Raw genomic sequence first — 115,343 nt, forward strand, 5'->3', positions numbered from 1 at the left:
ATTTTCCCGTAAACCGGTTGGCTGGGCGATGTCATTTTTCCCTGATTCAGCACTGACAGGTAAAGCCCTGTCGATGGCCTGGGAAGCACGAGGGAAACCGGCTAATTTACTGTATCACTCGGATCAAGGCAGTCACTATACCAGCAGGAATTTCAGACAGTTACTGTGGAGATATCAGATAAAGCAAAGCCTGAGTCGCCGGGGAAATTGCTGGGATAACAGCCCAATGGAACGGTTCTTCAGAAGCCTGAAAACAGAGTGGGTACCTGATAATGGGTACGTAAATTTTAGCGAAGCCAGCATGGCGATAACAAATTACATCACGGGATATTACAGCCAGCTCAGACCTCATCAATATAATGGAGGTTTGACGCCAAATGAATCAGAGCGATTGTTCTGGAAAAACTCTAAAGCCGTGGCCAGTTTTTATTGACCACTACAAAGAACTCTCTCTGCGAAACTGTCACTTTCAATATAGAAGTAACATACTGGGACGTGAAGTACTTTAGCTATATTACATGCAACCTTGAAACTAGGACTTGACCGCGCTGATTCATAATGCGAAATGCGTGATCTTGCTGTTGCCTCTTCAATACCTGCCAGCACACCAAGCTTCTCTTGGGATATTTCACGTCTTAAACGTGACTCTTTCAGTCTTTTCGAGATCATAATGATTTAAGCTTGCGTCGGATGGTAGTTGACGCATTGTTTAGCATCCATTAGGCTTTGTTGAATAAATCGGATTTAGATAAAAGCTCCCCTCGTCGCTAACTTTCTCAGGCAATCCGTACGCTTTCTGGCATGCCTGCACGGATCATGGCCATAGCCTCCCCAACCTGAGCATCATAACCCCGTAACGTAAGATGCCCACCAAACAGCTGTTTGACACGATACATTGCAGTTTCAGCCACCGAACGTCGGTTGTAAGCCGTGTGCCATTTCCAGTACGCATTGCTTCCCGTGAGCCGTTGCCGGGCAACCGCCTGATTTCTGTCGGCATATTCAGCCGGCCAGTAACCCGCCCGGGTTCGCGGCGGGATAAGTGCTTTGATTTTCTTACGCCGCAGTTCGTCGTGGCACCGTCTGGTGTCATAAGCCCCGTCGGCTGAAGCGACCCTGATTTTCCGGTGTGTCTGGTGGATAAGTCCCGGGAACGCCTCTGCATCAGTCACGTTGTTCAGGGACAGGTCACTCATGCGTACCGGCGTCCACGGCCAGGTGCAGCTTCCGCCAGACGCGGCGCTTTTCCTGACCGTGTTTTTTCACCTTCCACTCACCCTCACCGAAAACTTTTAAGCCGGTGGAGTCGATAACCAGATGGGCAATTTCACCGCGTGTGGGGCTTTTGAAAGGGATGCTGACGGACTTAGCCCGCCTGCTGACGCAGGAATAATCCGGGCAACGGAGCGGGAGCTTCATCAGGATAAAAATGGAATCGATGAATCCCTGCACAGCGCGCAGCGTGAGGCGAAAGACGCGTTTGAGCATCAGAACGGTGGAAATGGCCAGCTCGGAATAACGTTGTGGACGACCACGTGAAGAGGTTTTGGGTTCGTCATACCAGGCCTGAATGGCCGACTCATCAAGCCAGAATGTCAGTGAGCCCCGATTGACGAGGGCTTTATTGTAGACGTTCCAGTTGGTGATTTTGAACTTTTGTTTTGCCACGGGATACCGCTACAGGATCGAGAATGTGGTGATCTGATCCTGATTACGGCCAAAAGTTCGATTTATTCAACAAAGCCCATAACAGCACAAAATATCACTTTAAATGCTTTGGCTCGGTGTCTATCTTCTTTGAAATTACACTAGGAATACCATTATTCAATAACAATGACTAGCCCCCAAGATCCTGCTCCATTCAGAAACGAAACTTCTGCATGATAAACATGATCTTACCCATGTAATGTGGATACCGCTCTAACCGATATTCTAGTTTTCAAATTGTTCTGACCTTCAGCCTGGAATTTTCGATATCCAAACTGACCCCATATAGCGTTCATGTCGAAACCGGATGTGAGAACAACCCTGCGAAACCTTGCAGCCGCATTACAATGAAAACCACCCATATAACTCCCCGACAGAATACCGGCGGCAGCGGGCATCGTTAACTTAAGATACAAAAGCTGTCCGGAGATGGCGGGTCAAGATCAGTTTCAGAATTGGCAGGGCTATTTCCTGATTTATCTTAAAGCGGTTCTAAGATACACATTGAGTCTTTAATGCCCTCCCATTTTTAGGCTTTTTAGAGTACCTTGTATTCGTTGGGCTATGATGCATCTCCACGCTAATTCAAGCACCGTGATAAATGGACTGCTGACTGGCGTGCCGATGGGAGTCTATTTTTACCCTTATGTTTTGGATATTCTAACACTGAGCCAAGCCTCTGTGTGCCAGTCTTACTTTTCATTCAGTGAATAACTGCCCGAAATGAAACCTCACTTAGGACTATGCGTACATTAGAAGGTGAAGGACCCTTAGTAGGGCGTGGAGTAGGGCGTGGAATATATCAAGAACTGAGTATAGATCTGGATTTTGGTTATGTAAAGTATAGGAATGGCGAAACTGTGACGCTCGTCTATGAGGACGCTATGTTCGTGTGTTTGGGAGAAATGTTCGACGAGTTAATTTTAACCGGCAATTATTGCGTGGTAACTAACAAGGATTTATAAAACCTTGTAAATCAGGTTCCATATTCAACATCATCAGGAATGTTGAATTACTGTATACAATATCATTAAATTAATGAGGTGCGAGTGAGTAATAAAAGCTATGATGGTTTGAAGAAACATAAGTTTATGCGCGGGTTAAGATGTTATGCTTCAGCAATTATACATTCCAAGCATACAATTAAGCCAGGCGAACGCGAACAAAGTTATCTAAGGGTTGAAAATATACTAAGTAAACTTTCCGTATTTAATAATAATGTTTGCTTATTAAGTTTTCGCAAGGCAGGGCATAGTGCATTAATAATGTTACACCGCGATAATTCATATTCGTATTTTTCTGCTTATGGTGGTGGTCAGCCTCTCTTTCATGAGCATGTCAAAACGTTTGATCTTGTAGAAGTTATAATTTCTGAGATTATGCATTGGGGTGACGAGCTTCATCAAGATAGTGTAGTTTACATCAAAGGACTAGATATACGTAATATGATGGATACTATCGAAGATAAAATTGAAAATTATAAATTTAACGTGCTCAGTAATAATTGTTCACGGTTTGCGGCTGATGTTCTACTTGCTGGTTGTGATGAAAGGCCAGAAAAATTTCTACATAACAGGCGGTGGCAAATGCCTGCCAACACTTTGGAGCTAGCCAGAGAAATAGCACGATTTCAGCAAAAACAGTGTAGCTACATTGGATAATTGTTGTGCTAAACTGATAGCCCGATGATTTCGGGCTTACTCGGAATAACAACAACTTAAATGCAATGGTCTTTTATCCTGAGATAAATCTAATGAAAACCTAGATTTTAGATACTCATAAAACTGAACAGGGCAGCCTGGCGGCTGCAAATCGAAGTGTGGCAGAATTTGACCACCCAAAGTCTCATTGCAGCAGAGCATTTCCATGCCACATACCCCTGAGCATTAGATTGCTCACACTAAAATGTTAAAACAGGCCCTCAAAGCCATAGCCCGCCAGAATAACTTTTTATATTCATCTGTTTTCGCTGACTTCGTCGCCGGCAATAACCCGTCCTGCACTCAGTGTTTCTGGGAGCACTTCAGCACTTCTATCGTCTTTTCCCCGGTACTCCGTGGCACTACGTGTCGTTTTGCCACTCCTGTCGCCATTTCGATTTGTATACCGCCGAAGCGGAAATGCTGTCAGATGACCCTCATCGCTACTGACGGCTTTCAGCCCCGCCAGCTCAAAAAACTGTTAGCGGCCAACCAGTGCTGGACGTCTTTCCTCGACGCCGGTGGTTTGCGCGATATCGAAGTGGAAGCTGTCACCAAAATGCTCGCCTGCGGCACCCGCATCAGCGGCGTGAAGGAATATGGCTGCGATAATCCCAGTTGCCACCAAGTAAAATACATCACCAACGCCTGCCACAGCCGGGCTTACCCGTCCTGTAGTAAAAAAGGCCACCGACCTGTGGATTGCCGCCCAGCTTAACCGCCTGCCGGGCTGCGACTGGATACACCTGTTCTTCACCCTCCCCGATTCTCTCTGGCCCCTGTTTGAGGTCAACAGCTGGCTGCTAACGACCTCTGTCGCCTCGCCGTCCGCCGCCGGCAAACGGGCGCTGGATATCGGCATTTTCTGCGCTATCCACACTTACAGTCGGCGACTTAACTGGCATCCACATGTTCATTTCTCCGTCACCTCCGGCGGTATCAATAAGCACGGAGAGTGGAAAAAAATCAGCTTCCGTAAGGATGCCATGCGTGACCGCTGGATGTGGAATATCCGCCAGTTGCTACTGAGCGTCTGGTCTGATGGCATAGCGATGCCGTCTTCGCTGTCACATATCACCACCGAATCACAGTGGCGCAGCCTGATACTGACCGTGGGCGGCGATTACTGGCATGTGTATATGTCAAAAAAGACGGCGGACGGTAAAAACACCGTACAATACCTGGACCGTTACCTGAAAAAGCCACCGATAGCAGGCTCCCGACTGGCGCACTACGCCGGCGGTGCCACGCTGAGCTTCGGCTACCACGACCACAATACGGGCGAGCAGGCCACGGAGACTCTGACGCAGCGGGAAATCGTATCGCTCCTGGAACAGCATATCCCGGAAAAGTTCTTACGGTATGGTGCGGTATTACAAAGATCAGAACATTACTGGTCCAGTGTGCCAGAGTATTCATTCAAAAACTGGAACACCAAAAAGGTAAACTGGCTGACTGGGTCAGGGAACTGTTGTATAGAAAAAGCAACTTTGTTGTGACCTGTGCACTGGCAAACAAGCTGGCCAGGATAGCCTGAGCGCCTACGACGCGGCAACAGACGTTTACGTCGTAAGTCTATACAGTAATAAATAGTTTAAACAGACACTTATCTGGTTTTGCGAATACTGATCATTGATGATACAAACGGCCGACCGGCCTGTTGAGGAACCTGTATATCGGAATGGCTCATCTGAAGCCGTATAATTTTTCTGAGGTTCATCAGGCGCGAGACTCATCGTGGCGCGATTTAGACGCCGGATAGATTTAAGCAAGCCAATGATATCGTCGAAAATCAGTGTTGCAAAATGGGAGTGACCATAGATTCGATATCGGGGTTTGAGGTCCAATGGTGCGAAAACCTACGCTAAGTGTCTATATATTCGTTAACCTGTTGATTTAACGGCCTTAGCTCACCTTTCATCACCTTTTCAGACAAGGTGAATGTGTAATGGCCTAACATATTGATATGGCCATGCATCAATGGTGATAATCTGGATATATCTTCTTAATTAATTTCAGTAGGATGACTATCAGTATTAATATGTCCAAGGGCTTCCTGCATATATAGCGTATTCCATAAAACAGTAGCATTTGTTACCAGTCCCAACGATCCAAGTTGATCCTCTTGCCCTTCGCGATAGCGCTTTCTGATTTCGCCACGTTGACCGTGACAAATGGCGCGAGCCACACTATGTCTTCCTTCACCCCTGTTTAGTTGCGTTAGTATTCGGCGACGGTAATCTTCATCATCAATATAATTCAACAGATACAGCGTTTTATTTATTCGCCCCGCTTCAATGATGGCCTGTGCCAGACTGGACGGACGCGTGCTCTTCAATAAACTGCGGATTAACTCTGATGCTTGTACAGTACCCAACTTAAGAGAGCCTGCAATCCGCATCATATCGTCCCAGTTAGCCTCAATCAGTGCCAGATTAATGCAACCACGGGCCAGTTCATCGAGAGGGCCGTAATCCGCATTTTTATCTACTCGCCAGAAAACGGCATCTCCGGCGTCCGCCAGACGGGGAGAAAACTGGTATCCCAACAGCCAGAACAGGCCGAATATCAAATCGCTGGCACCTGCTGTATCAGTCATAATTTCCTGTGGATTCAACCCCGTTTGCTGTTCAAGTAAACCCTCCAGAACAAAGATTGAGTCCCTCAAGGTGCCCGGTACAACAATGCCGTGAAAACCAGAAAATTGATCGGAAATAAAGTTGTACCAGGTAATTCCCCGATTGGAGCCAAAGTATATTCGATTTGGTCCGGCGTTAATCGTTTTTACTGGCGTAACAAAACGCATACCGTCAGCAGAAGCAACTTCTCCTCCACCCCATCGCTGTGCCAGGCTCAAGGTAGCCTGATAATCTACCAGGCGGGCATTAGCTTTGATAAGCGTTTCGGCCCGAAAATAATTTTGTTTAACCCAGCTCAGGCGATGCCGGGTTAATGATGGAATATTGTGCTTAATCAATGGCTCAAAGCCAATATTGCAGGCTTCTGACAGTAATACGGCACAAATGCTGATATGCAGATCTTTCGCTCGCGCATTGGACTCGCTGACATGAGTAAATTCTTCGGCAAATCCTGTATGAGCATTGATTTCCAGCAATAGCTCCGTCAGATCCACCAAGGGTAAAAGGCGTCTGACTTGCCTGTTGAGAGCTATCAGGCTGGGTGGTTCATCCAGTTTTTCAAGATTGCTGATAGTCAGCGTAGGATGTTTCCCTGCGTGGTCAATATGAACTGACGGATTATCATTAAAACCATCAGCTACCGTTTTCCAGGCAAAATCCAACTGCTGAGCCAGCTTTTCTGTTGCCTGCCGAGCATTTACAGGGTGACCTAATGCTCGACAGACAGGGACGCGTTGGGCTTGCCATTCTGCCCCTTGTAACAGTTTTGACCGTGGATCACCCCAACGATCGCTATTCTCAAGATAAATATCCCGCCGCCTTAATGCATCCTGAAACCGTTCCAGTAGGCATAGTGAATAGCCAGGTCGTCTCACTCGGCCTTCTTCGTCAAGGACCAGTCGTTTCCAGGCACCGGTGATAATATTTTTCGGCGCATCGTCAAGGATGTGCTTTCTTGAAGTGCCTAGTGACGATAAATAGTTAAAGGCTGCCAGGGTATGTTCTCCCGCCGGAGCAGCCCGAAAAGTTAACTCCCGTAGTACTCTGGGCAGAAAACGGCGAACGCGTCCATATTGTTCAATCATTTCATCGTGGAAATTATTGTCTGCCGGCCGAGCCAGCTCGTTGACCATTTTGACTGACTCAGCCAGTCTTTCTTTGGGAATGCAGGAAAAAATCGATTTTCGGAGGTGCGCATCATCAGTTACCTCATCCAGCAGGAGTGCGCAGGCTTTAGCCAGCATCAACGAAGAGCGGTCCAGATCTTTCAGCGTCCTCAGCCGCTTCTTTTGCCCCGCTTTTTTAGCCTCTCCCGCAATATGGACTGACCCCACCCCGGTAGACGATCCTGCCCTATAAGTTGGACTGGGCACACCACGATTTACACCTGAATTTAAGGAAGAGGCTGTCCGTCAGATAACGGAACGCGGTTATTCCGTCGCCGAAGTATCTGACCGTCTGGGCGTTTCTGCACACAGTCTCTATAAGTGGCTACGGGCGATTAAACCCGATAACAGCGAACAGCATGCCCGGGATTTACTGGAAGCCAAAAGCGAGATCCTGAAACTACGGGCGCAGCTAAAACGCACCGAAGAAGAACGGGATATTTTGAAAAAGGCCGCGCGGTACTTTGCAAGGGAGCCCGACTGAAGTACCGCTTTATCAATGAGCACCGCACTGTATGGGGTGTGATGACGATGTGCCGGGTACTCAATGTCGCCCGGGCCGGGTTCTATGCGTGGCTGCACAACCCGGTCTCGGCGCGTGATAAAGATAACCAGCGCCTGCTGACGCTTATCCGTGACTCATATGCACTGAGCGGAGGCGTATACGGTTACCGGCGGGTTCATGGCGACCTGAACGAAATCGGGGAAACCTGTGGCAAAAACCGGGTGGGTCGTATTATGCAACTGAACCGGATTAAAGCCGTACGCGGCTATAAAGCGCCACGTCGTATCGTTGGCAGACCTTCAGTGGTTGCCCCTAATCGCGTGCAGCGGCAGTTTACTGTTGTCCGGGCCAATCAGGTCTGGATCACCGATATTACTTACATCCGCACCTGGCAGGGCTGGCTGTATCTGGCGGTGGTTATCGATCTCTTCGCCCGTAACGTGGTGGGCTGGTCAATGAAACCCACGTTGTCACGTGAACTGGCGCTGGATGCGCTGATGATGGCCGTCTGGCGTCGAAAACCGGACAGTGAGGTCATCGTACATAGCGATCAGGGTAGCCAGTATGGCAGTGACGACTGGCAGCGCTTCTGCCGGGCCAATAACCTAGCGCCGAGCATGAGCCGACGTGGCAACTGCTGGGATAATGCGGTGGCCGAATCGTTCTTCAGTTCGCTGAAAAAAGAACGCATCAGAAAGAGAATATACAAAACCCGGGATCTGGCCCGGGCCGATATCTTCGATTACATTGAAGTCTTCTATAACCGGTCCCGGCGCCACAGTCACCTCGGCGGCGTCAGTCCGGAGGCCTTCGAACAGGCCTCGTCGTGAGGACAGAATTTGTCTACGGGTGTGGGGTCAGTCCAAGGATCAAGGTCTGCGTGATGTGTGATTATTCTTAAAAAAGAGATTAAGTATCTTGTATTCTATTGTTGCATCCTCACACCAGTATATTGCCAAAGCTAAAGGCATCGTCCCTAAAACTGCTACGGCCATCGTTGGCGCGATTGTGTGTGGATTACCCATTTGGGTACAGAGATTTCTATATGCCGGAATACTGTTTCTGAATGGAACAAGATCTTGGATCAGAGTCAACATAATATAAATGTTATTACAAATACTTCTTAAACGCCCCCACCACCACCGACACCATCACGCCCAGAGCCACCGCTGCTGGCAGTAGCAGTAAATTAGGCCACACCGCTGTTGGCCAGGACAAATACAGCATGCAAGGCCCAACCATCGCAGGTTTAACCAAGCGCCTGGCATGATGATAAACAAAGCTAGATTCGTAGCCAGCACCATAACGCCGCAGATCTCGGCGAACCAAACCGTCCACAATGCCAGTGACACACACCATAATAAACAGCGGAATAGACAGCACCAGAATCGCTATGCGGATGGCGAAGATGACGGTGACATAGACTGTCGCCTGTAGATACTCCCCGAGTGCTATTGCCAGCCAGTGACCCAAACGATTGAGCGACTGAACCGCTCCTGTTTGCGCTTTTATCTGTCGCCCCTCGTTTAGCCAGCGAATAAAACCGCTGTCCATCAACAGCCATTGATAAACCTGTTGAATCCAATAATTGATAAGCGTGACAGGCTCCGACATCAGGAGGCTACGGGTAAAAATTTCAGATAGATAAACACTTTCTGTCAGCATCACTTGTCTGCTGTGTTCCGCCCCTTCACTGGCCCAGAAAAATGTCAGGCCGATATATTCAATCAATAAGCTGACCAACCATGATGCCAGTAAGATACCGATTATTGTCCAGGGTAAATGCCAGAACAAAGACATAAAAAAGCCTGGTTTTTTAGGCTGTTCAACATGTTGTCGCGGCGGCGTATTCTCCTGAGTCATTAAATTTCAGCTTTAGGGGCTGCACGAGCATCTGACGGCAGTGTGCTACCCAACCACCAGTTTTCCCCAGTCCGGTAATTCTGTTGCATATGTTCTGCTATGCGACTGATGCTTTCCGGCATCATCGGGTCATTGCCGCCATCTGTAAGTGGCATACGGATCTTCCACAATTGCCCCCCTTCCAGTAATGCAAATGCTTGCCCTTTGGGCAGGTTAATAATGTCCGCTGGCGTGACCATCGGCATACGGACGCTACTGACTCGGTCCTGTACATTACTGGTGAAATCAGCCCCCTGCTCAGGGTGAGTAATATCTGTCACCCCCGAAACCAGCGTTTTGGTGTAAACATCAACTTCCGGCAACTGGCTGGTCAGCAGTTCTGCGGTACTATTTTCACGTACTCTTAGCATAATCAAGGAATTAAAGTTACCTACCACCTGATTAGCTTTGGCACGGTTTCCCACTCGCGCCTCAATGTCCGAAAGTGTTTGGCTGTACGCCGTCACCTGAATGCCAGCACCGCCGCCTTTGTTGATTAATGGGATAAATTCATCGCCCATCAGCTCGTTGAACTCGTCACAGTGCAGGTTTATCGGCACTTTTTTCTGCGCTTTAGTCCCAATCTCATCACTGATACCAAACTTATAGATGTGACCTGCAACCGAAACCAAGTCAGCGAACATGCTGTTGCCCACCGCAGAGGCCACTTCAGCATCAGACAGCGCATCAAGGCCGACATAGACTATGCCCTTTTTACGGATCACTTCCTGCCAGTCAAAAATCGGTCGCGCGTCATTCATATCATTGTAATCAGGAGCCAATAGCGCCGCTGTTTTGCCGGAAGTGAGTTTTTCCAGTAGTGGCAGTAACGAAGCGACGATTTTATCAAAATAGGTGCGGTCATAACGAACCGCACTGCGCAAACCATCCAGTACCGGATCCCACAGTTTTTTGCCTTCAGCGCTGCTGAGTACCGTCTCGATCGCCCAGACTTTCATTGCATTGGCCTGCCCCTGCATATTGCGCGGAAGATTGCGCTCTTTCAGCATGCCCGACCCCATCAAGTTTTGAACATTTATCCACAACAGTGGTGCTCGTACCGTCAGGAGATTCTCGACATAAGTCTCATACAGTTCGCCAATATTGGTCACATAACGCAGGATGAGATTGTAATCAGGCCGCTGGCCCAACGCGACCAAGGCTTGGGTAATAATGTTCACAAAACGCCAGGCAAACTCACGGAATGCCGCCGAATTCCCTTCGCCAGAGAGTTGGCTGGCCACCCGCGAGGCGACTTCAGAGATCCGGCTGAAACGGCCAATGGCATTGTAACGGGCGCTGAGATCTGGCCAGCCCAAGTGGAATACATAGAACTCATTTTCCCGCCCAGACCTACGCGCTTCCGTCCACATGCGCTTCAGTAAATCAGCATCCCCTTTGGGGTCAAACATCACCGTCACGTCCCCGCGGCGAATATCCTGAGTGACCATAACTTCCGCCAAGCGAGTCTTACCTACCCTGGTAGTCCCCATCACTAGCGTGTGCCCCACTCGTTCTCCCAAGTTATACAGCACATCACTTTCATGCAGTTCCACACCGTGGTAAATCGGGCTGCCGCCGACCGGTGGCAGTGGTCGAGCAGGATTTAAAAAGGTATCCGCCTGTGTTAATCGGCATAGCCACGGCAGACTGTACTCAAGACGTTTCTCTAGATTGCGGGCCATACGATAGAGAATTGATGGCTGCACATAGTGTGCTGTTTCTGGGCGACGAGCTTCCAACAGTCGTTGGGTGTGTTTTTGCGTCCACTGAAATCCGCGCCCCAGAAACAGGTAGCGATGGCTGACAGGAATTTGCCGACTACTCATTTCATAACGTGGTAACCGGCGGATATTGCGCCGATAGCGCAGAATACTTAGCCCTTGGCGAGTTCTTTGCAGCGCAAGCACCCCAAATCCCGCCGCTGTCACCCAACTAACCGAGGGAGCTAACGCCAGCGCCCAAGGGGCAGTTAGACATATAAAGGTCGCACTCCATGCGATTCCTGCTGAGTACAGTTCTACAGCAGGGCGTAACAACGACTCCATCACATATCTGTCGCTCATCGTGGTTCCCAGTCAAGTGATCGGGAATAAACATCCAAGAATATCATTGGCTCAGCCCCTGTTCAGTGATGAGTAAAGGGTAGTGCCTCAATTGCAGTCGCCGGGCAAGATCACTGCCGGAGACTGGGGCCATTTCAATTTCTGGCAACAAGGCTTGTAAACTGTGTAAACGGCTCACCTCAGCAACATTCACCACAAATCCCATCGCACCAAGGCGTTTTAGCTCCTCTCCACGCAGTGACAGCCATTGCCGAGACAAATCATCATCGCCAACAATAAACACTGCGGGTATCCCCTGAAGTTTAAGGGGCCGCGCAGTGACTGCTCCTGGGCTGAGTTCTGGGGTATGAACTGGTAATGCCAACGCCACGGATACTGTGATGGGAGGAGAGAACTGAGGCTGTTTTTCCGGCGGTGTAAACGCGTTGGGTTGGGCATTGAACGCATCGAAATAAGATGCTGTCGACTCACCTCCCAGATCGCCTACTATCGTCAACGCAGCTTCACTGGCAAGGGGCAGCAGCATGGTTGATAACATCAATAATGCACTGAAGAATAATTTCATTTTGGCTCGATCCAGCTAAGTTGATTATTAATCAAGACAATATCGCTTGGGGGAAGGGTATTTAATTTGCGGCGGACAATAGCGATATAATTAGCAGCATGCTTCCCACCGGCGGGATGGTGGTAACACCCCGCCGCCTTTATCCAACTACCAAAGCTGGTTTCATAGCAGGAGCGGAGAATATGGGCGGCTACACGCAGATTAGTTGAGGGATCAAAGGCGTCATAAAAAGAAGGAAATAGGTGGCCGTTCCACCCCAAATTGACCTGTGTAATACCTACGTCGATCCGCTTTAGGGGCGCTTTACGGACAAACTGTATTAGTGCCTGCCAGGCTTCCTCCCGCGTGTTATAGCGATACCCTTTGCCTGCGACGTTAATTGTCCAAGGCCACGGATGCTCTCCCCCTTTAAAGCGCCGGGAACTTTCAGCCAACGCCAGAGAGTACAACAGTTCCACGGGAACTTGAGCTTCAGCCGCAATCTCATGGTAATCAACGGGTATTTGCTGCAACTCTTTGGCTGATATGGGCATACAGCTGGTCAATAGCATCAGCAAAATAGGGTTCAGAATGCGAAAATTTGCCATCCATTCTCCCCTTTTTGCAGAACAACCGGCATCTTCCCATGCCCATATTGTCGCCATAATCCTCTATCGTGATTCAGCGTGATTTGTCCTGCTCTGACTTTATCCACGGGAATATTGCGGCTGATAGCCCAGTTATGTACCCGGCTATCCTTTCCGTCACTGCCAACCAAATAAATATCCACAGGTTGCTTATCGGCCAGTACCGCGGCCAAACGGGCATCACAGCGCGCACAGTTTTCACGCACAAATAACGCCAGGCGGCCATGAGTATCCTGAGCAATGCCGGTGGTATACCCCATATTGACTGATAATACCCTCGGATAGAGGCGGCTCCAGGCAGCGTTGACCTCACGTTGAAATGCCAGTTCTTTCTCGGTTCGTTGATATTCTTCTTTCACCCACAGTTCGGCTAAACGGCGGCGTTCTGATGGCGTTTCACTTTCTACACCGAGCATAGTTAAAGGGTCCAGACCGGGTGACTGTATGCCGCGTTTACCTTGGCGCAGTTGCTGATACTGTTGCCATTCAGTATCACTTAGCCCCCATTGCTGGGCGTTCTGCCTGGACTGAAGCTGAACTGATTTTTCCGGTACTGTTTCGAGTTCTGAACTGTAATCCGTGACACTACTTGCCATGCTCGCGTAGACAGAAACGGAATTGATAAGTAAGACGAACGTAGGTAGCCTATTGATTCGTTTCATTTTGAGCCTCTACTGAGCGATTAATCGTTGCGTTATGCCATTGACCACAAACAGAGCTTCGTTGCCTTGCGCACTACGCAGCGTCCATCCCCCCACAGAGTTACCGGGAGCCAACAGCTGCATCTGGGATAATGAGGTTGTCCCGTGGGGAGCAATCACCGCATAAGTTAGCCCACCTCGCCGCTCAATGCCGGTCAGGATAAAGGGTGCAGCCAGCGGCAACGTTCTGGTTGATTTCTGAGGATTTTGCGGTGAAATAGATTTGGACTTTTTCTGCCCGAGGGGCTTCTTTTTTTGTGCAGATAGCCATTTTTCCATTTTAACTTGCAACGTTTCCACACTGGTTTTAATCCCTGAAAGTTCCAGTTGATGCGCTTGCGTGCTATCCAACTGGCTTAATAAAGCTTTCTTCTCTTCGCCAAGTTCGGTTGCCAGTTGATCGACTTTCCTGTCCTGCTCTAAAACCTGTTCACTCAGCGTTTTTATGTCCGCTATTACGTCTTGCTTGAGGGCAAATCGTTGCTCTTGCTCGGTTACGTGTTTTTTAAGCGAGGCAACTGATGAAGCAAGCTGGCTTAATGGGCTACGACGAAAAACAGCTTCAAGGGATTCAAGGCGAATGGTCATATTATTGAGTTGCGAATACAGCACCAAATTGAGTACGCCAGACGTAACCATACCCAGCGCTACCACGGTATAGACGAGGTGTTTTAGCTGGGGTGTAAAGCGTAGAGGCCGGTTAGAACCGGTATCACCAGAGTGAACAGGATTAGTAACTGGCTTTTTATGCGGCGAGGTTGCGGGGGACATAGCACTTTACCTTTCCAGCGATTCAGAAAGATGTAAGCTGCAAAAATGGAAGGAAAATGGCGATGTTTAACTCAACATCGCCCGTGAAAAATTACAAACAAATATCAGTCGGCTGAGAGCCCATATTTTGAATATCAGTCCTGATCAGTTGCTCTAACTGAGTCAGCGCGGGGATCAATGAGCTGATAGTCATCAAGCTGTGGCCCAACTGACCAAGGCTGGTCGAGGTAAATTCCAGTATGTTGTGATCGGCAAAAGTGACCAGAGAATCGCCCAAATAATTCAGGCACTGACATAACCCCGCATTCGCTTCGACGCAATGATCGGCCAGTTGCAGGCAATCATCGGTGTTCATATCAGAAAAGCCCAGTTTAGCTATTATTTTTGCCATGTTGGTATCAAGGATATCGGAATCAATCAGCATGGTTTTTTCCCCCAGGGTTTACATGAAACAAATACCAGCGGGGATCCAACCAGTAACTCGCGGGCTTCACTTTCAGTGGTAGCCAGTACTGAGATGAGACGCAAGGGCCGTAGCTCGGACAACAGCGTGTTAGAACGGCCATTAAGGAAGGTGTAGAGCTTTGAATATGCACGTATGTTACTATTAGCATCAGCCATAGCATTACCTCGTTTAATGTTGTGGTTAGATGCCCTGACGGTGTTCCCGCACTTTCAGGGCATTGCAATTACAGCGGTCATTACCATCAATAATTTCGACGTACTATTTTTGTGGCTGATGGTAACCACAATCCTTCTAATTCGAATTATTCTCCTAGCCAGTTGTCGACAATCAGTCCAGGTACACGATCAAATTCTTTGCGATTATTGGTCACTAATATCAATCCGGCGCTTCTGGCATGACCTGCGATATGCAGATCATTAACACCGATGGGTGTGCCTTTTTGCTCCAGATTCGCACGTATAGAACCATAGTGAATTGCGGCTTTATCGTCATAATCCAGTACAGTAAGACGTGAAACAAAGTCATCTACAACGCTTAAGTTGCGTTCAGGTGCCGCGCTTTTCTCTACGCCATGCAACAACTCAGCAAGAGTGATGGAAGAAATAACCATTCTGCCCGCATTAGCGTTAAACCGACCTAACACTTCTATAGGTCGGCGTTTAATGACATATATAACGATATTCGTATCGAGCATGTACTTATGCATTAAAATAACTCACGCTCTGATTGATGCTGTTCTGCGCGTTCTGTCAGGAAATCGTCTGAAACACACGGACTACTGAAGAAAAAACTATCCCAAGAGTTTTCAACGGGTGACAGGATACGGTCATTCCCTACAGCTCTGACAGTTACTGATTTAACATTCTCAGGAAAGCGCATATCAACCGGTAAACGTACATTTTGAGTACGATTGTTTGTAAAAATGGTGCCCTGTGACATGTTGAGCCTCCTCTATATATAAATTATGATTAAAGTATACACAACACCCAGCTATAGAGCAATACTACATGGCATATGTGTAAGCAAAAAAATGAAATTTAAGAGGACGCATTGATATATAAATTGTGAGTTTTTTATTAATTCAACTTAGGTATTTTAACTGATAACACACTCGGAAAGAGGTGATTCCAGAAAGCATTACCTCACGTTGAAAAACCAGTTCTTTCTTGGTTCGTTGATATTATTGTTTCACCCACAGCTCAGCTGGTTGGCAAAATACCTTTCTAAATCAAGCCAAATTAATCGATCTTGTGGCACGTAATAATGCCTATTTTTCGGATCATAAAAAGCCTTATAATTTACCGCAGCCCAAGAAATCGGGCTGAGGCTATCAGGCAAACACCACTTTCAGGCTACCGGGTGTGCGGCGTGGTTTCCCGACGACAATTTGCACATCGCGCCCCAAGCGGGTCAGGCATTCCAACATCTTGGCCTCGCTTATCCCTCGGAACTGCCCGCGCAGCATATTAGATAACTTTGGTTGAGTCATCCCGAGTAGCTTCGCGGCCTGTTCTTGTGTTAACCGACGACTTTTAATAATGTTACCAATAGTGGTGGCAAGTTGCGCTTTCACCTGCGTTTCTTCAGCATTATCTTTGCCAAGATCGGCATAAACATTACCGCTGCTGATTTCGATATCATGACTCATATTATGCTCCTTTAGCATGACTCTCTGCGGCTTTCAGCCGCTCACGGATCTTATCCACACCTAGCTTTGGCGTGGCGAACCCTGATGAGGAGTTTTTCTGGAATACATGTAGACCAAATTTAACGGTGTAAACCGCTCGGTAGGTATCACCGATGTAATCCTCAACAACTTCCAGTACACCCGCACCACCAAATCCTTTCAATGGCTTAGCTTGGGAATGTTTACTGTCCATCTGCGCCAAATGCAGGCCATAGCCGAAAATATCCTGTACATCTTCAGGTAGGAATTGGAGATCCTTCTTACTGCTACCGGCCGAATTAAAGTGGCTTCATCCGCTAATCCATGCGTTAATTTATACCCATTTAGGTATAAATTAACATGCCATTTTAGTTGGGGAAAATGCACATTTGCTGAATTATCATTTTATTCCCACTTTATCGTCACCACCAGCAACCGGGGTCATGCTAGTCAACAGCTAGGCACCGTCCATTTTGGGATTTTAGTACTGAATATGATCATGCTGCGGAATACAATCTACATGGATGCCGCGTTACAGCAACTGTGCCAAGAAGGTTATCCGGGCCTTGGAAGAAGATGCGGCCAAACTTTCTCCCCCAGTTATGTAGGCATATAAACATGCAGGGGCGTTATTCCTTCACGGTATCAGAGTCTGTCAGCAGGGGGGAGTTAAGAGCGTTCAATGACGATTGATAATTTATTATTTTAAATAATCACTTAAGACGTTTACTATTTTATCAAAAAACATGTTATAAACTTAAATAAGTTACCGTCATCAATCTTTGAAAGGATTATTTTTAATGAATGAGGATAAAGCATCAAAGTTGATCTTAAATTATTTCAGAAAATTAACGAATAAAAAACAATGAGATGACAAGTTCAGGGAAGATATGGAAAGAAAAACTTGAGTTTAAATCCATTCCAAACCTGAATAATGAAGCGACTAAAACATTGTTTCATCACTAACTTACAATGATAATAAAACCAAAGAAGAAAAAAATTTAATAAAAATTTTTTTCTTCTTTGGTTTTCTGCGGTACATTTTATAATGCAGCATTGAAGACAGGGAAATAATATTGAATACACACAATGATGTTGAATTAGCTAACATAATTAATAACATGTTTAGGCCTGAGATACGTGTTCCCAATATGCTTATCTGTCCAAAAGGAACTTATCGCCGTTTAAATAGCCAGGCATAGCCAATTTATAATGTAATTTAATTTGTCTGGTTAATTTCGAGGCCAATTAAACTGGCCTCTTAACGGCGTTTACGGTTCCGTTGCTCCCCAAACCCCAATGACAAGCTTGAGCTGAGAAAATTGAAATGATGTTTATGAATCACACAAATAAAATCCATGTAATATCTCACATGGAAGCTATTTTAAAAAAAACATCTCACATATATTTAAATCTTCTGTGTTAATGTTTTTATGTAAAAAGTGGCATTATTGTAAATAGCGAAAAATTTCAAAAACTGACTCCAATCGACACAATATGATGTGTTGGGCATAAAACAATAAACACTATATCTTGTGTAAATGAGGTGTTGGTTTTCTATTTACAACAGTGCCAAACTTTTAAAGTAATATAAAGTTAATCTAATTAGCGTAAAAAGTATCCATCATAAACTTTGCATTGAACTAGCGCCCTTGGATTACTTCTTGTATATATATTTCTCTTTGCAAAAGAAATAAGAGTATCAGGATTTTTCGGTGATAGTGCTCCCTGCCAAAGATCGACAATAATTGAATTTGAACGGAACTCTTTTGCCCAATTGACCCATTCACCTCCCATATATGATGCCTCAGATACTAGTGTTATCGTGTGATTACAATCTGGCAATTGAAGCGTATATACTGACAATCCTGTTTTGGCTGCTATGTCTTTTAATTTTACTGCTGCGATTGATGCCATTTCTGCGCATTGTCCAGGCATCTGAGGAGTTTCTTCGACCTCTTTGGCTAACACAACTACGAATCCTCTATCGAATGGGGCATCCGATAACGACAGACCAAATCGTTTTGCAACTGAAATCCTACGATGCCGGATACTTTCACGATTTTCATCATAATTGTATTGTGTTAATCCGCAATTGTTCGTAATTGGGCGATCACAAATAGTTACTTTAGATATATAGGGGGATATTTCTTCTCGAATTTTTCTGATCAAGGCGTCACGATCATAACTGTTGTTTACAGGCTTAAAGCAATTTAGTCTTTTGCCAATACTTCCAAACATAGGAACTCCAATTCAAATAGTTAAACAATATATAATTAATGTGCAAGTTATTATGGCTGTGCTTTCAACACCGCACACTTAAACGCGCAAAATAGTTTGTCGTGTAGTTTTGAATGTTACATCCCCGTACCATATCTGGTTATGGTTTGTAGCGGCCAAGCAAAACTGGCCACGGTTTTATAGATCCACTCCTTGATAGCGCTCCCGCTTTAGCAACTGGAACAACTTCCAGCGATAGCGTTCATTCGATTAGAGCACCCTCACTTAAATTTAATAACCTGAAGATCATAAATAGTAGATCTCCAACAGGCATCCCTAACTTTATATATCCCAAAGAATTTAACTAAGAAATTGCGCATGTTATTAACACTTCCTGAAATCTCACCACAATTAGGATCAAAAAAATACAGTCCCCAAATTTTGTATTGCACATAGCCATACAATGAAAGTCCGTAGTTACGAGAAAATACCTCTGCTTTAAGAATGGTGTTGCCCACGATAACATTCTAGATATATCAAAACCTTCGGAGCATACTCTGAAAGAATGCGATTTTCTTTCTCCATCTTTATCCAGAGACTCCTTAAATATAAAACCATCTATGTGTGATCGCACAGCATAACAAGTATTCTGACGTTTTATTATTAAATCTTTATCTAAAACATTATCATCCAAAAAAATCTTCTCTTAACTTTAGCTTCAATCCAACTTAGCGATATACCAGTACACGCTCCTAAACCTAGCCGAGGATCATCTTTAAAAAAATCACTCTGTGTAAATGGTTTATAACTACAATTACACTCGGAAGAAATTTTTCTTACTTCATCTACAAAACTCAAATTAAATTACTCCACATATTACTTAAACATAGAATTGAAAGTGATTGAATTCTAATCATCGCCTAAAGCGCACAAGCTTTTAATTACACACTGAAGTACATATAAGTTACTTGTTGAAAACTCATACTTTGCACCCCAAATCACCGTCACATCATAGTATACCCACAGAAAAAACAGCAACATACGCCTTGATAAGTTATAAATATAGGTTTTTATTCCTTTTAAGGCATAAAATAAGAGCATTACAGAGTGAATAACTACTATTGCGTTATTTAAATAGCTTTTACTACTGATCTAGTTATTAATACTATCCATCTGGAAGAATTAATTACTGCCATGCTACCAATATGTATATTGACGAGTTGCGGAAACAGGGTTCTTTTGATTTAAGACGTTGTCAGGTAATACACTTTTTATATTATTATCTGACCATGTCTCCGGTGTTAAATATTGTACAAAAGTAGACCAATGGTTCGGGGGGGTTATGGTATAAAAATGCGCCACCCTGATTATTGATAAATTCTCCTTTTTTACAGAGATTTCCTTAAATTCTGTATTGCTAGAACCGTATCAGATCTGGTACGGTTAACCTTAATCAAGGTAGTCTGAGAAAAAGATATGCTGTTATATATGCGTATTCCTAACTAACTTACCGCTAGTATTATTGCTAATAGAGAAAAAGATATCGATGTACATGAAACATAAGATGCCGATGATCTGTTTAATAAATTAGGTATCTGGTAGACCATGACTAAACAAAGGGAAATTGAATATTCAGGTCAATTAAAAAAGGAGGTGAAAAAGGCTCAGAAGCGGCATAAGGATATGAATAAACTTAAAATGATTATGACTCTCCTTATTAACGATAAGTTACTCTTGCCTGTTATATATAAGGATCATCAATTACAAGGTAATGACAGAGATGCGCATATAGAACCGAATTGGCGGGGCAAGTACCGTATTAAGCATTACCCTACTTTTTACTTTTTGCTCTTCGGGCCAATAACTCTGAACGTCCGAAACTTTCTTTTTCGTTTTCTGGTGGATGAGCATCAGAAAATCCTGCGACCTCAATGAGTGGAACCATAGATCTAAACTCCACCGTTGCTTTGGGGCTTCGTAGTGAAGACATACCCTCATTCCACGCGTGGAACATTTGCTTGGTGATTTCACGCCATAAAGGTTCGTTTTTAGCCGCTTCGATCATCTCACGACCCACTTCAACCGCTGATTCGCAGAGTATTTCCACCATCTCTGCATAACGACGAGGAGGAATACCCAGCCGATGATTAAAGAAACGCTCTAATGACTTACCCACAGCCCATGTCTGCCGCCCTTCGATGGAGAGTGCAGGAGGATTATGCCCAAAACGCGGATAGGCTTGAGTGGTAACCAGATCATAAGCGGGAGTATAAGCAACGTCAGCCGCCGAGGTATAAAGCAGCGCAATATTTTTGGCATGACAGTCAGCATTACGTATAACAAAATTGGTTAAAATCAACCAGCCCAACGCTTCCATTTGCTGACGTACACCAGATTTAGGGATATATACCCGAGTAGCATTAAGAACCTTTTCCATTGTCGTGGCATATTTCTCATGGGGTGGCATCCCCAGTAAGCTACAAGCATCTTCAAGACCGAAAATGAGGTGTCCTTCTGCATCTACATCGAATCGCTCAACCACTAATATGCGACCATCATCTGACATTGTACTTGTAGCAACAGGGGTTACTTTTAGCCGTTCAAGCACTCTCATCGTATAAAACTCATTAAATCCCAAGAATGGGGTATTTTCATCAGAGCCTTTAATAATATGCTTACTCGTCCGAAGAGTAGGTTTACCCAAAGGGGCTACGTCTGCTCGATCTGGGGATAGAAACTTGGGGACGACACCAGACACTGCTGCACGTGCATATCGCCGAACTAGAGAAGCAAAATGAGCCGCAGTATTATTGCCTTTGAGAAGCTCTTCAATTTGCAAAGGATCTAATTCAAAACCTGGTTCTACGCCTTCAGGGGTCACCGTAACGCGCCCTATTCCCGTACCGCCAATGACAGCCAATAAAGAAAGGTCTGTACCGTCTAATAAAGGACCAAATTCCTCTCGAATAACCCCCAGTAAATAACCTTCTGGTAAGTTTTGTCGAAAGAAAGGATGAAGATCCCTCGGCCAACGCCATGCTAAGTCACGAACAGGCATTGTTAGACTGATAAAATTATTTTCAGATATTCCCGGTAAGTATTTCAAAAGGTACTCATCCCTTTCGCGAAATAGCTTGGCAACATTTTTGCCACTAACTTGGACATCTAACTTCATGAATTTTCGTCCTGACGCTGTTCAACAAGAATGTCGTCAAGAGTCCGGATATGCCCACTCTTGACTACTTTAAGGTCATAGCCAGCAGCTTCGAATAACCTGACAAGAATGCTGACACTCATATCACCTTTTGCCAGTGTTTCCATACGCGCTAAGGTAGTGCGTGAGACGCCAGCTCTTTTCGCTAACTCAGCTTGTGATAATTTTGCTTCATTGCGTACTGATTTGAGCATATCAGCAACATCATAGAGAGTCGTCATTTGTAGCTCCAGAGATACAAAAACTCAATTTTAGACGATAAATGTAGCTCTTGGGATACAAAAAATCAAGAATCCATCTTCAATAAATCTGATTGTCTAGTAAACGACACACTAGCAGATTTCATCCAAACAGTAGGCACAAGTTTCATCGTGAGTAATGATTTATATCTACTTTAGGACAAACATTTTTTCCATTAAAATAACGAATTGCGGGTGATGTTTATACCGATTAAGCTGCAACATAAGAGTAAGCGTCAACTCAGCACTGTCTGGTTTAACTCGTCAGGCTCTGTAGTTTAAGTGTTCACTTATTCTTGCAGGTGGACACCTCCATGAGTACTAAAGAACGACGTTCCCGTCAGCATTATTCCCCCGAATTGAAACTTAAACTGGTCAAAATGGCTCTGGCGGCGAGCGAAAAGGGCCGCAGCGTTGCTGCGCTTGCCCGTGAATACGGCATTAATGACAATCTGCTCTTTAAATGGATACGCCTCTGGCAGAGTGAAAGTCAGGTATCCCGACCGCGAAGCAAATACCGCCAAAACGCCTCCCCCACGCTTTTACCCGTTCAGATAGCCTCACCGCCAGTTATCCCAACTGTCGAACCAGTGGATACCGTCTGTCACGCCCGGCTTCGTCATGGCGATATCACACTGCATAACCTCTCAACTGAAATACTGAGCCTGCTGCTGCGGGAAATGATGACGGTAGGTGCCTCATGATGAGCCTGCCCGTTGGCACAAAAATCCGGATAGTGGTCGGTATCACTGATATGCTAAACGGCTTCAATGGCCTGGCGACCAAAGTGCAGACAACGCTCAAAGATGACCCCCTGTCTGGCCATGTCTTTATCTTCCGGGGTCACAACGAGCGCAGTTATCACAGACAAACAGCGCCAGCCGACCACGGCCATCTGGTACGATTCCGGCCGTACTCCCCATATTTACGGACAATACACCCAAATAGAGGCAATTCCAGGCGGCGTTAACCTCACGTTGAAATGCCAGTTCTTTCTCTGTCCGCTGATATGCTTCTTTCACCCAAAGTTCAGCCAAACGACGGCGTTCTGCTGGCGTTTCACTTTCCACACCAAGCATAGTCAGAGGATCCAGTCCCGATGACTGTACGCCACGCTTACCTTGCTATAATTGCAGATACTTTTGTCATTTAACATCACTTGGCCCCCACTGCCAGGGATTTTGTCTGGACTGAAGCTATGCTGATTTTTCCTGTAACGTTTTAAGTGCTGAACTGTAATACGCGACATTACTTGATAGATTCGCGTAGGTAGAACCCAAACCTATGACTAAAACCAGTGCTACAACAGTATAAGGAAGGCGTTTCAGTAATTGAGCTTTTTGAGGCATAAAGCGTGGGGAGCGATTCAAACCGACAGGATCAGCAGCTGGCTTTTGATGCTGCGAGGTTGCGAGGTTGCGGGGGACATAGCACTTTACCTTTCCAGCGATTCAGAAAGATGTAAGCTGCAAAAATGGAAGGAAAATGGCGATGTTTAACTCAACATCGCCCGTGAAAAATTACAAACAAATATCAGTCGGCTGAGAGCCCATATTCTGAATATCTGCCCTAGTCAGTTGCTCTAACTGAGTCAGCGCGGGGATCAATGAACTAATAGTCATCAAGCTGTGGCCCAACTGACCAAGGCTGGTCGAGGTAAACTCCAGTATGTTGTGATCGGCAAAAGTGACCAGAGAATCGCCCAAATAATTCAGGCACTGACATAACCCCGCATTCGCTTCGCAGCAATGATCTGCCAGTTGCAGGCAATCATCGGTGTTCATATCAGAAAAGCCCAGTTTAGCTATTATTTCTGCCATGTTGGTATCAAGGATATCGGAATCAATCAGCATGGTTGTTTCCCCCAGGGTTTACATGAAACAAATACCAGCGGGGATCCAACCAGTAACTCGCGGGCTTCACTTTCAGTGGTAGCCAGTACTGAGATGAGACACAAGGGCCGTAGCTCGGACAACAGCGTATTAGAACGGCCATTAAGGAAGGTGTAGAGCTTTGAATATGCACATATGTTACTATTAGCATCAGCCATAGCATTACCTCTTTTAATGTTGTGGTTAGACGCCTCGTTGTGTTCCAAGCACATCGGGGCGTTGTCTTTACTCGTGACTATCACTCGTTTAGATGCCAAGAAAAAAATAACTAAACAAATCAAAAAAAGATCAATTAAACTAAACATCCTTAGTGTCCAGCATTGTTTAGTATAAGTCAACAATGTTGAAAATGTTTAGAAAAACCATATGAATCCTGAGCGACTAAAATCGGCAAGAAAAACAGCTAAACTTTCTCAAGAAAAACTCGGGGTTATGGCGGGTATTGATGAAGCGACAGCACGTTCTCGCGTATCACAGTATGAAAAGGGGTTTCATACTCCTTCATTTGATTTAATAAAAAAATTTGCGGTGATCCTGAACGTCCCTGAATGCTATTTTTACATAGTAGATGATGTTTTTGCTGAGGCTGTGCTTGAGATGTACCACACACATCAGATGCCATATCTGCAACATCCTGATTATGAAAAACTAAAACAGGCTGATAAATTAGTTGAGCAGCTACAGAAGCTAATACATGATTTAACTGATAACTCTCATAGATAGCTTTATCATTTATCTCAGCCCAAGAAGTCGGGCTGAGATTATTCAGCAAGAATGTCATTAATAGTTATGTCCACTCTAGACAACTTTGAGGTCATAGCCAGCCTCACTTTAGGACAAACATTTTTTCTGTAAAAATAGGGCGTTATCGTGGTGATGCTATTAAACAATAGATGAGGCAACAAGTAGTAAGGAAGAAAAAGAGAAAGGATAATCAACAGCGCAAACAGACGACGTTTAAGGTAACATCGCCTGTTAAAGGTATGGATTTGGCTAGTATATCAATGACAAATTTGTGCCAGCTCTTTATCGCTCAGGCCAGTTGATTCCATTACCGTGGTGCGATCAACACCTTTAGCGAGTAAGGAACGGGCAATTTTCAGAGTGGCATTTTTCTCACCTTTAGCTTCGCCTTTTTGTTCCAGTTTCTGTGCAATCGTCATAAGTTCCTCCTTGTGTTGTGGCAGGTGGTGGGCCAGATCGCGAATAAACCTTTCCGGCTCAGGCGTATCACCATTTTGTAGTATGTAATGTATCACAGAGATTAGCTGATCTTTGGTAGTGTAGCCTTTCGATACCAGGGTAACTAGTGGTTTCAGTAGTTTGGACAGATCACGTCGCCGGATATGTTTCTGCAACAGTTCCAGCACGGCGATATACTTGTGTGTCATGATTTCGTCATCGGGGATAACGGTCACATCAATCAACGGAAATTTGCCGCCATACAGTTGTCCGGCAAGTGTCGGTGCGCTGAATGCTTGTAGCCAGCTCATGGGATACGGGTACGGTGTGACCATGCCATGATAGAACAAAATGGGGATGACTAGCTGCAGTTTGTCGTGTCCAGCGTCAAGATGGCTCTGCATAGCGGCAATGGCGTAGCGCATCAGGCGAAAAGCCATATGCTTGTCAGGGGAACTTTGATGCTCAATCAGCTCGTAAACATAGCCATCCTGTCCCTGCATTTTTAGCGAGTAGAGCACGTCAGAGTAGTAGGCACGCAGGTCATTTTCAATAAAGCTGCCCGATTCCAGTCGCAGTGTTTTCAGGTTACAAATTTTCCGCAGGGCGGGTGGCAAGTGAATATCCAGAAGATCATAAGCTGTTTGGGGTTTGGTGACGAAATTTTTAAAAAGTGCATCATGGGGTGTAGGGGGCGTTTTCATCGGGCGATGATAGTCATGAGGATCAGTGTGAGCAATCACTCCGCTACACTTTAGGACAAACATTTTTTCTTTTAAAATAACGGGTTATAGAGGTGAATAAGAAAGGGGTGAATAATCACACCGTGTAATAGATGAGGTGTGAAAGTAGCAGAAAAAAGCGACGTCAATGCGGCATCGCCTGTTAAAAGTTGGTGAACTAAGAATAACCACGATATGAACCTCAGTGAGGCTCTTTTAATTCCATTAATCAGCGATATTAAGCAGCCGTGATAATGTTACTGCTAACTTTTCTTGAGCAACATTCCACTTTTCAGGATTTTGTTTGTGGAGCTTGTCGAGATTCATTTGCTTCCAGCAAATTGCCGGTAACTTTTTGACGTTGTAATAAAATAAGCTCCAGTCTGGATTACCTGACTTATATGACATCAGAAAATCGGCGTCTCTTTGGCTGAAATGCATTTTTATTGCGTCAAGCAGTTGGTGGGGAACTCGCTTAAGTTCATCAAGCGTTACAGGGATTGTTGTCATGCCTTCAAACTCAGAGTGGTATAAAGACTCAATATTTTCCCATTGCCAATTTGGGCTTAGTAGCTCAGACAGCGGGCGTGGATGGCCTAATAAGTAGGTCAGGAACCCGTAATATACTTCTTTAGTCATCCCCTCACTGTCTAGTAGTAACCTCACATCAAATAAATCACGTGGGTGTTGGCGGTCTAGCGCAGCACATATCTTTCCACCATACAAGTCTGGCAGTGATACCACACTGGTAGATGCAAAACCAAATGTAGACTCTACGCTATCAACAACGGCCATTTCTTGCGGGGGAGATATCAGACCACGGCTTACGGGACTGACTTCAATCTTTATCATAGTGTCATCTGTTCGAACCAAGATCCGAAGTTCGTCACTGCGGTGTTCTTGCTTCGTGGCCTGTACTCCACTTCGCTTATTGAGAGCATCCGTTATTCGGTTTAACGCCGCAGAAATATTGGCAAGGTCGGTATCTCTATCGCTTACAGGAACATAGACCAAATCAATATCGACTGACAAACGAGGGAAATCCCTGATAAATAGATTAATGGCCGTGCCGCCTTTCAGCGCAAAACAGGTTTCTGATGCAACAATTGGGAGGCTGTCAATTAACAGCTGACCTGTTTTGTGTAGCTTTCTGTTGGATTAGCCATATGATTTTTCATCCATAAAGTCGTTTGGCACGGTAATTTTGTACTGTGGGTCGAGTTTTCCACCCTCAACAACTTGTCGAGCGCCGGTGCCGAGTTCTATCTCGGCTTCATCTATAAATTTAACCCACTGATGTCCATTGCGGTGAGCCAGATACAGCAGAATACGGTTTGTTTTTACATTTGTACTTACAGATAACAGAGACTTCATTTTTTTGGGACTCAGTCGGTTTAAACCTTGGAATAACTCGTCAGCATGGGAAATGGTAATGTGCTTGGGAATATGACTAACCACTTCATAAGCGGCCAGTTCAAGGCTGCTAGCGACTATGGCTCGTCCATCCAGATTTAAATTGATTAGGTAATTCTCGGCATTACTGGGCATCGGGCGACTGATTATTTGCGTCCATGTAACATTATCTATCCTTTTGAGCCAACTCAGCAAATAGGTTCTTTGAGGAATACTAAGCCATATCTGAGGTTTAGTGATTTCGAGATAATGCGATTGACCTTGCTGTGTAAGGCTAGTCAGCCCTGCAACATGAACTGGGGTATTCCATTGTTTCTGCAAGCATTGCACGGCATCTACCCAATCAGGAGTCTTTCCGGTTCTATAGTAAACACCATGATCAAGGCGAGTAAACCAGCCCTTATTGAGGTAATGCCATGAGGTTTTTCGATCTACCCCTTGTTGTGTCAGCCATGATTGCAGCATGACTTGGCCGGGCATAGTATTGTCCATGACCCAGTCTAGAGCTTTAGCCATACATCCTCCGAGTGACATCTGGTTTAGTTTTACCTCCAATTGTCTAATGCCATTAGACAATCAGCTAAATTTCCAAACCGATTATAGTGCATATGGCTACCTATACCTACACGATGTGTTTAAAAAAACCACCAGATGTCCAACAAAGTTAGACAATGAGCGGTATTTTCAAACGACAAAAGGTGAATGTCTTGCGGTAAACAACTAGAGAAAGTTGTGCCGACTCTAATGCGGTGTTCCGTTCCTAAATTGAGAACTAACTTATAATTACATCTATATCAGTTAACTACATGCTGTCGCAGACCATGTCTGCGAATAAACCATATGGCATTTCTCCCAGTTAACGCAGGACTCGCAACTTGGCATGGTCACGCCAGCCCAACCCGTTTGAAGGGAGCAATAATTGCCGTAATTGCTCCCACCCGCTTGTGTCCAATAGCGTGCCAGCGGGATTTTATTCGCTGGGCAAACTGGGTTATTGCCGTTGATGATTTCAACTTTACCGCTGGTTCCCCACACTCCTGATTGGCAAGAAAGCAACGCCCCAGAAGCATCGCGGCTAATCAGGCCATTTGAGCTACACCAGCTGCCGGCGCTGTTTATCTGATCCAATTGTAAAACTTCACCGGCAGAGAGACGCCCATCTGACCGTATACTTCCACCTTTAACCTGACCGCCGGTAACAATACCTTTATTATTGACCGACCTAACCCAGTCATTGTCCGACATATAAAACCCACCACCGTAGCTCTCGTTGAGCCAGCCCTTACCGCCGCGTGATATCAGCCAACCTTGTTGGCTGCGGATGTCACCTTCAGCCGTGACTTTCGCCGCACTCACATTGCCGCTAAAACTCCCTGCAATGGCGTTGACCCTGCCGGTGTTATTCAGGTTATTCCCTCCCATATCAATACTGGTATGCATACGGTTCAAATCGGGTTTACCCGTAACAGCAAAGCGATAAAGTCGATCACTTTCATTGCGTGCACCACTCAGTTCGTCGGTCGTTAGCAGCGCAGCCACATGCCCGGTTGATGTACTGAGACCAAAGCTGCTTAGCGGTACGCTCCAGCTCCCCAACGCACCGGTAACATTAGCACTGTTCCACACATATCCGCCCAATCCCTCAATATCTGCGGAGATGAGCCGTAGTGCTTTGTAAGGTAAACGGCTGCCGCCTTGTGTCACTATCAGGGCCTGCAATTGTTCGGTTTGTATAGCATTGCGTACTATCGCCGCCTGAAAACGTTGCCCAGACGTGGTGGTATCACTGAAACCGCTTGGTAAGAAACCGGTGTTCTTTAGCATCGTCGTTGTCACCATAACAGGCCGATGAGTGCCAGCAGAGGCTAATAGCCTGTCATAGTGGCGGCCCACGTAACCCTTAAGTGCGGATTTGAAGCGCGAGAGCTGGACGGCAGTAACCTGATACTCCTTTTGCTTTATATAGTCACCGTAAATGGACGTTGCCCAAATCACTACGATGACCAAGATCAGCAAGGCAATGCCGGTGCTCATCATCGCCCAGCCGCGGTGCACTATTTTTGTGTCATAAGGCATAAGTCACCACATCAGCAGAGGATCGTAAACCTTGACTGTCATTGCCAGCAGCGCGGCATGACCCAGCCAAGGCCCGAGTGGCCCGCCAGTTTCCACATCGCCTGACATCAAGTGCCATAGTATAAATCCGCACAGTCCGACGCCGATAGCTAACCGTGCTAGAGGCCAACCCAACCACGCGCCGAGAGCAGCAGTAAACCAGACATCACCTAGCCCTAGCAGCTCACGTTTGGTGTAATGCCCGGAGATTATCCGAACTGAACCGCAAAGCAAAAGCAACGCAATGGCCGTCATACTCTGTGAAAGAAACTCACCATTGCCCAGCGCGGTAAACAGCCCTGCGGCCAGGCAACTCCAGGTAAATTCCTGCGGTAGCCAGCCGGAAAGCCGATCAGTGAGACTCAACCGGTAGATAAAAGGGACGAACAGCACCGAGGTCATATTGCTGAATATTTGCCCCTCAAACGGGGCCACCGCCATCACCGTCATTACAGCTGCATGGAGCCATTGGTAACGCAATAGGGTGGCCGATTGTTGCCTAAAGGTGGATGAGAAATGATGACTATTGAGGAATAGACTGACTTGCCGGGTTATTGGCTCAAGCAGCCGTAGGGCCAGCAAAAACAGCGGTGGCACAAATAGCCAGGGGAGCGCCAGAGTGATGATGGTCAACCGTTAACCGTAAAGGTCAGCGTGTTCATTCCGCTTCTGCCGGTGTCTTTCACGCAGGCGGTACCCGCATTTTCGGCAGTAACATTGCCATCATTATAAGCGGTACTGTTGATGGTAATACCAGAGATACTGCCACCCGCGCTGAGGCGCGTGGTTATAGCAATGCACGCATATTGCGGAACTTTCTGGTAGGACACCGTAAAGCCGTGATGGAAACCATTTGCAGCTACGGGAGCAACCACCACCTGTCCACCCCATGTATTCCATAGGGTAGCCGTACCGGCTGTCGGGTTACCTTTCGTCATCATACTTTTAGGTACGCCACCAACCTGAATCAGGAAGCCGGTCATAGCTGCCCCGCTGGTGAAATTGTAACCATTACGGCCTTTTAGCAACCCCTGCGTGGATGTGATGATGTGCTGCACATTGGCAGACTCTAAGGCGATATCCTTTCGGTTCCACAACATATAAATCCCCCCCAGCACTACCGTAATGACGATAATTACCACCAGAGCCACACCACCGCTCTCAAGAATACCCCAACCACGGTGAGGTTGTTTTCTGGATACAGCACATAATGGCATTGTCGGATTCCTTATTGCATCGAGTCACTGGTCATATCCTGAATTTGCATCACCGTGGACAAGATGAGTAAGAAGAAACTGAAAATCAGTAGCAGAGAGAAAAACATCACCACAATGGCGCGCTTGTTTACCCGCTCAAGTGTTTGTTCCAGCCAGCGATCACCGTAACGGCCAATAATATCTGGCGCGCCATCGCCTTCGGTCAGCAAGGAGAGATAGTTAGCTGCTTCTTTACTGGGAAATTGATAGCCACTGTTACGCAACGCCTTACCCAGATGATCGCCCTGTTCGACACGGGCGATAATGGAGCCAAGGCGTTCTTGCAGCCAGGGTGAGGAAAACGGCAGTAAAATTTGCAGCGCCGCTAACGTCTGCACATTCGCTCTCAGAAGTGCAGCCATATTCATCAGGAACACCGCCCCCTGAATATCTTGGTAGACCGACCAGGGCACCATATTATCGGCAATTCGGCGTAACCGACCACGCCAGCGGGGGATAGACCACAGCACCAGCCCCATCATGATGGCAACCGCACTCACCACAGCGGCACCCTGTTTGTCAGTAAAGTTGGCCAGTAAATGCATAAAACCTAACGCGCCGCTCCAGTTTTTCGGATCAGAAATTTTACGCAGTGTGGGAATAAGGTACGCGCCGTTAATGACCAACATGCCGCCGCCCAAGCAAAACAGCAGCAGTGGATAAAGAGACATTTTGCCAACCAGCGTTAGGATACGGCGGCGGGCTTCGACCAGCTTGCTCGCTTGCAGTAGTGTTTCCGGTAATTTTCCACTGCGCATTCCAGCACTGATTAGCGCAGCTTCTTCCAATGGTCCCCAAGCAGCCAGTACATCCTCAAGTGTGCGTCCTGCACCGTTATCCGATAACGACTCCAGACAGTCATCCACCAAATCGCCATAAGGATGCCAGTGCCGACCAAAATCAGTATGAACCTCAGCAATCATCCGCAGCGCAACGCCTAAGGGGTTGCCATTTCCCAGTAAAAAACGCAGCGCATCATAAAATTGCAGGCGATAACCAGTGCTAAACGTATGGCGTACAAGTTCATAACGCAGACGTTGCCCCAAAGACATGCTGCGGGCAGGCCGAAAACTCATTTCAGGCATCAGGTACCTCACAGGTCAGGATATGATCTTCGTCCAGCGGACAAATCAAATCAGCATCAAGGGGATCAACCACACCCGCAGCCAATTTGTGTAGCAAGTGAGTCACACGAGTCACGCCAGACAGTGATTTAACCCAGTATTGTCTGGCCACCGCTGGGCCATGAGTCAGATACAGCGACATAAATCGCGCATCGGGGCGGATCACCTCAGCCACCACACTGCGCCCGGTCACGCCACGGCTGACAATGCGATCACTGATAGCAAGCCGTTGCTGGCAGTGCACGCATCCCTCTTTACTGCGAAACCACAGTTGTTCAGAACGACACACACCCTGCACGCAACAATAACACTCAAGGCGCATACGGGTTTCTGGCGTCAGTCGTGGGGCCTTGACCTCCCAGGGAATACGGCAATGCGTACACAGCGTTTGTACCAGGCGCTGACTGATAAGCCCTACAATAAGCTGGGCGTCAGCGATCAACGCCTCCGAAATACCCAAAACAGCCATGCGTTTGAGAATGCCGACCGCACTATTGGCATGAAGTGTCGTCAGCAGCAAATGGCCGGTCTGAGCAGCATAAACGGCAGCCACAATAGATATCAGATCTCGCATTTCACCATTAAGAATAGCGTCTGGATCGAGGCGCAAAGCGGAAGCATTGGCGCTATCCCAGGCTTGCTGAACCGCATCGGTACGGCTTTTATCGGCAATGATCGGAGTCTGTATCGCGCCGTTGATCCCCCCTTCCGGTGGGTCTTCAATGGTCAGAAGTCGACGTTTTCCACCGGTGCGATCCAGATAGATCCGGCTGAAGCTGCGTAAAGTGGTACTTTTCCCTGATCCAGTGGGGCCAGAGAGGATCACCATTCCTTCTGGGATGCGTAGAATTTTCTCTGCCAGTGCGCGTTGCTCTGGTATAAACCCTAATGTACTCAAGGTCGGTACCGCATCGCCGTCATCATCAATAATGCGCATGACGACATAAAGGCCGTCAGCGGTTGGACGGTGCTCATAACGCGCACCAAATACACCGACCTTACGAGCAAAATCGGATTTTACACGCCCGCCCTGTTCTCGCCCCGGATAAAATTGGGTCTCAGCCACATCACACATTGAGAGAATGATGGTTGAAGCCAGCGCCATGCCCTCCGTCCTTGGCAGTGAATCCACCTCTTCCAGATCGCCATGCAAGCGCATTTCTATCCGAGTCAATTTGCTGTCGATGATCAGATGGATATCAGAAGCTCTTAGCTCGCGTGACAATTCAAAATAACCCAGCACTTTTTTCTGCCGTTCACTGATGTTGGTCAGGTCTTTCAGACAAATGCTATATTGCGAATCATCCGTTATGCGGGTACGGCGGTTATTCAGCTCACTAAGAGCAACAAACTCGTTTTTAGCGCCGGTGTGAATACGCGTCATTTCCATCACCCAGCGCTGTACCCGTGGATCGGTGCGTCGATTGTTATCAATAACCAGCACTATTTGCCCACAGGGCAGATGCTCAACAAAGACAAACTCCATGATTTCCTTATCAATAGTCATTATTTCACCTCAGAATGACATCACAGAGCCGTCGCTCAACTTCACCACAGAATCGGTAATAGCCATGACCTTGAGAGAGCTACCGGGCAAAATATCACCTTGTGTGACCTCGACCACACCTCCGGTGGCCAGCCGAATGCGAGCCCGCAATGGGTTACCTCGACCATAAATCTCTTCAAGTTGTAATATCGCCCCTTCAGGGCTTGCGGCGGCTGAACCAGCCTTGGGTATATTTTCCTGCCCTGGTGACGTGACGTTTCCGTCAACTGGCAGAGTATCCTGTTCACTTTCCCGTAATTGGCGCTGAAGGCGGGCGGTGTGAACCTGAGCCTCCAGCAACATATTCTTCTGCTGGATAGACTCCAGTTGGCCCACAGTTACACTTGATATATCCGTGGTTTTGGCCGAAGTCTGAAAGTCTGCTGCATGGATGGAGCCAGCCCATATAACCAGAGGCAACCATAGCCAACCGGGATTATTTTTGTGCATACAGACTCCCCTTGAGGGTGTAGTCAAACTGACTCTGCGGGTTGAGCGCAAACGAGATACTCGTCAGACGCAGACCGGTATCATTGATGCTGGCTAATAGCCCCTCCGGTGGCATTTTTGTCGTGAAGGTAAAGGTGAACTCCTGCCAGTCTTGAGAGGGCTCAGTCATTTCTTGCCCCGGAACCACCGGAGGGGGTTTGACCTCGCTGAGCGGTACACTGATATTTTGTCTTTGAAAATGCGAAATAAAACGCATTAACTGGACGCCTGACGGTGGAACCTTTTCATCTCGCCATAGCGATGGAGAATCAATGCCAACAAAAGGGATCAGCACATCACCATGTTGGCCTCCGTCCTCCAAATTAAAATGTGTATCTTGCCCGAGCAGTTCCCGTGCCCGACGGGAGAAGTCTGCAACGGTACTGCCAGCCTCTGCCTCATAACGCAGACGCATCCCCTCGCTAACACACTCGCCATAGGCAAGCCGCCAACCTGCAAGGGTGACTGACAATAATTGGCGAACCACAAAGCACTGGTCGAGAAAATAAGATGCTGGCCAGACCTGCGCCCAAGGGTGTGGCAGGTTCTCCTCTTTGATTGGGCCGATTGAATTCTTGTTCTGCCATTCAAGTAATGCTTTGGCCTGAGTTACTTTATCTGCCATTTCAGCCTTATCAGCTTGACTGTCCCAGTACCACAGAGCAGCTGAAGCAAACGAGATGAGGGCGGCAAAACGTGCAAGGATGCGGCCAGAAAAGATACGGCTCAGGGTCATTGTGCGAATTGCCTGACGAGACAGGCCAGTCGTCAAGGTTTGCCAGCAAACGGGAATGTCAGGTGCTGCCGTACAACTCGGGGCAATAGATGATTCAGGCGCATTAAAATCAAGAAATCGCTGTTGAGCACTTTGTACCTCATCTAGGGGGCCGACAACATCACCCATAACTGACGGCAAACCGTCGGTGGTTGCCAGAAAAAGCCATTTATCACTTTTTGTATCAAGTTGATAAATGCCATAGTGATTTCCCCCCGCGCGAGCCAAATAAGCGACGGCAAGCGAGCACAACCTTCCCCCTGGGTGAACACGAGTAAGGCGCACCAAACCGGTAATATACTGTGGTTTAGCCGACAATTTCAGCTGATGTGTTGCCCCACCAGCACGACTAAAAAACCGTGTTTTTTGGGCAACAGGATCGTGCCTCTGCCAGTCAATACCCACCACCCAAACTATACGGCCAATTTTCATTACCTGTTGGAGCGGCATAGTATGGCGAGCAACAATATTCTGTTTCATGGCTACCTCAGCAGAACGGGTGTAATGAGAATGACCAACGTGGTACGGGTATCGGTGCCTGCATGGCCGCCCCCAAACAGGAAATTACCGGGGGTAAATGTTCCCTGTTTATTGGCGACGGAATCGAGTTGGTCGGCTCCAGTCAGCACTAGTGTCTGACCTGCGCGCATATTGACTGTTTGGGTAAGCGAACGAAGTTTGAACGCCGGGGTATCATTGCGAGTGTTGCCGTCACGAGAAACAAAAGGCTGAATAGTTGGCTTATCCGAGAGAGTGAAAGCAAACTGAAGCTGCACATCACCATTTTCTTGAATATAAGGCAACATCGACATAAACAGGCCTGTAGTTATAATGCCGGTCTGCATTGACGATGTGCTACCCGCGTTGGCGGTTGCCGTCGTGCTTGAGCTTTGTATGTATCCCGTTTGATCGGAGATTTGGAACGGTACCGGTGTCAGGTTGATCGTCGCCCTGTTGAGCTCCGTCACCAAGCTGACGTTACCTTGCTGAGAAAGCGCTTTGATCAGCAGCTCCGAACCAGAAAATTTTGCCGCGTTCCCCGTCGCAGTATCCAAAATTGACAGACCCCCAGAGAGGGCATTATCTGCCGCGTTAATCATGTTTCCTGTCACGCTGGCACCGATGTTGCTCAATGATTGATACACCAGTTTCCAGTCCAAACCAAACTGCTCTTTGCGTGACTGGGTAACACTCAAAACCTGAACATTCAACTGGACCTGACGATTAAGAAGCTCATTCTGATAGTCGATATAGCGCCCTATCCGCTCCAGAGTTTCAGGTGTATCCGTCACTGTCAGCGTGCCACTGGCCGAGGAGAGCCAAAAGCGCCCTTTGGATGGTGTCAGCATGTTCTCGACTGTCTTTTTAATGTCCTCATAGAGATCACTTCTCAGATCCACCGAGGTTTTCTGGGCAGAGCTAGAATCGCCGGACACGCCGCTATTGGTACCGCCACTGGAGCCAATCGAACCTGAGGAACCAGAGGTTACGCTGGCAGAACTGCTAATTTTGGTATTAAGGATGACAAGTTGGAACATTCGAGTATCCAACTGATAAAAGACGATATTGCCCTTATTAGCCCGCCACGACAGCCCCAAGCGACTGCCTACGCTATCCAGCAAGCCCGATAAATCACCCTGCCATTTCAGTGCATTGATGTGCTTGCCGGGCCGCATCATTGCAGAAGCTGTGGGGGCCTGACCGCCAAAGTGAGAAAGAGGAATACGGCTATCACCATCAAGTGCAGACAAGGAGCCTGGTATTTGCTGGGCCATTCCGGAGCGGGTATTAACAGGCGATAAAGCCAAAAAGGCATCGGGCGTGATGGTCACTCGAGGGCCACATAAGCTAGTAATACGCTGACCCAGTTCAGGTAGGTTCATTCCGTCAGGGCGGTTGATGGTTATCTGACACGGGGGCAGCGCTTTCTCTTCAGAACTTGCAACAACCGCTGCGAGAGGTTTGAGGTTCACCCACGGTTTATCCATCCAACGCACTGAAGGTTGTATTTTCGCGCTATTGCTGTCCGTAATACGTCGCGCGGTTTCGCCGCTATCTTTGGCCTTGCGATCTATCCGGTCAATTTCACTGAGTGAACAGCCAACCAGAAACCCCAGACTGATTACCGCATTCATGATGCGCGAAGTTCGGGCGGCGAAAAACCAATGCATCCAGCTCTCCCTCAATTAAGATAAACAATATTCCCTTCAGCCACTCCGGCAGGAAGGGAGATATTCATGTCAGTGCCATCAACCATTCGCAGCCGACCACCAGCCACGGTTGCCACCAATGCGGAACTTACTGATTGGTGATTAAGACTGGCGACTAACCTCTGCTGTTCAGGTATCCATAACCACAAACGACCACGCTGTATGGCGGCGTTGATACGGCTATCGGGTGGCGGAACCAAGCCAAACTGGCGGGTATTCAGGTTGCCGTCATCCAGAGTGCTGCGGTAGCGCCAATCATTTACACCACTGGCCAACCGCAGCATGTCAGCGGCCAAGCGATCTGCGGTGCGATTAATGGCCTGCGACTGATGGCCAGTGGACTCTCGCAATTGAACGTTGCCGACGAGCAGCACGAACACCATCGCCATCACTGCAATGGCGTAACCCACCTCAGCGCCCTCCGGGGATGTCGCTAACTGCGACCAAACATTGCAAGCGGCTAGCTTCAGCAAACAAGGGCTTGTCTGCCTTGCGATAAAGCTCAAAAACCTGAACCAGTACAGATTCAAAATTGCCGTGGAAGGCCAGTGGTGCATCAATACGGTAATCCAACAAAACCGGCCAGATCACAACCCAATTGCCGCCATTAATGCATTTGGTCTGCCCCGCCCAACGATTCAGTGTTTCTTTGAGTGTTAAACCAACCTCAGCCCGCCAAAGCTGGCCCACGGGAGTGATTACCGGAGAAGGCACAGGAATATTTTCAGGCTTTAACGTCGATTTAAGCGGAACTAAAGGTGTGGCAATGACAGGTGCTACCGTGGTAGTGGATGAACCAGATAAGAAATTTCCAGATTGGGGCGTTAGATTTTTAGCTGGGATGATTACCTTGGCTGGCACTAGCGGTTTGGCTACAGCAAGGTTCTGATAGGCATCACGCAACGTAAAACAGACTTCCCGATTCACATCATCAACCCGCAAACGCCATGCGGGGCCAGCAAGAATTTGCAAAGCATCACTGAGACGTAACGGCCCAATCGAACGTTGAACACCTGGTAATGGTTTGTTTAGCAGTTCGGTGAAAACCGATGATGATATCGAGCACAGTGAGTACCCAGATTCCAACAATATATATCGAAAGCCATCACCCACTGAGCGAACCCTTTGAGTGGGCATGGTGATGTCCACCATTTGATTCAACGGATCACGCTGTGCCGCTAAAGGTTTGCTATCGACCAGAGTATAGCGGTCGTAGCGCACCACCTCTGGAGCCTGGTCGGGGTAAATATCACTGACTCGGGGAGCGGGCGAAACTGATGAAAGCGGTTCATTTTTGGCAGTGGTGTTATGGCTACAACCCACGACCAGTAGTGACAGCGTAAGCCATGTCAGCTTGTACCTGAGCCGCAGATTTGGTTGTGCCATCCATGTTCACCGTAAAATAACCCCAATCAGAGAGGAATATTTTGACGGCAGCGAACGGGTGAACAACGCTTTAATCAGTATGCGCGGAGAAATAAAAAAAAAGCCGGAATAACCGGTGATTAGTTTAAAGGTTTAGTTTCAAGTTCTGGCATTAATCAAGCGGATATCACAGCTCACTTCATCTCGTGATTCACCTCAGCCAATATAAATACTGTTTCATCTATTACCCTGTATATCTAATTGTATAGAACGTCTGATTTTTCCTTGTACATATCCATCTCCTTGCCAATTTTAATCAGTTTTTTCATTCCAAGTTTGAACTCAGATCAGTTCATTATGTTACGATACCGTAGAACTCTGTAAATATTAAAAGGATTTATGAATGAATACCAATAGCTTTGAAGGTGCCCAAGTCTATACTCCATTATCATTAAAACTCTATAACTGGTGGGTACTGAATATTTCAAATAATCATGCATGGCGCTGTAGCACAAAGGACATATTACTCCCTCATTTACAACAAAATATGGGGCCCAAGCATCTGGATATTGGCGTTGGAACCGGTTATTACCTGGCAAAAACACCGCAAGGCTCCCAAGATATAACACTGATGGACCTCAATCCTCACAGTTTGGACTCTGCAAAAAAGCGTATTGGCTCAGAGCGAATCTCAGAATGTATATTGCATGATGTTTTCAAGCCTTTACCCGCTCATATGCACAATAGTTTCAATTCTATTTCTATGTTCTATGTTCTATCTACTACATTGCCTACCTGGGGACATGGAAGCCAAGCTCCCTACAATCGCACTTGTAGCTTCAGCAATAAAAAATGGCGGTATTATCTGTGGAGCGACAATTCTTGGTGAAGGGGTTGAACACAACGCGTTTGGTCGTAAATTAATGGGTATTTATAATAAAAAAGGTATTTTTAATAATCGAAGAGATTCACTCGAAAGTTTACGTGAAATCCTTTCCATGCATTTCAAATGTGTAGACATAAAATTACACGGAACCGTTGCAGTTTTCTCTGCATATAAAAAAGTTAATCAATGATGAAATCTTGATTATTAGATTTTTCATGAAAGCAGCAGAAAATAATCTCCACTATAGAATTAACCAAGCCATTAAGCCCGGCCTTGTATTTCTAATTTACGTCTTCAGCGGGAATATCCTCGCTTTCAACTTCTGGCATCTGAACTCGCAGATCAACAAAGTGTCCCACCGGAATATCGATAGATAGGTGCTACGTCATGGCTAATACCTATGGATTGCAACACCCCAACGCTAACGGTTTTATCAGAATCGCTTTCTATAAGTGTGTCACTCAGAACACCCAAGGAAGAGTCCGATAGTGCGTATCACATAAAATACGCCTTTCTGATGTGCTTTCCAGCAACTCCGGGTAACCCCATCTCCGCTGCTGAAAGCTTTTTCTGAAGGGAGAACTGTTATTGGCAAAAATCTAAGAATTAATTGTCGTATATGTTACATTACACCACAGTGAATCACTTACACCAAAGTCAATAACCTCACCATTTACCTGATTGTATAATTTAGATATTTCGCCAAACACTAACACTTCTGCAATCGCAACTGATCTTTCTTTACTTGCATCATAACCACGAGCACAATTAAGTGTATATGGTAGGGGGGTATCATCCACATCCATAGGCACATAGGGCAAACAGCAGGTAATATGCAGTTTGTCGTTAAACGACACATCATCTAACACCCACGTTTGCTTTGCCCTGTAAATACCCTCCCCCTTGCTGAAGGCGCTACGTTTTTTAAAATCAGACGCCCAAGATTCATTATTATTTGGAAAATTACCACTAACACCATTAATTAATGTCGACATCCGTTTCTTTACCTTTTCCATGAAAAATGAGCTGAATCTTTCCGAGTGAATATATTGTACACATCCAAAAGAAAAGGTGAATGATCTTTCTCTCTTTTAGGATTCCTCGTATAAGTAAACTTGAGTGCGTGCCCCATATAACCACGTATGGACTGCAAATTGACGTATCAATCAACGGGGAGCAGGTCAAGACAGTGTAAGCCATACCAGCTTGTACCTGGGCCGCAGATTTGGTTGTGTCATCCGTATTCACCGTAAAATCAATCCCCATCAGAGAGGGGTATTTTGACGACAACTAATTGATGAACAATGTTAAATTATTTCTGAGAATCTAAGAGAAAAGTGCTTTATACCCGCGGGGAGATAGATCTACATATTTAAAAAAGAACACCGGCCAGTCCGGTGTTCTTTCTGTGATTAAAACACCACATCAATACTATTCAGGATAAAAGTCACTATCCATGATTTGATCAAATGTCCATGGGCAGGATTTAGGGAATGCCTTTTCATCCATGCCGGTTTCTCTGGCTGCCGATAAAATAGCATCGCCATAAGCATCCGTTGTCATTTCATCAAGCTCCCGCTTAAGACTTGGACTTTTCGAGAGCCGACGAGCAACTTTTCTTCGCTGTTCAGCAATAGTGAGTTGCCAGCTACGACCACGGTGCGAAGGTTGAAATGCCCACTTCAGGAGGTGTAGAAACAATACCTCAAGACGAGATTCCAACTCGCTTCGTTGGCTATTCCCCATGCTTTCGATTTCCTCCAAAAGGTTTTGGGTGTCCAACTGATTTAGACTACCTGAACGCAGCAAATCAGCCTGATCTTTAGTCCAGCCATAGAAATCAGTGTCATAACGGTTAGTCATAGTGTTCTCCGCTAACATTGCACCTACCTTAATAAAGTGAGTCTGTCAGAGAAAAGAACGCCAGTCAAAACTGGCCGGTTAATTTGCCGTAATTAAAAAAGAGTACCTTCAACACAGGCAACAATAGTTAGGCTATCGCATAGAACACGGCACGGCAGACACAATACCCGAGTCTACTGGATAGGTGTATCTCCATATGGGCTTAGAATGAATTTTCAGCGTAACTTTGATGCTGGGGTTCATTATGTGCTGGCGGCAGTGAAGTGGGCTTTTCTGACTTGTAGACCAGTTGGCCACTAATTTTGACCCACTCGACCACAATCAATCGGGCTTTAAGTGCCGGGCGGCTTTCACCGGCATGATCACCCTTGGTCAGGGTAAACACATCAGCAACCAGCCCACTGAGTACAAAACCAATGAGCACCTGTTTCTCTTCATCCACCGCCTTTTGGCAACGGTTGATAAGAGAAACACTTTCTTTGCCTACAACGGTAATATCAAAACGCGTATAAGACGCATTGTCAGTGGGCCCGGTAAGAGCATTGATCACCGCACAGGTGAACTCACCATTATTGCCGGAAACCTTACGAATATTATTGAGATAGCCGATACCGGTGACATTCAGGTTGAAATATTCAGCACGAGGCTGAGAAGGTGAATTTGGTGCATTGTTGGTAGAAAGATGGTTAGTTGAAATACTTTTTGTTGAATCATTATTGGTTGTAGCAGCGTTGGTTGCAGTCATGATGTTTTCTCCGGAGTGAAAATAAACAGCTAGCGGAGAAACAATCATCCCGTGCGGAAGAAAGTTTCCCGCAGGGAAGTCAGCAATTGAGCAACTGACTGGCTGTATTGGTTAAATATGCCTTAACCCGAAGGTCTCTGTTTGCAAAGGTTGACAGATTTGGCTTAACCGCTCGAAAGCGCCACCTCTCAGGTCATGATGGCATTGGCAGGTGATTACCCGAAGGCGTTCCTCTCAAATCACTGGAACATTGGCAGTTGTCGTAGACAACAAGTAACCTGTTCAGTTTTCAACCGGATAAGAGGTAAGTCAATATGTCGGGTCAGGAAAAACTGGTACGGGAAGTGCGAGAATAAATAGCGATCCGAAAGTACTTCGGATGGGGCTGCACCATAATTGATTCATATTTAACATCTTCAATTACGATGAAGTGGCGCTATCGCTCATTGGACTCTGATCACGTATATGCAGCAAATTTGCCGTGGATTCATTGATCGGCGGAGAAAAAATAGAACGGCGGGTACCCAGCAATACTGCTGTATCCGGCTCCCCTAGCTCACTAATGGCCTGCTGCCAAACACTATTATTTTCAATAGCATCCAGACGAGAAACCGCGACTGAGCGATAGCGCATGGCACAACCGTAAATCTCACGCACCAGACGACTGCCATTGCTCAACTTATCATAGCGCTGCTGACGGGAGATCAATCCATAATGAGCCGCTTGCAGAACCAGTTTGGCAAACTGGTCGAAACCTAACAATAAGAAAACACAGCGGTATCCCAGCGGGGTATTACTGTAGACACGAATATCCAGAGGCTCAGAGACTGTTGCTTCAGATAGGGTTGCCCCTTTGGGCAGCCACTGCATATTTTTTCCTATGCTTTCAATCAAAGCCTGCATATTACTATTAGCAGCGGTTAGCTTCTCTTCCATACCCAACATCGCTGCATCAGCCCAAGGATTATCCTTTAGTGAATCCTGATTAATCAGCGAGGCCTTATAAAGAAAATGTGGCATCCCTATAATGGCTGATTTTACCACTGTGCCATCTTCATCTTTTTCAACGTGCCGTCCCTGCCACAGAGCAATGGCATAATGGCTGTGAAGTTCAATTTTTAGCTCCGAATGTAAGGAACCAGTACGTTTTCCCAAACTATCTGTCATCGTTGTCACCTGCTAATCAGTTAAGAGAAGCCAAATAGTCGTGAAACTGCAGGATGATCAACAAGGTGAAATTGAACATTCAGCCCCATACTTTCAAATACTGGACTGATAGGGTGACTTTTTAACCTTGTTGCCAGTGGCAACAATATTGCTTTTTAACCATCTGGCTTATCCTTATTTAAAAATTTGCTTTTTATATCCGCGATAACGCGGGCAACCTGTCCCGCAGAGGCTCGTTCTACCGGTAATAAACCACGGCTTACAGGTACGGTGGCATAAGGCGATTGTTGAGGCTGTTTGGCTGAAATTGCTGCTTCCGGTATGGCCATCTGCCCTTCACGAGCACGCTTTAGCATACTTAGCACCCACCCCAGTGGATTACTCAGTTGACCACGTCGTAATTGTGTCCTGAGCTGCGTCAGCAGCGCTAACGATTGATTTTCCGGCAATGCGTTCAATTGTCCCATCAGCATATCCGTATCCTCCGCGGATATTCTGCTTAGCAGAGAATCGGGTAAAGACAGTGCTGGCGAGTCCTTAACACTGTTCGCATCAGACACGTACGTTTTTTTATTCACACTGAGTGTGAAATGACGTACGTTACAGTTCGGTTTTCGAACTTCGGGATAAGTGCCTGATTTATTACTGAGTTCGAAATCCGAACACAGTGTTTTTTGCTCAATTTCTATGCCTTTTCTACTGAGTTCGGGATCCGAACTGGGTACAGATTCTCGACGTAAAGCGGCCATTTGCCGCGGTGTGGCTGAACTCCCCAAACGGATCTCAATCATACTTAGGCGAGAATGGCGATGCCGCATGCTCGGATCGTTACGAATCTCATTCAGTACCGCCAGCGCGGTCATACGTACTGCTTTGTTTTTGTGCTGACAGCTTGATGCCACGAGTTCCAACCAGCCGGGGTCGAAGGTTTCAGCATCTCTGCAACTGAGAGGCTCATCATGCTGGGCATAAATATTCCCTCTGACTCGGCCATGTGCATCCCTGACTCGCTTGCAAAGGCTTAACCATCCGGTAATTCTCAGCATTAACAATGCGCGGCTAATGGTTTCGCGTGAGGCTTTTTCCGCGTGTGGCGATGCTAATTGCAGCTGCAACTCATCATAAGTCGGGAAAATTGCGCCCTCATGCTGCTGCGCGTAAAGGCGGATCATGACCCAGGCCGTTTTATCTAAAGGAGAGAGCCGGGTATCCATAAATAACCGGCGCGGAAATGCATCATGTACATTGCCAAGAAAAAGTAAGCCACTGCGCTCGCTGGCAACATCATTCTCCGATGTGCGTTTGGCAAGGCTGGTCTGCATTCGTGATAACGTGAATTCAACGATGCTGTCTGGCGGTAATCCCATCACCTTTACCTCTCCTTAACCTGACAATGATCACACCACGGGGGGAATATGCACCGGTTCTGGAAACACTTATATACGATGTTCTTCAAGTGCAACTTGCCGAGAAAACTATTTTCTATTTTCACGGCTAGCCTCACGGCACCAGTTGTTCACCCGACTCCAGACCGCAGTAAGTGATACCTGATGCTTTTCAGCAGCCTGCATCATGACATCCAGCGCATCATGGGAGTCTGCCGTTGTCAGGTTTGCAGCCTTCCACTGCTGCCAGATACCCACATCGTCCTCTTCATTTAGCGCTTGAGTTCTGCCCTGTCGGGTCTCAATACCGTTGAGCCGACGGCGAGCGCTCACTTCTGCGGCGGTCAAACCGAAATAGGTTTGCATAAGTTCGATAGATCCCCCCAACGCCAAAGCGAGATCGATACGCTGCATACGCTTTTGTTCGGTACGCGCTTGCTGCACAATAATCCAGAAATTATCGTGGTTAATACTGAGATTCAGTACCGACACGCTGCTCTGCATCAGGTAATGCAGGTCATCAAGGGTCAGTTGGCTGAGCTGGCGTATCTCTTCAATCGTCATCCCAAGCGACTCACAACGGCGAATGTTGCCAGATTTCACTTCCATCAGCAGATGATTCAATATGGCATTTGTTGCCTGCGATAAGCCCTGGTTCACAGTAAACCTCCGCTGTTTGCTACATCTGCCTCACGCTGCAACTGACGCAAGCGATGTAATACGCGCATAAGACGCATGATTTTAACCAAATGGATATCGTCAAGTATCGGAGGATGGGATTGGTCGGCTGAACCTACAAAGGTTTGGCAAAAAATGGACAGGCTTATGCTCTCTTGGCCTGAATGCTCGGTTAGTCCCAGTAGGAAAGTCACGAATCGATTGGTATTATCTGCAGGAGTGCTATAACCAGCCGAATCACGTTGTTTATATTCAATAATATTATCGGCACAGCCCATAGCCTCAGACAGTTCAAAAGCCAATCGGTAAGCCATATCCTGCAAATGTTCAATATCATCCTGTAGCGCGGGGATATACCAGATATCATTGACCGGTTCCAAACCTGTTACCGCAAAAGCAATCGACGAGACAGGGACCCCGCCATCATCGACTGATTCACCGATGGCGGAGAATAGCGGTATAGGTGGCGCAGATGAATCAGCGTCCTTATCAGGCCCAAGTTTAGTGGAAGGACCGGTCAATGTGCCTGAGCGCAACCCAGTCAGAGAGAGAGTCTCATTTCGCTGTGGTGGAATATGAGTGACAGGCATTTCTGAGGCTTTTGTCGAAGCGCTATCTGGGGTTGGCGCAGCTATCGGCGAAGGTGCCGCTGGATTACCGTAAATTTCGCGGCGCTGCTGCTCCTTAGGATCGAGTTCAATCAGCCAGCGGTCATAGTTCAACGCGGGATGCGGCAGTGCTTTGAGTAATTCGCCAATCAGTTCATCACGAAGCATTTCCAGCGAATAGGTATCGGGATGATTGAAAGCACAGCAAGTATCAGAAAACACATCGTAAAAATCCTTCTTCGGTACAACATCGGAAGAGAAGATTTTCCATGTTTTTTCGGCTGTTGAACGCAAGGCAAGCAGAGGAAGGACTTGAATACGAGGCAAACCACTATCCAGTAACACGGGTAAAACCGGATAAAGATGCTTTAAGGTATCTTCCATACGACTGATGGTTGAACTGTGAATCGGGTATCCCTGCTGGTTAAGCAACTGTGAAAGCTCGCGCAGTGTCACCCCCCTTCCCAGCTCTTCTTCCCAGATAGTGCGCGCCTTGTGGATACCAAAAGATTTCTCAATATATGTCAGGTCACCACGTATTTCGTTTTCAGTCAGATGGCCAATAACACACTGCAACCGCCCCGGCCAGGGTTTGAAAATGGTGTGAATTCGATAAAAACGTTCGTCCTCGGTTTCCTGCCACAATTCACATAAAACTTGGTATCGAGTGTTGCCGCCATCGCTGAAGATATAGACGTCCTCGCCGTCAGGAACGCGTGTCACCTTTGGGATAGAATCCAACCCTCGGGTGCGGATTGATGCTTTGATATCCTCAAATTTGGGATTACGTGTGGTTCGCGGATTATCTGGATTGGGGCGCAGTTGATCCAGCGTCAATACCATCGCCATCTCACTAACCGGTAATACCGTCAACTGTCCGGATGAATGGGACTGCGCCGGTGATTTTCCACGTTGCAGCATGGCATCTGACAGATTTAAGTTATCAGTTTTGCTCATCAGTCAATGCCCCCAAGTCCCGTTTGAGCCTTAATATCGTCGAAACGGGTATAACGGCTGTCAAACTTGATTCTGACCGTACCTATCGGCCCCTGCCGCTGCTTGCCAATAATGATCTCGGCGATCCCCTTGTTTTCGGTGTTCGCGTTATAAACCTCATCACGATAAACAAACATGATGACATCAGCATCCTGCTCCAATGCACCAGAGTCCCGAAGATCTCCGTTATTTGGGCGTTTATCTACTCGTTGTTCTAAAGAGCGGTTAAGTTGCGAGAGCGCCAGTACCGGGCATTTCATTTCTTTTGCTAATGCTTTGAGCGCACGTGATATCTCAGCAATTTCCTGGGTACGGTTCTCTTGCTCGGGGCAACGCATCAACTGTAGGTAATCCAGCATGATCAGCGCGGGCTTGCCATTTTTACGCGCATTACGCCGAGCGCGGATCCGCAGCATAGCGGGTGTCAGGTCACTGCTATCATCAATGACCAGCCGATCCCGCCATTCTCCGAGCATAATGTTGGCAGCATGACTAATACGCGCCCAGTCTTCATCGTCCAGCAAACCACTTTTAAGACGCTGAAGCTCAATACTGCCCAGGGCAGAAACCATGCGCATCAGTAACTGTTCGGTCGGCTGCTCAAGGCTATACACCTGCACCACGCTGTTCTCACGCCCCTGAAGTACGCCAGTAACCATCGACATAGCCAATGCTGTTTTACCCATCGATGGCCGGCCAGCCAGCAAGATCAAATCGCCATCCTGAAAACCGCAGGTACTGGCATCCAGATCAATAAATCCTGTGGGGGTGCCTGTGATACCGTCACCCGACTTAGTTCGAAGCTCAAGCTGAGTAAGCATACTTTCCATACCATTTATTAGCGATACTGCTTTTTCAGGTTCGGATTGCTCGGCAATGGCGATGATCCGCTTTTCGGCTTTTTCCATGATTGCAGCAATATCCGCACGCGGTGCGGTTATTTCATTGGTGATGTCGTGACCTAAACTTGCAAGCTGACGTGCCCGGCTGAATCGCGCCACAATTTCACTGTAAGCGACAATATTGGCAGCACTGGGCGTGTTCTTACTGAGCTCGGCGGCATAGGCAAAACCGCCAACAAGTTCCAGTTGCCCCTGATGCTCAAAAGCATTCGTTAGCGTCAGTAAATCAATGGGTTTTCCAGCGTCGATAAGACGCTGCATCTCACGAAAGTAGATTTGATGAGCTTTGCCAAAAAAATCTTCCATCTTGAGAATAAGGGCAATATCATCCCAGCGATCGTTGTCCAGCATCAGTCCTCCCAGCACAGCCTGTTCTGCATCAACAGAAACCAGCCCACACAGAAGATCGATTTTTGATTCAACCATGATTAGCCTCCGGAATAGAAGACATCAACTGGTCAAAACTCTCTTTCCATTCAGGAAAAAGCTCACTGGCGAGGTTATGCATGGTTACGAAAGCAGAGTCACTGACGCGCCCGGTTATTTTTTCAAGTCGATGAGCGGGCTGCCCAATAGCATGGCCTTCTGCATAAATTTCAAGGTCATAGATTAAGGTGTTTAACAGGGAAACCTGTATTTTCTCACTGTGGGCACTGTAACGCCCATTATTGATAATTCCCTCAAGCTGTTGGTAAGTTTCGCGTGCCAATCGGGTGTATTTCATGCAGTTGATAAGAATACGAATTTCAGGCAGTTTTACGCCCAGAGCACCGAAAGGAAGAAGGTTCTCCATCATGTTGATGGTGCCGCGAATGAACTCCCTGACATCTGGCAAGATCGGCTTTACCACCCCCACAGCCGTATTGGTAGCAGCAAGAATGATAAGCTCCAACATAATGGATCGAGCGCCTTGGGCGTCGATGATAATTGCATCATATTGTTGGAAAAGAGAATGTTGCAGTACATTACGTAAACGTAGCCGACCATCTGGCGCATGGAGCATTGCCGTCGGTAATTGTGCATTCGGATCATTCGAGACGATCACATCCAGATTAGTGATCACACTATTAGAAATGATGTGAGAAGGATCACTGAGATCGGCTGTTTGCATCAGCAACTCAAACAGACCACAGGGTGCTTCATAGATTAATGCAAAAATGTTACTTGCCGTAGGCTGAGCATAATCTCCATCAATAAGGAGGGTTTTGAGACCGGCGTCAGCAAGAAAACCGGCAAGATTGGCAGCTTGGGTAGATTTACCCTCACCACCTTTGGTAGAAATAACTGGAATTATATACATTTAAACACCTGAATTAGTTATTCAGGTGAGCAATTACAATTTAATTACCTAATTTTATATGCTTCAACACAGGGATTGAAAATCCCCGTGTCCTTGGTTCGATTCCGAGTCCGGGCACCACTATTTATAAGGCCTCGCTGCAAAGCGGGGCTTTTTCGTATCTGGATTCTGCTCTATTTCCGCTCCTACTCCCTACCCATTACTGACACGATTTCAATAGATTTCCCCCTGTAAGCATCCCACACAAACGAACTATTCAATTTTAGAGATCTTGCGACATATTGATGATTTGTGCGGCGGAGAAACCTCTCTTCATAAGCAATGTCCTTATATCGTGGATGAGCTATTACCAGAATAGCCGTGTATTCGTTTTTTGAAGAGCAGCTCGGGGGTTAACCAACCCATCCAAAATAATAAAAACAAAAAAAGAGGTACTGCTTTCGCGCCAGGTGGCAGATTAATTTACTGTGGGGCAGGCACTTCTGGTCGCTTGGTGATGTTGGATGCGAGCGAATGCCCGCCAACTTATGGTACGCTGCGAGAAATGGTCGTAGGGCTGATCGCTGGCGGTAATACTGCTATTTTACAGGCAGTTGAAAATGCAAAAGATAGCCGCACACCTTATGTATTGGGGGCTATGGCCTATGCACGCCATGTTGGCGCTAGCGTAGTGGCAATTTCCTGTAATCAAAATAGTGAAATGAGTAAAGCGGCAGATATCGCCATTGAACCGCTGGTCGGCTCGGAAGTTGTCACCGGATCATCACGGATGAAGGCAGGGACCGCGCAGAAATTAATTCTGAATATGCTGACAGCCGGCGCCATGATCCGTAGCGGCAAGGTTTATAGCAATCTGATGGTGGATGTTGAGGCGACAAACGCCAAACTGGTGCAACGTCAGGTCGATATTGTTGTTCAGGCGACGGAGTGTTCCTCCGAAAAGGCGGAACAGGCACTCAATGAGTGCAACCGACACTGTAAAACAGCCATTATGATGATCCTAAGGGGTATGTCTGCTGAGGAAACTAGCGCTATCCTTAACAAAAATAAGGGATTTATCCGTAAAGCGCTACAGGAGATTAAAGTATAACCATGGCGAAAATAACCGGCACTACGATAGACCAAATTTTACTCTTCACCGGCGGGAGTAAAAATATCATTGTCTGCGGAAACTGCATGACAAGGCTCCGCCTCACCTTAAAAGACCGTCAACTGATACAACATGACGACCTGAAAAAAATCCCTGGGGTGATGGGGGTGGTGAACAGCGATGATCAACTGCAAATCATTCTCGGGCCGGGCAAAGCCCAGACCGCCAGCGAGATGATGAACAAGCTCCTGGGTTCTGAACCGCAGCAGGGACATGAAAGTGCTCAGGATGTTGATTTGCAGGTGCTGGCCAGCCAGACAAAACAGCAAATGAAAGCGAAACAAAAAAGCGCTGTTCATAGTTTTCTGACCAAATTCGCCACCATTTTTACCCCGCTCATTCCAGGGTTCATTGCCGCAGGATTACTATTGGGGATAGCAACATTGCTCCAGCAGACACTGGCAGTGGACGGCGTTATTCAGTCTCCGTGGCTGGCGGCACTGATTGCATACATGAAAGTATTTAGCATCGGCTTGTTCACTTTCCTTAGCATTCTGATTGGCTTTAATACACAGCAAGCCTTTGGTGGGACGGGGGTTAACGGCGCAATTATCGCTTCGCTATTTATTTTACGTTATGTGCCGGAAGGTACCGTCGGCTACTACGGTGGCATGGAAAACTTCTTTGGTCTGGCAATTGACCCGCGCGGCAATATCATTGGGGTTCTGTTGGCCTGTATCTTGGGCGCATGGATTGAGCGACAGGTGCGCCGTTTTATCCCTGATAATCTGGATATGATCCTGACATCGGCGATAACTTTACTCGCTACAGGAGCAATCACTTTCGTTGTTATCATGCCAGTGGGTGGCGAACTGTTTAAGGGGATGTCATGGCTGTTTATGCATTTGAATGGTAACCCGTTTGGTACTGCCATTCTGGCAGGGTTATTCCTGATTGCAGTGGTGTTTGGTATCCACCAAGGGTTTGTTCCGGTCTATTTCGCCTTAATGGATGCACAAGGATTTAACTCATTATTCCCTATTCTGGCCATGGCGGGTGCCGGTCAGGTGGGTGCGGCACTGGCACTTTATGCTCGTTCGCCAAAAGGTTCAGTCCTGCGAACACAGATTAAAGGGGCTATTTTCCCTGGGCTACTGGGGATCGGTGAGCCGCTTATTTATGGCGTAACGTTACCACGCCTGAAGCCTTTTATTACCGCATGTTTAGGCGGTGCTGTCGGTGGCTTCTTTATTGGCCTTGTTGCCTGGTTGGGGTTACCGGTGGGCCTGAATACCGTGTTTGGCCCATCTGGCTTGGTATCTATTCCTCTGATGACATCAGCCCAAGGTATTTTCGCCGGGATGCTGGTGTATGTGGCTGGTCTGGTTATTTCGTATATTTCCGGGTTTATCCTGACGTGGCTTTTCGGGCATAAGGATGTCGATTTAAGTTGATCTCGTGCTAAACGGTTTGGCCCTGCCCGGCAGGGCCAGCTGAAATCTTTCCGTTATTTCTATTATTCTCATCCCCATATCAACCGAACTCACCTGTTCCTATCGACACCAAGTCTAGATGACCGACTCATCCAGCCAGAATGTTAGCAAGCCGCGACTGATGAGCGCCTTGTTGTAGGCTGTCCAATGGGTGATTTCGAACCTTTGTTTTGCCACGAGATACTGCAATATCATCAGAAATGTGGTGATCCAAATCTGATTAGGGCTAAAAGTTCGATTTATTCAACAAAGATCTTATCTTTATAACTCAGTGAGTTGACTGATAATTAAGTGCCTTCGCTAATTTAGAATCCGCTTTCGCCAGTTTATCTAAACGCTTTTCATCAATGCTGTTCATCTGGCCTAAAGCTCTTGCCGTTTGACCTGAATGCCCTATCAGTTGCTGCTTGGGTACATTCACCATCAGGGTTGCTGCGTCTTCCAGAGCCTTGATATAGTCATCTTGCTTATGCAAATTATAACGTTTTAAATCCATCTTACTGCGTAATAGCTGTCCCCAATAAAACTCGAGGAAAGGTATTTCCTTATAGGGCTTACCCGTTTCAGGGTTAAGATTTTTATCAGACTTATCGTAAGATATACCGCGTAGATAATAGAGTATTGAGCGATATGGATCGTCCTGAAAAGCACTCGTGCCCAGAGTTGCAGGCAATTGAGAGAAAGTAATTGGTTTCCCCTCGGCATCAATAGGGAGAAAATGTTTAAGTTCAGTCATCTGTTGTTCGAACTGAGCTTGAGTAAATAACGTTCCGTCGTTGTCACGGCTTATATTCTGCCCGACCAGTACGCTTAAGGTCACATCACCGCCGCCACCGGATGCATCCCAGAAGCTGTTAAATGCATGATGACCATCAGTCAGGTAAAGTTTCCCCATTGGTCCGATATCAACCGTGTTCATATCAGCTTTATTGGTTCCTATAGCCTGTTTACAGGTATATGAAGTGGGATCTTTCGGTGTTGATGACAGGCTATATTTAGCCAGTTTCCCTGCCCCTTGAACTTTACACAAATCATTGAATAAGTGCTTTGAATCGCTAGCATAATCAGCCAAATCACCTGCAATCTGGAGCTTACCTACGGTTATTTGGGTCGGATGCAACTCACTGAGCTTAATTTGAATAACATCGCCGGGTTTAGTGAGTAAGTCGTTATGGGGCAGAGATTGTGCCGCGCACAAATTAGCAGAATAGAGTATTAGTCCACAAAATAATAAAATAGAGGTCGAAAACAACTCGCTAGCCCATCTTACCTGGGTAGCTCCAGCCTGATATAAGTAATTTTTGCTCAAAGACACATTGAACTCCTCCAGTGGACATTAACATTTCCTACCAATTTCATTGGCATATTGATTAAGCGTAGAATATCTCCCCCCTCGCAGCAGCACGTACTGCGAACATTATCTGGCGTTTATAGCAGTTGATACCCTATTTGCAATACCAGCGTAGGTTCCAGAGGATAATAATGCCCCGAAAATATCGACCATGAAACTAGCGTATCGATTAACCTGCCAGATAAAGAGATGCTTCAGCTTATCAGATGTTACATTGAAAGCCATGTGCAATAAAACCACCATTTACCCTAGTTTGTGATGCAGAAGTATTAGGATCATAAAAGTCTCCATTTTGAGCCAAAGCAGCAGATCTGCATGCAGCAACAATGGTTAATATAGTGATGAGTTTTTAATTATTCACTCTCTGATTACAATAAGGGACGTGTAAACACGACGCTTTGCCCTATTGATTGATATGATTACTCCATCTGTCAATCAATGCAGGGGAACTTAAATAAACGCTGGCATAACTTAAAATTTTATAATTAACTATTGCCAGCTAAATAAATTTAACTATTCCGTATAAAGTAGCAATATAAACACATTGGGATCCCTGTGATTTTTTTGTAGGAAAATTCATTTTTTAGCAAATAATAGAAACAGGAGACAATGAGATCGGTGAGTGGCGACTCGTTATTTTTCCACTCCTATAACTGTGTTGACATTTTAGTATTTCTTACTATTCAAATCCGCCACACCGCTGATGTTAATCATAACTATCACGTATAAAACTGTAGGCTACTTTAGTTTTAAATAAAGTTTAATCAAACTGTCTGTTTGATACTTGGCATAAATATTCCTTCTGTGTATGGAAACAGTTTTATTACTAATAGATAGTTTTTTTGCTATTTCTGAATTTGACATACCAGATAATATTAAACCACAGACTTCTTGCTCTCTACTTGTTAAAATACTCTTCTTTTCCTTTTTCAACCCATTACTTCCCTCCATGAAAAAATCATAATTAAATATAAAATCATGAACAATTTTTTCAATATGACTCAGAGATGCTGATTTACTAAGTAAAAATGACGAGACCCCAAGCATTAAATCAGTATAATTATGTGAGTACTCTTCTTCCTTAGTAAAGAGAAATGTTCTATTCTTCCTTAAATTAATAAGATGATACAATCTAAATTGTTCAAATTTTGAAACGTTATCTATATCTATAATAGCAATTACGCCATCTGATTCTTGTAAGTTTTTCTCTAATTCATTCAAATCATAACAAATAGAGACCTTTATAGTTTCCTCTCGCGCATTTGAGATTAAAAAACTTTCAACTAACTGCTTTAGATAAAATCTAAACAAGTCATGATGGCTAAATAAAATAATTTCTTCCAATTCTGAGCCTATCCTATCTCATAACAAAAAAATATACAATCCATAGTGGATCGCTTATTAACAATATAGTTTTAAGACTGTTTTTTATATTAGCAATGCAATAATAATCTACGTACTTTTAACTTTCATGAAGTTGACTCATTGGGTATCTTTTGTTGTTAATGATAAGTTAAATAGTATTGACTGAATATTATCTTTTTTTCATTGAGATGCAAAAAAGACATTATCATTATTTTTTCAATAAAATCATATAGGTGTAACAAACCCTCTAAAGATGTAAGTGAGGGTTTTTTATATAAAGACCCTCATTGATAAATTTATCTATGCTGCAGTTAGATGCTTTTCTCCTGATCTTTGAGCAACTGAGAATAGGCAGCTCGAAGGTCATCCATCAAGGTTGCAGCTACCGGTGTCAGCTTTTGTGTTCTTGAATAGATTAAACTGTAGACCCCTTCAGGAAGCTGCTCTTTGATTGGAATAGTACATATAAGGTCTTTAATTTGAGGCACTAAAAACATTGACTTAGGGCCAATAAATAAATAATCCTCATTTAATATGAGTTGTTCAGCGATAGTCGTTGAGTCGCCAAATATAATAGAACTTTTTTTGTTATTTTTATTGGGGGAAATTATTCCCTCTAGTTTACTATAGTACCCTGTGCTTGCTGTAGGTAGATACCATTTAGCATTCTGTAACTCACTCAATGAAGTACAATTAGAAAGTGGGTGTCCTTTTCGTGCAATCACAGAAAATTCAGTCGTTGATAAATGTTCCCCAACAAAATCGTTCAATGCAATATCAGGAGATATAACACCAATGTAGAAATCAAGTCTATTAAGGCGTAAAGAATCAATAACCTCTGAAAACTGCCCTTCAAAAACAGTAATACGTGTAGTATTGTAACGCTCTTGAAATTTTTTTATGACGCCAGAAACAATACTAAAAGCAGGTAAGTGAGAACAACCAAAAGTTACTGTTCCATGTGATGAATGCTCAATTTGTCGTAATTCATCAATAGCTCGCTCTAATTCATTGAGTACTGAATTCATTCTGGGCTCAAATACTCTTCCTAACTCGGTTAATACAACACCGTTAGTTCCTCTTGCAAGCAAAGATACACCGAGTATTCTTTCAAGCTCTTGAATACTTCGAGTCATAGTCGATTGTGTTTGGAAGAGAGCTTGAGAAGCTGCACTAATACTACCATATTGTATAACCGCCCTTAGATTTCTGAGCTGGTTTATTTTAGGTAATCTTTTCATTCTATCCCTTAGTGTTACAAAAGGTTTCTATATTGAAAATATATATATTTTTTATCATCACAAACATTGGCATGTTTCGATTTTTTTTAGCAAATTATTTGTGATTAAATTATGTCACAGAAATGTGATTATCTGAATGGTGAACTTGTCATACTTAACCCATGAACATGCAACATGTCTTTTACACTATAACTCCAATGTAACCTCTCTGAGAAGTTTTTAAATAAAATATTATCCTATTGATATCTTTGTACGGTGTAGGCATTGCTGTAGACCCGCCTCCTGATTTAAATACAGCACTCCCCAATACTTTATCTCGCATGAGTCATATCGTTGGTGAAACATAACCAGAATAAACATGTCAGCTCTGACGCGCAAACCAAAATAATCATTCAATCTTAATCACATGAATTAAGCTAATGCAATTTAAGAAATGTTATCTCTATGGCTTTAAAGTGCTCTATAGAACGATATCCAACAGTTTGACTTTATTGACTAAACACCTAAGACACTCAACAGATTCACTAAAAATTCAATCGTAGATAATGTTCAGGGGGTATAAAATAGCCAACATAGGAATACTCCTACACAAGAAAGGACCCATCTTATTTTATTATTCCAATTGATATTGTTTAATGTGCAGCCTATGAGATAGCACGTTAGCACCATTAGATAACAGCGGATAGGTCAAATAACCTTAGCTATCGTGGTGAAAAGACACTAAATGGTTTCGAGCTGATTAAGTTTAATGGCTTTGGCTCTAACAGTGAGCTTTCAAAATGGCATGATCGTGGAGGGTGTTTATGATTACTCGCTGGTGCATAGTGTGGATGCTAATGCCGCTAAGTTGACAATATATTCGTAAATTAAAATAGGCTAGAGTGATTTTAACAGGGATTCATTATGAATAATATCATGACTGATATACTAATCGGCATCTCTATATTTATCGCATCTATAGTATCCTCATTTTTTTTGTATTTTTAATAAGATAATTTACGTTTAAAATGACAAGTAGACATTGTTAAGCATTGATGCTCAACAATGTCTATTTTCAGTAGCAGGTATTGTTCTTGGCTCACTCTCCGACAAAACTCAAATGGATAAGTGTTAAAATACGTCAACACCAGCATATCCCCCCATTAGATACGAAAATAGGTTTCACCCTCGTAGATATGAAATGATAATGTTAATCATTTAGTTAAATAATACTAAAGAAATTTTCTATGTCATTTTACAAAAAAACGAATCAAGAAAATTCCTACAACGATATGTATCATATCCTATATTTAACAAAATAAATTATAGCTATAATCACGGCATGATATAAAAACTCAATCATTAGTATGCTACAGGATATTAAATACACTGTGGCGTAGCCTACGCTCCATATTTACGAAAGTAAAAATGGTTATCGAGAACGGTTTAATTACATTAAAAATACTAATAGTATAACTATTTGTTAATAAACAGATTTTCACTTAAAAACAATGAGAGATATAATAAAATTATGCCTGCCTTTAAAAAAACTCTAATCGCTATTGCCTTTACATCCATAGCAACGCCTGCGTTCTCCCAAATTATAGTAAATGGTACAACTGTAAATGCCCCTGATGGGACAGTAGTAGATACTGGTTTGATTAACGATTTTTCTGGGCATGCAGCAACGGTATCAAATGGTGGTGTATTAATTGCTGACGGTGATATCACATTAACGACTGGGGGTAATGCCGCTGATACTTTATATGCTTCTGGGGCAGGCTCACGTGTCGATTTTTTACACGGAAGTATATTAACCACTACAGGGACTGGCTCACACGGCGTGTATGCGCAAACGGGTGCCAGTGTTAACTTGGATGACGCAAATATCTCAGTTTCAGGAGCAAATGCCTCTGGCCTGTCACTGGTCTCTAATAGCCAAATTTCATTGAATAACAGTACCATTTCAGCAACAGGTGCCGGTGGCAAGGGTATAGCTGCTAATAATAGTTCAGTAATTATCAATAACTCTAGATTGACAACAACAGGTGCTTATCTCGGCTCAAGTGCCAGTGCTTTACAAATAGCAAATGGTTCACGAGGGAGCATGACCGGCTCATACGCCAGTACCGGTGGAGCCTCTGCCGCTGCGGTCTTCGTTGAAACAACAAATAGTGCAAATACTCAATTTGATATCATCGACAGTACCCTGGAAACATTCGGGGCGGGTACTGCGCTAGTCTCTTCTGAACTGAATGGTAATGGATCATCTTTAGCAACTGTCAGTGGAAATACGCAAATTATCACTCATCAGGCAACCGCAGTAAGTGCGAGAGGGCCAGGTGGTAAAATTGTTATTAACCCAGGAGCATCGGTTAAAACCCTCGGCGCTAATAATACTGCTATCCAGGCAGTTTTAGGCGGTCAGGCTGATATTACGGGTAGCACTATCAGTACAGCCAGTAATGGTGCTGTAGCCATGATGGCCAGTTCCGCGAGTTCTATTATTAGTCAGGGCAATAACATCAGTACGGTGGGTAATAATGCGTATGCTGTTCAGGCTAATGACAGTGGGACCACTATTAATGTGACTAATACCAATATAGTTACTAGTGGTAATAACGCGGATGCAGTGAATAGTAACACCCAAGCAATTGTGACTATGAATCAACAGAATGCCAATATACATAGTCAAAACGGCAAAACATTTAATGCTCTGGGTGGCACCATCAATGCAGTCCTTGATAACAGTAGCGTTATTAACAATGGCATATTAATAAATGCAGATACCGATGCTAGCCTGGCGAACTTTGGTATCGTTAATGTTAATGCAAACGATATGGTTTTAAATGGTGATATCCAGTCAGGTTTAGGTAGCCAAGCTAATCTCAGCATTAACAATACACAATGGAATGGTCTTGCACGTAATGGCGGCCAGGTGAATATTGATAGTCGCGCCATGTGGAATATGATGGCAAGTTCTGACGTCGCTGAGCTGACTAACGCCGGGACAATTAATTTCTCCAATCCTATTGCAGGCGACGTATTAACTGTCCATGGTGACTATATTGGTAATAACGGTAACTTATTGTTTAATACTGAATTAAATGACGACAACTCCATAACGGATAAAATGATCGTCGAAGGTAACACTTCAGGGAACACCTTCGTCAGCGTGACTAACGCGGGTGGCACTGGCGCGACAACGTTAAACGGTATTGAATTGATTCAGGTTAATGGCTTATCTGACGGTGAGTTTATTCAAAAGGATCGTATCGTTGCCGGTGCTTATGATTATTCATTGATGCGCGGTTCTGATGCTAATGCCAATAACTGGTATCTGACTAATGCTGTTATTCCTACGCCACCTTCAGACCCAACAGTTCCAACAGACCCTACAGTTCCATCTGCTATGACTGAGCGTCCAGAAGCTGGCGGCTATACTGCCAACTTAGCCTCGGCTAATAATATGTTTGTCACTCGTTTGCATGATCGTTTGGGCGAAACTCAGTATATCGACGCACTGACTGGCGAACAGAAAGTAACCAGTATGTGGTTGCGTAACGAGGGTGGGCATAACCGTTTCCGTGATTCTCAAGATCAACTGAGCACACAGGCTAACCGTTATGTGCTGCAATTAGGCGGAGATATTGCTCAGTGGAGCAATAACGACATGGACCGTTTCCATCTGGGCGTTATGGCTGGGTATGGTAACAGCAAAAGCACCACCATCTCGCAAGTATCCGGTTACAACGCTAAAGGGTCAACTGACGGTTACAGCACCGGTATCTACGGGACCTGGTATGCCAACGAGGCCGATAAGTCCGGCTTATATGTCGACAGTTGGGCGCAATACAGCTGGTTCAACAACACCGTTGACGGTCAAGATTTGAATACTGAAGAATATAAGTCTAAGGGGATAACTGCCTCGGTTGAGAGTGGTTATACCTTCAAAATCGGTGAAAATGCCGCTAAAAATGCCACCTACTTTATCCAGCCTAAAGCGCAGGTGACCTGGATGGGTGTGAAAGCTGACGACCATAAAGAAGCTAACGGCACGAATGTCTCTGGTGAAGGTGATGGCAATATCCAGACCCGTCTGGGTGTGAAAGCCTTTATGAATGGCTATAGCAGCCAGGATAAAGGTAAAGACCGAGTATTTCAGCCATTTGTAGAAGCAAACTGGATCCATAATACCAAAGACTTTGGTGTCACTATGGATAACGTGACAGTGAAGCAAGATGGAGCCGCCAATATCGGTGAATTAAAAGTGGGTGTTGAAGGCCAAATCAATAAAAAAGTTAACCTGTGGGGTAATGTTGCCCAGCAAATCGGCAACAAAGGTTACAGTGATACCGCTGTAATGCTAGGTGTGAAATATAATTTCTAACCTAGATTTCTATATTAGATATAAGTAAATAAAAATTAGATGATTATGACCTGCTACAAATAGCTGAAATCTTAAGTTCTAATAAACTTAGCTATCACTTTTTCTGGCAGGCTAATTGACCTTCCCTTTATGTAGCCGCTGTTTCCAGCGAAGCATTATTGGGGGAAGGCATAGCGCTTTTTTGGCCTTTAGCAATGATGTTCACTACGGCTATATTTATCTTTCCGCGAGTATCATCAGTAAATAATCATAATGTATTTCATGAAAAATCAAATAGATATAAGAAATAAATACTCATGCAGTATACATCACTATTTCGCAGTGGTTTTTCTTATTTTCATTCATTAGTTAAAAATAAAAGGAATTATTATATGAACTATTTTATCCTCAGCCAGTGCGGACTTATGTCTTTCTCTTTCAAAATACTATTGAATGATGTGCTATACCAACAGTCAGAAGACTCAGTAATAAGGGTTTACCGTTCTATTCCCTCACTGATAAAAAATATGGATGGGAAACTCAAGCTGATACTACTTGACATTACTGGATTCAAACATAGTGAAGTTCATGATCTATTAATTAAAATAAAGTCAGCCCACAATGTAGGGATTATTTTATTTTGTGACAACTACTCTGATCTGTCTAACCTCCCTAATATATATCATGCAGTCATATACAGAAAAAGTAATATTCCTTACATCAAAAAAACAATAGGGACAATATGTCACAACCGCTATGACGGTCATTTCATACCGCTTGATGAAGATAATCTGGTTAAAAATAAATTAACTAAACGAGAAAATGAAACATTACAATGTATTATATCAGGTTTAAATTCTGTTCAGATTTCAAAGAAGTTATCACTCAGTTATAAAACTGTCAGTGGCTATCGTCGTAGTATCTGTAGAAAATATGGCATTAACAACTTAAATGTTTATTATTTAAAATATAGAGAAGAAGGTCAGTAGCCGCACGCCTCATTAACGTAATAGGACATACACTACTGCAAAAGTAGTCGCTAATCGTGCGGGCTAGAGTATTAATGGAAAACTTTCCCATTTTTTCAAAGCTACCCTATAAACTGGTGTACCAATCTAGTTGCAAGATCGGCGTTTTCTGCATCAAAGTTGGCATTATCCCCATCACAAAACCCATGATGGCTGCTGAATATGCGGCTATCAACATTAGGATATTTTTTTAGTTCACTTTGCAGGATTGTCGTATCGAAAGAAGCTTCATGTCGGGCAAGGATGACAAGGGCTGGACAAGGTGGCGCAATATCGCTGTGCTCGCGGATACGTGAACCGTAGTGGCAGACAACCCTTGCGCATAACCCGCTTCTGGCCGCAAGCCAGGCAAGCGTGGCTCCAACACTAAACCCTACAAGGATAAGATTGTCATACTGTGGCCGCAGTGTCTGGAGCAGAGTAACGATATGGGAGGTGTCAAAACCTACATTTTCAATAAAATAGCGATATGCCTCATTCTGCTGTGCATAGCTAAATGGCTCATCGCGCCCAATAAGATTGAGGCAATAAACGTCCCTCTCCATCGCATGATATTCATGACACACCCGCCTGATATGCGGATTAATACCATAAATCTCATGTAGTACTACGATGGCGGTATTGCTTCCACATTTTAGCTCTAGCATTAGGCGTTATCGATTTCCGTTTTGTGCCCCCAGGCTGACAAATGCCATTCGGCAGTAAATAGTAGGACACTCCGCACTGTCACTCACTCATATAGAGATTTTGTGCTCACTACATTATCGAAAGGTCACACAAAAAATAACTTTCAATATCAATTTATTATATAGCTAAACTATTTTCTACATCGTCTTCCAATCCTTGCGCTGATTGAAGACCAAAATGACTATTACGTCTCACATTGAGTAAAATCACCCCATGATTTGCCACTAATCCTTAAATGAGCAGCATAACTAACCAGAATTACAATTTACACTATAATAAACAATAAGATGCCATATACTGGCTTCGGTGATGTGAAGCCAGCATTACGCTAATTGAAAATAACTACTCTTCTGTCACTGGCATAAACTCGGCCAATTTCTGCTTCTGTTTACCCCGGTCATCCAGATTAGCTGAGCTTAGCCAAAGCTGTATAGCTCGCCGAATCCCTGGCCATTCACTCTCGATAATAGAATACCAACGGGTGTCACGACTATGCCCTTTGGATACTTGTATTTGTCTGAAAGTACCTTCGTATTGAAATCCCAACCGTTCTGCCGCTTGAATCGCTGGCTGGTGCAAACTGTCACACTTCCACGCACATCGCCGGTATTGCAAAGTATCCAGCGCATAGGATAGCAAAAGAAATATTGCCTCAGTGCTGCATAAAGTACGTTTCATCAACGGTGACCAGTTAATCCAACCGATTTCTACCGCCCCATTCTCGGGGTCAATGCGTTGTAACGCGATAAAACCTACTGCTTTTCCGGTGGAGTAATTGATGACTGAATAAAAAAGAGGGTCCTTACTTGCACTAAGAGAGGCAATATAATGGTCACATTGCCTAATTGTGATGGGGCGATTAATGTGAAAGTAAGTCCAGTCACGCTCGTCATCAATGCTGTGCCAGGCTTCAAATAGATCCTTGCTATGCTTGATATCAATAGGTTCAAGGAGGCAATAGTCTCCTTTGAGGATAATCCGTTGGGGAGTTGTTCGAGGCAACCAGTCGGGTAATGATTTGCCCAGTGCTTGCCCATAGATATTTAATTCTGTCATTATAAATCATACCTGTGTTATGGAATTTATAAGGTTTCGGCAAGTTTTTCAAAAAACTCAGTGAATCCACCCTAAAATAATTTCACTTTGATCTTTAACTTTTCCAATCGTGCTGATTTCTCCAAGAAGAAAGTGATATTGGCCGTGCCCATAAATTCAAATTATTCAGAAAATACATCCTATTTTTGAATAATTAAGTCTTATAAATAATGACACTTCTTGATAATTTGTTATGTGATATCTATTGAGTAATTCAATTTTAAATTTAATAAACCACATTAGATCATGATAAACATGAGTATTTCACCTTTTATTTATTGTACTAATTATAACCAAACAATTTAATCAAGTGAGCTAATAGGTCTAATCTTGATAGCCTAATGTATAAATATACTTTTATCACTTCATTAAAAACGCATTATTTACTCTATAACCAAAAAAACAACTCAAGATAAAATCTCAACCGCCGATAATAATAAAGATGAAATATAAAACAATTTACTCAACTGTTTTATAGACACCGAAATTAGTTATTAACTGCCTTTCCAAGGTATCTTTCCCGTGTCCGACATTTGAGGTTTAATAACATGAGATTCATACGAAATATTAAAATAAGAACGGCACTTATACTCATTCTCATCGTGTTTTCACTGTTGTGGGCCGGGGCATCAGGCTTTGCTTTATACTCTCTTAAGCAATTAAACCAAGAGCTAGGTGTAACCCATACTCAGCAGCAAAATGGCGATATTATTAATAGTGCCAATGCACAATACTACCGCGCGACAACAGCGATGGAACGTGCTATGGGAGCAATGGCGAAAAATGACACTGGGGTTTTCGATCTTGAAATGAAGGCAACCCTTACCGAATTAGACGGCCTTAAAAATGGGCTCAGTCAATTTAAAACTATTGATCATGGGAAAATTGACTCAACCACAATAGATGATATTTATAACAGTTCTTTTAATCTCTATAACAGTGCAGTTTTGCCGATGTTTGAATCAGCAAGAGAAAAAAATATAAACAATTTTGAAGTAATAAAAACAGGTAAATATCTTCCGTTAAGACGGAACTTCAGTGCAGCGATAGACAAATACAACGCAAAAATTATATCCCTAAATGAAGAAGCAAATCAGCGGATTTCCCAATGGCTAGTGTGGTGTCAATATATCCTCGTCAGTGCGTTATTAATCAGTGTGCTTATCATGGTGACAACCGACCGCTATCTGGTTAACTTTCTCGTTAAGCCTTTGAACAGAGTAAAAGCTCATCTTGAATCTCTGGCACAAGGCGTACTTGACCACAACATCGTAGATCAGGGTAGAAACTGTATTGGCCAGTTAATTCCTTATATTAACAAGATGCAGGATAACTGGGCCAAAACAGTGTTTGAAATCCGCAACAGTGCGGATTCGATTTACAGGGGTTCTAGTGAGATATCAGTCGGAAATACCGATTTGTCTTCCCGAACTGAAGAACAAGCCTCGGCGCTGGAAGAGACCGCCTCCAGCATGGAACAACTCGGTTCAACCGTTCAGCAGAATGCAGATAATGCCGGCCAGGCAAGTACACTGGCGAACCAGGCCACTCGGGAAGCACAACAGGGCGGCGTCATTGTCAGTGGCGTCATTGCCACCATGACGAAAATTACCAGCAGCTCACATAAAATCGTCGATATCATTGGCGTCATCAACAGTATTGCGTTTCAAACCAATATTCTTGCGTTAAATGCCGCTGTCGAGGCAGCGCGAGCAGGGGAACAAGGTCGTGGATTTGCCGTTGTCGCCAGTGAAGTGAGAAATTTGGCGCAACGCAGCGCACAGGCAGCAAAAGAGATTGATGTGCTGATCAATGAATCAGTTAAAAATATTAAATCCGGGTCTGAACAGGTGACGCGAGCAGGTGATGCGATGGACAAAATCGTGAGCTCAGTCAGCAACGTAAATGACATTATGAGCGAAATAGCCGCAGCCTCGACCGAACAGAGTAAAGGGATCAGCCAAATTGGTTCTGCGGTGGTTCAAATGGACAGCGTCACGCAGCAAAATGCCGCCTTAGTGCAGCAATCCGCTGCTGCTGCTGCCTCGTTGGAAGAGCAGGCTCGTCAACTAACAGAAATTGTCTCGGTATTTAAAATCAAAGGAAAGGCACCTGGCGTTTCAACAGGCCCTCTGCTCAGGCCAAAGACACGAGTTAAGAGTGTCGCATTAGTCGCAGAACAGGGCGGTTGGACTAAGTTTTAATGTTACCGCCCTTCGCTGCCTGTCAGCGAAGGGCGCAGCGTACCCTCAATGATTCCCCCCTCATACTCCCACAGCACACTGCCAATACCTCAGCGGTATACCCTCTGTTTTTATGCGCTCTCTTTCTCAGCGATTTCTGGAGAAAATTTATAAATCAATAAGGATTCCACCGGATATAGGACCGCTTTCGCTGCGGGCATACCAAGCAGATATCCCTGGCCAATATCACACCCAATATCCTGTAGACGCACAAGTTGACTGGTGTGTTCGATACCTTCGGCGGTGACTTTTACCCCCAAAGAACTGGCCAATGAGATAATGGCACGTACAATTTTTTCTTTTTTTTCATTGTGTTGGAAAGTATCGATGAAGCTCTTATCAATCTTTAACTTATCAAATGAGAAGTTGCAAAGCTGAGAAAGACTGGAGTAACCGGTACCAAAATCGTCTAACGCAATTTTTATTCCCTCATCCCTGAGTTTTTTAAGCGTAAATCGGGCTACATTGGCATTCTGAAAAAGTGCACTTTCCGTGATTTCTACCTCCAGACGATCTGCGGGCAGCCCCAACTCATTCATGACGCTCATGATGCGCGTGCTCAGTTGCTTATTACACAGCAGTATCGGGGAAATATTAAATGACAGTACCAGATGAGCAGGCCAGCTTAATGTTTCGAGACAGGCTAGCCGAAACAACTGCTCCGTCAGCTCAGAGATTTTACCCATCTCTTCCGCCAGAGGAATGAATAGAGTAGGGGAAATAAATTTGCCTGGGGAGACCTCCCAGCGCGCAAGGGCTTCAAAACCGACTGTTTTTTCGGTTCTCAGGTCCACTAACGGCTGGTAATAGACAGAGAATGCATTACTCGCCAACGCTTTCTTAAAATCACTCTTAAGTTGGGCTCGGGATAAAAGTGTATTCTGCATCAAGGGAGTAAAGACCCGGACTTCCTCACGACCGGCCTTCTTAGCAATGTACAAAGCACAGGCCGATTGCTGAATAGCTTGTCGAAGATCGCCAGAATCTTCAGGATAGCGGGAGATACCAACATTGGCGGCTATATTAAAGGTAAAACCATCAATTTGAATAAGGCTGCAAATAGTCTTCACTATGCGTTCGCCCAGCAATGATAGGTCCGTTTTATCTTTATTTGACTTTAATACCAAAAACTCATCACCGCGTAATTTATAGACATTATCTGGGAACATATAAGAGAGGCGTTGTCCAACCAGCTTAAATATTTCATTTCGGTGGTCGTAGTCGAGCAGATCGTTGACATCTTTAAACTTATTAATCTCTATACTTAGAACTACATGATTTAGTGCATCTTTATTCTTAGCAGAACGTGAAATATAAGAGTCGAGAAATTTTTGGTTAGGTAGATCCGTTAAGATATCATGGCTAGACATCCAGTTGATGCTCTTTTCTGCCTCAATACGTTTCGCTATCTCCTTTGACATTCTGTTTATTCGCAATGAGCTATAGATAAACCCCAGCAATCCGGTGACATTTAGTGCAATAAAAACCGCGTCTAGATTATATTTCTTATATTTTGACAAATAGGGAAACAGCACCTCACTTAAATTAAACATGAACACAAAAAAGTATGCAATTAAAAATACAAACCCACCAAATAAAAATTCAATCTTTATATTATCATGAGATGTTGGCAACATAAGTATCCCTTAAGATAATAATATTATCTTCATAATGTCATATGATGAACCACCCTATCTCGCCTAACACAACGACAATATCAAGCCATCATCCAGTTGATAATGAGTTATCGGCAAAATAAATATAAAGTTTAGATATAATCATTTTTTAGTCGATCAAAAAATTATTTTGACATTTTTGACAAAAAATCCATTTTGTTTATCGGGCAGAAAAAAGGCACTTCGATCATGTGAAGTATACTCTCTGACAGAAATAAGGATGGATTATCAGCAGCTTAATTTTACATCCTAAAATCAGGAGGATTAAGAAATTGCCTCCTCAACAGGTTATTATATTTGTCACACTATACTGCACGTATTTTCACTGAGAACCAGAGGGTGATAAGCTTTAAAGATAATCCATTCTCGGATTTCAATATTAGTGTAAAACACGTACGAATGAAGTAATGGTTTTGTCGTCAGCTTGATTCTAACTCTCTGATTTTAATTCTCGAATTTGCTGAGATATGACTTTAAAACGCGCAATTCTTCAAATCAAACTGCATCATCAGGTGATTCCGGGGACCGAAGCGATGTCATTATCACAGCAACGTAAAACCGGATTAAAGTGCGAAATACGCAGAGATAAGCTATTGGCCCCTCTTGTTAGGGAGGGGCTAACAATTATAACGTGTTGGTGAAGGTTCGGGAGACCACATCCTGCTGCTGCTCGGGCGTCAGGGCGTTAAAACGTACGGCATAACCAGAAACACGGATGGTGAGATTTGGATAGTTTTCTGGATGTTCGATGGCATCCAGCAGCATGTCGCGATTCATGACATTGACATTAAGATGCTGCCCACCTTCCATCGACTCATCATGGTGGAAATAACCATCCAGCAGGCCGACCAGATTATTATTACGCACCGCCGAGTCCTTGCCCAAGGCCGCAGGGACAATCGAGAACGTGTAAGAAATCCCATCTTTGGCATATTTGAACGGCAGCTTACTGACAGAGGTGAGTGATGCCACGGCCCCTTTGCGATCACGGCCATGCATAGGGTTAGCACCTGGTGCGAATGACATACCGTCGCGTCGGCCGTCGGGGGTATTACCCGTTTTCTGTCCATACACCACATTAGAGGTAATAGTCAGAATTGACTGCGTCGGCACTGCATGGCGATAGGTTGGCAGCTTGCTGATTTTCTTCATAAAACGTTCAACTAAATCACAAGCAATACTATCGACACGCTCGTCGTTGTTACCGTACTGAGGATATTCGCCCTCAATGGCAAAATCGACAGCCAGCCCATCGGCATCACGGATTGGTTTAACCTTGGCGTATTTAATGGCTGAAAGCGAATCCGCCGCTACCGAAAGCCCGGCGATACCGCAGGCCATGGTGCGATAAACATCGCGATCATGTAGTGCCATCAGTGACGCTTCGTAGCTGTATTTGTCATGCATATAATGGATGAGATTCAGGGCGCTGATATATTGCACCGCTAACCAATCCATAAACACGTTGAGGCTAGCCATCACCCGCTCATAGTCCAGCACGTCATCGGTCATCGGGGCACATTTCGGGCCGACCTGAATTTTGAGCTTTTCATCCATGCCACCATTGATGCAATACAGCAGCGTTTTAGCCAGATTGGCGCGCGCACCAAAGAATTGCATCTGCTTACCGATCACCATCGGGCTAACACAGCAGGCAATCGCATAATCGTCGCTACTAAAATCTGGCCGCATCAGATCATCATTTTCATATTGCAACGAAGAGGTCTGAATCGAGACATTGGCCGCATAACGCTTAAATGCCTGTGGCAACGCCTCCGACCATAAAATGGTTAAATTAGGCTCCGGCGCTGGCCCCATGGTTTCCAACGTATTGAGATAACGGAAGGTATTCTTGGTCACTAAGGTTCGGCCATCCAAGCCCATTCCGCCCAGCACTTCCGTGGCCCAAATCGGATCACCGGAGAACAGTGAATCAAACTCAGGTGTCCGCAGGAAACGCACCATGCGAATCTTCATGATGAAGTGATCAATAAGCTCCTGCGCCTGCTGCTCGCTCAACACCCCGTTGGCTAAATCGCGCTCGATATAAATATCGAGGAATGTCGCGGTGCGGCCCAGTGACATCGCACCACCATTTTGCGATTTCACCGCGGCCAGATAACCAAAATAGAGCCACTGAATAGCTTCTTGAGCATTTTTGGCCGGTCCTGAAATATCGCAACCGTAGCGAGCGGCCATGGTTTGAATCTGCAACAGCGCGTGGCGATGCTCAGCCAGCTCTTCGCGCAGGCGAATCACACTTTCCAACTCAATACCTTGCTCAAGTTGTGGCTGTAAATCGGCAAACTGTAGCTCACGTTCCCGCACCAGATAGGCAATGCCATACAGTGCAATACGCCGATAGTCGCCAATAATACGCCCTCGCCCATAGCCATCCGGCAGGCCGGTCAAAATGCCGGATTTACGACATTTCAGCATCTCAGGCGAATAAACATCGAACACGCCTTGATTATGGGTTTTACGTAAATCAGTGAAGATATATTTGAAGTTGGCATCCATCTCACGGCCATAGGCGTCAAATGCGCTTTGCACCATGTTGATACCGCCAAAAGGATGTAACGCGCGCTTCAGAGGTTTATCGGTCTGTAGCCCGACGATTTTTTCCAGCTGTTGTTCAATGTAACCCGCTTTATGGGCAGTGATGGTGGTGGCAATATCATCATCAAAGTCTACCGGCGCATGAGTCGCATTCTCCAAACGAATCCCTTCCATAACCTGCTCCCACAATTTTTGGGTCGCAGGGGTGGCGCCGGAGAGAAACGACTCATCACCTTCATAAGGTTGATAGTTCTGCTGGATAAAATCTCTGACATTAATTTCGCTATGCCAATTGTTCCCGCTAAATCCGAGCCATGCATCGGCATATCTTTTATTATTTACATCAACATCAATCTTCATGAACAAACTCCAATAAACAGAATATAGCTGGTGATTTCATGGGCTTTAGGGTCAAAAAACAGCCTCGGGAACCGCTGCGCTCTGTTGTGCGTAGCCAAGGCGGACCGCATCAAGCGCAATCATTTTTTCTTCATTGGTGGGGATAACTGCGGCAACGACCCGTGAGCGGGCGGTAGTGATGACATGAGAGGTTCCATGCTGTAGCCGGTTGTTTTTACCGTGATCGATGTCGATACCAAAAACGGCCAGATGCTCCAGCGTTAACTGACGGATAAGCGATGAGTTTTCGCCAATTCCCCCGGTCAGAATCAGGCCGTCGAACCGGCGCAGCGAACTGATATGTCCGCCAATATGGCGTGCAAGGCGGTGCACAAAAGTATGTATCGCCAGACGCGCCGCTTCATGCCCCTCGTGATAGGCTTTCTCCAGCGTCCGCATATCAGCAGACAGACCGGAGATCCCCAATAAACCGGACTCCTTATTAAGCATATGATCCAGATCTTCCAGACTTTTCCCGGTTTGGCGCGCCAGATATGCCAGTGCGCCAAAGTCCACATCACCACTGCGTGTTCCCATGACCAAACCGTCCAATGGGGTCATGCCCATCGATGTATCAACGCTTTTGCCGTCCTGAACCGCGCAGACAGATGCACCATTCCCCAAGTGAGCGATAATCAGGCCGCAATCGCTCCCATCAAATCCGAAGAAACTCGCGGCAAGCCCTGCCACATAGCGATACGACGTGCCATGAAAACCATAACGTCGTACCCCCTGTTCGCGGAAATAGCGGTAAGGTAGCGCATAGAGATAAGCCTCCGGTTTTAATGTTTGATGAAAACCGGTATCAAATACGGCGACTTGTTTAATGCCGGGAAATAGCTGGCGTGCCGCCTCAACGCCGTGCAAATTGGCGTAGTTATGCAGCGGAGCCAGTGGCGAAACCTTTTTGATTTCCTCCACCACCCAATCATCAATCAGCACTGATTCACTGAATATTTCACCACCATGGGCAATACGGTGGCCAATCAGCGAAATTGATTTATTAAGGCCACGCTTTCCCAGCTCATCGGCAATCGCTGCCAATGCATCAACATAATTCCATTGAGCCAATTGAAATTGAGTGACTCTATCAATCCGCAAAAAAGGTTTTTCAGTGCCAATACCGTCGGCAATCCCGCAGATTACCGCGTCACAATTGTCGGCGGTCAGCACTGAAAATTTAATGGATGATGAACCACAGTTAATAACCAAAACTGTAGGATTTAATGTCATGTGATTACTCCGCCCGTGTTTTTTGGGCAAAACACGGACTTTTAAGCGCCGTACTTATATTAATTTGTAGACGATGTTGAAGATGGTCAACAGACCGACGAGGGTAACAAAATAGTTTTCTGGCCGGCCTCTGAAACGGGCCAGAGAAGGCAGTTTATGAACGGCGTACATAGGCAGCAGACACAGTAGTGAGGCGATAATTGGTGCCCCCATGGCTTCAATCAAATCAAGGATATTCGGGTTGAGATAAGCCACCACCCAGGTTGATCCCATGATGAAAAACATACTGACCAGATTAAGCTTGCCACCGGATATTTTAGTTTTATCGCCTTGGTAGCCGAACTTAATAATCAGACCATTGAGACCTTCCAACGTACCGAGATAATGTCCGAAGAAAGATTTAAAAATAGCGACCAGCGCAATCAGTGAAGCGGCATATTCCAGCGTAATGGAGAAGGTCGATTTGCTACCGGACATGGCAGAAAAATGGTTTGCCAGATAAGACAGCACTGGAATATTTTGTGCCTTAGCTTCTGCCATATTTTGCGGCGACAGCGTAAACAGGCAGCTAAAGGCAAAGAACATCACCACAGCCACCATCAACATGCTGGCCTTACTAATAATCTGAGAGCATTTTTTCTCAGTAAAATCCCGGCCAAACTCCGGTTCATATTCTTCACGCTTTGAGACCACGAAAGAAGAGACAATCGGCGAGAAATTGAAAGAGAACACCATGATGGAAATACCCAACCACACCGTCACCAGTATGCCATCGTGTCCTAGCAGAGAAATCTGGCTCAAATCCACCTGCTCAATAACCGAGGCATTCCAGTAAGGGATCAGTGAGAGTGAGATTAATACCAGACAAGTAATAAACGGAAATACCAGAAAACTCATCACCTTAACCATCAGATCTTTACCGAAGTAAATCACCCCAGCCATCAGCAATAGCAACGCCAGCGCCACCACACCACGGTTTAGCGGAGCCAGTTGGAGTTGATGTTCCCAGAAGGTCATAAAGGTATTGGTGATGGTTACGCCGTAAATCCACAACAACGGACAAATTGCGAAAAAATAGAGGAAGGTAATCACCACACCACCGGTTTTACCGAAGTGTTCTTCCACGGTCTCCGTAATATTGCCTGAACAGTTACTGCCAGATAAACATAAACGCGCCAATGCCCGATGACAGAGAAAGGCAATCGGATAAGCCAACACCAACATAATTAAAATAGGAATTAAACCGCCGAAACCTGCGCGGATTGGAAAGAATAAAACGCCTGCCCCTATTGCTGTGCCAAATAATCCCAAAGTCCAGGTTGTATCTGATTTGCGCCACGTTTTTGTTTCGATTGCGGTAGTGGTTGTAATAGCATTATCGATATCCATTAATAAATTCCTTATTAATATATTTTACGAAATACTGCCTAATCCCGTTATTTGTGATACGCGCGATAAATCAATATTGCCGCCTGATATAATGCTGACGGTCTTTTTGCCGGTGATATAATCTTTTAGTTTGCCGCTTAATAATGCTGCGGATGCTAATGCACCTGCACCTTCGGTAATAATCTTGTTACGCTGAATAAGGTCAATCATACTTTTTCTTATTTCATCTTCACTGACCAGTACAATGTCGGTAACCAATGTTTTGACGATTTCAAAAGGTAACGTACCTGGGCGAGTCACATCACAACCATCGGCAAGCGTACCGGTTTTACGATGATTAGTAATACTGCCGCTATAATAAGATGCCGCCATGCCGTGAACATTCTCTGACTGGACGCCAATAATATTAATGGTTGGATTAATAGATTTAATTGCCAGCGCGATACCGGCAATTAATCCACCGCCACCAATAGGGACAATCACATTATCGACATCATAGAGATCTTCGAGTATTTCCAGCCCGATAGTGCCCTGACCAGCAATCACTTTTTCATCATCGAAAGGGTGAATAAAAATACGGTGTTCCATTTCAATAATTTCACTGGCTTTTGCTATGGTATCGTTGAAATTCTCACCATGTAGCACCACCTGTGCAGAATATTCACTGGTCGCCGCAATTTTTGATTTAGGGGCGCAATTTGGCATCACCACCTTGCTGTTAATCCCCAACATGGCACAGGATAAAGAAACCCCTTGCGCATGATTACCCGCCGAACAAGCCACAACCCCTTGCCTTCTCTCCTCTTCGCTGAGTGAGCTGAGCTTATTGAATGCACCGCGAATTTTGAATGACCCGGTACGTTGCATGTTCTCAAACTTCAGATAAATCTCGCCATGACAGCGCTCACTCAGATAATTCGACCTCGCTAATCCTGTTTTGTAGATATGCCCTCTCAATCGTTTTTGTGCATCAATTACATCATTGATAGTTATTGGTAAGTCACTGTAAATTTTCATCTTTCATAGCCTTGCAGATTAAAATTCCTAAGAATTATGTATTTTGCTTGGCAGGATGCTACGACACAAAAAACTGCATTAATGTGATGATTGCAGCAAAAAGACGTGGAGTTGATCTTCCAACCAGTTGTTTGTTTCGAAAAATGCAACGCGGTCGACACTCTACAATTTGGATTAGTTTTTATAATCTAAAATGGGCTTGCTCAGTTCGATTCGCCCTGCCACAAAAACAAGCCGCATCCTTGCGGCTTGAGCATTACGTCAAATCAAGTAAGGTGTTTAATTGCGCTATCTGTTGTCGCCACTGGCATTGCAGCTCTGGCTTCTGATGCTTGAACTTACGTGCCAGATCCTGTTTCAGCTTACTTTCCAATTCCAACAACTCAGCCAACAACTGCTCTTCTTCACTTTCCACTAACATTATCGACTCAGGTTCGAATGTGGAGGCGGGCACAGAAACTGATGCAGGTTTATCGGCCAAAATGGCATAGACCGGTTCTAGATGGTGCCACTCTTCCAACCGCTGCTTATCGATTAACCAAAAACGATTGCAGCTTTGTTCAATCAATGTACGGTCATGGGAAACCAGCAACACCGCACCACTGAAGGTTTTCAGCGTATTTGCCAGCTCTTCTTTACCTTCCATATCAAGATGGTTAGTCGGTTCATCAAGCAGTAGCAATGAATAGTTAGCCAGTGTCAGGCCGATAAATAACAAGCGTGAACGCTCTCCACCACTCAAGGTGCTAACCAGCTGCTGATGCCGAAGATAGGGGAATCCGGCACCGATCAACGCCATTTTTCGCTGATCTTCGGTCAAGGGTGCAAAGGGGGCTAAAGCCTCGGATAGAGTGTCTTTATCACGCAGTTGTTGCAGACTTTGGTCGTAATAGCCCACACGTACTTTAGGGTGGAACGTCACTCCCACGTCGGCGGTCTCTGGTTGGCTAAAGGCCCGCCATAGGCAGTGCAACAGAGAAGATTTACCGCAGCCATTGCGACCTACCAATGCAACGCGATCACCGCTTTTGACCCGAAATTGTGCCAATTCAAATAGCACCGGTGCCTGAGCCGCTGGTCGAACCCGTAAATCTGAGAGTGCCAGCACTCGGTCTGCCGCCAGAGCTTCGCCATTTAGGCGCAATTGCCACTGATTACCGGCGGTGACCTGAGTTTGCTCATCCTTGAGGCGATCGACCTGTTTCTCCATTTGTTTAGCCTTACGCGCCAGTTTTTCGTTGTCATACACGCTGCCCCAGATGGCCAGTCGCTTGGCGCTTTTCGCTACCCGATCAATTTCCTTCTGTTCGGCTAAACGGCGATGACTGTCCGAGATATCTTTCTCCGCCAATGCCTGCCGTGCCTGAGTGCATGGCAGGCGGATAAATTGCAGATTTTTGTCACGCAAAATCCAGGTACAGTTGGTCACACGATCCAGCAAACTGCGATCATGTGAAACCAGTACAAAACTGCCACCCCAATTCAGGAGAAACTGCTCCAGCCACAGCAGGGTAGGTAAATCCAGATGGTTACTGGGTTCATCCAATAGCAGCAAATCTGGCTGGCGGATCAGTGCTCGTGCCAGCAACAGACGCGTATGCTGACCACCACTTAACGTACCGGCAGTCAGCGTCCAAGTGGGTTCATCAAACCCCAAGCTGACGAGCAAAACCTCTGCTTGCCAACGTTCTGGTTGATGCAGGCTATTAGGGAGATGATTGAGCACCGCATCCAGTAAGGTGCAATCATCTAAAGCGGCGGGGAGATGTTGTTCAACCCGGGCCATCAGGCACTGGTTGGCGGTAGTGATAGTACCGGCCGTGGCGGGAAGATCACCGCTGAGGATTTTCAGCAGAGTGCTTTTTCCACAACCGTTATGACCTATCAAACCAATGCGGTCACCTTTTTTCAGGCCGAAGGAAATCTCAGCCAGCAGTGGGCCGAAAGTGTTGTCGTAACCGACAGATTTTGCAGAAAGTAATGTGGTCATTGCTTACTCAAGTTTTACAGGCATAGAGATGCCTATCGTCAATAAAGCCGACGATAACCGGTAAGCCGGAGGGAAGTTGTCAGAGTGTTAGTTAGCTTCGCTCAAGCAAGTTATCGCAGCACGATACCGGTAACGCTTGAGCAATCACGATCACTAAAGACGAGTGAATAAAGAAACAATTCACGGGTCAACATAGTAATCCTCCTTAATATAATTCTGGTTAATGTATGACCTCATTATATTTAGTTTCTTCACTTTCTGCCAGTGCCGTCAGAAGGCCATAGACCGTGGTGGCTGCGGGTGTTTTTTGGCTAAGTACAGCTACGCGATTATCTCGTCCATCCAGTCAAACCAACTACTGACCCGCGTGCGATTGCCTGATTCAACCATTATCGGCCTTGAGCCCCGGATGGCGCTGGCATCAAACTTATGCGCTTGTCGAGCCAAGCTTAGTTCGCTAACTAAAACATCAATTAACAATAAATATGTCTTGATGTAACATTCGATCATACATGATAATGCTTATTATATTGATACTCGTTATCATTTCCGTGCTAAATATATGGACACACAGTTGAATAAAACACCGAGGTTGAACGACGAACCTGCTGTCGAGTATCCGACAGCAAGTAAGCCCTTGTCTGTCACCAGCGAACAACTGCTGGGAGAGCACGGTGTCGCCTTTATCGTCCATCAAGGCGAACACTATCAACTGCGCCAGACCAAGGCCGGCAAACTAATACTGACCAAATAACATACACAGAACCCACGTCATGGGTATTACAGCAAAACAGCAGCCGTACAGAGGCGAGGGCCGAGTAACGGGCCGCTAATACTGCTGTAGCATCAAAAGACGAAGGGGATAGCAAGCCACCCAGATTCTCGAATCAAGGCAGCCAGCAACCTATATATCTGTTTTATTCGCATAGAAAATATGGAGAATTGCCGACATGCCTCGTTTCATTTCTGACCGTTTCCGCTGGTCCCCACTCAGTTTGGCGATCGCTTGCACACTGCCTTTGGCCGTTCAAGCGGCGGATACCACTACCACGCCGACAAGCAGTAAAAAACACACTACCGATACCATGGTGGTTACGGCAACAGGTAATGAGCGCAGTAGCTTTGAAGCACCGATGATGGTAACCGTGATTGAAGGTACCTCGCCGACCAGCGAGACCGCCACCTCTGCGGCAGATATGCTGCGCAAAATACCGGGGCTGACCGTCACCGGCAGCGGGCGGGTCAACGGCCAGGATGTGACACTACGTGGCTACGGTAAGCAAGGTGTATTGACTCTGGTTGATGGTATTCGCCAAGGTACCGATACCGGCCATCTGAACGCCACTTTCCTTGATCCGGCACTGGTGAAACGTGTTGAAGTGGTGCGTGGCCCATCTGCCCTGCTGTACGGCAGTGGCGCATTAGGTGGTGTTATCTCTTTTGAAACTGTCGATGCCGCTGACTTGCTGTTAGCGGGCCAAAATACCGGTTACCGCGTTTACAGCTCTGCGGCTACCGGTGATCACAGTTTCGGCCTGGGTGCCAGTGCCTATGGCCGCACCGATGATGTTGATGGCATTCTCTCCTTCGGTACCCGTGATATCGGCAATATCCGTCAGAGTAATGGTTTTGATGCACCAAATGACGAAACCATCAGTAATGTGCTGGCAAAAGGAACCTGGCATATTGACCCGATTCAGTCACTGAGTGCTAATCTGCGCTATTACAACAACAACGCAATAGAACCCAAAAATCCACAAACCAGTGCGGCTTCCAGTGGCAATGTCATAACCAATCGTTCAACGATCCAACGTGATGCCCAACTCAGTTACCACCTTAAGCCACTGGATCAGGAGTGGTTGAATGCCACCGCACGGGTTTACTACTCTGAAGTGGAAATCAATGCACGGCCACAAGGTTCAGCCGAAGAGGGACGTAAACAAACCACGGAAGGCGGAAAGCTGGAAAACCGGACGCGTTTGTTTACCGACAGCGTTGCATCACACCTGCTGACTTACGGCACAGAAGCCTATAAACAAGAGCAGACGCCGGGAGGCGCGACGACCAGCTTCCCACAAGCAGATATCCGGTTTGGCTCCGGCTGGCTACAAGATGAAATCACCCTGCGCGACCTGCCAGTGTCCATTTTAGCCGGTACCCGTTATGACAACTATCGCGGCAGCAGCGAAGGCTATGCTGACGTCGATGCCGACAAATGGTCATCACGCGGCGCAGTGAGTGTTACCCCCACTGACTGGTTGATGCTGTTTGGCTCCTATGCCCAAGCTTTCCGCGCACCAACTATGGGCGAGATGTACAACGATTCACGGCATTTCCCCGGCAACTACTGGGTACCCAATCCGAATCTAAAACCGGAAACTAATGAAACCCAAGAGTACGGATTCGGCCTGCGTTTCAATGACTTGCTAATGGCTGAAGATGACCTGCAATTCAAGGCCAGCTACTTCGATACCAATGCGAAAGACTACATCAACATGACTGTCTCGCGCACAACCACCACATCAGTGAATATCGAGCGGGCAAAAATTTGGGGTTGGGATGCCACCATGAGCTACAAAACAGCCCTGTTTAACTGGGATCTGGCCTATAACCGTACCCGGGGTAAAAATCAGAGTACCAATGAATGGCTCGAATCCATTAGCCCGGATACCGTCACCAGCGTAGTGGATATCCCGGTTGCCAGCAGTGGTTTCGCGCTGGGTTGGATTGCCACATTTGCTGACCGCTCCAAACCGTTAAGCACCGGTAAACGTCAGGCCGGTTATGGTCTCAATGATTTCTATGTCAGCTATAAAGGCCAGGAACAACTGAAAGGTGTCACCACGACCGTGGTTCTGGGCAACGCATTCGACAAAGAGTACTACGCGCCGCAAGGCGTGCCACAAGATGGCCGCAACGCGAAGCTATTTGTGAGTTACCAGTGGTAATTCATTAAAAAAAGATAGTCTGAAACTACTCATCCGGTAATCCAATTTATGGATTACCGGATTATCATTTAACGCTGTCACCTGCATATAAAAAATCAATAGAACGAGGATGTCATCAATGAGCAAATCTATATATGAGCAGTACATACAAGCCAAAGCGGATAACCCAGGCAAATACGCGCGTGATTTAGCGACACTAATGGGTATTTCAGAAGCGGAACTGACTCATAGCCGTGTGGGTCATGATGCAAAACGCTTACAAGGTGATGCCCGCACCCTACTGGCCGCATTGGAGACGGTGGGGGAAGCCAAAGCTATCACCCGCAACACCTATGCCGTGCATGAGCAGATGGGCCGTTACCAGAATCAACATCTGAACGGTCATGCGGGTTTAATCCTTAACCCGCGTGAATTGGATTTGCGGTTGTTCCTCAATCAGTGGACCAGTGCATTCACACTGTCAGAAGAGACACGCCACGGCGTGCGCCATAGTATCCAGTTCTTTGACCAGCAGGGTGATGCGTTACATAAAGTCTATGCTACTGAACAGACGGATAGGGTGGCTTGGCAAGCCGTGCTGGCGAAGTTTATCAGTACAGAAAACCCAGCGTTGCCATTAGAAGCACTGAGCACACCTGAAGTGGCCGAGCCAACAGTTGATGATGCCACCGTGGATACCGAATGGCGTGCCATGACCGATGTACACCAATTCTTCCAGTTGCTTAAGCGCAATAATTTGACCCGCCAGCAAGCATTCCGCGCCGTCGGGGATGATCTCGCCTATCGTGTTGATAACCGTTCACTGACACAACTACTGAATATCGCCCAGCAGGATCAGAACGAAATCATGATTTTTGTGGGTAACCGCGGCTGCGTGCAAATTTTCACCGGTTTAATTGAGAAAGTGGCCCCGCATCAAGACTGGATTAACGTTTTCAATAAACGCTTTACGCTGCATCTGATTGAAACTGCTATTGCTGAAAGCTGGATCACCCGTAAACCAACCAAAGATGGGTTTGTCACCAGTTTGGAACTGTTTGCCGCCGATGGTACCCAACTTGCTCAACTTTATGGCCAACGCACCGAAGGGCAATCAGAACAAAATCAATGGCGTGAGCAGATTGCCCGCCTGATCAATAAGGATATCGCTGCATGAGACTAAGGCTGCTGTCACTCCCTTTCATTCTGTCACTGAGCGCCGGTATTCTGCCGCTAAATACATTCGCCGCAGAACGTATTGTCACCATTGGTGGTGATGTAACAGAAATCGCCTATGCACTCGGTGCTGGTGGCGAGATTGTGGCGCGTGACAGCACCAGTCTACAACCGCAGGCAGTGCAAAAGCTGCCTGACGTGGGGTACATGCGAATGCTCAATGCCGAAGGGATTTTGGCGATGAAACCGACCATGCTGTTGGTCAGCGCACTGGCTCAACCCTCATTGGTACTCAAACAGGTTGCCGACAGCGGGGTTAACGTGGTTACCGTACCGGGACAAACCACGCCGGAAAGTGTAACGGCGAAGATTAGTGCGGTCGCCACAGCGCTTCATCAGCCAGAACAAGGCCAAAAACTGATTAAGGACTACCAACAACGTTTAGCTGCGGTGAGCAGTACGCCACTGCCGGTAAAAGTGCTGTTTGTTATGAGTCACGGTGGCCTGACACCGATGGCTGCCGGTCAAAATACTGCCGCAGATGCCATGATCCGTGCCGCCGGTGGTAACAATGCCATGCAAGGCTTTAGCCGCTACCGCCCACTGTCACAAGAGGGGGTTATCGCCAGTGCACCGGACTTATTGCTGATTACCAGTGCCGGTGTGAAAGCACTGGGTGGCAATGAAGGGGTCTGGAAATTACCCGGTATAGCCCTGACACCCGCGGGTCAACATAAGCGCCTATTAGTGGTGGACGACATGGCATTACTTGGCTTTGGCTTGGAAACGCCGCAAGTGCTGACGCTGCTGCGCAAAGGCATGGAACAAGCGCAATGAATTGCCGTATCCATCCACGCCTGATGCTGAGCATCTTACTGATGGTTCTAATCTTATTAGCACTCGGCTCGGCCAATATGGGGGCTTTGACACTCTCGTTCCGTACCTTGTGGCATGCATCATTAGATGATGCCATGTGGCATATCTGGCTGAATATCCGCCTGCCGCGCGTGTTGTTGGCGGTGGTTGTCGGCTGCGCGCTGGCGGTTTCCGGTGCCATCATGCAAGGGTTATTCCGTAACCCGCTGGCTGACCCCGGCCTATTGGGTATCAGTAGTGGTGCCGCTTTGTGCGTCGGGCTAATTATTGTCATGCCATTCAGCCTGCCGCCACTATTAGCACTTTACAGTCATATGGTCGGCGCGTTTATTGGCAGCCTGGCCATCTCAGCCATTATTTTTACCCTCAGCCGCTGGGGCCATGGCAACTTATCCCGCCTGCTACTGGCTGGTATCGCCATTAATGCGCTGTGTGGTGCGGCGGTCGGGGTGCTGACTTATATCAGTGATGACCAGCAATTACGCCAGTTCTCACTCTGGAGTATGGGGAGTTTAGGCCAGGCTCAATGGTCAACACTGATGGTGGCGGCTTCTTTGATCCTACCCGCCTGTGTTCTTGGATTATTACAGGCGCGTCAGTTAAATCTGTTGCAGCTAGGAGATGAAGAGGCACACTACCTCGGTGTTAATGTACGCCAAGCCAAGCTGCGTTTGCTATTACTGAGCGCCATCTTGATCGGTGCCGCGGTGGCTGTCAGTGGAGTTATCGGTTTTATCGGGCTGGTCGTGCCACATCTTATCCGCATGCGTATCGGTGCTGACCACCGCTGGTTGCTGCCCGGTGCCGCACTGGGTGGGGCTTGTCTATTACTGACCGCCGATACTCTGGCCCGTACCTTAGTCGCCCCGGCTGAAATGCCGGTCGGGTTGATAACCAGCCTACTGGGTGGCCCTTATTTTCTATGGCTGATTTTACGTCAGCGGGAGCAACTCAGTGGTTGATATAGCAGGGCTTAATATAGCTGGGGTTAATCAGGCAGTAACACCGACGGCGTTATTGGAGGCTAATCAGCTCGCCTATCATGTGCAGGGCCAGAGGCTAATCAAGAATGTTTCGCTACAAATTGCCAGCGGCGAAATGGTAGCTATTATCGGGCCGAACGGCGCGGGGAAATCAACCCTGCTGCGCTTGTTAACCGGTTACCTCACCCCTTCTGATGGTGAGTGCCAATTGCTTGGCAAAGATCTGAAGAGCTGGCAGCCGCAGGAATTGGCCCGTACCCGTGCAGTCATGCGGCAATACAGCAGTCTGGCTTTTCCATTTAGTGTTAGCGAAGTGATTCAGATGGGCCGTGCCCCTTATGGCGCGGCACAAAATAGGCAAGCTTTAGAAGAGGTGATGGCTCAAACCGACTGTTTGTCACTGGCACAACGTGACTATCGCGCACTGTCTGGTGGTGAGCAACAACGGGTACAATTAGCCCGCGTATTAGCACAATTGTGGCAACCACAACCGACACCACGCTGGTTGTTCCTTGACGAACCGACCTCCGCATTAGATTTGTATCATCAACAGCATACCCTGCGCCTATTGCGCCAGCTCACCCACCAAGAACCCTTGGCGGTGTGCTGCGTGTTACATGATTTGAATCTGGCCGCACTCTATGCCGATCGTATTTTGCTGCTAGCACAGGGCGAACTGGTGGCCTGTGGCACACCAGCGGAAGTGCTCAATGCCGAGACGCTGACTCGCTGGTATCAGGCAGATTTGGGGATTTCACGCCACCCTGAAACCGCACTACCACAGATCTATCTGCGCCAGTAAATGATACACATTGCGAGGCTCAAAGCGAGCGGCCAGTCAGACTGCCGACAAATCACGATGATGCGATCTGAAGCCGTGAGAATAGGCAAAAGAGTAAAACGTCGCGCCTGGGATGGCGCAGCTCGAACCACCAAGGGCGATTTTACCATCTGCCTATTCTCTGCACCGCCGACACTTTGTCATTAGCCTCACCCGTCTAAGGCTAGCTTTGCTTTTCTAACACCACCTGCGGTTCTGCATCAGCCAACAATTCATAAATTGCCTTACCAACGATTTGCACTGCCCGTTCGATTTCTGCGGTCATTGGTTTGCTGTAGCTGAGCCGCAGGCAATTGCGGTATTTCCCTGAAGCTGAACTAATAAACCCAGCGGCAACCTGTACCCCCTGTGGTAATAAGCAGCGATTAAGCCGCAAGCTATCAAATCCATGAGGCAATTCGACCCAGAGCATAAAGCTGCCCTGCGGCCTGCTCAGACAGGTACTCGGTGGAAAGTATTTCATTACCCAACCGGTCATAATATCGCGGTTACGTTGATATTGGCGGCGCATCCGGCGCAAGTGCTGCATGTAATGCCCTTGCTTGATAAACTCAGCCATCGCCAGTTGTGGCAACGACGCCACCCGCCCGGCAGAAATATATTTCATGTGCAGCGCTTTCTCTAAATAGCGCCCCGGTGCAATCCAACCAATGCGTAAACCAGGTGCCACCGTTTTAGAAAAAGAACTGCACAGCAGTACCCGACCATCATCATCAAATGAGGCAATGGTCGGTGGGCGCGGATATTGATAAGCCAACCCGCCATATACATCATCTTCAATAATCGCCACATCATAGCGCTGAGCCAAGGTCAGTAAAGCCTTCTTGCGTTCGTCCGGCATATTGTAACCCAGAGGGTTATTGCAGGTTGGAGTAAGCTGAATCACTTTGATCGGCCATTGATCCAGTGCCATTTCCAATGCCTCCAGACTGATCCCCACCACCGGATCGGTCGGGATCTCAATCACCTTCATTCCCATCCCTTTCAGGGTTTGCATCGCACCGTGAAAACTGGGGGAATCGATAGCAACAATATCACCGGCCTGACAAACCGCCCCCAATGCGATAGCCAATGCGCCATGGCAGCCAGAAGTAATAATGATATTTTCAGCCGACTGATGATTACCGCTATCCAGCATCAGCCGGGCAATTTGCTCACGCAAAACCGGGGTACCATAAATATTGTCGTACTCCAGCACTTCCTCGCTTTGGTGTAGGCTAATTCGGCTAAGCAATCGACTGAGTATTTTTAGTCCCGGCCCAGACAGGTCGGGCGAACCGACGCCCAAATGGATAACATTCGCTTGATCGCCCCTGGTCAAAAATGCCAGCGTATTTTCCCACTGTGATACCTCTACCGGCCGCTGGGCATGGGTGCATGTCGCCGGTAAGGAAGGCAGGTTTGAACTGCAACGCACGAAATAGCCCGATTTCGCGCGCGCTTCAATTAGCAGGCACTCTTCCAGCTGCCGATAAGCCTGCTGGACGGTACTGATACTGACACCATGCTCGTCACTCAATACTCTGACAGAAGGCAGCCGCTCCCCTGCAATATACAGCCCCTCTTTAATCCGTTGACTAAGAATATCAGCCAGTTGTTGGTAACGAGTCATTGATATCACCTGATAAATTGAGTGGGACCAGTACAGATGGCGCTTATTTGTACCATTCAGTTTATATATCGCATATCTGTATGGAAATAATAGTCCCCATTTGCATCTGTAATGTTTTTCGCCAAAGTTTCATGCTAGTGGCTCACCTAATGACGGGGAGTCGGTGATGAATAATATAATTGAAGATCAAATAGATGAATGTTGTTTATCGGCTGCTCGAGCAACGAAAAGCCGCCACAATATTTTTATTCAAGTGTGGCTGAAAGCATACAGATACCTATACCAGTGCAATGAACGACGTAAAACCGCGAATACACTGTCAAGATTGAATTCAGATCAATTAAAGGATATTGGCCTAAGCCGGGATGATATCAAACGGGATTACAGCCGCCCGTTCTGGCGCTGAGTTAGGGTTCTCATGGCAGTAAATAAGCTTAAAGCTGAATAGACTGGCTTCGGTGTAATACCGTACCGAAGCCAGTATTATTAGTTAGAAATCATAACCGACGGTTGCCAGCACTGAGCGCTCAGCACCCCAGTAGCAATAAGAGGTGTTGTAACAGGCTGCGACGTATTTTTTGTCGGCGATATTATTCACATTCAATTGAACAAATGCCCCTTTCAACGACGCAGCCCAAGTGCCTAAATCAGCACGGACAGAGGCATCGCCCAGTGTATAAGAGGGGACGCGCAAAGTATTAGCATCATCAGCCCACTGCTTGCCAATATAGCGGATACCCGCACCAATATTGATGCCGTAACCTGCTTCATATTGCGCCCACAGTGATGCCATATTTGACGGCGCTAATACTGGTGTATTGCCATCATTACCATCAATAGCATCTTTGAATTTCACCCGATTATAGGTATAGCCCGCAATCACACTTAACCGGTCATTAACCTGGCTTCTGGCCTCCAGTTCCAACCCCTGTGAATTAACTTTACCGGCTGGCACAAAATAGGTCGCCGGCACGGCACGGTTTGCCACATCATTTTGTGTCAGGTCATATAAAGCGGCGGAATAGAGTGAAGTGCTGCCCGGCGGCTGATATTTGATACCGACTTCATACTGCTCGCTGGTCATCGGTTTCAATAAGTTTTGTTGGGCATCCGGGAACAGACTTGGCGTGATGGCCTGACTGTAGCTGACATAGGGTGAAATGCCGCTGTCGAAGCTATACAGTAATGCCGCGCGCCCACTGGCATGTTTATCGGTACGTTCATCGGTGCTATTGGCAGTCTTATTAATGTTTTCAGTTTTCATCCGGTCATAACGGCCTGATAGATTCAGGTGCCAATTATCCAGCGTCATTTCATCTTGCAAATAGATGCCACTCTGTTCATAGCGGCGGTTTAAATAGGAGGTGTTGATGCCCGGAGTGGTCAGCAGATAATCGCTATAAAGCGTGCTCCCCGCCGAAATACCGGTGTAAGGGTTCAGTGTGGTCGCAAAAGCGCTGTCGCTGCGCAGATTATTGCTGAACTTCTGGAAATCAAAGCCCAGCATCACCTTATGTTCAACTGCGGCGGTAGCAAAATCAGCACCCAGTTGGTTATCAATAGCAAACGCGTTGAGCGAGGAATCCTCACCGGAATAATAGCGATTCATCAGAGTGCGATCGCTATTCCATCCTCCCTGATAAACCTGTTCTAACTGAGTATTGGAATGGGTGTAACTGGCATTCTGGCGGAATGACCAAACATCATCAAATTTATGTGAAAATTCATAGCTATAGATTTGCTGCCAACGTTTAAATACATTGTGGTTACTTTCGCCATCAAAGAAGCCACGGCTTAATTTCTGCCCATAGATGCTGCCATCAGCCGGCACCGAACTGTGGTAACCACCAGAAGGGTCTTTTTGCAAATTAGCCCGCAATAACAAAGAGGTATTCTCATCCGGCTGCCACAATAATGAGGGTGCGATGGCATAGCGTTCTTCACGCTGATGGTCGTACATGGTGTCACTGTTACGGGTAATCCCGGTGAGGCGAAACGCCCAATGCTCGGATATAGCATCGGTATAATCAAAGGCAACCGCTTGTGTATTGTTATTACCGGCCGTCAGGCGGAAATGGCCTTCAGAAGTAAACTGTGGGCGTTTAGATGTCATCATCACCACACCACCGGGGATACTCTGACCATACAGTGCCGAAGAGGGGCCTTTGATGACATCAATGCGCTCCAGGAACCACGGGTCTACTTGCAACACGTTAAAGCTGCCGCCGTCACTGAGTAAGCGCAGACCATCAAGGAAGGTATTGTTCACATCACCGCCATGGAAACCCCGCAGTGCGATGGTGTCATAGCGGTTGGCTCCGCCGGAAAAACCGGTGAACACGCCAGGAGTGTAATTCAGCGCCTGATTAATCGTAGCGACATTTTGGTCATCCATCTGCTGACGCGTCACCACCGATACCGCCTGGGCGGTAAGAATTAAGGGTTGATCCGTTTTAGTCGCCCCTTTGGTGGTTGTCGCGGTGTAGCCCGAGGTCGGGAGATCAGCAGCATTACCTGCTTTGGCCGTGACTTCTATCGTATCTTCAGCCAGCGAAGCGAAAGGAATACACATCGCCAATGAACATAAAACAGCAGAACGCTTTATTACAAAAACCGAAAACATAGTTATCTTCCCCAGATAATTAGGCATATAAAATAGATGGTTATAACCAGCATCCATTGCTATTTCACAGCGCAATAATATTGCCTGCGTGCCACATATCGTGGGTCCATAAGTTCAGCGCACAATCTATTAAATGAGAGTGTTAATTTCAATGATAATTATTATCTTTATCATTTGAGAGGGAGGAGTAATTATCGGAGTAAGATTATTCCGTAACGTGCAGAATGTGCCACAATGGCGGTCAGGCTGGCTTTAACAGCACACCTATCGGATTTTTGGGTTAATTGTGGCACTCACTTTCAGGCTGATCGGTTTTATGAAAAAGATTGGGTACGTTGTTGCACGTAGAAATTATCCGCTGCTGTGGCTGCTGCTAACGCTTATTTTTGCGTCAATATCAGGTACCAGCGTTGCCGCCATAGCATCAGATGCTGCGGCTGAAAACAGTGAGGCGCCAGTAAAACCGGCAGTATCAGTACAACTGATTAGCCTACAAAAACAGTTGGATAAGCTGAAACAGAGTGTCTCTGCCAGTACCTCCGATAACCAGTTGAGTGTGCTAAACGAGACCGCACTGGCACTGGCGCGTGATGCTGATATCTTGATAGCCGACCTGAAGCCCAAGCGGGAACAACTGCAAACACAGTTGGAGGTTTTAGGCCCGTTACCTGCCGCCGGAGCATTGGCAGAGACCCCGGTAGTCGCCCAGCAGCGGCGGATATTGAATACCCGTAAAATCCAGTTAGATGGCCAGAATGATCAGGCCCAAGCTATCAAAACCAACGCGGAAAACCTGGCAACACAGATCATCGCGTTACGGCGCACCGCGTTGAAATCACAAATTGCCTTAAATTCTGGCAGCATTTTGGGGGCGAACTTCTGGGCACCGATCGTCAATCCCAATGTTGACGATGACCGCCGACTGAAAGATTTTACCCAAGAACTGGCCGATGCCTGGAGCGCCGCCTGGGAACCCGAATGGCGTTTCGGCACCACGATGTATCTGCTGCTAGCACTCTTAATCAGCATATTTGGTTTTAAATTTCTCGATGTGCTGACCGCCTGGTTTTGTACCAAATGCTTACCACCAGGCCCGCTACGCCGCAGCTTTATGGCCTCAGCCACCACGCTTTGTACGGTGTTGATCACCGTCACAGTGGCGCAATGTATCACTCAAACCTTTACCCGCACGCCGGATGTCTCACAGGTAGTGATGGATTTTGCGCTGGCATTTGTTCAGCTCATGTTCTTCTCAGCTTTAATCGCGGGCCTTGGGCGGGCATTTTTATCCAACCAACGCCCCTCATGGCGGTTGCCTGCCATCGCTGATGAAGTGGCCACATCACTGAGACTATTCCCCCCTCTGCTAGCCAGTTGCATCATGATTTTTGGTGCCCTTGATCAGATGAACAATATGATCAATATCAGTGTGTCTGGGGCCATTTTTAGTAATGGTATTTCGGCGCTGCTGGTAGCGCTTACTGCGGCGATTATTCCGTTACGTGCTAATCGGGTACGGCGTAATCTGGTGGTAAATGGCGAAAAACCTGAAGCCTATTCCACGCTGGCGGGATTGATTCATTTCGCCATCGGCATTACGGCAATAGCCATATTACTGTCATTGTTAGTCGGTTATATCGCACTGGCGAAATTCTTAAGTTACAAGTTGGTGTGGAGCTGTCTGGTCATCGCCTGTTTATATTTATTAGTTCATCTGTGTGTTGATTTGGCAGAAAGCATTTTCTCGCCCACCAGCAGCGCCGGTAAAGCCATTAAACAATCACTGAATATTGATGACCGCCATTTGGCCCAGGCCGCAACGTTACTCTCCGCCTCCAGCAAAGTACTGCTGATATTGTTGGCCATTATCGCATTACTTAATGGCACCTTTGGTTCCACTACCCCGATTTCACTACTGCAAAAAGCGGTAGAGTTATTAAGTGGCGAAGGGCTGGAAAAATTAAATATTGTTCCCACTAACTTATTTAATGCGCTGGTTTGCTTACTGGTCGGCTTATACGTGCTCAAAGCCGCACGGCGTTGGCTGAATAATGAGTTCTTGCCACAAACCCAGATGGATTCCGGTATAAAGACCTCGGCGGTAACGCTTTTCAGTAACATCGGTTACGTGCTGGTGATTCTACTGACCTTATCGGTACTGGGCATCCAATGGAATAAATTAGCCTGGATTGTCAGTGCATTGTCGGTGGGTATCGGCTTTGGCTTGCAGGAGATTGTGAAGAACTTTATTTCCGGCATTATTTTGCTGACCGAACGGCCAGTCAAAGTGGGGGATTTGATCAGTATCAGTGGGGTTGAAGGGGACATTCGCCGCATCAATGTTCGCGCTACCGAGATCCAACTCAGTGACCGCTCAACAGTTATTGTCCCGAACTCCCAATTGATTTCGCAGAATGTGCGTAACGCCACCATGGCTAATGCTCAAGGGGTGGTGACCATTGCCCTGACCTTCCCGCTGGATTTGGATGTTGAACTGGCACAGGCACTGTTGATAGAAGCTTATGAAGAACACGAGTCGATACTTGATACCCCGGCTCCATCAGTGAAATTCAGTCAGTTAAGCCCGGACGGTATTGTCCTCAGTGTGACCGGTCTGGTCCCCAGTCCACGAATGGTCAGTAATACCAAAAGCTCTTTGTTATTCAGCATATTAAAACGGCTTAGGGCCGCAGGCGTGTCTCTTGCGGTGGCAACACCCAGCAAAACCGCAACTGAGTTGAACTAATCGGGCAGACCATGAGTATTATTAATAACAATAATGCTCATGGCCACCTAATCACTTATTTCGCCTCACTCAAACTAAACACTTTCAGATTACACCCCAGCCACTGAGCAGATAAGGCATTAATCCCAAAGGAAAAATCAGAGCCATAGACTTACTTATCTCAGCGCTGAATCAAATAACGAATCGTAGGGCCGTCCTGCTGAATATCCAGCACGGTATAGCCGTAGTTTCGCGCATCCAATGGGATATTATTAATCGATTGCGGACAGTCGCTGATCACTTCCAGAATTTCGCCCGGCTTCAGTTGCGGCATGGCTTCTAGCGTCGCCACCGCGGGATATGGGCACGGTTCACCCACCATATCCAAGCGGTAATCAGGTACGATGACGGTCGTTGTCGATGAGGAATGACTCATAGTAGCTCCTTAGCCAGAACGGATGTGGCCGCTTTCTGTTTACGGAAGAAACGTTTTTCCCACCACAGCATGGCAGCAAAGGCAATGGCTAACATCAGGTAAGTCACCAACAATCCGCCTATTGGCCCGAAGGTCTGCAACAAGTTCACCTTGTCATAATTGGTCGCCAAAGCAGGGGCGAAATCATCCCAATAATAGGCCAAAATGGTCGCGCCGATAATGTTACCCAGCCCCACCCACCAATAGTGAATCTGCCCTTCGACCGCGCGATACATCCAGCCGGTTTCACAGCCTCCGGCCAGCACGATACCAAAACCAAACAGCAAACCGCCAATCACCGCGTTCGGCCCGGCCCACAAAATCTTAGGTGCTACCCCCAGTTGGACATAACTGAAAATACCAATCGCACTGACCGCCATCCCAAGAATAATGGCCTTTGCCATGTGAGTACGCCCGGTTATCCACAAGTCACGGAACGCAGAGGTAAAACAAATTTGCGCACGTTCAATCAGCAAGCCAAAACCAATACCGCACAACATGGCGATGCCCAGTTTTGGCTGACGGAACAGCTCAATCAACGACCAGCTTAGTGCCAGAACAAACACCACCATACCAAGGCGAAAACGGCGTGCGGCGCGGGCCGGATGCTGCGTCAAGGGCGATGCAGCCGTCACTTTTTGTAACTTTACCGGGATGCGAAACAGAGGTAACAGCGTAAATTTGGCACCAAAGTAGGAGCCGGCCGCCGTCGCAAGGGCAAAGAACCAGGCATGTAGTGAAAACTGTGGAATCCCGGTAAAGAAAGCCGCCAAATTGCAGCCCATCGCCAGACGAGCACCAAAACCCGCAATAATGCCGCCAACCAGCGCTTGTGCGATGCGAATACCGTGTTGAGGCTTGCGCAACTTAACGTTGTTAGCCCACAGAGCCGCCGCGATACACCCGGCAAACATGCCGATAATCATCATGCCATCAATACGATCTAACGGCGTCCCCTCCAATCCGATAACTTTAAAGTAACCCCACTCTTGCGGATGCGCGCCAAACAACTGCATGAGGTGGCCTCCCCAGCGGGTAAACTCGCCAGTCACCGCCCAAAAGGTGCCAGTTAAGCCGAAGTAATAAGTCGATAAGATACCAGCAGCAATGACCGCCGGTAGTGGCGCCCAAAAGCGCACCAGATATTGAGATTTAAATGCTTGCCAGCTCACACTGACACCTCCAAATAGATACTGTCACTTGCGATATCAAGACTATTCGCGGCGACGATAAAATAGACCTAGATATAATAAGCCAATTATCCATTCAATGAAGTATGTTGTGACGTAAGTTAGATGTTAATCAAAGGTTACGTCAGTAACAGTGCCGGAGAGGCAGGAAACATCCACGATCAGCCATCTTCACCCGCTGGCAACTGGTAATCCAATGCCAATGCCAAGCGCAGGATAGCCGCCACCGGCTCGAAGAATTGCTCTGGTATGGTATCGCCACAGGCCACATCACGGTGTAATGCCCGTGCCAGCGCAATATTTTCTACCACCGGGATACCCTGCTCCTCTGCTAATGCAATGATCAGCGCGGCCTGTTCGCCATGACCCTTTTCAATCACCACGGGCAAGGGTGCATCATCAGCGTGATAAAACAGGCAAACCGCAAAATGGGTGGGATTACGGACCACTGCGGTAGAGCGTCTGACGTTTTTTGCGAAACTGCCACTTTGCACTTCATGCTGTAACTGGCGGCGTTTCTGTTTGATGTGTGGGTCTCCGTTGCTGTCTTTATGTTCCCGCTTGATTTCTTCCAGAGACATTTTGAGTTGTTTCATGATGTTATAGCGTTGAAAGGCATAATCCATCAAAGAGAAAACCACATAACAGGTAACCAGAGCACCCAGTAGCCAGCTCATTAATGTGGCAAAGACGGGGATCGCACAGCGACTTCCGCAGTAAGCCAGATAACCAAAAGAAACCGCATAGTGCAGCAATAAATAGCCGAAAATCAGCGTGAGCACCCCTACTTTCAATAAAGATTTGATTAACTCGAACACACTGCGCAGTGAGAATAATTGTTTGGCATTATTGATTGGATTGATGTGTTCGCCTTTAAACTCTACCGCTTTGGTTGCCAATAACGGCCCGACCTGCGCGATACCGGCAAGAATGGTGACTAAAATCAGCGCACCGCCTAATATCCCCATAATATGAATAAGTACTGCCATGCACTCCGCACCAATGCGGGCCAGTGCCATGGTCAACGGTTGTTGTAATTGGCTGATTGAACTACGGATAAGCGCGACGGCCTGATCGACCAACGTGTAGCCGGTCAGGAGAAAGTAAACCACCAGCACCACTAACTGGGCGCCGGAGGTTATCTCAACACTTTTAATCACCTGCCCTTTCTCCCGAGCTTCCTTCAGGCGTTTCGCGGTAGGTTTTTCGTTCTTTTCACTGCTCTCACCCCCCATCGGCAGCCCCATTGATCAACGGGATAAGTGTGTTTATCTTCTGTTCGGTCTGGTTAATCCCCACCAGATAGTGATGTAGGGCATAAGGCAGGCTAATCAGTAACAAAAGCAGAGCCAATGCGCTTTTAATCGGCATCGCCAGAAAGAAAACATTCAGTTGTTGTGCCGAGCGATTGATTAATCCTAAAGATAAATCAGCTAATACCATCACCAGCATCGCGGGTAACGCAAAGCTCAGACAGAGTTCCTGCATCAGTAGCCACTCACTTTGTAGAAAGTGCAGCATCGCTGATGAGGGGCGAATACCACTGCCAGCAGGCAGAATCTCATAGGAGCCATAGAGTGCTGCCAATACCAGATTGAAACCGCCAGATAATAAAAACAGTACGGTTAATATTTGCGTAAACAACACACCAAAAATAGAGGATTCCATGCCCATACTGGGGTTAAACAAAGTGGACATGGTGGCACCACGCAGAGTATCAATCAGGAACCCCGCCATATCGATGGCCCAGAAAGGCAGCGCCGCGACAAAGCCAATCATCACCCCAATCAATAGCTCAACACACAGCCCCCCAAACCAACCGATGAGGCTATCGTGGGTTATCAGTGGCAGGGAGAAAAACAGTGGCGTGACCGGCAAAGCTATGGCAAAAACCAGGCCGTTACGCAATAAGCTACTGCCCAGACTGCGCGCAGTAAACAGGGGTAATATCAGCAACATGCCGTAAGGGCGCATCATCGCCAACCCCAGCGCCTCAAGCCAGTACAGAGAGTCTGGCATCTCAGGACCGCATACTGGTGATTTGCAGAAAAGTCTGCTGGGTATAATTCAGCAGTGTCGACCCCATCCAATGGTAGGTAATCAATAACGTGGCTGACACCGCCAGTAATTTAATCAAAAATTGTAATGTCTGATCCTGGATTTGGGTGAGTGCCTGCAACAAACTGACAATTAACCCGACCACGGAGGCCACCACCACCACTGGCATCGAGAGCAGTAACACTATCCATAACAGTTGGGTCGCCAGATGAACAACAATGGCATTACTCATTGATACATCCCTCGGTCGAGAGTCATAAATACGACCCCACCAACTGACCCAGTAGTAATCCCCAACCATCAATAAGAATAAAAATCAATAACTTGAATGGGAGTGAAATGGTAATGGGTGACACCATCATCATGCCCATGGCCAACAGAATATTGGACACAATTAAGTCGATCGCCACAAACGGCAAATAGAGCAACAACCCGATTTTGAATGCTTCAGTCAGTTGGGTTAGCGTAAATGCGGGCATTAATATCAGCAGTGAATTGGGTTTTACACTATTGCGATAGCGTTCGGGCCATTTGGTTTGGACGATATCGTTAAAAAAAGTGACTTGTTCTGTATCGGTATTACGTTGTAAAAAATCGCGGTATGGCGCCAGAGCATGCTCATCAATTTGCTGTAGCAAAGCGCCAATGTCGTTGGGGAGCGGCTCATCTTGCAGTCGGGCATGCACATCTAAGCCAACCGGTGCCATGATGAAAATGGTTAACACCAAGGCCAGTCCATAAATAGCGATATTAGGAGGCACCTGCTGAACACCCAGCGCATTGCGTAACAAAGAAAAAACTATCGATAGTTTGAGGAATGAAGTGCCCATCACCATCAGCAGTGGCAGCACCGACAGCAAAAAAAGCAGGACAATCAATTGAGAGGACGAATTCAGTAACTCCATAATCGGTTCCGCAAAAGGCTGGCCTGTTGAGTAAAAACAATACCCACAGTATTTGCCCAGCCCGCCTTAGCCGGAATCAGGTCATGACCTGAATAACCTCAGTGCCTCAGCCCAACAGCAGCGCATTCTCAAGGACGAGCGGTGAGAAACCATTGCTCAATGCGCACAATTAACTGCTCATCACAACACAACAGGCTGCCACTGCCGACCGATTGCCCGTGCAAACGAATATTCACTTCGCCGTAGAAGGCAGTTTTACAGTCCAGTGTTTGCCCGACGGCTAACTGTTTGATATCACGCAGCGGCAGTGTCAACCGCCCTATTTCCATGACGAGTGTCTGCGGTAATTGCTCTAGCGCCACCGCCGGTGGCTCTTGGGTCACAGTGGCAATATCCAGCGCCAGCAACCGGTCAATATCGTCATTAACCTGTTGAATTGTCATTTTGTTTCCATCCTCTAATTTGATATAAATCTGCGCGGATGCCATCGGCCATAACCAACAATTCCGCTGTTCCAGTTCAGCGGCTGCCAGTATCCGCACCCCATCTCCAGGCCTGATTTGTTGCAACTGGTGTAAGGATAAATGACTCCAACCAACCACTAAGCCAGCTTGCCAGACAGCATCTTGCTGCGCGGGTAGCGCCTCACTCTGCCAGTGAGATAACCTTTCTATCAATGCCACCGGCGGCCAGTTACACAGCACGACACTGAGTTGCTGCCCTTCCAGTTCGAAAGTCAGCCCCACCGCCCACTGCGTTAGCAGTGTCATCGCCTGAGGAGTAATGTCATGAAGGACCAACTCGGGTAGTGACGCAAGCAGTGGACTGACGGCCCAATGCGCCATTGCATTCACCAATTCTGCCGCCAGAAGAGGAGCATCATCCGTTGCCAGCGCATAGGCCAGCCAGTGCTGCCAACATGACTGCGATAACCACAAACCACATTCCTGCCCATTAAATTGCAGTGGCAGATAAACCCCCTCTCCCCCAGCTTTGATGAAGGTTGCAGACACCCCAGCCGAATGCCGTCCATGGCCAATCACGGCGCTGAGTTGGCGTAATTCAGCCGTCAGACTCTCGAACATGGATGACCTCCAACCAGCAGGGGAAGCCTAACAAGTGCAGTTGCCGTTGCCAGCGCGACTGTATACGTTGCAAACGTTCAACCAATTCACCATTGGTGTGACTGAGCACAATATTTAACCCCTGAACAGCCAGGCTGACACTGACCCTTGTCCCACGCAACGGCCCACTGGCAATGCAGTAATCAGTGGATATCAAGCCACGGTCTCTCACCGTGGTAATTGCATCGGTCATCTCCGCCATGGGAAGAACGCGCGGAGAGAGATAACGGGCAAATTGCTGTTTTTGTCTCTCATTAGCTACCCGCGGCTGCGAATCCCCGCCCAAATAATGCTCACTGAGCAGAGGTAATGCACCTTCAATATCGATTCGACTCATCTTTTATTAACATCCGTAATTTTTCCTGTTCACGCTGATTACTCCGTATCAGCGCCTGTTGTGCTGCAATAGCGTCCTGTTGTTGCAGCCCCAGAGCGTGCAACGCGCTAATTTGCTTTTGCTGCTGCCGCTCCGCCTGATACATCTGATGTTGTAAAACTCTCTGCTGCTCCGCTTGTGCGGGGAGCAGCCTACCGCGCCATTGCGCAAGCTGTTGTAACTGTTGACATAACTGATGGCGCTCGCGACGGCACTGTATCAATTGCAGTTCCTGCTGCTGCTGTTGTTGCTGCCAACGGAACAGTTGTTGGCGTAACCGGCGCTCTTTGCGTTGCCGTAAACAGAGCAAGCGCTGCAAGATATCCAGCGCGGAGTGGTTCAATTGATTATTTGGCCGAGTTGTTCCAAGGTGTGGTTGAGGCTGACGGCGTCGGGATGGCACGATAAGACGTTCTCCTGTTGCAAAAAGGCGCAGACCTTCGGGTAACGTTGCAGTGCGTCATCAGCCTGCGGGTCTTGCCCCGCCTGATATTCACCCACGCGAACCAACAGTTCGATCTCTTGATAGCAGGCTTGTATTTGGCGCAGTTTCTGTGCCAGCGCCAGATGTTCTACCGTGACGATTTGCGGCATGATACGGCTAACACTGGCGGCGATATCGATAGCCGGATAGTGCCCGGCACCGGCCAGTCGGCGCGATAGCACAATGTGCCCATCCAACAGCGAACGTACTTCATCAGCCACCGGCTCATTCATATCGTCCCCTTCCACCAGTACGGTGTAAAAAGCGGTGATACTGCCGCATTCACTGTTACCGGCCCGCTCCAATAAGCGGGGTAATGCCGCAAAGACGCTGGGAGGGAAGCTGCCCGCCGCAGGCAGTTCCCCGGCCGCCAGCCCTATTTCTCGGGCCGCTCTGGCATAGCGGGTTAGCGAATCCACCATTAACAACACTTTCAACCCGCGCTCACGGAAGTATTCGGCCACGGTAGTAGCAGTATAAATACCCTTCAGCCGCTCCAGAGCCGGACGATCAGAGGTTGCGACTACCACTACGGTGCGAGCACGGGTTTCAGGGGTGAGCACCTGGTCAAGAAACTCCCGCACTTCACGGCCACGTTCACCAATTAACGCCAACACCATGACATCCGCATTGCTGCCCGCACAGAGCATACTCAGCAAGCTACTTTTCCCGACCCCTGCCGCCGCAAAAATACCGACTCGCTGCCCCTCACCGCAGCTCAATACGCCATCAATGGCCCGGATCCCGGTGGTCAGTATTTGCCTAATCGGCTGGCGGGTTAGTGGCTCCGGGGGTTGGCAATCCAACTCACGCCAATGCCCGATAACCGGAGGGCCGCCATCCATGGCGACACCCAAACCATCCAAAACTCGCCCAACCAGTGATGGCCCCACCTTGACACGGTGGGTATGCCCAAGTGGTGACACCCACTGACCGCTGCGCAAACCGGCTGAAGAGGCGAATGGCGATAGCAACGCGGTCTGTTGTTCAATAGCGACCACTTCGGCCAGCATGTCCGGTGACGCAATACGGCATAACTCCCCCAGCGCCACACCGGGTAGATTGGCGCGTAATAGGGTTGGGCCAACATCCAATATTGGCCCGCGATAGGCCATACCATCCGGCGGCAGAGACGATAAGCGCAATTGCTGATGCAACTGAGCACTTAGTGTTGCGCTATCAGGCAGCTTCATCAAGTTCATCACCAATCAACTCAATAGTGCCGGCCACCTTGATATTCATCTCATCACCCAATTCCTGCCAGGAAAGTACCGGCAGCGTGAAAATATCCCGCTCAACTATTTTGCGCAGAAAACGCCGTACATCGATGGCGGTCAGCAGGACAACATCACTGTTTTGTGCAACAGCGGCTTTTATCTTGTCGAGGATCAAACGTGAGTGTTTATCGGCTAACGCCGAGTAAGCACCCGCAGAGGTTTGGCGAATGGATTCACGAATCAAGTTCTCAGCCCCCTCTCCCAGCCGCAATACCGGTAACCAGACGCTGTTTTTACTGAACCGGCGACACACATGGCGGCGTAAGGCGATGCGCACGTACTCGGTTAACATGACACTGTCTTTCTCTTTCGGTGCCCAGACCACCAGCGCGCCGAAAATGGTGCGCAAATCCCGGATCGATACATCCTCCTCCACTAGCCGTTGCAGTATCTCTGCAACTTTGCCCAGCGGCATCTGGCGCTGTAGTTCTTTCACTAATTCCCCGTAGCGCCCTTCCATCGCATCCATCAGATAACGGGTTTCCTGCACACCAATAAATTCGGCTGTATGTCGCTCGAATACCCGTGTCAGGCAAGAGATAATACGTTTATGCCCTTGTACATATGGGATGCCCAGGATGCTGGCATGGCTGCCCTGCTCTGCGGCTAACCACTCAAAAGTGCCCATTCTGCTGCCTAACCTTTGGCTGCGCGTCTCTAGCTGGGCACTGGGCTGAGTCAGTAGCAACTCATCTGATGGTAATGTCAGTTCCAGCACTTGCTCCTGATAGACCCGGATCGATAAGCTGTTCTCAATTAAGGTAGGATCACTGCGGATCTCCACCTCCGGCAATGGCACGCCAAGATGCTCAAACCAGCGCCAACGCAAGCTATCAATATCTCGGGCCAACTCGGGATAATCCAGGTTAGGCGCGCAATGCAACATCAAGGGTACCGCTCCTGGTGTCATTGCATGGTCCGCAGATAAGCCACTGTCACCAGCCCCCGTTACCGTACCTCTGTGCCGTATTGACTGATTCTTGCGATAGAGTAAAAAGGCCGGCGCGGCCACCAGCGCCGCCAGTATGATAAAGATCAGGAATGGAAAACCGGGTAACAAAGCAAAAACAGTCAGGATGGCGGCGGCTAACCATAAAGCATCTGGCTGACGCCCCACTTGTACCGCCAGATCTTTAGCCAAACTCTGCTTATCGCCGCCAGGAACGCGGGTCACAATAATCCCAGCGGTAATGGAGATAAGTAACGATGGGATTTGGGCACATAGCCCATCGCCAACCGAGAGCACCGCATAGGTGATCATCGCCTGTTCCGCCGACATATTATGTTGCAGCACACCGATGGTGATGCCGCCAATAATATTCACCAGAATGACAATAATCCCGGCAATAGCATCACCTTTAACGAACTTCATCGCGCCGTCCATCGCCCCAAACAACCGGCTCTCTTTTTGTACTCTATCCCTTAGCCGCCCGGCCTCGGCCGCATCAATCACGCCCGCCCGCATATCACCATCAATACTCATTTGCTTACCGGGCATGCCATCAAGCGAGAAACGGGCGCTGACCTCTGCCACTCGCTCTGAGCCTTTGGTAATCACGATAAACTGGACCACGGTGATAATAGTAAAAATGATCAACCCCACAGCCAGATTACCGCCAACCACAAACTGACCGAATGCCTCGACAATTTCACCGGCATCATGCTGGAGCAGCACTAAGCGCGTAGTACTGATAGTCAGCGCCAAGCGATAGAGCGTGGTAATCAGCAATAACGACGGGAAAACCGAGAATTCGAGTGGATCGCGCAGGTAAATCGAGATCATTAGCAGGATGACTGAGAAAGCCAGATTGATCGCAATCAGCAGATCTACCAACACGGTTGGCAGAGGCAGGATCATCATAAAGATCGCTACCAATAGCATGATCGCCAGAAAAATATCCTGCCGCGCAGTTATCATCAGCAAGCCACGTATCAACGCCGATTGCCTCATGGACATGCTCCCGGCAGGCGGCACAGCAAGGCACACTGCTGCCGGTAGAGCTGATACCAAAACTCAGCATCGGACAATGCCGGCGGGGAGCAACTGACCATAATACCCATTTTCAGTAAGTAGATACGCTGTGGCACGCCATTAAATCGCTCAAGCCGCCAGCATTGCTGGAGCCGCAGCAGATCATCATGGTTGTAGTGCCGTTGTTGTAAACCGCAAGTGAGCAGTAACCTTGATGCTCGCCACTCAAGGAAAATAATCCGTTTTTCTATCTGCCACTGCATGCGAGAGGTGATTGCCGAGCAGGGCAATTCCGCCATGCGGATAAACATTTGAAGGTTACGGGTAACAACTAAATCCATCTCCATAACCAGTGTCCTTTTGATGCAACTTTTCGCTATACATAATAGATTTCAAAATTCAGGCCGGCGGCAAGCAAGAGACAAATCGGTTGTGGCCGGGTCGTGAGCGCCGCCAGCACACCTGCAAGTTGAAAAATGACGAGAATAAACAATGAAAAGAATAAGCAGCCAATGCCTTATCAACCATCAGGGGTTCGCCTGAAACGAAAAGTCATATCTCCAGCAAGGTGGCTAAAATTTGTGCTTGTTGTTCCTGATCATTGAAACAATCCACTGGCATCAATTTAAACAACTCATAAAACCGACGAATGAATCCTCGCTGTGCTTTGGCATCCGAACCAATAATCGCTTCAATTCGTGGCTGCAACCAGCTACTGAATAACCAGGGTTGTCCCACCACTGCCAGTACCTCGTTCAGAATCATATCTCCTGCCACGCCACAGACATTCCCCACCTGGCTGCAATGGTCTTCCAACCCGAGAAACATCAGCAAACGGCGCAACTGGTGGAGTGTCGCGGACAAACGCTCACCGTATTGAGCGAACGGCCGACAGGACAAATCAAACGCGACGGCACGCATGAGTACCCGAACACGTTGTTGGCGCTGTGGCCAACGACTCACCCGGGTAAACCACTCCGCCAGCGACAATTCACTTTGATGAATACTTTGCTGAAACAACTGTTTGACCGCTCCCAGCGAGCGGCTGCCCTCTGCGCCCAGCTCCAACAGACCAAATAGCTCAACCTCCCAGCCCTCACGCTCAAGTAGCGGGCCAAGTAATTGCGATAAGCTGCGGCGGCGTAATGGATTATTTTTGCTGTGTGCCAGCATGGCGGCCAACAGTAACACTTGCTGCCCTGCCGATAGCTCACCCTTTCGAAGCTTATTGGCAAGTGAAACAAGATCCACATCAAGCGGAATGTTCTGTGAAAACAGCATATCGTTGCTACCGGAGAGCTGAGTTATCAACTTCACCAATAGCTGTTGGCGGCGCAGATTACGCTCCTCAGCCTCAATGGATTTTTGATCTTTCAAACGGGAGCCGAGACTCAGCCCGATCTCTTCCATCGTCTCTTCCAGCGCGGTTTGTCTCACTTCAGATAATTCAATGCTGGCCAGTTCCATGACTGAGTGTGCGGGGGTTACTTCGCCATGAGCCTTCCCCACATGTTGGTCAGAGCCGTGAACTGCCAAGGTCTCTGACACATTATTGGCACTAATCATGAGCTGGCTCCTGTAGCCAAAGGATAAGTTGCGCCAAATGGCTACGCAGAGAAAGGCTGACTTGCAGCATTGGTGAACCTAAGCGGGCGGTATCTTCAGGCATGCTCTCATCCCCCACACACTGCACCCGTTCACCCAGAGCAGAGACCACGGCAGGCAGATGCTGCGGGTGAACCTGTAAAACTAACATTTCATCGTGCGCCATTTTCTCCACTTGCGCCCCTAGCCGATGAATCAAAATCTGTTCCACAGATTGCTGACCGGCCCAGGCAGTTACCACCGACGCAATCGCTGCCAGAATCTGCTGACGGGCTTGTGTAATCAAGGATGCCTCCAATTGCTCCGCCGCCACTAGCCAGCCAACATGTTGCGCCAACACCTCAGCTTCTATTTGACTCCGCGCTTGAACCATCAGCATGTCTGCTTGTTGCTGTGCTTGCGCCAACAACACACGGCTCTCATCCTGCGCTGCTTGCACAATCTCGGCTGCCTGCACCCGGGCAGCAGACAAAATATCGCGGCTCTGCGCCATTTCCTGTAACTGAACCGCCGCAATGACTCGCCCCGCTGGCAGCGAATAATCAAATTTCTCTATCCTGAGATGAAAAGGGTTCACAGCAAACGCTCCAGTCGGGTTAACCAACCGTCAACCGAAAAAGAGAATGCCTGGGACAGAGATAATGCACGGGGCTGAGGGGGTAATGAGATAGAGGTGGCACGCCAAACCACATCATCGTGGCGTACCTGATGTGCCAGGCTATGCCCCAGACGTAAGGCAACCGTGGGCAGATGCTGTGGGCTTAAGCTGGCAGGCAGGTGACCCTGATATCCCATACCAATGAGTTGTTGAATATCAGCTTCATCCAACAGCGGCGAAAGCCTCTCGCGATAACGCCGTAGGCGCAAATAATCACCACATTGTAAATGAACCAACCCCAGCGCCAGACAGTGGGCAGATAAGCGCGGATAGCTTGCCATTCGCTCTCGCTGCGGCTTGCTCAGCACCGCAGGCAGGGCTTGCTGTGGGAATTTTCGTTGCCGAATTAGCGCATTATCTAACACTCTGTCCAGTGCGTTACTGCGGCCATAACAGTAGTTCTCTGTTTTAATTCCCATCGCTGCCAACCATAGAGGATGGGCAAACTGTGCGGGTCGCCAGGCTAACTGATGCAAATGCCGGATATCAGCGGTTAACGGTAATATCATCCCTTTTCCCCTTCCATTAGCGATTTATCGGCGCAAATAGCGTAATAAGCACACCGTTGACAACCCAGCCAGCAGCACCAACAGTAGCCCTAACGCTATCTGTATCGCACCGGCGTGGCGTAATAGCCATTGCAAGCTCAGTTGTGCCTCAGCGTGCTGGTGTGGCTCAGCGGCGATAAACCGATAATTGGCAGGCTGCATCACCACACTAATCTGTGAGTAATCGATACCGGGGATACCATCGCGGATCAGATTTTTAATTTGTGGCTGATAGCTTTGTAAATTGACCTCGGGGGAATACTTGATAAACACTGAGGCGGCGTGGGGAACACTGCTTTTCCCGTCGGTCGGCGCGGGCATGGCAATGGTCACATCAGCATGAATCACCCCATCCATATGGCTCAACATGCTTTCCAACTGCTGTTCTTTCAAATAGACCATCTTGGCCTGCTCTTGGCCAGGTGATGTCACGAGCTGGTTCGACGGAAACAACGTATCCACTGTCGTAAATTTCTGACGCGGAAAACCATGTTGTCGTAGCAGTTCCACTGCATTAATAAACTGACTTTTATCGACACTCAGCCTTACCGTCCCGCCTTTCTCGGACTGCTTTTCGGCTTTAATCTGGTGCAACATCAGCAACGCCAGCATCTGGTTGGCCTCCCCCTCAGAAAGCCCGCTATATAGCTCCATACCACAGCCTGAAAGGGAGACCACCACCAGCAAGAGCGCTATCGCACGCCGCAGGCGTTTCATTGCATATTGACCAGTTTATTGATGTTCTGCCCGAGAACACCGGCCACTTTAGCCGTTAAATCTACTGCTAATGTGGCGTGCATCCATTGCGACTGAACGTCCAATAATTGGGTCGGCGACATCATTGCCGTGTCAGGTTCCACCTGTTGCATTAACTGCGTAAATTTGGCGATTTGTTGCGGCTCACCGGCCGCTGGCTGAAGAGGGGTATTCAACATTGAAGCAGCCTGAATGGCATCAATTTCCATCTGATGATCTCCTTGTTGATAAACAATTGTATACCGTTGCGGTGTTATGCCTTTAGTACCAGAGGCTGCCGCGTTGTTATCGGCAACGCCAATGACGTTGGGTCAGCAGCAGAGATCCCTTGTTGTAGCAACGCCAACATGGCCTGCGCATCTTCGGATTTGGATGTTGCCAGTAACGCCAGTGCTGCCACTCTGTCATTAAGTCCGAATAACAGCATTGCCTCACAGACCAAGCGAACTTGTGGATCCGGTATCAGTTGGGGTAACACATTAAGAATATTTTGGGCTTCTGCCTGTAGGCTGTGATTCACCCCGGCCAAGGCGGCTTCAACCACCAACTGGCGGCATTGTGCTGAAAGTAAGATCATATTTTGGCAATAATCCCACTGGTCATATCTTTAATATTCTTCATCAGCGCACTGCTAAAGTTGATGTAAGACGAATACTGCTGCATGGCAAATTGCATCTTGAGCATATGTTCAGGATCAGAGGGATTACCGGCAGCCATCTGGTTTTGAAAGTCCTGACTTATCTTATGAATACTATTCGTCATTTCGTTCATTAATGCGTTTATATCCATCAAACCTCCTATTCCATAAGTGACCGCATATGCGATGGGCACTGCTGAAAACGGCGACGGAAGCTATCAGAGAAATGCGCGTGATTGCTAAAACCACATTCCATGGCAATATCTGCCACACGCAGCCGTGTAGATAACAACAATTCACAGCCCTTTTTCAAACGTTGATCCAGTAACCACTGCTTCGCAGACATGCCGAATTTTTCATAAAACAGAAAATTCAATTTACGGGTGGAAATACCTAATTCATCGGCATAGCGCGATACCGTCCAGGGATTAAGGCGATTTTGTTCAAAAAACTCCAGTAACTCATTATTGGTACCCACAATTGATTCCAACAATCTGGAGAAATAAACTGAATCCAGACCTAAACAATACAGGTAAAGAAAGCGTAATGATGCTGAGCGCTCAATATCAATTAACTGTTCAGTTGCGTGAATAACATCTTTATTTGCTGGCAATATTTTGTAGCAATCAGATATTTTATGAGGCAAGCGAAATTTATTCGACTGCACCATTTTACTGGCTAAGTTTTGATATATAGGTAAAAGATCTATCGAATGACACAATATTGAAATAAAAGTACTTTGCGAGAAAGAAGATACCGTAGCCAACTCGTGGGTAACAACTAAACTGCCCGCAGGTACCGTATAACACTCTCCGTTGCTACGTAATGTTCCCTCTTGCCGAAATAAAATAAACTGTATTGATTTCATCATATCCCTTAGAGAGTAATTAACCTTATACAAGGTTAACAAATAACACTAAAGAGACTATCCGGCATTCACCCTAAGCGAAATTTGTTTGTATATTATCCTTGATGATACCGATTTTTCGATATGCAGCCCCCTCAGCATGCGTTGCTATTAGTATTTCATTTGCTTCCTGCTCATTACTCCTTAAAACACCCGCTATTTCTTTTCGCTGATCATTATCATTACTTATCCACACCCCTAGCGCACCGGCAGTAATAATACTGGTTATAGAGGCCACTATTGGATTATAGTTTTTAGCAAGTAAACATAAACTGTTGGTAACGACCGGGTGCGTTAGTAGCCCTATACCTGCTAAAGAGGCCACGATACCAACACGAATAAAGTACGATGTGTAGCGCGCGATTTTTTTGCAATTATCGGATGAAGCACCACAGGATTTAGCGAGCATAAAGGCAGCTTGCTGAATGGCATCACTGCCCATGGCGAACCCCTCTTTATTTTTACTGGCACAATTCCAGTTATGGTAGCCGCATGCCAGGTTAGACAGTGATAACATTAAGTTCAACCCAGTAACGATGGCAACCGGGGTCGCCGCCCCGCCACTGCAAATACTCATTCCAACACTGACAGCAAATGAAGCCAGAGAAACCGCCAACTCAACCACATTGATGAAAAACTGTTTTTTGGCTAACTTAACTTTGATATCGTTATTTTTACTAACAATATCTTCTTGAGTATCGAGAACTTTATTTATCGCACAATTAGCATTTGGAACATCTTTGCTCAGAAAGTCATTTGCTATTTCTGCAGGGGTGGAAATAGAGGGTCTCCCCTCGATATTCGAATTAACTACCGCATTCGGCTCAGATGAATTATTAACACACTTAATATTGTCTATTCTATCCATCGCTATCCCCTTTTAAATTTTAGTCATAATATTCGTGTTATTTCATCTATATTTCACTCAATAATCGATTGGCTTTCGTTGCTGTAGACACATACTCAGGATTCAGGTAGCTCATTTCAATGGCGGTTTGTAATGCCTCTCTGGCATCAGCGCCTTTATCCAGCGCACGTAAACAAACAGCCATTTGATATACCGGTTCAGGGTCATTTGCATCCAGTAATAGCGCGGCGGCATAAGCACTCAGCGCCAGAGCATATTCTTGCTGCATTTGCAGAGCGGCGGCCAAAGCCAAATGAAACCGTGGCACTAAGGGGCAACAGACTGTAAGCCAAGAAAAATCACTGATCGCGGCAGTATAGTCATCTGCCAGCCAGGCCTGATAACCCCGTGTATAGCAGGTTTCTACTTCCTGCGGATCAGGTTGCTGCTTAAAATCACTCATTGGGTGCTGAATAATATTCTGTTCTTTCAATACACTATTTATCTTTACACACAGGGACTGGAAATCATCGGCAGAAAAATCGTCCATTGGACCTCCTTTGTTTTATTTATCCGTACTGACATCAAATAGTAGCCAATCATTACCATCGATATTCTTACTGAATGCACCTTTGGCTATTAATATTCGAATAAGTCTACTGCGGATCAACCACAAAGGCTGATTAGCGATATTATTAATAATCAGCATCCTGACTATCGATATATCAGTAATTTCCTCACCTAAATGGAGCAGGAAATTAAATAATGCTAAAAAATTCCCCGGTGTGTTTTTTTCAGTGGAAACCTCCAAAGAACAAATAATTAATTCACGCTGTTCAATACGGTAGATCACCCGGTACTTATCAAATAAAAACTCACTCCCTAATTTGATAGTGCTATTTTCGAAAAAGGCTGTTTGAGTCACACAGCCTTTGCTGAGTAAGTATTGCTCAATGTGCTGAGAGTTAAATTTCATATATCATAATTTCACAGCCATGGAAATATTGTTTATTAGGTTAGTCAAGGTACTGCTAAAGTCCTTGAATCCTTGTCTTACCTCTCCTATTTTATCCTGTATTTCATTGCTATTTTTTGAGTAACTATCAGAGCTAAAACTTTGCAGATTGCTCTCCATGCGCAAGGTTTCCGCCTGACGGGATATATCACCCTCGGCCAGTTTCCCACTACCGGTAATGAATTTCCCAGCAACATCACCAATAGGCGCGCCGATACCGCCCCACCGCGCGCCTGCTCCGGCACTGGCGGCGCTAATTACACCGGACAGAATGGAGCAAACTCCGTTAGAGATGGCTGCGGAGGCTGTTTTATCGATCGCTTCACGCTGATTTTTCATGGCAGCAGCTTTGATATTAAACAGAAGCTCGAATTGTTTCCCACCATAAGCACTCAGTAAATCACGCATTTTTTTAAATAACGCATACATTTGGGAAATAATATCGGAGATATCACTAATGATATTGCCAATACTATTATCTAATTTCCCACTATCATCGACAGCCTGTAGGGCTTTGTCGTTTACTTTTATTTCCTGGCTGATAGGTGTATTCATTATAACCTCATTATATTAATGAACCTGCCACTCTCGTTTGTAGCATGCCGCTTTGATGGATGTTATCGCTTAATTTCTCCAATGTATCTTGTGCGTTCTGAGAGATATCTTTGAGTTGTTTACTTTGCTGCTGTTTATTTCGTTCAACCCATTGATCCATAAACTGCGTGAAGTCCTGATCAAGCATCAATTTTTCAATTTCTTTTTGCAGCCCTCCGTTTTGAATCGCCAACTGGCCACTATTAATCTGCACTAACCCTTGAGTAATTTTTTGCATTATCTGTAAAGGTGAGAGGCTGATATCTTTTATTATTCGCTTAACCATCTCCTTCATAATTTCCTTGGTACATTGGCGAGTAAATTGTTCTGCAGTGAGCGTAGTGCCTTTCTTAATCGCGGTTTGAATCAGATCTTTCGTCACATCGCCTACCAGTTTTTCAACACCAGCGTGGGTAAAAGAGTTAGTGATATTGCGCATCAAGGTCATTTCCGTTTCAGTTATCTGCTTACAGGTATTCTTGGCGAACTGTTCAGTTAACTGTTGTACTTCTTGGTGACTTAGATTCTTCATCGCTTCGGTTAACGCATCAGCCCCGCCCGCTTTTAGCACATCACCCGCCCCTTTGGTCACCGCTCGAGCGGCATTAATCGCGCGGGCGGCTTGAAACAGGTCGATTGCCATAGCAAAGCATTCACAACCGAGTTGAACTTTACCTGCGACATCAATAACTTCCTGACATTTTTCTTTTGAGGCCCCAGCCAGCATCGCCGTTTCAGCGGCGGCCTTAACCAAACCGGCAGTCCCCGCCGCCAAATATGCGACCCCGGAAGCCATTGCCACCGGATCCCCGGTTAACACCCCGGCAGAGAGCTTAATCGCACCGTAAACTATCTCGGCTAAGCCGATGGCCCAATCAAACACCATGTTGAAAATACCGGCTTTGTGAGCTTTATCCGCTTGCTGAACTGCTTTATCTATCTGTTGCTGATACTCATTAACCCGTTTATCGCGTAAAAAAGTCTGCACATCCGTTGCCCGCTCCATCTGCTGGCGGATTGACTTACAGGAATCAGAAAAAAAAACCAGGCTCAGGTTGCCAGCCATCGAGAGGATGAGCTGCATATCTATGCTGCCCAGTTGATCAAGGGAAATCCGGCCACTGCCCCCTGCTTTGGAGCCGGAACGGGGTAAGGCGACCAACAGGCGATCCAAGGCGGCCTGGGCTTTTTGCTGCGTCACCTGGGGTGACGTCATATTCATATCCGCCGAGGGTGATAACCCGGAAATTGCCCACCAATCTGGTATTTTCGCCGCGGCCAAAGGTGTGCTTTTACCTGCGGCTGCCAGTGCCCAATCCGTCTGAGTGTCGGCTTTAAATGCGATACTATTAGGCATGTCTCAACTCCAGTAATATTGCCGCCAGTCCCCGTTCGGCTTGCTGTTGGACTTGAACCTGCTCAGGGTGAGCATGGCACCAGTTCAATGCGGCGCGGAATGCTTTTTCAGCATAAATGGCATTGCCACAAGCGGAATAACACTCCCCAGCGAAACAAGATGGACGAGGATCATCGACCTGAATTTGCCCCGCGCGGCTGAAGCAATAAATCGCCTGATGGAAATCGCCGGTTTGTTGATAACAGGAACCTAATGTTAACCAATAAGCAAAATTCCAATGGTCGAAACGAATCAATATATTTAACAGTTTTTTTGCGCCGTCATATTCTCCGCCGTGACAAAGTTGTACGCTATATTCATATATTAACGTCAAGTCTTGCTCTGACATATTTGCTAACATACGCAGAGAACCGCCGCGCCGCATAAAATTAATAAGTTGATCAGTCGGTTCAATATTCATATCGAATCATCCTTGCGGCCATAACCTGGTTAACAAAGATTGCGGGCAATCGTCGTCAATATATCTTTTAAACCCGTCTGCAATGTACTGATGTTATTAACATTAACGTTATAACTTTGCATGAATTTCTGTAACTGTAATTGTTCTTGAGTCATGGTATCTGACGCGCGGGTCTTTTCATTATCCAATGCCGCTTTTACTGCCTGTAATTGTCCTTTATCCAGTTCTGGCCCATTCTTCTTTAAATACTCATCAATACTCATCTTATCAACTTTGATGCCATGCTCCCGCATAAACTCGATAACTGAATCCGGTAGCGGCTTAGTTGTTTTATCATCCCCTTTAGCCGCTTCGGCAATTACGGAATCAACCTGATTAGCGTTATCCTGTATATCATTGGCATATTTTGATCGGGTGTGCATAGCGTCATAGGAACTTCTGGCAAGTGATTCAAGTACGTCCAGGTACTCATAAAAGGCACTCAATCCCATACTGAAAATATCAGCATGCTCACTTAGATTATTACTCAGATTACTGCCAACATTATTAATGTTTTTGTGAAGACTATTAAATTTATTTTCCAAAACGGAAAAATTAAATTCATTATTGGAAGATTGGTTAACATACGAGGAAGTGTTGTCTGATTTATTTATGCCAGTATTCGCGACCATAGAAATACTCCTTAACTCAAGGTAATAATGATATTTCAGGAAGAGATTAACTACATTGCCTCACCTGAACTTATATTTCTGAGCTGCGTCTCCAGTTGTTTAAACTGTACTTTCATGTTTGCAATAGATACCATCATTTGCGCTTTTTCTTGATTTAAACCATTCGGAAAAGCTTCATTCAAGCGAATTAACGTCTCCCTTGCTTTACTGTCATTTTTGGCTTTTTCTTTCAGTAATTCGATTTGTTGCTGGAAGCCCTTCAACTTTCCTAGGTCAGACAGTAATTTACTATACCGACTGTGTAAGTCCCCTAACATGCTCTGAATAGAATCATTATCATTCATATTGTATTTCCTTATGCACTGATAAATATATAGTATTATTTTGTCTCACTAAGCAGCATCTGTCTTTTATATTAATCCCATCTTTTTCATAAAGTGGCATGATAATTTTTTAATTTCCATAGCGCGTTGACAGCGTTGCTATTATTTTCTCCGCACTACTTAGAGCATGCATCATATTGTTAAGAGTTTTATAATTATCCGGTGTTTGCTGTAGAGACAATTGTTGTGAAATTAATAACTTCCCATTTGCCAACAACGCATTCTTCTGTTGTATTTTTTTCGCGTCATATTTAATAGCGTCTTCCAGTTCAGTAATATGCGACACTCACTCACCTCCTAATCCTTAAAAATCCATGGATATATGTATTAAATTGTTAGATTTTAGTAATGATATGCCTTGCTCTCCAATAAAAATAACTTTATAGCCATTCGCCAGTACCGTCCCTTGCTGTAAGCGTAATCCATTAGCTAATTGCACGAATCCTGAAAGTTTATTTCCGCCATAGCTGACAATTGCAGCAGGAAGAAGCTGAGCAGTTTGATCTGACGTGGGGATATTCTGATACCTCACCGCCAGAAAGTCCGGTTGTTGCCGGGCCAATGCTGTCAACATCTCCATCAGTTGTTGTTGTTGGCTGAGCGACAATATACCGCTGATAATGATTTCCTTATTACTTGGCGCCATGCTGAGATAACCTAATAACCCCAGTTCCCTTAAGCGCTCAACTAATTGTGCAATTTTCCCATCATGGCTATTAATAACCACCCAGCCCTTTAACCCCGCCACTGTCGCCAGTGTTTCCTGAACTTTTAACCATTGCCCCCCCATTTCAATAGCACCATGGATTGTGATATGCCCTGGATGTTTCCCCGTGTCGACCTCTATATCCTGATAGCCATACTGGTGTAATACATCCTTGACGCTACTGAGCAGATGGTCATCACAGACTAATTGATTACGAAAAACAATACGGTTAAGAACCAGGAAATTCTGCAACTTAATCACTGCGGGTGATGAGCTACAGTGACCACTCAAAACAACACTGCCATCTAATAACCAGTTTTCTTTTATCCCCTGTAAAGCGGGTTGCTTTAACTGCTCTGAGAGTTGTGTTGGAATATCAGGAGGAAGATAAGCCAGTAGCGCTTTTGGCTGCTGTATAAACCAGAATATAACTACCGATAGCAGTAACAATAGGATAAATGCCAGTACAGATAAGCAGAGTAATAAGCGTGGCCGAGCACGAGGGATATAATGAATATCACTTAAAATATCGCCCACCTCGCCAACAACCAAGATTAATCCCCCGGTTTCAATCGCCTGTCCGAGTGGGAGTTTCTGTTGTAAATCATGCCGCGCCCCCTTAACCCAGACATCCCCAGATGTCTGCAAAGTTATGTGCTCATCACTTATTCTCAAGGTCAATATTTGCCCCTGAGGTAAGGGTAATAATACGTCGCACTGCTGATCCCCTAGCGTAAACTCCCCCTCAGGTAACATCAGCTCACGCCCATTAAGTTCACCATTTAACAGGCGGAGTTTAAACCGTACTGCCATGCTATTCCCCTGTATTAACCGGTACAGCTTTGATCAGAAATAACCTGACAACACTGTGAGATTGCTTATCAGTGCTGCGAAATAACCCACCTAATAATGGAATATCGCCCAGTAGCGGTATTTTATTTTGCGACTCAATTTGTTTATCCTGGATGAAGCCACCCAATAACAGACTTTGCCCAACACGCAACGTGGCTTGTGTTGAGATATCTGAATTTTGTATTTCCGGTAACGGTTCACTACTGCTTATCGGCGCCTGCTGTTGCCCATCCTGAATGTTAAGATTAAGCAAAACTTCTTTTACACCATCGGCATCAATCATTCTCGGTGTCACTCGCAATAATGACCCAGAGGTGATCGATTCAAGTTTTGCCACTTTATCGCCTTGCAACTTGGTATAAAACGTTACGTTTTTATCCAGTACCGCCTGAATATTATTTAGGGTGACCACCGAAGGGCGTGATAAGACTCTGGCACGTGAATTCTTTTGTAACGCATTCAAGCGAACCATAAAGTTCCCAGTATCACCAATTACAGTGGAGAAACCATCAGCACTATTTTTCCCCGAATTACTATTAAACGAGATACCCGCGCCACCAATGGAAGTGGATGCAGACCAATCGATACCAAGCTGGCTAATATCTCCGGCATCAACATCAATAATGGTCACTGATATTTCTATTTGAACTGGCCGCTGATCCAACTGAGCGATCAAACTACGATAGACCGGCATATTGACCTGGCGATCACGGATAATAATTGCGTTTTGCCGAGGATCAGCCGAGAAAAGAGGCATGCTGGTATGCGCCTCATCTTGTTCTTTTCCTGCAACTAACGGCAGACTATTGCCCTGACTCATCTCGCGCAATACGCTGACTAAGCCCGGTAATTTAACTTGCTGATCACGATACTGATAATTAGAGTCAGCCGCAGAGGCATATTTTAGCTGGAAGACTTTCACTGTTTCTTTATTTTGGTTTTGCTTACGGGCTTGAGACGAAAGCATGTTGCTCAATGTCGTCACCCGTTCAATACAGATAGGAACACCCGTAACCTCAATAGCATCCAGACGAGAAATAGCCTTTATTGCACAGTTTTTTCCTGCGGCTACTCCGCTATGTTGTAGATACTTGATTAAAGTTGTCGTTGATAATCCATCTGGCGATATAAATTCCCTGCGGATGGCTTGAGCTTTGTAAAAATAGAGTATTTCACCATCATAGTACCAGGTAAGATTGTATAGACCGGCTAATTCAGCCAGGATTGCTTCTGGTGTTTTGTCGCGAATCTTCCCACTAAAGTGTTCGTTTATTTCCGGGCTAATGACTACCGGGATACCATAATTCATCCCTAAATCTTTTAATAGGTTAGATACACTCATACCCCGGCTATAAATAAAGAAAGGCTCTCCTTGCCAGGGAATAGCTTGACCATGGGCCAGTGACACTGAAAACAGTAATATTAAACTGGCAAGTTCTTTCATGAGATAGCCTTGCTGACATACTTCTTCGGTTTGGTTAAGACGTTTGCCTGGGAGGTACTCAATGTGGCTACCAAGCCGCTTAAATGCTGAATAACGGCATGAATTTGTTCTAATTTCATCGAGAGTTCTTGATTCTCACCGGCGATCCTCTCGCTATTATCAAGTGTATATCGCCCCCATAACCACCAATTGCCATCGTTAAACTGTAAAGCAAAATCCTGCGTATTCTCCAGCGCCACCAGCATAAGTGCAATATATCGAATAACAGTATTGGATATCATTTTTCTCTCAATAAAAAAAACACCAATACAAATAGAATGATGGTAATCCATCGCTTTGGCAGGAATTCCTTTCAACGTGAATTGAACAATATTAATATCTGATAGATCAATGTCGTTAACTAAGGGTTGTCTCTTCAACATTTCAAGCATCGGCGGTAACTCCTGCATCAGTACGATTTAATTATCCTCCGTAATTAAATATTCGTTATAAGGTAAAAACCTGATTTACTCTTTTTACAGAACTAAATGAATCTATAACGAGCAGTAATGAAATCAGTGTATTTCTTGATATCAAATTTTGGCTGTGGCGTACTAAAAAAAAACAGTCAGGTGACTTTATGGAAAACTCATCATCACTCGTCACTCGATTGACACTATTACTGGGCATGACCTTAATGGCCATATGGCTTATTTCAATTGCGGCCATGGCATTCTTCTCATATGAGGATACCCGCCAACGTTTGGTGAATGAATTAACCCACATGGCATCATTACGCGCAGATTTAAGTAATTACCAATTTGAAGGTGCGGAACGGGACGCAACCGCATTGATCAGTCGCCAGACAAGTTACCAAGCCACCTGGCGATTGCCGATTAGACGTACAGATGATGATCTGAGCGATAATATTCCTTTTAGTTCAGGAATGTGTAATGCCATCCAATCCAGACATGACCTTCGCATTGCTCAGGCTTATGGAACATCTGGTCAAACTTATTATCTCGACAGTTTCACGATTAAAAACAAAGAAGGTATTACCATATTCCGCCCACAGGCGGTATCAAATAACTATTTGAACCAGCGACGTAAAGAATTACTTTTACTGCCAATATTCCCTACCCATGACAATATTTTCTGGGGAATGCCCACGTATAACCCACAACGAGGCTGGCATGTTTCTGTTGCCGCATGTGACCACGCCGGTTCATTAGCTGGGTTCTCATTAAAATTAAATGAATTGGTGACAGATAATCAGCCAGTTGAACAGAGAGATATTAATTTATGGTTGGATAAGAGTGGCGAGTTGTTACCGATATCTCAGCAAAATATACCTTCGCATCAGTTACATGAGATTCTTCGCCAGCTAAAAGACCGAAAGTTACATGATGGTTGGCAACAAACACCTGATTATTTGGTATTAAGAACCCAGTTAAAAGGCCCCGGTTGGCAACAGTTAGTTATTTATCCCCGCGTCGGTTTTGCCTGGGAAGCGGCCAAGCCCGCATTACATCAACTCCCCTTTGCACTGGCTATTTTGCTGCTGCTTACGTTAGTGCTCTCTTTATTACTGCGATATTACCTCGCTATTCCCCTATGGAACTTCATCAATATTATTGGTGCCACCGGCCCGCAAGCGATGGAGCCGCGTTTACCAGTGAAACGCATGGATGAGTTAGGGCAGATTGCTCGTGCTTATAACAACTTGCTAGACACCTTGAATGAGCAGTACGACACCCTTGAAATGAAAGTAAAGGAACGTACTCTGGCACTGGCAAAATCAAAACAGCTGGCCGAACAGGCTAATCGCCGTAAGAGTGTCCATCTAACCACCATCAGTCATGAAATTCGTACCCCTTTAAATGGCACGCTAGGTGCTGTTGAGTTATTACAAAATACCCCACTGACCTGCGAGCAATATCGGTTGGCCGAGACCGCTCGCCAGTGCTCACATTCTTTACTGATGATAGTTAACAACCTGTTGGATTTTTCACGTATTGAGTCGGGGCAAATGGCCTTGTCTCAAGAGAAAACCGCCTTATTGCCCTTATTGGATCAGGCCATGTTAACTATTCATAGCCAGGCCTTGAGTAAAGCCATCACCCTCTCTACTTACGTCAGTTCGGATGTGCCGCTGGAACTGGAGTTGGACCAACAACGCTTAAAGCAGATTCTGGTTAACTTATTGGGCAATGCCGTTAAATTCACGCAATGTGGCCATATTAAGCTCAATGTAGTCCGTAAGGGCCAGCAGCTCTGCTTCACTGTTGAAGATACCGGCTGTGGTATTGATTTGCAGCTTCAACAAGAGATATTCCACCCTTTTGTCCAGACCCATGAGCACGGGCAGGGAACGGGGTTGGGACTAACTATTGCAGATAATCTGGCAAGAATGATGGGGGGCAATATTACACTTTTTAGCCTACCAGACCACGGTAGTCGCTTCTCATTAAGTCTGCCATTTTGTGGGAAAATAGTGCTCAAACCGTTTAAAGGTGAAATATGTGCACCACAGTCATTACATGCTCAATTATCTTCGTGGGGGATAACCTGCCCGCCAGAGGGTAACCAATCAGTACACATGTCGCAGACCCCCTTTAACGATAAAGAGCTGTGCTACCTACCCGGTCGCTTATATAGCAACGTTAAAAAGCATCTTAACGGAGAGAAGCAGCCCGCCTCATCTCAGCAAGAGATACCACATGCTCTCCCACTACAACCTTGGCATATGACCATATTGTTAGTCGATGATGCTGAAACCAATCGAGATATCACCGGCATGATGCTGCGCCAATTGGGGCATCAAGTGACTCTGGCAGAGAGTGGCGAAATCGCACTACGCCTCGGCCAAACGCAGCGTTTTGATCTGGTGCTGATGGATATTCGTATGCCAGGTATGGATGGGCTGGCAACAACCCGCTATTGGCGTGATGATGCGAACAACCAAGATAATCGCTGCATGATTACGGCATTAAGTGCCAATACCAATCCTGAGGAAAAGATAAGGGCCAGTCAGGCGGGGATGAATCATTATCTCTCTAAACCGGTGACTTTCAGCCAACTGGCAGAAGTACTGGATCTGACGGCACAATTCCAGCTCGAACGCGGGGTAACACTCACCCCCCAGTTATCAACACCGAGACCACTATTGAATCTGGCTGACAGCTCATTGCGTCTTAACCTATTACAATCATTGCAACTATTAGTGCAGCAGGGGAGAGAGTCTCTCACCCATACCCCCACGTTATCGCATCAGCTTCACACCTTAAAAGGCTGTGCCGGGCAAGCGGGCCTTACTGAGTTACA

The 115,343-nt window shown here is 46.4% G+C and carries 101 protein-coding genes and 13 pseudogenes (1 of these 114 running past the window's edge); 27 read left to right on the forward strand and 87 right to left on the reverse strand.

All coding sequences use genetic code 11. The features are described 5' to 3' along the window. Positions 1–433 (forward strand): DDE-type integrase/transposase/recombinase (locus Q2T71_RS16570; RefSeq protein WP_271303989.1); only part of this gene is annotated, 433 nt, incomplete at its 5' end. On the opposite strand, the gene Q2T71_RS16575 is transcribed toward Q2T71_RS16570, so the two are convergent. Next, positions 427–669: a helix-turn-helix transcriptional regulator gene (locus tag Q2T71_RS16575; protein WP_145512352.1), complete on the reverse strand. Its 243-nt coding sequence runs from the start codon at positions 667–669 to the stop codon at positions 427–429. The two genes, Q2T71_RS16570 and Q2T71_RS16575, sit on opposite strands and share 7 nt — an antisense overlap. Positions 670–776: 107 nt before the next feature. After that, a pseudogene (locus tag Q2T71_RS16580) lies at positions 777–1,668 on the reverse strand (IS5 family transposase). Positions 1,669–1,989: 321 nt separating this feature from the next. Between Q2T71_RS16580 and Q2T71_RS16585 the strand changes: the two are divergent. The 5 genes and pseudogenes from Q2T71_RS16585 to Q2T71_RS16605 all read left to right on the forward strand — a co-directional run. Further along, positions 1,990–2,116 (forward strand): annotated as a pseudogene (locus Q2T71_RS16585) (IS3 family transposase); the annotation flags it as partial. A gap of 640 nt (positions 2,117–2,756) precedes the next feature. Then, entirely contained in the window at positions 2,757–3,368 is a 612-nt protein-coding gene (locus Q2T71_RS16590) for a hypothetical protein (protein ID WP_372559946.1), read from the forward strand. A gap of 244 nt (positions 3,369–3,612) precedes the next feature. Then, positions 3,613–3,857 (forward strand): annotated as a pseudogene (locus tag Q2T71_RS16595) (hypothetical protein). Next, positions 3,838–4,784: pseudogene (locus Q2T71_RS16600) on the forward strand (IS91 family transposase); the annotation flags it as partial. The pseudogenes Q2T71_RS16595 and Q2T71_RS16600, both read left to right, overlap by 20 nt. Beyond that, a pseudogene (locus Q2T71_RS16605) lies at positions 4,777–4,944 on the forward strand (IS110 family transposase); the annotation flags it as partial. The pseudogenes Q2T71_RS16600 and Q2T71_RS16605, both read left to right, overlap by 8 nt. A gap of 327 nt (positions 4,945–5,271) precedes the next feature. Here Q2T71_RS16605 and Q2T71_RS16610 read toward each other — a convergent pair. Next, positions 5,272–7,365: pseudogene (locus Q2T71_RS16610) on the reverse strand (Tn3 family transposase); the annotation flags it as partial. 46 nt (positions 7,366–7,411) lie between these two features. On the opposite strand from Q2T71_RS16610, the gene Q2T71_RS16615 reads away from it, so the two are divergent. Continuing rightward, a protein-coding gene (locus tag Q2T71_RS16615; protein WP_219646639.1) for an IS3 family transposase occupies positions 7,412–8,547 on the forward strand; the annotation gives its coding sequence in 2 pieces (ribosomal slippage) (positions 7,412–7,658 and positions 7,658–8,547; 1,137 coding nt in all). Between the two features lie 280 nt (positions 8,548–8,827). Here Q2T71_RS16615 and Q2T71_RS16620 read toward each other — a convergent pair. From Q2T71_RS16620 to Q2T71_RS16675, 12 genes and pseudogenes are all read right to left on the reverse strand, one after another. Beyond that, positions 8,828–9,580, reverse strand: coding sequence for a TIGR03747 family integrating conjugative element membrane protein (locus Q2T71_RS16620; protein WP_145512356.1), 753 nt, complete (start codon positions 9,578–9,580; stop codon positions 8,828–8,830). Continuing rightward, complete coding sequence (traD, locus tag Q2T71_RS16625) at positions 9,580–11,685, reverse strand: type IV conjugative transfer system coupling protein TraD (protein ID WP_372559947.1); 2,106 nt, start codon at positions 11,683–11,685, stop codon at positions 9,580–9,582. Before traD ends, Q2T71_RS16620 begins: the two co-directional genes overlap by 1 nt. 43 nt (positions 11,686–11,728) lie before the next feature. Further along, positions 11,729–12,250, reverse strand: coding sequence for an integrating conjugative element protein (locus Q2T71_RS16630; protein ID WP_186378635.1), 522 nt, complete (start codon positions 12,248–12,250; stop codon positions 11,729–11,731). Continuing rightward, positions 12,247–12,837, reverse strand: coding sequence for a transglycosylase SLT domain-containing protein (locus Q2T71_RS16635; RefSeq protein ID WP_219646631.1), 591 nt, complete (start codon positions 12,835–12,837; stop codon positions 12,247–12,249). The genes Q2T71_RS16630 and Q2T71_RS16635 overlap by 4 nt, the downstream gene beginning before the upstream one ends. Next, positions 12,816–13,538 (reverse strand): TIGR03759 family integrating conjugative element protein, encoded by a 723-nt coding sequence (locus tag Q2T71_RS16640; protein WP_151431544.1) that lies wholly within the window; start codon positions 13,536–13,538, stop codon positions 12,816–12,818. Before Q2T71_RS16640 ends, Q2T71_RS16635 begins: the two co-directional genes overlap by 22 nt. 9 nt (positions 13,539–13,547) lie before the next feature. Next, positions 13,548–14,348, reverse strand: coding sequence for a hypothetical protein (locus tag Q2T71_RS16645; protein WP_145512359.1), 801 nt, complete (start codon positions 14,346–14,348; stop codon positions 13,548–13,550). A 91-nt stretch (positions 14,349–14,439) separates the two neighbouring features. Then, the gene (locus Q2T71_RS16650) at positions 14,440–14,772 is read right to left on the reverse strand and encodes a hypothetical protein (protein WP_186378540.1); all 333 of its coding nucleotides are present in this window, start codon (positions 14,770–14,772) and stop codon (positions 14,440–14,442) included. Further along, positions 14,766–14,969: a hypothetical protein gene (locus tag Q2T71_RS16655; RefSeq protein ID WP_151432245.1), complete on the reverse strand. Its 204-nt coding sequence runs from the start codon at positions 14,967–14,969 to the stop codon at positions 14,766–14,768. The genes Q2T71_RS16650 and Q2T71_RS16655 overlap by 7 nt, the downstream gene beginning before the upstream one ends. 146 nt (positions 14,970–15,115) lie before the next feature. After that, positions 15,116–15,520: a tRNA(fMet)-specific endonuclease VapC gene (vapC, locus tag Q2T71_RS16660; protein WP_145512693.1), complete on the reverse strand. Its 405-nt coding sequence runs from the start codon at positions 15,518–15,520 to the stop codon at positions 15,116–15,118. Continuing rightward, positions 15,520–15,753, reverse strand: coding sequence for a type II toxin-antitoxin system VapB family antitoxin (gene vapB / locus Q2T71_RS16665; protein ID WP_145512694.1), 234 nt, complete (start codon positions 15,751–15,753; stop codon positions 15,520–15,522). Before vapB ends, vapC begins: the two co-directional genes overlap by 1 nt. A 391-nt stretch (positions 15,754–16,144) precedes the next feature. Next, positions 16,145–16,462 (reverse strand): helix-turn-helix domain-containing protein, encoded by a 318-nt coding sequence (locus tag Q2T71_RS16670; protein WP_145512695.1) that lies wholly within the window; start codon positions 16,460–16,462, stop codon positions 16,145–16,147. Position 16,463: 1 nt separating this feature from the next. Then, a pseudogene (locus Q2T71_RS16675) lies at positions 16,464–16,772 on the reverse strand (type II toxin-antitoxin system RelE/ParE family toxin); the annotation flags it as partial. Between the two features lie 189 nt (positions 16,773–16,961). On the opposite strand from Q2T71_RS16675, the pseudogene Q2T71_RS16680 reads away from it, so the two are divergent. Continuing rightward, positions 16,962–17,173 (forward strand): annotated as a pseudogene (locus tag Q2T71_RS16680) (Tn3 family transposase); the annotation flags it as partial. Positions 17,174–18,085: 912 nt separating this feature from the next. Here Q2T71_RS16680 and Q2T71_RS16685 read toward each other — a convergent pair. Beyond that, positions 18,086–18,721: a hypothetical protein gene (locus Q2T71_RS16685; protein ID WP_372559948.1), complete on the reverse strand. Its 636-nt coding sequence runs from the start codon at positions 18,719–18,721 to the stop codon at positions 18,086–18,088. A gap of 1,584 nt (positions 18,722–20,305) precedes the next feature. Between Q2T71_RS16685 and Q2T71_RS16690 the strand changes: the two are divergent. Further along, positions 20,306–20,521: pseudogene (locus Q2T71_RS16690) on the forward strand (type II toxin-antitoxin system mRNA interferase toxin, RelE/StbE family); the annotation flags it as partial. Between the two features lie 10 nt (positions 20,522–20,531). On the opposite strand, the gene Q2T71_RS16695 reads toward Q2T71_RS16690, so the two are convergent. Both Q2T71_RS16695 and Q2T71_RS16700 read right to left on the reverse strand, forming a co-directional pair. Beyond that, a complete protein-coding gene (locus Q2T71_RS16695) occupies positions 20,532–21,875 on the reverse strand; it encodes a type II toxin-antitoxin system HipA family toxin (protein ID WP_145512651.1) in 1,344 nt (447 codons plus the stop codon). Then, entirely contained in the window at positions 21,872–22,135 is a 264-nt protein-coding gene (locus Q2T71_RS16700; protein WP_145512652.1) for a helix-turn-helix transcriptional regulator, read from the reverse strand. Before Q2T71_RS16700 ends, Q2T71_RS16695 begins: the two co-directional genes overlap by 4 nt. Positions 22,136–22,467: 332 nt before the next feature. Here Q2T71_RS16700 and Q2T71_RS16705 point away from each other — a divergent pair, with 332 nt between their 5' ends. Both Q2T71_RS16705 and tnpB read left to right on the forward strand, forming a co-directional pair. Then, the gene (locus tag Q2T71_RS16705; RefSeq protein ID WP_145512653.1) at positions 22,468–22,857 is read left to right on the forward strand and encodes a transposase; all 390 of its coding nucleotides are present in this window, start codon (positions 22,468–22,470) and stop codon (positions 22,855–22,857) included. Beyond that, positions 22,854–22,997, forward strand: a pseudogene (tnpB, locus tag Q2T71_RS16710) (IS66 family insertion sequence element accessory protein TnpB); the annotation flags it as partial. The gene Q2T71_RS16705 and the pseudogene tnpB, both read left to right, overlap by 4 nt. Here tnpB and Q2T71_RS16715 read toward each other — a convergent pair. Together Q2T71_RS16715 and Q2T71_RS16720 are read right to left on the reverse strand one after the other, a co-directional pair. Then, a complete protein-coding gene (locus Q2T71_RS16715) occupies positions 22,984–23,232 on the reverse strand; it encodes a hypothetical protein (protein ID WP_246108422.1) in 249 nt (82 codons plus the stop codon). The pseudogene tnpB and the gene Q2T71_RS16715 overlap by 14 nt on opposite strands. A gap of 441 nt (positions 23,233–23,673) precedes the next feature. Beyond that, positions 23,674–24,006, reverse strand: a complete 333-nt coding sequence (locus Q2T71_RS16720) for a hypothetical protein (RefSeq protein ID WP_219646962.1) — start codon at positions 24,004–24,006, stop codon at positions 23,674–23,676. Positions 24,007–24,411: 405 nt separating this feature from the next. On the opposite strand from Q2T71_RS16720, the pseudogene Q2T71_RS16725 reads away from it, so the two are divergent. After that, positions 24,412–24,660, forward strand: a pseudogene (locus Q2T71_RS16725) (helix-turn-helix domain-containing protein); the annotation flags it as partial. A gap of 386 nt (positions 24,661–25,046) precedes the next feature. Here Q2T71_RS16725 and Q2T71_RS16730 read toward each other — a convergent pair. The 13 genes from Q2T71_RS16730 to Q2T71_RS16790 all read right to left on the reverse strand — a co-directional run bounded on the left by Q2T71_RS16730 (position 25,047) and on the right by Q2T71_RS16790 (position 38,263). Continuing rightward, the gene (locus tag Q2T71_RS16730; RefSeq protein WP_372560661.1) at positions 25,047–25,931 is read right to left on the reverse strand and encodes an Rpn family recombination-promoting nuclease/putative transposase; all 885 of its coding nucleotides are present in this window, start codon (positions 25,929–25,931) and stop codon (positions 25,047–25,049) included. 243 nt (positions 25,932–26,174) lie between these two features. Continuing rightward, positions 26,175–27,077: a nucleotidyl transferase AbiEii/AbiGii toxin family protein gene (locus tag Q2T71_RS16735; protein WP_145512689.1), complete on the reverse strand. Its 903-nt coding sequence runs from the start codon at positions 27,075–27,077 to the stop codon at positions 26,175–26,177. A gap of 30 nt (positions 27,078–27,107) precedes the next feature. After that, positions 27,108–27,878: a type IV toxin-antitoxin system AbiEi family antitoxin domain-containing protein gene (locus Q2T71_RS16740; protein ID WP_075339292.1), complete on the reverse strand. Its 771-nt coding sequence runs from the start codon at positions 27,876–27,878 to the stop codon at positions 27,108–27,110. A gap of 282 nt (positions 27,879–28,160) precedes the next feature. After that, positions 28,161–29,438 carry a shufflon system plasmid conjugative transfer pilus tip adhesin PilV gene (gene pilV, locus Q2T71_RS16745; RefSeq protein WP_145512688.1) on the reverse strand — a complete coding sequence of 426 codons (1,278 nt, stop codon included), beginning with the start codon at positions 29,436–29,438 and terminating at the stop codon, positions 28,161–28,163. 3 nt (positions 29,439–29,441) lie between these two features. Beyond that, entirely contained in the window at positions 29,442–30,110 is a 669-nt protein-coding gene (locus Q2T71_RS16750) for a prepilin peptidase (protein WP_145512687.1), read from the reverse strand. Then, positions 30,107–30,694, reverse strand: a complete 588-nt coding sequence (locus tag Q2T71_RS16755) for a type 4 pilus major pilin (RefSeq protein WP_151431550.1) — start codon at positions 30,692–30,694, stop codon at positions 30,107–30,109. The genes Q2T71_RS16750 and Q2T71_RS16755 overlap by 4 nt, the downstream gene beginning before the upstream one ends. Positions 30,695–30,705: 11 nt before the next feature. Beyond that, positions 30,706–31,818 (reverse strand): type II secretion system F family protein, encoded by a 1,113-nt coding sequence (locus Q2T71_RS16760; protein ID WP_145512685.1) that lies wholly within the window; start codon positions 31,816–31,818, stop codon positions 30,706–30,708. Further along, positions 31,811–33,364 carry a GspE/PulE family protein gene (locus Q2T71_RS16765; protein WP_219646964.1) on the reverse strand — a complete coding sequence of 518 codons (1,554 nt, stop codon included), beginning with the start codon at positions 33,362–33,364 and terminating at the stop codon, positions 31,811–31,813. Before Q2T71_RS16765 ends, Q2T71_RS16760 begins: the two co-directional genes overlap by 8 nt. A 9-nt stretch (positions 33,365–33,373) precedes the next feature. Beyond that, the gene (gene pilP, locus Q2T71_RS16770; RefSeq protein ID WP_145512683.1) at positions 33,374–33,853 is read right to left on the reverse strand and encodes a type IV pilus biogenesis protein PilP; all 480 of its coding nucleotides are present in this window, start codon (positions 33,851–33,853) and stop codon (positions 33,374–33,376) included. Beyond that, positions 33,840–35,147 (reverse strand): type 4b pilus protein PilO2, encoded by a 1,308-nt coding sequence (pilO2, locus tag Q2T71_RS16775; RefSeq protein ID WP_145512682.1) that lies wholly within the window; start codon positions 35,145–35,147, stop codon positions 33,840–33,842. The genes pilP and pilO2 overlap by 14 nt, the downstream gene beginning before the upstream one ends. Before the next feature lie 2 nt (positions 35,148–35,149). Further along, positions 35,150–36,838 carry a PilN family type IVB pilus formation outer membrane protein gene (locus Q2T71_RS16780; RefSeq protein ID WP_145512681.1) on the reverse strand — a complete coding sequence of 563 codons (1,689 nt, stop codon included), beginning with the start codon at positions 36,836–36,838 and terminating at the stop codon, positions 35,150–35,152. 11 nt (positions 36,839–36,849) lie between these two features. After that, positions 36,850–37,287, reverse strand: a complete 438-nt coding sequence (gene pilM, locus Q2T71_RS16785; protein ID WP_145512680.1) for a type IV pilus biogenesis protein PilM — start codon at positions 37,285–37,287, stop codon at positions 36,850–36,852. A 1-nt stretch (position 37,288) separates the two neighbouring features. After that, positions 37,289–38,263 carry a TcpQ domain-containing protein gene (locus Q2T71_RS16790; RefSeq protein ID WP_145512679.1) on the reverse strand — a complete coding sequence of 325 codons (975 nt, stop codon included), beginning with the start codon at positions 38,261–38,263 and terminating at the stop codon, positions 37,289–37,291. 382 nt (positions 38,264–38,645) lie between these two features. Here Q2T71_RS16790 and Q2T71_RS16795 point away from each other — a divergent pair. After that, a pseudogene (locus Q2T71_RS16795) lies at positions 38,646–39,318 on the forward strand (class I SAM-dependent methyltransferase). Positions 39,319–39,727: 409 nt separating this feature from the next. On the opposite strand, the gene Q2T71_RS16800 reads toward Q2T71_RS16795, so the two are convergent. The 9 genes from Q2T71_RS16800 to Q2T71_RS16840 form a co-directional block, all read right to left on the reverse strand. After that, positions 39,728–40,123, reverse strand: coding sequence for a hypothetical protein (locus Q2T71_RS16800; protein ID WP_075338724.1), 396 nt, complete (start codon positions 40,121–40,123; stop codon positions 39,728–39,730). Between the two features lie 436 nt (positions 40,124–40,559). Beyond that, a complete protein-coding gene (locus Q2T71_RS16805; RefSeq protein WP_075338783.1) occupies positions 40,560–40,991 on the reverse strand; it encodes a DUF29 domain-containing protein in 432 nt (143 codons plus the stop codon). A 202-nt stretch (positions 40,992–41,193) separates the two neighbouring features. Continuing rightward, a complete protein-coding gene (locus Q2T71_RS16810; RefSeq protein ID WP_145512675.1) occupies positions 41,194–41,736 on the reverse strand; it encodes an STY4534 family ICE replication protein in 543 nt (180 codons plus the stop codon). A gap of 420 nt (positions 41,737–42,156) precedes the next feature. Continuing rightward, the gene (locus tag Q2T71_RS16815) at positions 42,157–42,903 is read right to left on the reverse strand and encodes a PFL_4669 family integrating conjugative element protein (protein ID WP_145512674.1); all 747 of its coding nucleotides are present in this window, start codon (positions 42,901–42,903) and stop codon (positions 42,157–42,159) included. A gap of 155 nt (positions 42,904–43,058) precedes the next feature. Next, a complete protein-coding gene (locus tag Q2T71_RS16820; protein WP_186378662.1) occupies positions 43,059–44,270 on the reverse strand; it encodes an STY4528 family pathogenicity island replication protein in 1,212 nt (403 codons plus the stop codon). 108 nt (positions 44,271–44,378) lie between these two features. Then, positions 44,379–44,948 carry a DUF2857 domain-containing protein gene (locus Q2T71_RS16825; RefSeq protein WP_145512672.1) on the reverse strand — a complete coding sequence of 190 codons (570 nt, stop codon included), beginning with the start codon at positions 44,946–44,948 and terminating at the stop codon, positions 44,379–44,381. Continuing rightward, positions 44,945–46,531 (reverse strand): ParB family protein, encoded by a 1,587-nt coding sequence (locus tag Q2T71_RS16830; RefSeq protein WP_145512671.1) that lies wholly within the window; start codon positions 46,529–46,531, stop codon positions 44,945–44,947. The genes Q2T71_RS16825 and Q2T71_RS16830 overlap by 4 nt, the downstream gene beginning before the upstream one ends. After that, complete coding sequence (dnaB-PI, locus tag Q2T71_RS16835; RefSeq protein ID WP_145512670.1) at positions 46,531–47,898, reverse strand: SPI-7-type island replicative DNA helicase; 1,368 nt, start codon at positions 47,896–47,898, stop codon at positions 46,531–46,533. Before dnaB-PI ends, Q2T71_RS16830 begins: the two co-directional genes overlap by 1 nt. Further along, positions 47,891–48,772: a ParA family protein gene (locus tag Q2T71_RS16840; protein ID WP_145512669.1), complete on the reverse strand. Its 882-nt coding sequence runs from the start codon at positions 48,770–48,772 to the stop codon at positions 47,891–47,893. The genes dnaB-PI and Q2T71_RS16840 overlap by 8 nt, the downstream gene beginning before the upstream one ends. A 436-nt stretch (positions 48,773–49,208) precedes the next feature. On the opposite strand from Q2T71_RS16840, the pseudogene Q2T71_RS16845 reads away from it, so the two are divergent. Then, positions 49,209–49,862 (forward strand): annotated as a pseudogene (locus tag Q2T71_RS16845) (N-acetylmuramic acid 6-phosphate etherase); the annotation flags it as partial. Positions 49,863–49,864: 2 nt separating this feature from the next. Beyond that, the gene (gene murP / locus Q2T71_RS16850) at positions 49,865–51,316 is read left to right on the forward strand and encodes a PTS N-acetylmuramic acid transporter subunit IIBC (protein WP_372559949.1); all 1,452 of its coding nucleotides are present in this window, start codon (positions 49,865–49,867) and stop codon (positions 51,314–51,316) included. Between the two features lie 307 nt (positions 51,317–51,623). Here murP and Q2T71_RS16855 read toward each other — a convergent pair whose 3' ends face one another. From Q2T71_RS16855 to Q2T71_RS16865, 3 genes are all read right to left on the reverse strand, one after another. Beyond that, on the reverse strand, positions 51,624–52,670 hold the full coding sequence (locus Q2T71_RS16855) for a ParB-like protein (RefSeq protein ID WP_372559950.1): 1,047 nt from the start codon (positions 52,668–52,670) through the stop codon (positions 51,624–51,626). 774 nt (positions 52,671–53,444) lie between these two features. Further along, complete coding sequence (locus tag Q2T71_RS16860; protein WP_372559951.1) at positions 53,445–54,050, reverse strand: response regulator transcription factor; 606 nt, start codon at positions 54,048–54,050, stop codon at positions 53,445–53,447. A 332-nt stretch (positions 54,051–54,382) separates the two neighbouring features. Continuing rightward, complete coding sequence (locus tag Q2T71_RS16865) at positions 54,383–55,312, reverse strand: LysR substrate-binding domain-containing protein (RefSeq protein ID WP_372559952.1); 930 nt, start codon at positions 55,310–55,312, stop codon at positions 54,383–54,385. 1,636 nt (positions 55,313–56,948) lie between these two features. Between Q2T71_RS16865 and Q2T71_RS16870 the strand changes: the two genes are divergently transcribed. Together Q2T71_RS16870 and Q2T71_RS16875 are read left to right on the forward strand one after the other, a co-directional pair. Further along, on the forward strand, positions 56,949–59,681 hold the full coding sequence (locus Q2T71_RS16870; protein WP_372559953.1) for an autotransporter outer membrane beta-barrel domain-containing protein: 2,733 nt from the start codon (positions 56,949–56,951) through the stop codon (positions 59,679–59,681). 371 nt (positions 59,682–60,052) lie between these two features. Beyond that, entirely contained in the window at positions 60,053–60,649 is a 597-nt protein-coding gene (locus Q2T71_RS16875) for a response regulator transcription factor (protein WP_372559954.1), read from the forward strand. Positions 60,650–60,750: 101 nt separating this feature from the next. Here the strand turns inward: Q2T71_RS16875 and Q2T71_RS16880 are convergent, their stop codons facing one another. Both Q2T71_RS16880 and Q2T71_RS16885 read right to left on the reverse strand, forming a co-directional pair. After that, positions 60,751–61,335: a dienelactone hydrolase family protein gene (locus Q2T71_RS16880; RefSeq protein ID WP_372559955.1), complete on the reverse strand. Its 585-nt coding sequence runs from the start codon at positions 61,333–61,335 to the stop codon at positions 60,751–60,753. A gap of 382 nt (positions 61,336–61,717) precedes the next feature. Further along, positions 61,718–62,431, reverse strand: a complete 714-nt coding sequence (locus Q2T71_RS16885; protein ID WP_083161044.1) for a GNAT family N-acetyltransferase — start codon at positions 62,429–62,431, stop codon at positions 61,718–61,720. 587 nt (positions 62,432–63,018) lie between these two features. Here Q2T71_RS16885 and Q2T71_RS16890 point away from each other — a divergent pair. Beyond that, positions 63,019–64,674 (forward strand): methyl-accepting chemotaxis protein, encoded by a 1,656-nt coding sequence (locus Q2T71_RS16890; RefSeq protein ID WP_372559956.1) that lies wholly within the window; start codon positions 63,019–63,021, stop codon positions 64,672–64,674. 110 nt (positions 64,675–64,784) lie between these two features. Here Q2T71_RS16890 and Q2T71_RS16895 read toward each other — a convergent pair whose 3' ends face one another. The 6 genes from Q2T71_RS16895 to Q2T71_RS16920 form a co-directional block, all read right to left on the reverse strand. Further along, positions 64,785–66,350, reverse strand: coding sequence for a putative bifunctional diguanylate cyclase/phosphodiesterase (locus tag Q2T71_RS16895; protein WP_372559957.1), 1,566 nt, complete (start codon positions 66,348–66,350; stop codon positions 64,785–64,787). 663 nt (positions 66,351–67,013) lie between these two features. Then, positions 67,014–69,308 carry a formate C-acetyltransferase gene (pflB, locus tag Q2T71_RS16900; protein ID WP_372559958.1) on the reverse strand — a complete coding sequence of 765 codons (2,295 nt, stop codon included), beginning with the start codon at positions 69,306–69,308 and terminating at the stop codon, positions 67,014–67,016. A 51-nt stretch (positions 69,309–69,359) separates the two neighbouring features. Continuing rightward, positions 69,360–70,580 (reverse strand): propionate kinase, encoded by a 1,221-nt coding sequence (tdcD, locus tag Q2T71_RS16905; protein WP_372559959.1) that lies wholly within the window; start codon positions 70,578–70,580, stop codon positions 69,360–69,362. Positions 70,581–70,634: 54 nt separating this feature from the next. Further along, positions 70,635–71,969: a threonine/serine transporter TdcC gene (tdcC, locus tag Q2T71_RS16910; RefSeq protein WP_372559960.1), complete on the reverse strand. Its 1,335-nt coding sequence runs from the start codon at positions 71,967–71,969 to the stop codon at positions 70,635–70,637. 24 nt (positions 71,970–71,993) lie between these two features. Then, positions 71,994–72,986: a bifunctional threonine ammonia-lyase/L-serine ammonia-lyase TdcB gene (gene tdcB, locus Q2T71_RS16915; protein ID WP_372559961.1), complete on the reverse strand. Its 993-nt coding sequence runs from the start codon at positions 72,984–72,986 to the stop codon at positions 71,994–71,996. A gap of 256 nt (positions 72,987–73,242) precedes the next feature. Continuing rightward, positions 73,243–74,976, reverse strand: a complete 1,734-nt coding sequence (locus Q2T71_RS16920) for an ABC-F family ATP-binding cassette domain-containing protein (protein WP_372559962.1) — start codon at positions 74,974–74,976, stop codon at positions 73,243–73,245. Positions 74,977–75,538: 562 nt separating this feature from the next. On the opposite strand from Q2T71_RS16920, the gene hemP reads away from it, so the two are divergent. From hemP to Q2T71_RS16950, 6 genes are all read left to right on the forward strand, one after another. After that, entirely contained in the window at positions 75,539–75,730 is a 192-nt protein-coding gene (hemP, locus tag Q2T71_RS16925; protein WP_083161063.1) for a hemin uptake protein HemP, read from the forward strand. Positions 75,731–75,926: 196 nt separating this feature from the next. Next, a complete protein-coding gene (locus Q2T71_RS16930) occupies positions 75,927–77,924 on the forward strand; it encodes a TonB-dependent hemoglobin/transferrin/lactoferrin family receptor (protein ID WP_372559963.1) in 1,998 nt (665 codons plus the stop codon). 118 nt (positions 77,925–78,042) lie between these two features. After that, a complete protein-coding gene (locus Q2T71_RS16935; RefSeq protein ID WP_372559964.1) occupies positions 78,043–79,080 on the forward strand; it encodes a hemin-degrading factor in 1,038 nt (345 codons plus the stop codon). Beyond that, entirely contained in the window at positions 79,077–79,916 is an 840-nt protein-coding gene (locus Q2T71_RS16940; protein ID WP_372559965.1) for a hemin ABC transporter substrate-binding protein, read from the forward strand. Before Q2T71_RS16935 ends, Q2T71_RS16940 begins: the two co-directional genes overlap by 4 nt. Beyond that, entirely contained in the window at positions 79,913–80,917 is a 1,005-nt protein-coding gene (locus tag Q2T71_RS16945) for an iron ABC transporter permease (protein WP_083161071.1), read from the forward strand. Before Q2T71_RS16940 ends, Q2T71_RS16945 begins: the two co-directional genes overlap by 4 nt. A 16-nt stretch (positions 80,918–80,933) precedes the next feature. Further along, complete coding sequence (locus Q2T71_RS16950) at positions 80,934–81,740, forward strand: heme ABC transporter ATP-binding protein (protein WP_372560662.1); 807 nt, start codon at positions 80,934–80,936, stop codon at positions 81,738–81,740. Positions 81,741–81,942: 202 nt separating this feature from the next. Here the strand turns inward: Q2T71_RS16950 and Q2T71_RS16955 are convergent, their stop codons facing one another. Continuing rightward, a complete protein-coding gene (locus Q2T71_RS16955; protein WP_372559966.1) occupies positions 81,943–83,391 on the reverse strand; it encodes a PLP-dependent aminotransferase family protein in 1,449 nt (482 codons plus the stop codon). A 166-nt stretch (positions 83,392–83,557) separates the two neighbouring features. Here Q2T71_RS16955 and Q2T71_RS16960 point away from each other — a divergent pair, with 166 nt between their 5' ends. Further along, on the forward strand, positions 83,558–83,797 hold the full coding sequence (locus Q2T71_RS16960) for a DUF1127 domain-containing protein (protein WP_372559967.1): 240 nt from the start codon (positions 83,558–83,560) through the stop codon (positions 83,795–83,797). Between the two features lie 84 nt (positions 83,798–83,881). Here Q2T71_RS16960 and Q2T71_RS16965 read toward each other — a convergent pair whose 3' ends face one another. Next, positions 83,882–86,014: a TonB-dependent siderophore receptor gene (locus tag Q2T71_RS16965; protein ID WP_372559968.1), complete on the reverse strand. Its 2,133-nt coding sequence runs from the start codon at positions 86,012–86,014 to the stop codon at positions 83,882–83,884. 286 nt (positions 86,015–86,300) lie between these two features. Between Q2T71_RS16965 and Q2T71_RS16970 the strand changes: the two genes are divergently transcribed. Further along, positions 86,301–88,760, forward strand: a complete 2,460-nt coding sequence (locus Q2T71_RS16970; RefSeq protein WP_372559969.1) for a DUF3772 domain-containing protein — start codon at positions 86,301–86,303, stop codon at positions 88,758–88,760. Between the two features lie 160 nt (positions 88,761–88,920). Here Q2T71_RS16970 and yedF read toward each other — a convergent pair whose 3' ends face one another. The 32 genes from yedF to Q2T71_RS17130 form a co-directional block, all read right to left on the reverse strand. After that, the gene (yedF, locus tag Q2T71_RS16975) at positions 88,921–89,175 is read right to left on the reverse strand and encodes a sulfurtransferase-like selenium metabolism protein YedF (RefSeq protein ID WP_083161077.1); all 255 of its coding nucleotides are present in this window, start codon (positions 89,173–89,175) and stop codon (positions 88,921–88,923) included. Continuing rightward, entirely contained in the window at positions 89,172–90,386 is a 1,215-nt protein-coding gene (yedE, locus tag Q2T71_RS16980; protein ID WP_372559970.1) for a selenium metabolism membrane protein YedE/FdhT, read from the reverse strand. The genes yedF and yedE overlap by 4 nt, the downstream gene beginning before the upstream one ends. A 179-nt stretch (positions 90,387–90,565) precedes the next feature. Further along, positions 90,566–91,639, reverse strand: a complete 1,074-nt coding sequence (locus tag Q2T71_RS16985) for an EscU/YscU/HrcU family type III secretion system export apparatus switch protein (RefSeq protein ID WP_372559971.1) — start codon at positions 91,637–91,639, stop codon at positions 90,566–90,568. After that, a complete protein-coding gene (sctT, locus tag Q2T71_RS16990; protein WP_372559972.1) occupies positions 91,629–92,423 on the reverse strand; it encodes a type III secretion system export apparatus subunit SctT in 795 nt (264 codons plus the stop codon). The genes Q2T71_RS16985 and sctT overlap by 11 nt, the downstream gene beginning before the upstream one ends. Before the next feature lies 1 nt (position 92,424). Beyond that, complete coding sequence (locus Q2T71_RS16995) at positions 92,425–92,694, reverse strand: EscS/YscS/HrcS family type III secretion system export apparatus protein (RefSeq protein WP_050085721.1); 270 nt, start codon at positions 92,692–92,694, stop codon at positions 92,425–92,427. A gap of 22 nt (positions 92,695–92,716) precedes the next feature. Continuing rightward, complete coding sequence (gene sctR / locus Q2T71_RS17000) at positions 92,717–93,367, reverse strand: type III secretion system export apparatus subunit SctR (protein ID WP_372559973.1); 651 nt, start codon at positions 93,365–93,367, stop codon at positions 92,717–92,719. Between the two features lie 128 nt (positions 93,368–93,495). Beyond that, positions 93,496–94,452 (reverse strand): YscQ/HrcQ family type III secretion apparatus protein, encoded by a 957-nt coding sequence (locus Q2T71_RS17005; RefSeq protein ID WP_372559974.1) that lies wholly within the window; start codon positions 94,450–94,452, stop codon positions 93,496–93,498. Continuing rightward, positions 94,430–94,828, reverse strand: coding sequence for a hypothetical protein (locus Q2T71_RS17010; protein ID WP_372559975.1), 399 nt, complete (start codon positions 94,826–94,828; stop codon positions 94,430–94,432). The genes Q2T71_RS17005 and Q2T71_RS17010 overlap by 23 nt, the downstream gene beginning before the upstream one ends. Then, the gene (locus Q2T71_RS17015) at positions 94,809–95,210 is read right to left on the reverse strand and encodes a type III secretion protein (protein ID WP_372560663.1); all 402 of its coding nucleotides are present in this window, start codon (positions 95,208–95,210) and stop codon (positions 94,809–94,811) included. Before Q2T71_RS17015 ends, Q2T71_RS17010 begins: the two co-directional genes overlap by 20 nt. Further along, positions 95,207–96,544, reverse strand: a complete 1,338-nt coding sequence (locus Q2T71_RS17020; protein ID WP_372559976.1) for an EscN/YscN/HrcN family type III secretion system ATPase — start codon at positions 96,542–96,544, stop codon at positions 95,207–95,209. The genes Q2T71_RS17015 and Q2T71_RS17020 overlap by 4 nt, the downstream gene beginning before the upstream one ends. Beyond that, entirely contained in the window at positions 96,531–98,579 is a 2,049-nt protein-coding gene (locus Q2T71_RS17025) for an EscV/YscV/HrcV family type III secretion system export apparatus protein (RefSeq protein ID WP_372559977.1), read from the reverse strand. Before Q2T71_RS17025 ends, Q2T71_RS17020 begins: the two co-directional genes overlap by 14 nt. Further along, positions 98,576–98,947, reverse strand: coding sequence for a type III secretion system protein (locus tag Q2T71_RS17030; RefSeq protein ID WP_372559978.1), 372 nt, complete (start codon positions 98,945–98,947; stop codon positions 98,576–98,578). The genes Q2T71_RS17025 and Q2T71_RS17030 overlap by 4 nt, the downstream gene beginning before the upstream one ends. Positions 98,948–99,152: 205 nt before the next feature. Then, positions 99,153–100,166, reverse strand: a complete 1,014-nt coding sequence (locus tag Q2T71_RS17035) for a TyeA family type III secretion system gatekeeper subunit (RefSeq protein ID WP_372559979.1) — start codon at positions 100,164–100,166, stop codon at positions 99,153–99,155. Then, positions 100,159–100,782 (reverse strand): type III secretion system stator protein SctL, encoded by a 624-nt coding sequence (gene sctL, locus Q2T71_RS17040; RefSeq protein WP_372559980.1) that lies wholly within the window; start codon positions 100,780–100,782, stop codon positions 100,159–100,161. Before sctL ends, Q2T71_RS17035 begins: the two co-directional genes overlap by 8 nt. Beyond that, positions 100,779–101,372 (reverse strand): type III secretion system domain-containing protein, encoded by a 594-nt coding sequence (locus Q2T71_RS17045; RefSeq protein WP_372559981.1) that lies wholly within the window; start codon positions 101,370–101,372, stop codon positions 100,779–100,781. Before Q2T71_RS17045 ends, sctL begins: the two co-directional genes overlap by 4 nt. Positions 101,373–101,396: 24 nt before the next feature. Beyond that, positions 101,397–102,128 carry an EscJ/YscJ/HrcJ family type III secretion inner membrane ring protein SsaJ gene (gene ssaJ, locus Q2T71_RS17050; protein ID WP_372559982.1) on the reverse strand — a complete coding sequence of 244 codons (732 nt, stop codon included), beginning with the start codon at positions 102,126–102,128 and terminating at the stop codon, positions 101,397–101,399. Beyond that, positions 102,125–102,376: a type III secretion system inner rod subunit SctI gene (sctI, locus tag Q2T71_RS17055; protein WP_372559983.1), complete on the reverse strand. Its 252-nt coding sequence runs from the start codon at positions 102,374–102,376 to the stop codon at positions 102,125–102,127. Before sctI ends, ssaJ begins: the two co-directional genes overlap by 4 nt. Before the next feature lie 44 nt (positions 102,377–102,420). Next, the gene (locus Q2T71_RS17060) at positions 102,421–102,744 is read right to left on the reverse strand and encodes an EscG/YscG/SsaH family type III secretion system needle protein co-chaperone (RefSeq protein WP_372559984.1); all 324 of its coding nucleotides are present in this window, start codon (positions 102,742–102,744) and stop codon (positions 102,421–102,423) included. After that, on the reverse strand, positions 102,741–102,956 hold the full coding sequence (sctF, locus tag Q2T71_RS17065) for a type III secretion system needle filament subunit SctF (RefSeq protein ID WP_372559985.1): 216 nt from the start codon (positions 102,954–102,956) through the stop codon (positions 102,741–102,743). The genes Q2T71_RS17060 and sctF overlap by 4 nt, the downstream gene beginning before the upstream one ends. A gap of 8 nt (positions 102,957–102,964) precedes the next feature. Beyond that, positions 102,965–103,672, reverse strand: coding sequence for a helix-turn-helix transcriptional regulator (locus Q2T71_RS17070; protein ID WP_372559986.1), 708 nt, complete (start codon positions 103,670–103,672; stop codon positions 102,965–102,967). Positions 103,673–103,745: 73 nt separating this feature from the next. Further along, a complete protein-coding gene (locus Q2T71_RS17075) occupies positions 103,746–104,579 on the reverse strand; it encodes a hypothetical protein (RefSeq protein ID WP_372559987.1) in 834 nt (277 codons plus the stop codon). Positions 104,580–104,625: 46 nt separating this feature from the next. Then, positions 104,626–105,108, reverse strand: a complete 483-nt coding sequence (locus Q2T71_RS17080; protein WP_372559988.1) for a SycD/LcrH family type III secretion system chaperone — start codon at positions 105,106–105,108, stop codon at positions 104,626–104,628. A 15-nt stretch (positions 105,109–105,123) separates the two neighbouring features. After that, complete coding sequence (locus Q2T71_RS17085) at positions 105,124–105,534, reverse strand: pathogenicity island 2 effector protein SseE (RefSeq protein ID WP_372559989.1); 411 nt, start codon at positions 105,532–105,534, stop codon at positions 105,124–105,126. Between the two features lie 3 nt (positions 105,535–105,537). Further along, positions 105,538–106,128: a chemotaxis protein gene (locus Q2T71_RS17090; protein ID WP_372559990.1), complete on the reverse strand. Its 591-nt coding sequence runs from the start codon at positions 106,126–106,128 to the stop codon at positions 105,538–105,540. Positions 106,129–106,138: 10 nt separating this feature from the next. Then, positions 106,139–107,524, reverse strand: a complete 1,386-nt coding sequence (gene sctE, locus Q2T71_RS17095) for a type III secretion system translocon subunit SctE (protein WP_372559991.1) — start codon at positions 107,522–107,524, stop codon at positions 106,139–106,141. Further along, the gene (locus Q2T71_RS17100; RefSeq protein ID WP_372559992.1) at positions 107,517–107,984 is read right to left on the reverse strand and encodes a SycD/LcrH family type III secretion system chaperone; all 468 of its coding nucleotides are present in this window, start codon (positions 107,982–107,984) and stop codon (positions 107,517–107,519) included. The genes sctE and Q2T71_RS17100 overlap by 8 nt, the downstream gene beginning before the upstream one ends. Before the next feature lie 29 nt (positions 107,985–108,013). Further along, positions 108,014–108,655 (reverse strand): chemotaxis protein, encoded by a 642-nt coding sequence (locus Q2T71_RS17105; RefSeq protein ID WP_372559993.1) that lies wholly within the window; start codon positions 108,653–108,655, stop codon positions 108,014–108,016. 50 nt (positions 108,656–108,705) lie between these two features. Further along, on the reverse strand, positions 108,706–108,999 hold the full coding sequence (locus Q2T71_RS17110) for a chromosome partitioning protein ParA (RefSeq protein ID WP_372559994.1): 294 nt from the start codon (positions 108,997–108,999) through the stop codon (positions 108,706–108,708). 109 nt (positions 109,000–109,108) lie between these two features. Beyond that, positions 109,109–109,324, reverse strand: coding sequence for an EscE/YscE/SsaE family type III secretion system needle protein co-chaperone (locus tag Q2T71_RS17115; RefSeq protein WP_372559995.1), 216 nt, complete (start codon positions 109,322–109,324; stop codon positions 109,109–109,111). An 18-nt stretch (positions 109,325–109,342) separates the two neighbouring features. Beyond that, positions 109,343–110,557, reverse strand: coding sequence for a type III secretion system inner membrane ring subunit SctD (gene sctD, locus Q2T71_RS17120; protein WP_372559996.1), 1,215 nt, complete (start codon positions 110,555–110,557; stop codon positions 109,343–109,345). A 1-nt stretch (position 110,558) separates the two neighbouring features. Then, entirely contained in the window at positions 110,559–112,040 is a 1,482-nt protein-coding gene (locus Q2T71_RS17125; RefSeq protein ID WP_372559997.1) for an EscC/YscC/HrcC family type III secretion system outer membrane ring protein, read from the reverse strand. Next, the gene (locus Q2T71_RS17130; protein WP_372559998.1) at positions 112,037–112,471 is read right to left on the reverse strand and encodes a hypothetical protein; all 435 of its coding nucleotides are present in this window, start codon (positions 112,469–112,471) and stop codon (positions 112,037–112,039) included. The genes Q2T71_RS17125 and Q2T71_RS17130 overlap by 4 nt, the downstream gene beginning before the upstream one ends. Positions 112,472–112,659: 188 nt before the next feature. Here Q2T71_RS17130 and Q2T71_RS17135 point away from each other — a divergent pair, with 188 nt between their 5' ends. Continuing rightward, a protein-coding gene (locus Q2T71_RS17135; RefSeq protein WP_372559999.1) for a two component system sensor kinase crosses the window boundary here: on the forward strand, positions 112,660–115,343 show its 5' portion. The gene runs 139 nt beyond the window's last position; 2,684 of the gene's 2,823 nt are visible here — the first part of the coding sequence; its start codon is at positions 112,660–112,662; the stop codon falls past the right edge of the window.

The organism is Yersinia sp. 1652 StPb PI (assembly GCF_041538345.1).
GTDB classification, from domain to species: domain Bacteria; phylum Pseudomonadota; class Gammaproteobacteria; order Enterobacterales; family Enterobacteriaceae; genus Yersinia; species Yersinia enterocolitica_E.

Coding starts and splice junctions, on each gene's coding strand:
- Q2T71_RS17060 (WP_372559984.1), bottom strand. CDS start 102,744: ATGATCTTACTTTCAGCACAATGCCGCCAGTTGGTGGTTGAAGCCGCC.
- pilO2 (WP_145512682.1), bottom strand. CDS start 35,147: ATGAAACAGAATATTGTTGCTCGCCATACTATGCCGCTCCAACAGGTA.
- Q2T71_RS16880 (WP_372559955.1), bottom strand. CDS start 61,335: ATGCTAGAGCTAAAATGTGGAAGCAATACCGCCATCGTAGTACTACAT.
- Q2T71_RS17125 (WP_372559997.1), bottom strand. CDS start 112,040: ATGAAAGAACTTGCCAGTTTAATATTACTGTTTTCAGTGTCACTGGCC.
- Q2T71_RS16730 (WP_372560661.1), bottom strand. CDS start 25,931: ATGAAAACGCCCCCTACACCCCATGATGCACTTTTTAAAAATTTCGTC.
- Q2T71_RS16965 (WP_372559968.1), bottom strand. CDS start 86,014: ATGTTTTCGGTTTTTGTAATAAAGCGTTCTGCTGTTTTATGTTCATTG.
- traD (WP_372559947.1), bottom strand. CDS start 11,685: ATGAGCGACAGATATGTGATGGAGTCGTTGTTACGCCCTGCTGTAGAA.
- sctR (WP_372559973.1), bottom strand. CDS start 93,367: ATGGAGTTACTGAATTCGTCCTCTCAATTGATTGTCCTGCTTTTTTTG.
- Q2T71_RS16695 (WP_145512651.1), bottom strand. CDS start 21,875: ATGAAGTTAGATGTCCAAGTTAGTGGCAAAAATGTTGCCAAGCTATTT.
- Q2T71_RS17005 (WP_372559974.1), bottom strand. CDS start 94,452: ATGTTCGAGAGTCTGACGGCTGAATTACGCCAACTCAGCGCCGTGATT.
- tdcB (WP_372559961.1), bottom strand. CDS start 72,986: ATGAAAATTTACAGTGACTTACCAATAACTATCAATGATGTAATTGAT.
- Q2T71_RS16920 (WP_372559962.1), bottom strand. CDS start 74,976: ATGACCACATTACTTTCTGCAAAATCTGTCGGTTACGACAACACTTTC.
- Q2T71_RS17100 (WP_372559992.1), bottom strand. CDS start 107,984: ATGAATATTGAACCGACTGATCAACTTATTAATTTTATGCGGCGCGGC.
- Q2T71_RS16740 (WP_075339292.1), bottom strand. CDS start 27,878: ATGGCTAAAGCTCTAGACTGGGTCATGGACAATACTATGCCCGGCCAA.
- Q2T71_RS17035 (WP_372559979.1), bottom strand. CDS start 100,166: ATGATTAGTGCCAATAATGTGTCAGAGACCTTGGCAGTTCACGGCTCT.
- Q2T71_RS16945 (WP_083161071.1), top strand. CDS start 79,913: ATGAATTGCCGTATCCATCCACGCCTGATGCTGAGCATCTTACTGATG.
- Q2T71_RS17020 (WP_372559976.1), bottom strand. CDS start 96,544: ATGAAGCTGCCTGATAGCGCAACACTAAGTGCTCAGTTGCATCAGCAA.
- sctI (WP_372559983.1), bottom strand. CDS start 102,376: ATGGAAATTGATGCCATTCAGGCTGCTTCAATGTTGAATACCCCTCTT.
- Q2T71_RS17085 (WP_372559989.1), bottom strand. CDS start 105,534: ATGAAATTTAACTCTCAGCACATTGAGCAATACTTACTCAGCAAAGGC.
- Q2T71_RS16655 (WP_151432245.1), bottom strand. CDS start 14,969: ATGGCTGATGCTAATAGTAACATACGTGCATATTCAAAGCTCTACACC.
- Q2T71_RS16765 (WP_219646964.1), bottom strand. CDS start 33,364: ATGACTATTGATAAGGAAATCATGGAGTTTGTCTTTGTTGAGCATCTG.
- yedF (WP_083161077.1), bottom strand. CDS start 89,175: ATGAGTCATTCCTCATCGACAACGACCGTCATCGTACCTGATTACCGC.
- Q2T71_RS17110 (WP_372559994.1), bottom strand. CDS start 108,999: ATGAATGATAATGATTCTATTCAGAGCATGTTAGGGGACTTACACAGT.
- Q2T71_RS17075 (WP_372559987.1), bottom strand. CDS start 104,579: ATGGATAGAATAGACAATATTAAGTGTGTTAATAATTCATCTGAGCCG.
- ssaJ (WP_372559982.1), bottom strand. CDS start 102,128: ATGAAACGCCTGCGGCGTGCGATAGCGCTCTTGCTGGTGGTGGTCTCC.
- Q2T71_RS16865 (WP_372559952.1), bottom strand. CDS start 55,312: ATGAAAAGATTACCTAAAATAAACCAGCTCAGAAATCTAAGGGCGGTT.
- Q2T71_RS16640 (WP_151431544.1), bottom strand. CDS start 13,538: ATGAAACGAATCAATAGGCTACCTACGTTCGTCTTACTTATCAATTCC.
- Q2T71_RS16805 (WP_075338783.1), bottom strand. CDS start 40,991: ATGACTAACCGTTATGACACTGATTTCTATGGCTGGACTAAAGATCAG.
- Q2T71_RS16790 (WP_145512679.1), bottom strand. CDS start 38,263: ATGGCACAACCAAATCTGCGGCTCAGGTACAAGCTGACATGGCTTACG.
- Q2T71_RS16780 (WP_145512681.1), bottom strand. CDS start 36,838: ATGCATTGGTTTTTCGCCGCCCGAACTTCGCGCATCATGAATGCGGTA.
- Q2T71_RS17045 (WP_372559981.1), bottom strand. CDS start 101,372: ATGATATTACCGTTAACCGCTGATATCCGGCATTTGCATCAGTTAGCC.
- Q2T71_RS17105 (WP_372559993.1), bottom strand. CDS start 108,655: ATGGTCGCGAATACTGGCATAAATAAATCAGACAACACTTCCTCGTAT.
- Q2T71_RS16960 (WP_372559967.1), top strand. CDS start 83,558: ATGAATAATATAATTGAAGATCAAATAGATGAATGTTGTTTATCGGCT.
- Q2T71_RS16685 (WP_372559948.1), bottom strand. CDS start 18,721: ATGTTTGGAAGTATTGGCAAAAGACTAAATTGCTTTAAGCCTGTAAAC.
- Q2T71_RS16705 (WP_145512653.1), top strand. CDS start 22,468: ATGAGTACTAAAGAACGACGTTCCCGTCAGCATTATTCCCCCGAATTG.
- vapB (WP_145512694.1), bottom strand. CDS start 15,753: ATGTCACAGGGCACCATTTTTACAAACAATCGTACTCAAAATGTACGT.
- Q2T71_RS16670 (WP_145512695.1), bottom strand. CDS start 16,462: ATGAGTCATGATATCGAAATCAGCAGCGGTAATGTTTATGCCGATCTT.
- hemP (WP_083161063.1), top strand. CDS start 75,539: ATGGACACACAGTTGAATAAAACACCGAGGTTGAACGACGAACCTGCT.
- Q2T71_RS16885 (WP_083161044.1), bottom strand. CDS start 62,431: ATGACAGAATTAAATATCTATGGGCAAGCACTGGGCAAATCATTACCC.
- Q2T71_RS16720 (WP_219646962.1), bottom strand. CDS start 24,006: ATGCTGATTGATTCCGATATCCTTGATACCAACATGGCAGAAATAATA.
- Q2T71_RS16620 (WP_145512356.1), bottom strand. CDS start 9,580: ATGACTCAGGAGAATACGCCGCCGCGACAACATGTTGAACAGCCTAAA.
- Q2T71_RS17130 (WP_372559998.1), bottom strand. CDS start 112,471: ATGCTTGAAATGTTGAAGAGACAACCCTTAGTTAACGACATTGATCTA.
- Q2T71_RS16830 (WP_145512671.1), bottom strand. CDS start 46,531: ATGAGCAAAACTGATAACTTAAATCTGTCAGATGCCATGCTGCAACGT.
- sctT (WP_372559972.1), bottom strand. CDS start 92,423: ATGCCAGACTCTCTGTACTGGCTTGAGGCGCTGGGGTTGGCGATGATG.
- Q2T71_RS16810 (WP_145512675.1), bottom strand. CDS start 41,736: ATGACTGCAACCAACGCTGCTACAACCAATAATGATTCAACAAAAAGT.
- Q2T71_RS16890 (WP_372559956.1), top strand. CDS start 63,019: ATGAGATTCATACGAAATATTAAAATAAGAACGGCACTTATACTCATT.
- Q2T71_RS16755 (WP_151431550.1), bottom strand. CDS start 30,694: ATGCCATTATGTGCTGTATCCAGAAAACAACCTCACCGTGGTTGGGGT.
- pilP (WP_145512683.1), bottom strand. CDS start 33,853: ATGCACAAAAATAATCCCGGTTGGCTATGGTTGCCTCTGGTTATATGG.
- dnaB-PI (WP_145512670.1), bottom strand. CDS start 47,898: ATGGTTGAATCAAAAATCGATCTTCTGTGTGGGCTGGTTTCTGTTGAT.
- Q2T71_RS16575 (WP_145512352.1), bottom strand. CDS start 669: ATGATCTCGAAAAGACTGAAAGAGTCACGTTTAAGACGTGAAATATCC.
- Q2T71_RS16840 (WP_145512669.1), bottom strand. CDS start 48,772: ATGTATATAATTCCAGTTATTTCTACCAAAGGTGGTGAGGGTAAATCT.
- tdcC (WP_372559960.1), bottom strand. CDS start 71,969: ATGGATATCGATAATGCTATTACAACCACTACCGCAATCGAAACAAAA.
- pilV (WP_145512688.1), bottom strand. CDS start 29,438: ATGCCTTATGACACAAAAATAGTGCACCGCGGCTGGGCGATGATGAGC.
- Q2T71_RS16715 (WP_246108422.1), bottom strand. CDS start 23,232: ATGCTTGGTGTGGAAAGTGAAACGCCAGCAGAACGCCGTCGTTTGGCT.
- Q2T71_RS16630 (WP_186378635.1), bottom strand. CDS start 12,250: ATGAAATTATTCTTCAGTGCATTATTGATGTTATCAACCATGCTGCTG.
- Q2T71_RS16930 (WP_372559963.1), top strand. CDS start 75,927: ATGCCTCGTTTCATTTCTGACCGTTTCCGCTGGTCCCCACTCAGTTTG.
- Q2T71_RS16995 (WP_050085721.1), bottom strand. CDS start 92,694: ATGAGTAATGCCATTGTTGTTCATCTGGCGACCCAACTGTTATGGATA.
- vapC (WP_145512693.1), bottom strand. CDS start 15,520: ATGCATAAGTACATGCTCGATACGAATATCGTTATATATGTCATTAAA.
- Q2T71_RS16650 (WP_186378540.1), bottom strand. CDS start 14,772: ATGCTGATTGATTCCGATATCCTTGATACCAACATGGCAAAAATAATA.
- Q2T71_RS16635 (WP_219646631.1), bottom strand. CDS start 12,837: ATGGCAAATTTTCGCATTCTGAACCCTATTTTGCTGATGCTATTGACC.
- Q2T71_RS16985 (WP_372559971.1), bottom strand. CDS start 91,639: ATGGGGGGTGAGAGCAGTGAAAAGAACGAAAAACCTACCGCGAAACGC.
- Q2T71_RS17010 (WP_372559975.1), bottom strand. CDS start 94,828: ATGAGTCGAATCGATATTGAAGGTGCATTACCTCTGCTCAGTGAGCAT.
- Q2T71_RS17090 (WP_372559990.1), bottom strand. CDS start 106,128: ATGAATACACCTATCAGCCAGGAAATAAAAGTAAACGACAAAGCCCTA.
- Q2T71_RS16645 (WP_145512359.1), bottom strand. CDS start 14,348: ATGTCCCCCGCAACCTCGCCGCATAAAAAGCCAGTTACTAATCCTGTT.
- tdcD (WP_372559959.1), bottom strand. CDS start 70,580: ATGACATTAAATCCTACAGTTTTGGTTATTAACTGTGGTTCATCATCC.
- pflB (WP_372559958.1), bottom strand. CDS start 69,308: ATGAAGATTGATGTTGATGTAAATAATAAAAGATATGCCGATGCATGG.
- Q2T71_RS17030 (WP_372559978.1), bottom strand. CDS start 98,947: ATGGAGATGGATTTAGTTGTTACCCGTAACCTTCAAATGTTTATCCGC.
- Q2T71_RS16760 (WP_145512685.1), bottom strand. CDS start 31,818: ATGCCTGAAATGAGTTTTCGGCCTGCCCGCAGCATGTCTTTGGGGCAA.
- sctF (WP_372559985.1), bottom strand. CDS start 102,956: ATGGATATAAACGCATTAATGAACGAAATGACGAATAGTATTCATAAG.
- Q2T71_RS16800 (WP_075338724.1), bottom strand. CDS start 40,123: ATGTCGACATTAATTAATGGTGTTAGTGGTAATTTTCCAAATAATAAT.
- Q2T71_RS16815 (WP_145512674.1), bottom strand. CDS start 42,903: ATGACAGATAGTTTGGGAAAACGTACTGGTTCCTTACATTCGGAGCTA.
- Q2T71_RS16700 (WP_145512652.1), bottom strand. CDS start 22,135: ATGACGACTCTCTATGATGTTGCTGATATGCTCAAATCAGTACGCAAT.
- Q2T71_RS17080 (WP_372559988.1), bottom strand. CDS start 105,108: ATGGACGATTTTTCTGCCGATGATTTCCAGTCCCTGTGTGTAAAGATA.
- Q2T71_RS16875 (WP_372559954.1), top strand. CDS start 60,053: ATGAACTATTTTATCCTCAGCCAGTGCGGACTTATGTCTTTCTCTTTC.
- Q2T71_RS17025 (WP_372559977.1), bottom strand. CDS start 98,579: ATGAGGCAATCGGCGTTGATACGTGGCTTGCTGATGATAACTGCGCGG.
- sctE (WP_372559991.1), bottom strand. CDS start 107,524: ATGCCTAATAGTATCGCATTTAAAGCCGACACTCAGACGGATTGGGCA.
- Q2T71_RS16940 (WP_372559965.1), top strand. CDS start 79,077: ATGAGACTAAGGCTGCTGTCACTCCCTTTCATTCTGTCACTGAGCGCC.
- sctD (WP_372559996.1), bottom strand. CDS start 110,557: ATGGCAGTACGGTTTAAACTCCGCCTGTTAAATGGTGAACTTAATGGG.
- Q2T71_RS16820 (WP_186378662.1), bottom strand. CDS start 44,270: ATGGGATTACCGCCAGACAGCATCGTTGAATTCACGTTATCACGAATG.
- Q2T71_RS17070 (WP_372559986.1), bottom strand. CDS start 103,672: ATGAAATCAATACAGTTTATTTTATTTCGGCAAGAGGGAACATTACGT.
- murP (WP_372559949.1), top strand. CDS start 49,865: ATGGCGAAAATAACCGGCACTACGATAGACCAAATTTTACTCTTCACC.
- Q2T71_RS16935 (WP_372559964.1), top strand. CDS start 78,043: ATGAGCAAATCTATATATGAGCAGTACATACAAGCCAAAGCGGATAAC.
- Q2T71_RS16895 (WP_372559957.1), bottom strand. CDS start 66,350: ATGTTGCCAACATCTCATGATAATATAAAGATTGAATTTTTATTTGGT.
- Q2T71_RS16955 (WP_372559966.1), bottom strand. CDS start 83,391: ATGACTCGTTACCAACAACTGGCTGATATTCTTAGTCAACGGATTAAA.